The organism is Agrobacterium sp. ES01, from assembly GCF_050320885.1.
Taxonomy (GTDB): domain Bacteria; phylum Pseudomonadota; class Alphaproteobacteria; order Rhizobiales; family Rhizobiaceae; genus Allorhizobium.
Genome location: NZ_JBNQTH010000002.1, coordinates 169,566 through 283,007, shown reverse-complemented (window position 1 = coordinate 283,007; position 113,442 = coordinate 169,566). Strand labels below are relative to the sequence as shown.

Genomic DNA, 113,442 nt, shown 5'->3' with positions numbered 1-113,442 from the left:
TCGCCGATATGAGCGATGCCGATCTCGACGCGCTGGAACTGGTGATGAAGGAAGAAGACAATGATCTGGTGAAGTGGATCACCGGTGCAGATGTCTGGCCCGAGCGCATGGATACGCCCATGTTTCGACGCATCGCTGCCCTTCGTCCGGACTTCGATCCGGTCACCATGGAGCTTTCCGGCAAACTGAAATGATCCGCTTTCTCGATACCAAGACCACGGCGCGCGCCAAGGGCCCGCTGACGATTGCCCATGTGCCTGACGGCATGGATGCGTTCTTGCTGGCGGAACTCGCCCGTGAGGGCCAGCCCGTTGCCTATGTGCTGTCCGATGGTCAAAGGCTGCAGGACCTTGAGCAGATGCTCGGCTTTGCGGCACCAGACATCCCTGTCTTGACCCTCCCGGCCTGGGACTGCCTTCCCTATGACCGTGTGTCGCCGAGTGCCGACGTGTCGGCCCGTCGTCTGGCGGCACTCTCCGGTCTCATTGCCCATCAACGCAAACCGCATGCGGCCATCGTGCTGGTCACCGTCAATGCCCTGTTGCAGCGGCTGGCGCCCGCAGATGTCATCGGAAGTCTCGGTTTTTCGGCAAAACCGGGCAATCAGGTCAACATGAACGATGTCGTTGCGCGCCTGGAGCGTAACGGTTTCGAACGCGTAGCCACGGTGCGCGAGGTCGGCGAGTATGCGGTGCGCGGCGGCATTCTCGATGTGTTCGTGCCCGGCACCGAAGAACCGGTGCGGCTCGATTTCTTCGGTGATACGCTGGAAAGCATTCGCTCCTTCGATCCGGCAAGCCAGCGCACGATCGGCCAGATCCGGTCGCTCGATCTGAACCCCATGAGCGAGGTGACGCTGACACCGGAGACGATCAGCCGGTTTCGCAAGAATTATCTTTCGCTGTTTGGCGCAGCGACCCGCGATGACGCGCTTTATACCGCTGTCTCGGAAGGTCGGCGCTATGCGGGTATGGAACATTGGCTGCCACTGTTCTACGAAAACACCGAGACGGTTTTCGACTATCTGCAGGGTTTCCGGATCGTCACCGATCACACGGTGAAGGAAGCGGCAGAAGAGCGCGCCAAGCTCATTCGCGATTATTATGAAGCGCGCCACGAACAGCGTTCGAGCGGCAAGGGACATCTGTCGCAAGGCACGCCGTACAAGCCGGTGCCTCCGGGACAGCTCTATCTCGAAGCACCGGAATTCTCCAGGACGCTCGATGCGCTGGAACCTGTGCGGCTCACCCCCTTTGCCGAGGTGGACAGCAGCGCCCGCGCTGTGGTCGAACTGACGGCGCGGCCCAATCCACGCTGGGCCAAGGCCGCCGTCGAGGCGGGTGGCGACCAGCGTGTCAATGTGTTCGACCAGGCCGTCAAGTATATCGCCGACAAACGGGCAGGTGGTTCCAAGGTCGTGATCTCCGGCTGGTCTGAGGGTTCGCTCGACCGGTTGTTGCAGGTGATGAACGAGCACGGGCTGGAACGGCTAAAGCCGATTACGGCGCTGAAAGATCTCGACACGCTGAAACAGGGCGAGGCGGCAGCGGCCGTACTCTCGCTGGAAGCCGGCTTCGAATCCGGCGATTTCGTCGTTGTCGGTGAGCAGGATATTCTGGGCGACCGCATGGTGCGCCGCTCCAAACGCCGCAAGCGCGGTGCCGATTTCATTTCGGAAGTCTCCGGCCTCGATGAAGGTTCGATCGTTGTCCATGCCGAGCACGGGATCGGCCGATTCGTCGGTCTTCGCACCATTGAGGCCGTAGGCGCGCCCCATGCATGCCTCGAGCTGCGCTATGCGGACGATGCCAAGCTCTTCTTGCCGGTCGAAAACATCGACCTTTTGTCGCGCTATGGCGGCGAGGGCACCGAAGTGCAACTGGACAGGCTGGGCGGTGGCGCCTGGCAGATGCGCAAGGCGAAGCTCAAGAAGCGCCTTCTCGATATGGCCGGTGGCCTGATCAAGGTCGCGGCCGAGCGCCTGACACGCACAGCACCGGTGCTCACCACTCAGGAAGGGCTCTACGACGAATTTGCCGCGCGCTTCCCCTATGACGAGACCGAAGACCAGATGAGCGCGATTGAGTCGGTGCGCGGAGATCTCGCCGCCGGTCGTCCGGCAGACCGCCTCATCTGCGGCGATGTCGGCTTCGGCAAGACGGAAGTGGCGCTGCGCGCGGCCTTTATTGCTGCCATGAACGGCGTCCAGGTGGCCGTGGTCGTGCCGACTACGCTGCTTGCCCGCCAGCATTTCAAGACCTTCACCGAGCGTTTCCGGGGCCTTCCCATTCGCATCCAGCAGGCGTCGCGCCTGGTCGGCACCAAGGAACTCAACCTGGTTAAGAAGGAACTTGCCGAGGGCAAGACCGATATCGTGGTGGGCACCCATGCACTGCTCGGCACCGGTATCAATTTTGCCAATCTCGGCCTGCTGATCATCGACGAAGAACAGCATTTCGGGGTGAAGCACAAGGAACGACTGAAGGATCTCAAATCCGATATCCATGTGCTGACCTTGTCGGCTACGCCAATCCCGCGCACGCTGCAGCTGTCGATGACGGGCGTGCGCGAATTGTCGCTGATCACAACGCCGCCGGTCGACCGTATGGCGGTGCGCACTTTCGTCTCGCCGTTCGATCCGCTGGTGATCCGCGAAACGCTGATGCGCGAGCATTATCGCGGCGGGCAGAGCTTCTATGTCTGCCCGCGCCTGGCAGACCTGCCGGAAATCCAGTCGTTTCTGGCCTCCGATGTGCCGGAGCTGAAGGTTGCGGTTGCCCATGGGCAGATGGCGGCAAGTGAGCTGGAAGACATCATGAATGCCTTCTATGACGGACGCTACGACGTGTTGTTGTCCACGACGATTGTCGAATCGGGCCTCGATGTGCCAACCGCCAACACCATGATCGTTCACCGTGCAGATATGTTTGGGCTGGCGCAGCTCTATCAGCTGCGCGGACGTGTCGGTCGCTCCAAGGTTCGTGCCTTTGCGCTTTTGACCCTTCCGGTCAACAAGAAGCTGACGGGTACCGCCGAGCGCCGCCTGAAGGTGCTGCAATCGCTCGACACGCTGGGTGCCGGCTTCCAGCTCGCCAGCCACGACCTCGATATCCGCGGTGCGGGCAATCTTCTGGGCGAAGAACAGTCCGGCCATATCAAGGAAGTCGGTTTCGAGCTTTACCAGCAGATGCTGGAAGAGGCTGTGGCCGAAGTGAAGGGCGTGGACGAGATCGCCGATACGGGCTGGTCACCGCAGATTTCGGTCGGCACGCCGGTGATGATCCCGGACGATTATGTACCGGATCTGCATCTGCGGCTTGGTCTTTATCGCCGTCTCGGCGAACTGACCGAACTCAACGATATCGACGGCTTCGGTGCCGAGATGATCGACCGTTTCGGGCCGCTGCCGATCGAGGTCCAGCATCTGTTGAAGATCGTCTATATCAAGGCGCTTTGCCGCAAGGCCAATGTCGAGAAGCTGGAAGCGGGACCGAAGGGCGTCGTTGTGCAATTCCGCAACAAGGAATTCCCGAACCCGGCAGCGCTGGTCGGCTATATCGCCAAACAGGGCACCATGGCCAAGATCCGGCCGGACCAGAGCGTCTTCCTCACCCGCGACCTGCCGACACCGGAGAAGCGACTGCAGGGGGCGGCTGTGGTGATGACGCAATTTGCGGAGCTGGCGAAGGGCTGAACCTTCCATTCTTGTGGGCAGAATAAGGGTGCTGACACAGCACCCTTTATTGCGCGCGTCTGGCGACACGTCGGATCTGGAAACCTGTCTTGCTCTGCTCAAAACCCGCCGCCTCATAGAAGGCCAGGGTTTCCGGTCGTGTTGACCCCGTCAGTAGCATCACCTTGTAGCAACCAGTCTGCCAGGCCGCTTCGATTGCAGACTGGAGGATCAACTTGCCATAGCCGCGTCTGCGATAGGCATTGGCGGTGACCACATTTTCGATGAGGGCATAAGGGGCGCCACCTCGTGTCAGGTTCGGGATTACAACGAGCATGCAGGTGGTTACGGGTTCCGCTCCGATCCAGCCGAGGAAAATGCCGCTTGCCGGCAATCGGTGGAGTTGCTCGAGACGCGCTACCGCGTCTGAAACCGGCAGTTCGGGATCATCGGGCTGAAGTTCGCGGTACAGCGTCAAAAGCTTGTCGACGTCACCCGGCTGACACTGTCGGATCTCCATGCCAATCTCCACTTGTTGCCAATCAACGGCACGTCGGAACGGTTTCTATGCCTTCGGCTCGTCCACCTCTTCCGGCTTCACCGCCAGCGCCGCGCTTCCATCGTCGGCGGCCACCGCTGGCGGCAGTTGAACGCCACGGGTGCGCTCGCGCGACAGGGTCAGCAGGCCTGATCCAATGATGAGCGCGATTCCGACGATGATGGGCAGGTCGATCTTGTCGCCAAAAATCACATAGCCGAAGATGATAGCCCAGATCATCTGACTGTATTGGATCGGGCCAACGACCGTTGCCGGTACGTAGCGCGCGGCAAACATCAACAGGATGTTGCCCAGCGCCCCGAGAATACCGTAGCCGGCCAAAAGCAGCCAGTCGGTTCCGCTTGGCATGACGAAATTGCTCGACATGGCAATGCCGCAGATGATGAAGCCACCGAGCATTCCGGCCCCGTAAAGCGAGATGTTCTTCTCCGAGGGACCGATGGCGCGGAAAATGACAATCGAGACTGCCCCGCCGAGACCGGCGAAGATTGCACCGACATGGCCAATGGAAAGCTCGCGGAATCCCGGTCTCAGTACGATCAGCACGCCGATAAAGCCGATCAGCACTGCGCTCCAGCGTTTCACGCCGACCTGTTCCTTCAGGAAAACAACCGACATGATGGTGACAAAAGAGGGAAGAAGGAAGATCAGGCAGAAGGCCTCGGCCATCGACAGATGGGTAAAGGCCGTGACCGATCCTATGATGCCGGCGCCGGCAGAGACAAAGCGCAGCAACCACAGCGGGCGGTTGGTGGTCTGGAACAGGTCCGCCCAGCGGTCGCCGTTCTTCATCAGAAAAGGAATGGCGGCAATACCGAACACGGCACCAAAGAAACCGGATTCAAAGGGGCTGATGCGCCCCTCGATCAATTTCACGCAGGCATCGCTCACCGCATAGGAGGCAAAGGCGATAAAGGCGAGAGCGATGCCTCGAAAAAGCGGGTCTGTGCGCAAAGCGGCAATCCGTGAGAGGAGGAGGTTTTCGACTGCTTAGGATCGATACTGCACCCCGTCAATTCAGTTTTTGCTGGGCCTCTGCCTTGGCACGCACAATGTCACGCAGCGCACCGGCGAAGACCTCGACGGATTGCGCGCCACTTACGGCATATTGCTGATCGAAGATGAAGAAGGGGACGCCTGAGACACCCATATTCTGCGCAGCGCCGATTTCCGAGCGTATGGTGTCGCAGTCGACATCACCGTCGAGAAGACGTTCGATCACCTGTGGGTCGAGGCCTGCCTCGCCGGCAATCGTGGTCAGTACCTGTTTGTCGGCAATGTTTTGCCCCTCGACGAAATGCGCCACAAACAGCCGGTCAACCACGGCATTCTGCTTCTCGCGACCTTCGGCTTGCGCCCAGTGGATCACGCGGTGGGCATCCATGGTATTGGAGCGAACCTTGATCTTGTCGAAGTGGTAGTCGAGGCCGATTTCGCGGCCGAGCTCCACGAGCTGTCCCTGCATCTCATCCAGTCGTTCTGCGCTCCCAAATTTGGCCACCAGATGTTCGCGGTAGTCTGCACCTTCTGCAGTCGCATCCGGGTCGAGTTGATACGGACGCCAGTTGATGTCGACGCCGAGTTCGTCCTGCACTTCGGCAATGGCAAGTTCGAAACGGGTCTTGCCGAGGTAGCACCAGGGGCAAACGATGTCGGAGACGATATCAACGGTAATGCGGTTCACGGGGTATAACCTGACCTTGGAATTGGAGTTCGGATGAGGGGCAGATAGGGGCCCGGTCAGGCGCCTTCAACCATTTGCGTTAAAGATGCGCGCGCCTATTGGGCACGCGCATCGTACCAGACCGGAAGTTGATAGCCATAAAGGGGGGATCCCTCCGGATGTTCGATATGCTTCCAGCGCGCAATCCATTGCGAGCCGATGTGATAGAGCGGCACGACATAATGACCGGCCACCAGCAGGCGGTCCAGCGCACGGACAGCGGCCTGAAAATCTTCCATGCTCCGCGCCTGGGTGACAGCTTCAATCATCCGGTCGATGTCGGGATCTGCCACGCCGGCATAATTATAGCTGCCCGGTGCATCGCGCGATGTCGATTCCCAGCGGAAGCGCTGCTCGGTGCCCGGCGACAGGGACGAAGGATAGGCCTTGACGATCATATCGTAGTCGAAAGAGGAAGTGCGCGACTGGTATTGCGCATCGTCCACGGTGCGAACCTGCATGGCGACCCCGATCAGAGCCAGCGTGCGCTGATAGGCAATGGCCATTCTCTCCTGCGCCGGGTTCTGGGTCATCACCTCGAAGGCCAGCTGATTGCCGGACGCATCGACCATCTTGCCGCCAGATATCTTGTAACCAGCCTTAGCCAGCAGTGTGACGGCCTGGCGCAAGACCTTGCGATCCGTGCCCGTGCCATCCGTGATCGGCATCGTGTAGGTGCCCGCCAGCAGGTCGGCCGGGATCTTGTCCTTGGCCGGTCCGAGAAGCGCCAGTTCACGCGCATCGGCGGCGTTGCCATAGGCTCCGAGCGCGGAGTTCTGCCAGAAGCTTTCCGTGCGGGTGAAGGCATCGCCGAACAGGTTCTTGTTCACCCAGTTGAAATCGAAAGCGATGGACAGTGCTTCTCGGACTTTTTCATCGGCAAAAATTGGCCGACGCGTATTGAAGACGAAACCGAACATGCCGGAGGGAAGCTGCGGCTCGAATACTTCCTTGACGATGTCGCCGCGTTCGGCGGCTGGAAAGTCATAGGCCTTGCCCCAATGGCCGGCATCGGCACTGCCGCTGATTGCGTCGCCCTCGGGATAGACGTCGACATTGCCCTTCTTGAAGGCTTCGAACAGCGTCGACTGCTGGAGGAAATAGGTGACAGAAATCTCGTCGTAATTGTCAAAGCCCACCTTTGACGGGATGTCCTTGCCCCAATAATCCGGATCACGCTCATAGACGATCTTCTCGCCCGGCTGGATCGACTTGACCTTGTAAGGACCGGAGCCGACAGGGACCTGCAGCGAGCTCTGATCGAATGTATCCGGATCGATCGCGTGTTTCGGCAGGATAGGCGTTGCATAGGCCAGGATCAGGGGCGTCTCGCGATTGGCCCTGTCGTTGAAAGTGAAGCGAACGCTGTGCTCCCCAACCTTTTCCATCTTCTCCACGGTTGCCAGACGTGAGCTATAGGGCGGACGGCCCTTTTCTGCGAGCAGGTTGAATGTGAAAATCACATCATCAGGTGTGATCGGCTCACCGTCGCTCCAATGGGCCTTTGGATTGAGGTTGAACTGAACGAAGGTCCTGTCGTCATCCCATTCCACGCTTTCGGCGATGAGCGGATAAACGGAAAAGGCCTCATCATAAGACCGCGTCATCAGCGGTTCGTAAATCAGATTGCCAAATTGCGGATCCCAGACACCGCGCGCAGTGGTGCGCATTCCCTTCAACACAAAGGGATTGAAGCTGTCATAGGTGCCGACCACACCATAGGCGATCTTGCCGCCCTTCTTCACGTCGGGGTTCACATAGCTGAAGTGCGTGTAGTCCGGGGGCAGGGCCGGTTCGCCATGCATGGCGATCCCATGCAGCGGTTGTGCGACAGCAGCGCTTGAAATGAGGATGAAGAATAGACTGGTGGCAAGGCGGTGCAAACGAAGACCTTTCCAAAGTTTCATGTTTGAATCAATTCTCGCCAAACTACCACGAAAGCAGTCAATACCAAGGCAATCGCGTGCCAATCGCCCGGTTTGGCGGACATATCCGAAAAGTAGGACTGGATATTCGCCTGCGTGCAATGTAACAGGTGTTCCCGGAAGAGGCAGGTCATGTATTTGCCTTATTTGAGATGGAGGGACTGGCCAACGACAAATCAGTGCAGTTCGCACGATGTCGATCCAGCCCCGGATTTCAGGAGACGGATTTCGTTATGATGTTCAAAGCAACAAAATCGACGCGTCTGGCGCTTTCCGCCGTCGCCCTCACAATCGGCGCGGTTTCGGCCCCAGCCATTTCCTCCGCGCAACAGGCCGCAGCCGGTCAGCCGCCGCAGGGTTGGTTCAAGACCTGCACCAAGCAGGAAGATTCCGACATCTGCATCGTGCAGAACCAGATCGTCGCGCAGAATGGTCAGCTGATCACGGCTGTGGGCGTCATCACGGTTGAAGGCAAGGTCAACCGCAAGATCCTTCAGGTCACCGTTCCGTCCGCACGTCTGATTCCTCCGGGCGTGCAGATGCAGATCGACGGCGGCAAAGGCCAGAAGCTCGATTACGCCGTATGCCTGCCCGATCGCTGCACCGCCGAGTTTCCGCTGACGGATGCGATGGTGGACAGCCTGAAGAAGGGCGGCGAAGTGGTGTTCACCTCGATCAACTTCCGCCATGCTCCGAACCCGATCAAGATTTCGCTGAGCGGCTTTACCGGCGCATTGGAAGGTCCGGCCATGACCCAGTCGCAGGCTGAAGATCGCCAGCGCCTGCTGCAGGAAGCCATGCAGAAGAAGACCGAAGAAAGCCGCAAGGCATTGGAAGACGCTCAGAAGGCGGCCAAAGAAGGCCAGTAAGCCATCGTCGATTGAAGACAGAAAAAAGGCCTGGGAAACCGGGCCTTTCTTTTTGGGAGCGTCTTTTGTCAGTCGCCCTTAATGGGCGAAGTTCATCCTGGGTTTATAATGACCACCGCTCTCGACCACGAAGATCTGGTTGATCTGCGGGTTGCGAAGCGGCATGTCGCTGTCGTCTTCTTCCAGATTTTGCTCCGAAACATAGGCGACATATTCGGTTTCTTCGTTCTCTGCCAGAAGGTGGTAGAAGGGCTGGTCCTTACTTGGACGGATCTCCAGAGGGATCGCGTTCCACCACTCTTCGCTATTGGCGAATTCCGGATCAACATCGAAAACGACACCGCGGAACGGCAAGATCTTGTGCCGGACGATGTCCCCGATACCAAATTTTGCTTTGCGCATTTTCATGATTGAACTCCTTTTCCCACAATAATTTGGGGTAGCAGGGCCCAGACATCAAGGGGGCATGCGAAAACGGTTATGCGTTGGCAACTATACCGTTGCGACGCGCCGCGCTGGCCAGGATGCAAGGACGAGGCCGCCTGTGACAAGCACGATACCGACCGCGTGATAGCGATGGAATTGTTCGCCCAGGAACAGGACCGCCATCAGTATCGAGATCGGCGGCATCAGATAGAGGGTGGTTCCGGCCATGGCGGGGCCGAATATGCGCACCGAATGCTGGAAACATAAAAAGGCTGCCAGCGAGGCAAACAGAATGATTCCGGCCAGTTTGGTCCAGTCGGAAACGCTGTCGGGCATGAGCCCGCCCGACAGGAGCTCATAGAGGGCTGCAGGAAACAGGACGACGGCTCCGGCAAGGGCAAGCATACCGAACAATGGCAGCGATTTCATCGCGGCAATGGCCGGTCGTCTGAGGGTCAGCGAATAAAGCGCAAAGGAGACGGCGGCCACCAGAATGCCCAGATCGCCGATATTGAACCGTATCGCGATCAGCGTTTCCCATGAACCCTTGAAAACAATCGCCCCGACGCCTGCAAAGGCAATCGCCATGCCGGACAGTTCGCGCAGGCTGATCCGGCGACCCTGCAGCAGCCACTGCAACAGGATGATATAGAGCGAGGAGGTGGTGTAGATCAGTGTGCCGTTGGAGGCGGTGGTCATGGTGAGCGCCCAATAGACGAAGCCACCGCAAATGCCCATTCCCAGAAATCCGAGCCAGAGCCAGAGGCCGGTATGGGATTTGACGAAAGCTATGCAGGCGCGACGGTCGGCATAGACGAAAGGACACATGATCAGTGCCGAACCGAACCAACGGATAAAGGCCGTGGTAAAGGGCGCAATGTCACCCGTAATGCCACGGCCAAATATGAGATTGGTGGAGAAGAATACCGGCGCCAGAATAAACAGCACCCAATCGAACAGCCTCGGCTTTTCGTTGCCTTGCGGACCCATGATAAAACGACCAGATTAAAGACGCAGCGTGCCGGATGGCAGAGCGGAATCGAGAGCATTATGGTAGACGCCGTTGACCGCTCTGAACAGTGCGCATGCCGCCTATGTCACAACTATCACTCGTCCCGGGATTTCTTGTAAGGGCTGTCTTTTCACGTTATCCCTTTGTCCGAAAACGAGATTCAGCGCGGCTCGCGATTTCTTCGCAAGTGACTGATGAGAACATGGAGACGCAGGGTATTGGCTAGCCAGTGGGGCAGGGAGACTATCGGACCATCGAGAGGCGGTATGCGCGCGCCTGTTGTGATCCTGGCCTGCCTGATTTTTGCTACTCTCGGTTTCCTCGGCGGTTATGCCACATTGCGCCTGACGCAGCCTGATCGGGCGGCCGAGCTTGCGGCAGCCCGAACGGAACTCGAAGGCGTCAAGCAGCAGCGAGACGTGCTGCAAAGCCAGCTGGATGATGCCGGCAAGCTGCAGCCGGGCGCGACAGTGCCTGCCGATAGCACCAGTCCCGCCGTCGACAGGCTTAATGCGCAAACGGCGCGGCAAGCAGAAGATCTGGACCGCATGACGGACAATCTTGCGGCGCTTAGCGAAGAGCGCCGCGCGCTGAAACAACAGATCGAGGCACTGAAAGCCGATAGAGCTGCCGATACCGACCGGCAACAAAGCAGCATTTCTGAAGCCAATGCCGAAGTCGAGCGGCTGACCGGTGAACTTTCTCACCTGAACGACACGGTCGTGCCGGAATTGATGCAGGCCCGCGAAAGCCTCCAGCAGCGCATCAAGGTGTTGGAGACCGAACGCGACGACATGGGCCGCAAGGTAGAGGCGTTGACGAGCGAGAATGCCGAGACCTCCGATCAGGTCATGCGTCTAGAGAGCCAGCTTGATGAGGCCCAGCAATCCCTGACAAAGGCGAAGGATGCTCTGGCGGCGAAGGACGGTGCGGTCGAAGACGTTCAGCCGGATGCTTTAATCGAATTGTCGGAAACGCCGCCGCCACCACAACCGGATGCGCTCACCCCGCGAAGCCGCAGTGCTGTGGAAGTGGCCATTGGCGCATCCTCCAGTTTGCGAACGCTCTCCGGTTCAGAGCGCCGAGAATTAACCGACCGGCTCGTTGCCGGGGAATGTGTGACAACATCGCTTGGAGCCGTTTTCGACCGGGTTCCCGTCGTTGCCTTGCGAGATCTGATCAGCACGCTAAGGAGCGGTTGCTGACGAGAGGAGATAGCCCCGTGAAACCGATCGCCAAAATACTCTGTGGCCTTGCCGTTGGGCTTTGCGCTGTGATGCCATCGGCCGCCCAAAGTCAGGCTGCCGAATTCGAGCGCAATATCATGACGGGCGGTCCGACCGGGACCTATATCCGCATTGGCCGCGATATCGCATCGCTTGGTGCCGAATGCGGGCTGACACTCAACGTTGTGGAAACCGCAGGTTCGCTGGAAAATTTCGTCGGCGTGCGCAACCGACGCAATACCCAGTTCGGGATCGTACAAAGCGATGTTTTGGAATATCTGAAAACCTTTGAGGCCAACGATGCAGAGGTCCAGGATGCAGTTCGCGGCGTGCGGATCATGTTTCCCCTCTATAACGAGGAGGTGCACATTCTGGCGAAAACCGGGATTGCCGATATCAGGGATCTGGCCGGCAAAAAAGTCGCGGTCGGCGTCAAGGATAGCGGCACCTATCTGACGGCATCGCTGATCCTCGATATCCTCCAGGTCAAGGATGCCGACCGTATCGCCATCAATCCCGATCAGGCTCTGCCGAAGTTGCAGTCGGGCGAAATAGACGCGTTCTTCTATGTTGCCGGTGCGCCTGCGTCGCTGTTTGCCAAGGCCCATATCGACCCGTCGAAATTCCATCTTCTGCCGATCACCGATACGCCGCTTCTGGCCACTTATACCAAGGCGGAAATCCCCGCCGGTACCTATCCGTTCCAGAAGGATGCTGTCGATCTGGTGGCGGTGAAGGCTGTCTTGATGACCTTCGACTATGACCCTAAGCGCAACGCCTATCATCGGCAAAGTTGCTCGACCGTGTCGGATTTCTCCAACCTGATCCTCAACGGTCTCGACACGCTGAAGGAGACCGGCCATCCGAAATGGTCCTCTGTCGATCTGACGGCACTGCCACCCGGCTGGCAGGTTGGAAGCTGCGTGAAAGCTGGCCTGGCGCTCAACTATGCTCCGCAATGTGTGAAGGCAAAAACGTCAGCGCCGTCCGATGGCAACGAAGAATACCTCAACCTGCTAAAGCAACGGTTGAAGAACTGACGCCATCTATATGTTATAGTGTATAAAAAAATCCGGCAGGCCCATTCGGCTTGCCGGATTTTTATGTTTTCCGGCTGCGGTCCACGACGGCGGGCCGCAGCCTTGATGCATCAGACGGAATAGTACATGTCGAATTCGACCGGATGCGGGGTCATTTCGTAACGCATGACTTCCTGCATCTTCAGTTCGATGAAGGCATCGATCTGGTCGTCGTCGAACACGCCGCCGGCGGTCAGGAACTTGCGATCCTTGTCGAGGCTTTCCAGCGCTTCGCGCAGGGAACCGCAGACGGTCGGGATCTTCTTCAGTTCCTTTGGCGGCAGGTCGTAGAGATCCTTGTCCATGGCCTTGCCGGGATGGATCTTGTTCTTGATGCCGTCGAGGCCGGCCATCAGCATGGCGGCAAAGGCGAGGTAAGGGTTGGCGGTCGGATCCGGGAAGCGGATTTCAACGCGCTTGGCCTTCGGGTTGGAGCCGAAGGGAATACGGCAGGAGGCCGAACGGTTGCGGGCGGAATAGGCCAGCAGAACCGGTGCTTCGTAACCCGGAACCAGACGCTTGTAGGAGTTGGTCGACGGGTTGGAGAACGCGTTGATGGCCTTGGCATGCTTGATGATACCGCCGATGTAATAGAGGCAGCTTTCCGACAGGCCGGCATATTCGTCACCAGCGAAAGTCGGCTTGCCGTCCTTCCAGATCGACATATGCACATGCATACCCGAGCCGTTGTCGCCGAAGACCGGCTTTGGCATGAAGGTTGCGGTCTTGCCATAGGCATTGGCAACCTGATGCACAACGTATTTGTAGATCTGCATCTTGTCGGCATTGCGCACGAGGGCGTCGAACTTGATACCCAGTTCGTGCTGGGCAGCAGCCACTTCGTGGTGATGCTTTTCAACGGTAACGCCCATTTCCTGCAGAACGGTCAGCATTTCCGACCGCATGTCCTGGCAGCTGTCGACCGGAGGAACCGGGAAGTAGCCACCCTTGACGCGCGGACGGTGACCGAGGTTGCCGGTCTCATAATCGGTGTCGTCGTTGGACGGCAGCTCGGTCGAGTCGAGCTTGAAGCCTGTGTTGTAGGGGTCGGCCTTGTACTTGACGTCGTCAAAGACGAAGAACTCGGCTTCCGGACCTACGAAAATGGTATCGCCGATACCCGATGCCTTCAGATAGGCTTCAGCCTTCTTGGCCGTACCACGTGGGTCACGGTTGTAGGATTCGCCGGAGATCGGATCGAGAATGTCGCACACGACAACCATGGTCGACTGGGCGAAGAACGGATCCATATGGACGGTATCCGTATCTGGCATCAGCACCATGTCGGACTCGTTGATCGCCTTCCAGCCGCCGATCGAAGAGCCATCGAACATGACGCCATCGGTAAACATGTCTTCGTCGACGCAGGTTACGTCCATCGTGACATGCTGCAGCTTTCCTCTTGGATCGGTGAAGCGCAGGTCGACAAACTTTACGTCGTTGTCCTTGATCTGCTTCATAATGTCTTGTGCGGTCGTCATTTATCCAATTCCTTGTGTGTGATGACGATTAGAATGGCCTGTCCCTCCCGGAGAGGCTCAGGTCGTTTAGATGGCGTCAACGCCCGTTTCACCGGTACGGATACGAACGACTTCCTCCACATTGGATACGAAAATCTTTCCATCCCCGATGCGACCGGTCTGCGCCGCGTTGCGGATTGCGTCTATGACGGCCTCCACGTTATCGTCCGCAAGGACGACCTCAACTTTAACCTTCGGCAGAAAGTCCACCACATATTCCGCGCCGCGATAGAGCTCGGTATGGCCTTTCTGTCGACCGAAGCCCTTGGCTTCGGTTACAGTGATCCCCTGCAAACCGACTTCCTGAAGGGCTTCCTTCACTTCGTCGAGCTTGAAAGGCTTTATGATCGCTTCGATCTTTTTCATGAGAAAATATCTCTCCGCTTCCTCATCGTCATCAACACTTGCGGGCTCATGCCCGCCCGCACACGATGATGCATGTAACGTGCCAAATTGTAATGGGGATTCGGTCCAAATTACCTCTTCCTCACTCCGCTGGAGCAAACCTCGCTTAATGGCGCGGAAAAATCCAGCCGATCTTGCCTAAAAATTGTCGTTTGCAACGGAAATCACAGGAGAATGATCCAACAGCGATCACCGAGGCCGTTCCTTGCACCACATATTATGTTTAGGAAATAGGCAAGTGCATGTTTTTTATCGCGTAAGGGAAAAGTTTGGCGCTGTCGTCTGTCACGATAATTTGCTTTGATGGGTTTCATGAACGAAGATCGCCTGCACATTTTGCTCACACCTCCTGAAATGGCGGATGCCGATCGGGCAGCGGCACATTCGGGGATCGATAGCTATCGCCTGATGGAGGCCGCAGGGCAGGCAGTGGCAGCGTCGGCCTTGAAGCACTATCCGCAGGCTCAGCGCTTCGTGGTGCTCTGCGGCCCGGGCAATAATGGCGGCGACGGGTATGTCGCCGCGCGCGCGCTTTCGCAATCGGGCGCCGCGACAGAGGTCTTCGCACTGGGCGACCCACTCAGGCTAAAAGGCGATGCCGCATCAGCGCGCGATCGCTGGCATTTGCCGATCGACAGCCTTGCGGTGTGGTCGCCTCGCGCGGGAGACGTGGTGATAGACGCCCTGTTCGGGGCGGGTTTGGCGCGCGCCGTACCGGCAGAGGTGATTGCGGCCATTGCGCAAACCGCGGCCATGGGCCTGCCGGTTATCGCGGTCGATCTGCCGTCAGGACTGGACGGTCGGACGGGGCAGGTGCTGGGCGCGGCGTTCGAGGCCAGACACACGGTCACCTTCATGGCGCGAAAGCCCGGCCATCTGCTGCTGCCTGGTCGCACGCTCTGCGGGAGCGTTGAAGTCTTCGATATCGGCATCCCCTGGCGGATCGTCAAAGCCTGCGCCGGAACGGTGGCGGAAAATGCCCCTGTGTTCTGGCGCACTCAGCTGCGACAGAGCAAAGCCGGGCAGCACAAGTTTTCCCGCGGGCATCTGGGGGTGTTTTCCGGAGGTCCAAGTGCCACAGGTGCCGCGCGCATGAGTGCGATTGCGGGATTGAAGGCCGGGGCAGGGCTGGTGACAATCGCAGCGCCTCGTGATGCCATGGACGCCAATGCGGCTCATCTGACAGCGGTGATGCTGCAGGAGGTGACGGATCTCCCAGCCCTTGAAGACTGGATTTCAGACAAGCGGCTCAGCGCCTTCGTTCTTGGTCCGGGATTTGGTATCGGGGACCGGGCTCGCGACTTCGCGCTGGCACTCAAGGCACGCAGTCTTGTGCTGGACGCCGATGGGATATCGAGCTTCAGGGACGCGCCGGAGGCTCTGTTCGATGCCTTTTCCCATGGGGAACAGCGGCTCGTGCTGACGCCGCATGAAGGCGAGTTTGGCCGTCTCTTCCCCGATCTCGCCGGCGATGACGCGCTGGGCAAAGTCGACAAGGCGATCATGGCCGCCCGCCGCGCCAATGCGGCGGTGGTCTACAAGGGGGGCGACAGCGTGATTGCGTCGCCGGACGGGCGAGCGCTGATCAATACCAATGCGCCGCCGTGGCTTGCCACAGCCGGATCGGGCGATGTTCTGTCCGGCATCATTGGTGCATTTCTGGCGCAGGGCATGCCTGCGTTCGAAGCGGCCGCAGCTGGTGTGTGGCTGCATGGTGAGGCGGCCAAGAGGGCGGGAGAGGGCATGACGGCAGAAGATCTGGTCTCCGCCGTATTGCCATTCCAACGCTCCGCAGAGGACGATTAGCGCCGGGGCGCAACGTGTGACCGGGCCTGCCCCGGATAGCCGGCATCAGAGGAGGCGGCTGTGGCGCAACATGCCTTCGCCTTCCAGCACCGGATAGGCGATGGCCACCACAAGTGAGTTGATTTCCTTGAGGTCGCGCATGGTATCGATATGCAGCGAACTTGAATCATAGCTTGCCAGATTTCCATCCCTCAGACGCTGCATGTGCTGTTCTTCACTCTGGCGTACCATCTCGCGAACCACTTCCTTGCGCACGACCAGTTGGCGGGCGTGTTCAACATCGCGGTTGATGAGCAGATTGAAGGCGAGGTGGGCATTCTTGACCACCTCATTGTGCATGGCGCAAAGCTCTGCCCAGCCTTCAGCGGAGAACATGACATTGCGATCATGCTTCTTGCGGGCGCGGGCGAGCATGTTCTGGGCGATGATGTCGGCTGCCTGCTCGATCTTGATGGTGGTGCTCAACAGCGTCTGCGATTGCTGTGCGGTCAAAGGATCCTGCGAGCCTTCGGATATCCGAGCGAGATAGAACTTGATGTCGCGGTGAATGTGATCGATCTCGTCATCGAGTTCGGCAATGCGCCGCATGCGGCTTTCATCATATGTATCAAACAGATCGAAGATGCGCCCCAGCATAACTTCGGTCTTTTCGCACAGCGCCAGCACTTCACGCGTGGCATTGTTGACGGCCTGACGGGGCTCCTTGACGTCATCCGGATTGAGCGAAGACAAGCGGGCTTCGTGGGCCAATCCGTTATCCGAGGGCGCGGGCCTTGCCATGACGTTCCGCAAAACCCGATCGACCAGGCCGCAAAGCAGAAGCCCGCCGACAAGGACCAGGGCGTTTATGTAGAGATGGGTCAAAACGACGGCATCGCCCGGATGTTCAGCGATGAGCTTCGTATCCAGAGGATAGGCGATCTGGATGGCCAGGGCTGCGATCGTGCCCAGACCGCGAATGACAACATTGCCCATCGGCACAACACGCGCGGCAGCTTCGGCATTGCGCGTCAGCATGGCCGCAATCACGGCAGCGCCAAAATTGGCGCCGAGCACCAGAGGGATGATCAAAACCGGGGTGACGAGATGCCGGTCTGCCAGCGAGGCAAACAGAAGAATGGTGGCCACACTGGAATGAAACGCCCAGGCCAGCAGGGCCGCCAGCAAGAAGGCCGTGATCCAGTCTCTCGACAGATAATTGATGATGACCGGCAGGATCTCGCTGGTCTTGAGCGGATCCGAGGCTTCTCCGATCAGGCGCAAGGACAAAAGCAGCAGGCCAAGGCCGAAGGCAATGCGCCCGAGCTGGCGCCAGTCGCGTGCCTCGGACGCACGGAACATCACGGTGCCCGCCAGCAGCAGCAACGGAATCAGAAGCGAGAGATCATAGCGCAGGATACGGGCAACGAAGGCCGAACCGAGATCGGCACCGAGCAAGGTCGCAATGCCGATGGCGGAGCTGACATAACCGCCTGCCACGAAGGACGAGAGGATCAAGGCGACAGCGGTTGCGCTTTGTAACACAACCGCAAAGACGAAACCGGCCGCGGCGGCAGAGACGCGATTGCCAAGGGCCGTGCGCAGCTTGTCCTTCAGTATCGTCCCATAGGCACGCTCGACGCCCGTCCGCACCATACGCGTCGCCCACAGCAAAAGGGCAACGGCCCCGGCCAGATTGATGAAGACGACGATGCCCGACATTGATGATCCCTGAACAGAAAGATGCGCGGGCTGGACAAACCAGTCCGCGACAGACGTAAAATTTCAAGCTTTTGCAATGGATGTGCGCAGCGCTACGACCGAACCTAGCCCAGATTCGCCATTGTCACAATTTGACGATGAAAAGTTGCACCGCAAACTTAGGCCACAAGCGATTGCAGCTCTCTTGCCCCATTGGGCGCATTGATCTTGCCGCCCGTGATGAAGAAGGCGAAGACATCGCGCGGCGTCTTGTCAGCGGTCCGGTCCGGAGCGATCAAAGACAGATCATCCGGCACACCGCCGGCCGCATAGGTTTCAAAGCGGTTTGCCCAGTCTTTCATGTCCGACTGCGGATAGCAGGTCGGCGTCTCGTCCGCCCCCTTTTGCAGGCGGGCATAGACGAAATCGGCGGTCACATCGGCAAACATCGGATAATCATGGTGATCGGCGCAGACGGCGGCGACATTATGTTTTGCCAGCATCTCGATGAATTGCGGCGTGCAGAAGCTCTCATGCCGCGGCTCGACAACGTGGCGCAGGGCGATTCCGTCCTGCTCTTTCGGCAAGAGCTTGAGAAAAGCCTCGAAATCCTCCGGTTCGAACTTCTTGGTCTTCATGAACTGCCACAGGATCGGGCCGAGGTGACTGCCAAGCTCGGTAATCCCCTGGGTCAGGAACTTCTCGATCGATGGACCGGCCTCGGCCAGCACCTTGCGGTTGGTGCAATAGCGGCTGGCCTTCAGCGAAAAGATGAAATCATCAGGCACTTCGGAGGCCCATTTGGCGAAGGTGGCGGGCTTCTGGCTGGAATAATAGGTGCCGTTCACCTCGATCGCGGTCAGCGCGCGGCTGGCAAATTCCAGCTGGCGCCTCTTGGCCAGTTTGTCTGGATAAAACGTGCCCTCCCAGGGCTCAAACGTCCAACCGCCGATGCCGGTGCGGATTTTGCCGGATTTGGTCATCGAAAATCTCCAGTCAGAAATCGATCAAGTATACCTAAATTCAACCTAAACCAGGCGCCGCCGCGAAAGCGGCAGGCCCATATTTTATCCCTCACTCCGCCGCTTGCACCTTCTTCATGGGCCGGCGCTCCAGAAGCTCCTTAAGGAACTGGCCGGTATAGGAGCGCTTTTCCTTGACGATGTCTTCCGGTGTGCCGGTGGCAACGATCTCACCGCCGCCGTCGCCGCCTTCGGGGCCGAAGTCGAGGATGTAATCGGCAGTCTTGATGACTTCGAGATTGTGCTCGATGACCACCACCGAATTGCCCTGGTTGACCAGCTCCTGCAGCATTTCCAGAAGCTTGGCGACGTCGTGGAAATGCAGGCCGGTGGTCGGCTCATCGAGGATGTAGAGCGTGCGACCGGTCGAGCGCTTGGAGAGCTCCTTGGCGAGCTTCACGCGCTGGGCCTCGCCGCCCGACAGCGTATTGGCCTGCTGGCCGACCTTGATATAGCCAAGACCGACATCGAACAGCGCCTGCAGCTTGTCGCGCACGGCTGGCACCGCCGAGAAGAAGTCGACACCTTCCTCAACCGTCATGTCCAGCACGTCGGCAATGGATTTGCCCTTGAAGGTAACGTCCAGCGTCTCGCGATTGTAGCGTTTGCCGTGACAGACGTCGCAGGTGACGTAGACATCCGGCAGGAAGTGCATCTCGATCTTGATGACGCCGTCGCCCTGGCAGGCTTCGCAGCGCCCGCCCTTTACGTTGAAGGAGAAGCGGCCCGGCTGATAGCCGCGTGCCTTGGCTTCCGGCAGGCCGGCGAACCAGTCGCGGATGGGTGTGAAGGCACCGGTATAGGTTGCCGGGTTGGAACGCGGGGTGCGACCGATCGGCGACTGGTTGATATCGATCACCTTGTCGATGAATTCGAAGCCCTCGATGCGGTCGTGATCGGCCGGGTTCTCACGTGCGCCCATGATGCGGCGGGCGGCGGCCTTGTAGAGTGTTTCGATCAGGAAGGTCGACTTGCCGCCACCCGACACGCCGGTCACCGAGGTGAAGACGCCCAGCGGGATTTCCGCCGTCACATTCTTCAGGTTGTTGCCGCGCGCGCCAACGATCTTGATGCGCTGCCCCTTCTTGGGCTTGCGCCGCTTGTCCGGCACCGGAACGCCCATCTCGCCGGACAGGTATTTTCCGGTCAGCGACTTGGAGTTGGCCATGATCTCCTGAGGGCTGCCCTCGGCGATGACCTGACCGCCATGGATGCCGGCGGCGGGGCCGATATCGACCACATAATCCGCCGTCAGGATGGCATCTTCGTCATGCTCGACCACAATCACCGTATTTCCGATGTCGCGCAGGTGCTTCAGCGTATCGAGAAGGCGGGCATTATCGCGCTGGTGCAGGCCGATGGAGGGTTCGTCGAGCACGTAAAGCACGCCGGTCAGGCCCGAGCCGATCTGCGAGGCCAACCGGATGCGCTGACTTTCGCCGCCCGACAGCGTGCCGGAATTGCGCGACATCGACAGATAGTCGAGGCCGACATCGTTGAGAAAGCGCAGGCGTTCGCGGATTTCCTTGAGGATGCGAACCGCGATCTCGTTCTGCTTGGCCGTCAGTTTTTCCGGCAGTGTCTCGAACCAGGCACCGGCATTCTTGATCGACATTTCCGTCACCTGGCCGATATGACGACCGTCGATCTTGACTGCCAGCGCTTCCGGCTTGAGGCGATAGCCGTTACAGGCCGGGCAGGGGGCGGCCGACATATAGCGCTCGATTTCTTCGCGTGCCCAGGCGCTGTCGGTTTCCTTCCAGCGACGCTCGAGGTTTGGCACGATGCCTTCGAATTCCTTGACCGTCTTGTAGGAACGCGCCCCATCGGCATAATTGAATTCGATCTTCTCCTTGGTGCCGTGCAAAATCGCCTTTTGCGCCGGCATCGGCAGATCGGACCATTTGCTCGACAGCTTGAAGCCGAACTCCTTGCCCAGCCCTTCCAGTGTCTGGTTGTAATAGGGCGACGAGGATTTGGCCCAGGGAGCAATGGCCCCGTCGTTCAACCGGCGCTCGGCCTCGGGCACGATCAGCGCTTCATCGATCTTCTGCTGGAAACCAAGACCGTCGCAGGTCGGGCAGGCACCGAAGGGGTTGTTGAAGGAAAACAGCCGCGGTTCGATCTCGGAAATGGTGAAGCCGGAGACCGGGCAGGCGAATTTTTCCGAAAACAGCACCCGCTCATGGGTCTCGTTCAGCGACTTGTTGGCCGAACCGCCCGCTGCCGTTTCTTCCGGCGGCAAAGGCTTGTCTGCAAATTCGGCAATCGCCAGACCGTCCGCCAGCACATGCAGGCAGGTTTCCAGGCTGTCGGCCAGGCGGCTGGCGATATCCGGACGCACCACAATGCGGTCGACCACCACGTCGATATCGTGCTTGTACTTCTTGTCGAGCGCCGGAACGTCTGCAATCTCGTAGAAGGTGCCGTCCACCTTGACGCGCTGGAAGCCCTTCTTCATCAGCTCGGCAAGTTCTTTTTTATACTCGCCCTTTCGACCGCGCACCATCGGCGCCAATATATAAAGACGCGTGCCTTCCTCGAATGCGAGGATGCGGTCGACCATCTGCGACACGGTCTGGCTCTCGATCGGCAAGCCGGTGGCCGGCGAATAGGGAATTCCGGCGCGGGCAAAGAGCAGACGCATATAGTCGTAGATCTCGGTGACAGTGCCGACCGTCGAGCGCGGATTGCGCGAGGTGGTCTTCTGCTCGATCGAGATCGCCGGCGACAACCCGTCGATCTGGTCGACATCCGGCTTTTGCATCATTTCAAGGAACTGGCGGGCATAGGCCGACAGACTTTCGACGTATCGGCGCTGACCCTCGGCGTAAATCGTGTCGAAGGCGAGCGACGATTTGCCCGAGCCGGACAAGCCGGTCATGACGATGAGGCTGTCGCGCGGCAGATCGATATCGATACCCTTGAGGTTGTGCTCACGCGCGCCGCGAATGGAAATGGTCTTCAGATCACTCATAGATAACAAGCCTGTCAGGGAGGAGGACGGGTCTTTATGTAGGCATCGACAAGCCGGTGTCGAGGCGAATGCAAGAAACTCTCTGCAATCTCCCCGATTCGGTTGACAGGATCATAGGCAATTTATAGAACAAAAAAAGAACATAATTGGCTGTGGATTACAAGCCGAATTCTGGCCAGTAAAATCCAATCGCGCTGCGCTTTGCTTTAAGGTGTGCGCAAACGAGGCAATGAATAGGGCCGCCATGATAGCGGCAAGGATGTGAGTTATGGCAGGTAGTGTCAACAAGGTCATTCTGATCGGCAATCTGGGAGCGGATCCGGAAATCCGCCGCACCCAGGATGGACGACCGATCGCAAACTTGAGGATCGCGACATCCGAGAGCTGGCGCGACCGCACGTCCGGCGAGCGCCGCGAAAAAACCGAATGGCATACGGTGGTGATCTTCAATGAAGGTCTGTGCAAGATTGCCGAGCAGTATCTGAAGAAGGGCTCGACGGTTTATATCGAAGGCCAGCTGCAGACCCGCAAATGGCAGGACCAGACCGGCAATGACCGTTATTCGACGGAAGTGGTGCTGCAGGGCTTCAACGGCAACCTGACCATGCTGGGCGGGCGCGGCGACGGTGGCGGCGCATCGCGCGGCGGCGACTTCGGTGGCGGCAGCGATTTCGGCGGTACCGGCAACGGCGGCGGTTACGACGACTACAACCAGTCGCGCGGCGGCGCCCAGGGCGGTGCAGCCGCTGGCGGTGGCGCCCGTGGCGGCAATCAGGGCAGCGGCAATTTCTCACGCGATCTGGACGACGATATTCCGTTTTGATCGAGAGGCGCCAGGCCGAACATTGGTGTTTGCAGGAAAAGGGCCTTGCGGCCCTTTTCCGATTCTGACATCCGGTTCAGTGGCGATAATGCGAAAGCAACGCGCCATCACGCGCCGGTGATCACCGATTTCACACCGTCGACCACGAACTGGACCGACAGAGCCGCCAGCAGCACGCCCAGCAATCGGGTGAGGATCATGCGCCCGGTATTGCCGAGAAAGCGGTTGAGCGGGCCGGAGATCAGCATCGCACCCAGCACCAGACACATGCACACAGCGATTACGGCCAGCAGTTCCATACGCTCGATTGCACTTGGCAGATGACCGGACAGAAGGATGGTTGCGGAAATGGCACCGGGGCCGGCGATGAGCGGTAGCGCCAGCGGAAAGACAGCGATGTTCTGAGCGTGATCTTCGGTGACGGCCTGGTCGCGCGCCTTTTCCTTGCGCTCCTGCCGTTTCTCGAAGATCATTTCGAAGGCAATGGCAAACAGCAGGATGCCGCCGGCAATGCGGAAGGCACCGATGGAGATGCCGAGCAGATCGAGAATGCGCGCGCCGAAAATGGCGAAGACTGCCAGAATGGCAAAGGCGATCAGCGTTCCGCGCAACGCCACCATACGGCGCTGTACGGAATTCATTCCACTTGTCAGCCCGAGAAACAGCGGCGCAAGCCCCGGCGGATCCAGTGTCACCAGCAAGGTCGTGAAGGCGTTGATAAGAATATCGCCGCTAGCCATGGCTAAGTCCCTCGTTTGAGCCCATATATGACCGAGCCTTGGGGGCGGGTGCAACCCCGCGTTACCACATCATTTCAGGCCGTTTACTTCGCGGGCAAAAGTCTGTTTAAAACGGCTGGCGAAATTGGCGCTGCAACGCCCTTTCGGCTATAAGCTGAGTAGTGATTCTGAATAGAGATCGTGACCTGATTTGACTGAGCAAAATACTCCCGGCGGCGGCGAATTCCCGTCCGATATCCAGCCGATTTCCATTATCGAGGAAATGCAACGGTCCTATCTCGATTACGCCATGAGCGTGATCGTGAGCCGCGCACTTCCCGACGTCCGCGATGGCTTAAAGCCTGTGCATCGCCGTATTCTCTACGGCATGAACGAGCTGGGTCTGGACTGGAACAAGAAGTATGTGAAATGCGCACGCGTCACCGGTGACGTGATGGGTAAATACCATCCGCACGGCGATCAGGCGATCTATGACGCGCTGGCCCGTATGGCGCAGGACTGGTCGTTGCGCCTGCCTCTGGTCGACGGTCAGGGCAATTTCGGCTCCATCGACGGCGACCCGCCGGCCGCTCAGCGTTATACTGAGTGCCGCCTGCAGAAGGCCGCGCATTCGCTGCTCGACGATCTGGACAAGGATACGGTCGACTTCCGCGACAACTACGATGGCACGATGTCCGAGCCGGTTGTGGTACCGGCCAAGTTCCCGAACCTGCTCGTCAATGGGGCCGGCGGTATCGCGGTCGGCATGGCCACGAACATTCCGCCGCACAATCTTGGAGAAGTGATCGACGGCTGTATTGCCTTGATCGACAATCCGGCGATCGAACTGCCGGAACTGATGGAAATCATTCCGGGTCCGGATTTCCCGACAGGTGCGATGATTCTCGGTCGCTCCGGCATCCGCTCTGCCTATGAGACCGGTCGCGGTTCTGTCGTCATGCGCGGTGTGGCCCGGGTCGAGCCGATGCGCGGCGATCGCGAGCAGATCATCATCACCGAGATCCCGTTCCAGGTGAACAAGGCGACGATGATCGAGAAGATGGCCGAACTGGTGCGCGAAAAGCGCGTCGAGGGCATCTCGGATCTGCGCGACGAGTCCGACCGCGAAGGCTATCGTGTGGTCATCGAGCTCAAGCGCGATGCCAATGCCGACGTGATCTTGAACCAGCTTTATCGTTACACGCCGCTGCAGACCTCGTTCGGCTGCAACATGGTGGCGCTGACCGGTGGCAAGCCAGAGCAGATGACGCTGCTCGACATGCTGCGTGCCTTCGTCGCCTTCCGGGAAGACGTGGTCAGCCGCCGCACGAAGTTCCTGTTGAAGAAGGTGCGTGACCGCGCCCATATCCTGGTCGGTCTGGCGATTGCGGTTGCCAATATCGATGAAGTCATCGCCCTGATCCGCAAGGCGCCCGATCCGGCAACGGCGCGGACCCAGTTGATGGAACGCCGCTGGCCTGCCCACGACGTCGATGTGCTGATCCGCCTGATTGACGATCCGCGTCACAAGATCAATGACGACAATACCTATAACCTGTCGGAAGAGCAGGCCCGCGCGATCCTCGAATTGCGTCTCGCCCGACTGACCGCTCTTGGTCGCGATGAAATCGACGACGAGCTGAACAAGATCGGTGCGGAAATCTCCGATTATCTCGACATCCTGTCCTCGCGCCTGCGCATCATGGAGATCGTCAAGGATGAGATGGCGGCCGTTCGCGATGAATTCGGCACACCGCGCCGTTCCCAGATCGTCGAAGGCGGTCCGGACATGGACGACGAGGACCTGATTGCACGCGAAGACATGGTCGTGACCGTTTCGCATGCCGGCTATATCAAACGCGTTCCGCTTGCCACCTACCGCGCCCAGCGCCGTGGCGGCAAGGGACGCTCCGGCATGGCCATGAAGGACGAGGATTTCGCAACGCGTCTGTTCGTTGCCAATACCCATACGCCGGTGCTGTTCTTCTCCTCGCGCGGGATCGTCTACAAGGAGAAGGTCTGGCGCCTGCCGATCGGCACGCCAACCTCGCGCGGCAAGGCCATGATCAACATGTTCCCGCTGGAAGCCGGCGAGCGCATTACGTCGATCATGCCGCTGCCTGAGGACGAGAGCACCTGGGACAACCTGTTCGTGATGTTCTCGACGACGCGCGGTACCGTGCGCCGCAACAAGCTCAGCGACTTCATCCAGGTCAATCGCAACGGCAAGATCGCGATGAAACTCGAAGAAGAGGGGGACGAAATCCTCTCCGTCGAGACCTGCCGCGAGCCGGACTTCACCGGATCGACACCGGAACTTGGCGACGATGTGTTGCTGACGACGGCGCTTGGTCAGTGCATCCGCTTCCCGGTCACCGATGTTCGCGTCTTTGCAGGACGCAACTCCATCGGTGTGCGCGGTATCAATCTGGCCGATGGCGACCGCATCATCTCGATGACAATCGTCCATCATTCGGATGCCGAGCCATGGGAGCGCGCAGCCTATCTGAAGCGTGCAGCACAGGAGCGTCGTGCCGTCACTGGCGAAGAGGTGGAAGAAATTGCACTGGTCGGTGAAGAGGTGGTCGAAGAAGGCCAGCTGTCTGAAGAGCGCTATCAGCAGATGAAGCAGCTTGAACAGTTCGTGCTGACAATTGCAGAACGTGGCTTCGGCAAACGGTCCTCCTCCTACGACTTCAGAACATCGGGTCGTGGCGGCAAGGGTATCCGCGCAACCGATACCTCCAAGACTGCGGAAATCGGCGAACTGATCGCAGCCTTCCCGATCGACGACGCGGACCAGATCATGCTGGTATCCAACCGTGGCCAGCTGATCCGCGTTCCGGTCAACGGCATACGGATTGCCAGCCGTGCGACGAAGGGTGTGACGATATTCTCGACGGCCAAGGACGAAAAGGTCGTGTCTGTCGAGCGCGTTCGTGAGCCTGAAGACGAGGATGTCGTGGTCGAAGGTGAGGGAGAGGGCGAGGCTGTTGTGTCCGACGAGGCAGCGGCGATCGAGCCCGGCAGCGAAGACACATCCGGCAATACTGCTGAGTAATCGGTAAAAAAAATAGCCCGGCCCTTTCGGGGGCTGGGCTATCCTACGTCTCAGAGACTTTTTCGTGCGTTGCGGCAGACGCAATCGGACAGAGCCAAACGGCCTAGAACAGTTCGCGTCGAGCCATCATTGCATCAAGCTCTTCGCGCTCGCGGCGCAAGGCGACAATCGTGGACGCGACCGAGATTACAAACATTCCACTGATAAGCGCTGCCAGTATGGTCAATGTTGCAAACATGCTGTCTCCAATTCCGTTCGTGCCCGCAGGCTCTCTCTTTAGTGGCCGAAGCTGTGATACCGCGCCGTGATCGGCGGACCGTAGTAGCTCGCCTGATCCTCGGTGTTCATGTAAAAGCCGACTGACGTGGCCAGCATCGCGGTCATGGTCAGCATCCAGGCCAGATTGATAACCGTTACTTTGTCGCGCATGGCATGGTCCCTTTGGAAAAATGTTTGTGCGTGGTTCAAAAACGAAAGACTTCGTTAAAGGTTCCGCATGAGGTGGATAAAAGAACAAGAATGACGCCTAAATTGCGGCAGCGCACACGCTTGCAAGTTCAGCCTTCGTCGTTTCCATCTATTTCAAAGCGCTCTGCAAGCAGCTGAAACGTATATTCAACGATGAGGGACAATAGCGTGGCGGAGAGCGCGAGTATGGCAAGCATTCCAGTATTCCTTCTCATTCGGCGCCGATCCCGCCTTGCATGCCTCCCTTGTCCCACAAGGCGCTTGAAGCGATGCTGAATACTGCGTTCATCTGCGGTACATAGGCAGTGGTGTAGACAAGCAAAGCGCTTGCAGCCAAACCGCTTCCATGACAAAAGGCGGCAAACACGGTAAGGCACCTATGGCGACTGCTTTTTATCCCGGCTCTTTCGATCCAATGACCAATGGTCATCTCGACGTCCTTCTGCAGGCGCTCAATGTTGCCGACAAGGTGGTCGTGGCTATCGGCATACATCCGGGCAAGACGCCCTTGTTTACTTATGACGAGCGCGCCGATCTGATCCGCCAGGCATTGACGGAAGTTTTGCCAGCGCGGGCAGGGGATATTTCGGTCGTCTCCTTCGACAATCTGGCCGTTGATGCCGCCCGCGCAAATGGAGCAACCTTGCTGTTGCGTGGCCTTCGCGATGGTACCGATCTCGATTACGAGATGCAGATGGCCGGCATGAATCAGCAGATGGCGCCGGATCTTCAGACAATATTCCTGCCGGCGGGGACGGCGTCGCGGCCCATAACCGCCACATTGGTCCGGCAAATCGCTGCCATGGGCGGAGATGTCAGCGCATTTGTGCCGGCGACCGTTCTCAAGGCCTTACAATCAAAGCTCAAGAAATGAGCTCGAAAACAAGACGGGAGACCCCATGAAACTCATTTCCCTCGCAGCCGCCGGCATCATGATGCTGACTGGCTTTGCCGGTTTTGCCCATGCGGCAGATGACGACTTTCTGACAATCCAGCTGAAGGACGGTCCGGTGGTGATCGAATTGTTGCCGGATGTTGCGCCCAAGCATGTGGCGCGCCTGAAGGAACTGGCTGCCAAGGGCGAATATGACAATGTCGCCTTTCACCGTGTCATCGAAGGCTTCATGGCCCAGACCGGCGACGTCGAATTCGGCGATATGGAAGACGGCTTCAACCCCGAGCGGGCAGGCACAGGCGGCTCCAAGCTTGCCAATGTACCGGCCGAGTTCTCAAACGTTCCGTTCAAGCGCGGCACCGTTGGCATGGCGCGCTCGCAGGACCCGAATTCCGCCAATTCGCAGTTCTTCATCATGTTTGACGATGGGTCGTTCCTGAACGGCCAGTATACGGTCGTCGGACAGGTGATCGCCGGCATGGATTACGTCGACAAGATCAAGCGGGGCGATCCGCAGAGCGGCGCCGTGGAAAATCCCGACCGGATGATCAAGGTCACCGTCGGCAGGAAGTAAGGGGCGAAACGCCCACACTACAAGGAGAGATACTATGGCCGAGATCAAAGATCCGGAAAACACGATCATCATGGAAACCACCAAGGGCAAGGTCACGATCCAGTTGCTGCCGGAAGTGGCTCCCGAGCATGTGGCTCGCATCAAGGAACTTGCGCGCGAAGGGGCCTATGATGGCGTTGTCTTCCACCGCGTGATCGCAGACTTCATGGCCCAGACCGGCGACGTGAAGTTCGGCAAAAAGGGTGGCTCCGACTTCAATCCGGCACGTGCCGGCATGGGCGGCTCCGACAAGCCGGACCTGAAGGCTGAATTTTCGGCAACGTCTCATGTCCGCGGCACCTGCTCCATGGCGCGCTCGCAGAGCCCGAACTCGGCCAACTCCCAGTTCTTCATCTGCTTCGCCGATGCTCCCTGGCTCAACAAGCAGTATTCTGCATGGGGTCAGGTCATGGAAGGCATGGATGTCATCGACCAGATCAAAAAGGGTGAGCCGGTCAGCGATCCTGATTCGATCACATCGATGAAGGTTGCCGCCGACGCTTAAGGCCGCTATCTCAGCAACCCGTCCCAGTGCTTTTCGGCACCGGGGCGGGTTTTCTCGTTTCTGAAGGATGACCATGCGCGTCGATCTGTTCGACTTCGATCTGCCGGATGACAGCATTGCGCTGAGGCCTGCGAGCCCGCGTGATCACGCGCGCATGCTGATCGTCAAGCCCGACGGCGACCCCGTTCTCGCGGATCGCAATGCCTTTGACCTGCCGTCCTTTCTGAAAGCAGGCGATGCGCTGGTGTTCAACGATACGCGGGTGATCCCGGCGCAATTGGAGGGCGTTCGCCTGCGCGAAGGCGCCGAGCGCACCGCTGTGTCCTGCACGCTGCACATGCGCGTTGCTGCCAATCGCTGGAAGGCTTTTGCACGGCCCGGCAAGCGCATCAAGCAAGGCGACCGGATCGAATTTGGCAATTCCGGCGAGACCTGCGTGCTGGGCACGCTTGCAGCCACCGTCGCAGAAAAGGGCGAGGCCGGCGAAATCGACCTTGCCTTTGATCTGTCCGGTCCCGACCTGGACCAGGCGATCGCCACGGTCGGGCATATCCCGTTGCCACCCTATATTGCCGCCAAACGGCATGAGGATGCGCAGGACCGTGCCGACTACCAGACCATTTACGCCCGCGAAGAAGGGGCTGTTGCCGCGCCGACCGCCGGCCTGCATTTCACCCCGGATCTCTTCGATAAGCTGGACGCCGCAGGCGTCGAGCGCCATTTCGTGACGCTTCATGTCGGGGCTGGCACATTCTTGCCGGTCAAGGCGGAGGATACAACCGAGCACAAGATGCACGAAGAGATCGGTCATGTGTCGGCTGAAACCGCGCAAAAGCTCAACGCCGTCAAGGCGCGCGGCGGCCGCGTCGTCTGTGTCGGAACCACCTCTCTGCGTCTGCTCGAAAGTGCTGCCAGCGAAGAGGGAGACATCCTGCCTTTTGCCGGCCCGACAGGCATCTTCATCACACCCGGCTACCGATTTCGTGCGGTCGACATGTTGATGACCAACTTCCATTTGCCCAAATCGACATTGTTCATGCTGGTTTCGGCCTTTGCCGGCCTTGAGACCATGCGAGACGCTTATGCCCACGCCATCGCCGATGGCTACCGCTTCTATTCCTATGGCGATACAAGCCTGCTTCACCGGAAACATGATTGATGCATGATACGTTCAAGTTCACCCTGAAAGCGACCTCGGGCAAGGCGCGCCTTGGCGAAGTCTCCATGCCGCGCGGCGTGATCCGCACACCTGCCTTCATGCCGGTCGGGACCGTTGGCACCGTCAAGGCCATGTATCTCGATCAGGTGCGCGATCTGGGCGCCGATATCATTCTCGGCAATACCTATCATCTGATGTTGCGTCCGGGCGCCGAGCGCGTTGCCCGTTTGGGCGGGCTGCATGAACTGATCCGCTGGCCTCATCCGATCCTGACCGATTCCGGCGGGTTTCAGGTGATGTCGCTGTCGGCATTGCGCCAGATCGACGAGAAGGGTGTTACCTTCAAAAGCCATGTGGACGGCTCAACCCACCACATGTCGCCCGAACGCTCCATTGAAATTCAGGGGCTGCTCGACAGCGACATCCAGATGCAGCTCGACGAATGCCTGAGGCTTCCAGCCGAGCGCACGGAAATCGAGCGCGCGATGGAAATGTCGCTGCGCTGGGCCGAGCGCTGCCGCGTGGCCTTTGGCGAGCAGCAGGGCAAGGCCATGTTCGGGATCGTGCAGGGGGGTGACATCCCGGATCTGCGCATACGTTCGGCCGAGGGCCTGAAGCAACTCGACCTCAAGGGCTATGCCGTCGGCGGTCTGGCCGTGGGCGAACCACAGGCTGTCATGCTGGATATGCTCGATATCACACTGCCGGTGCTGCCAAAGGAAAAGCCGCGTTATCTGATGGGCGTCGGTACGCCGGACGATCTGCTGAAGTCGGTGGCGCGTGGGGTCGATATGTTCGACTGCGTCATGCCGACGCGATCCGGCCGGCATGGCCTCGCCTTCACCCGCCGCGGCAAGGTCAATATCCGCAATGCCCGCCATGCCGAAGACATGCGTCCGCTGGACGAACAGTCCAACTGCCCCGCCAGCCGGGACTATTCCCGCGCCTATCTGCATCATCTGGTCCGCTCCAACGAGGCGCTGGGTGGCATGCTGCTTTCCTGGCACAATCTGGCCTATTACCAGGAACTGATGCAAGGCATCCGCAAGTCGCTCGAGGAGGGGCGGTTCGAGGACTTCATGGCGGAAACGCAGGATATGTGGGCGCGCGGCGATATCGACCCGATTTGAATACCCCTAAACATTGATGGGTAAAACATGAAGCGCACAACGGACAATGATTGGTCTTCAGAAGCCCATTCGTACCGATAGTCAGCCACTGCCTGGCGTGGTAAAAACCCGCCATGACCGAGCCCGATTTCTTCGCAGACGCAACAGACGGTAAGCCAGAGCCAACCAAACGCATGGTCGCCTGGGTCAAGCGCTCGACGATTTATCGTCTGTCGCGGCGCATGATGACCGAGCACGAGCTCGTCCAGGCGATCAGCCGCAAGGCAAAGGAAAAGTTCGAGGACATATCGGAAGACGAGATCGAGGCTTTGACCAATATCGCCCTTGAATTCGGGCGATCGCTGCAGGTGCTGGATGACAAGGCCTATGCCGACATCAAGCGCCGCTCCTCCATTGCCAGCGGAAAATCCAAACGCGGGATTGCCCGCAAACTTGCTGAAAAAGGCGTCGATCGCGCCCTTATAACCGAGACCTTGGCCGACACAGATGACCTTCTGGCGGCCATGATCTTTGCCCGCAAGCGCGCTTTCGGACCTTTTCGCCGCCTGGACGCCGACGAGAAGCGCCGGGCCAAGGAGCTTTCGGCCTTCGCCCGCAACGGCTTTTCCTTCGACCTCGCCCAACGTGTCTTGTCAACGGACCGCGAAGACGCTGAAGAGTTGATTGCCGAGGGGCGCGCGCTGTAGGGCGAAAATTATATGCCCTTGCTGACGCTATCGCGCATGATCCGGACGCCACTGATGGCATAGCGACCATCTGTCTGGCGTTCCATTTCGTAAAGTGCGGCCCATTCCTTGCCGTCCGGCTCGGAAATCAAGACCACCTGAAAGGCGTGGGACTTGTCGTCATCGACATGGCTTTTGCCGAAGGCATAAGCGCCCGGGCGCAAGATCGCTCCATAGCTCTTGCGCACCATTTCAACGAAAACGCGTGGATCGCCGAAGCGTTTTTGCAGGGCAGGGGCGGCAAAGGAGAAGGCTTTGGATGCATCCTCATCGATAAAGGCCGCTATCTGTGATGAGATCACTTTGCGGATGCTATCGGTGGTCTCGTCGGCCGATGCGGGCAGGGCAAGCGACAGGAGAGACAGAAAGACAATAGTGGGTACGCGATATCCGGGCATACAAGTACCTCATGATTCGGTGCTGACACTATTAGAATAGGGTAATGGAGCCGCTTGGAAAGGGCGCTCTCGAAGTCGTGATCCGTTCAGCCCGATGCACTGACCTTGAACATCATCAATGGCGGAAGCCGGCCGGCAAGGCCATTGCTTTCGGGCGGCTTGGCTGAATTTTTTATGGTCTGATCGATGATCGAGGTACGGCTGTCCAGTTCCTGATCAAACCTGTCTTCCGTCTCACGCGGTTTCGGCAATTCGGTTTTCGCCAGCGCTTCGACCAAGGACTGGCATATCGCGACACGTAACTGTGCCGATGCCTTCATCGTCTTCTTGCGATCAAGCCACTGGGCCGCCTCCATCAGCTTCATGCCTTCGCTCAAGACAATCTGCTCGGCGCGTTGGAGAGCCCAGACTTCGATCTCCTGCGTATTCGGCATCATCAATCCCCGTATCGTATCCGCCGGAGGAAGGGATAACACGATTCGCCATTTACGTGTAACGCCTTGATTGAACAACCATATATTCGACAATATGGATATTCTCACAGGTCAATCTGGATGCCGGATCAAAGCCGATCGGCAGTTTTGCGCGGGGCTCAGGCGGCCAGTTCTTCAAGCCCCTCGGCAAACATGCGCTGCAGGTTCAAAAAGCAGATCATGCCGGACTGATGGGTGATGACGCCTTCGCAATAGGAGCGCTCGAAAGAGCTGATAAGGTCCGGTGTCGGCTGCAACTGGTCGATCGTGACCGAGATCATGTCAGTGACCTGCTCGACCTGAAGGCCTATCGGTTTGCCGAAGACTTCGACCACCACGATGGCACTGCGCTCCGAGGTAATGCCAGCGGCCATTCCGAGTTTACGCGACAGGTCGATGGTCGGGATGACTGTACCACGCAGGTTGATCACGCCCAGAACTTCCGGCGAACTGTGAGGCATCGGTGTCGACAGGGCCCAACCCCTGATTTCGCGGACAGAGGTGGTCTCGATGCAAAAGCTCTGTTGGCCGAGCGTAAAGGCGATGATGTCGAGCGTCGCCTTGCCATCATGGTTGGTGGAAATTCCGGTCATTAAAACTCCTCCCAGTTCTCGGTCTTGACCGCCAGGGCGGCATTGCCGCGGGTGCCACCCGCGGAACGGATTGGCCTTGCGACCGATGAATTGGCGGGTGTTGGGGCAGGGCGTGCCGTCTGGTGCACCGAGCCTGCCGATTGCTTGCCATCATTGAGCTGGAACTGGCTGATCAGCTTGAACAAGGCATCGGCTTCCGACGCCAGTGAATGGCTTGCAGCATTGGTTTCCTCAACCATCGCCGCATTCTGCTGTGTGCCCTGATCCATCGTGTTGACGGCCTGGTTGATCTCCTTCAGTCCGATGGACTGTTCCTTGGCGGATTCCACGATGGCGGCAACATTGGTGTTGATGTCATGGACCTGCTGGACGATTTCTTCCAATGCCTGTCCGGTCTGACCGACAAGATTGACGCCGCTCTTGACCTGCTCGCCGGAGGTGTTGATCAGCGCCTTGATTTCCTTGGCGGCCTTGGCGGAGCGTTGCGCCAGTTCTCGCACTTCCTGGGCGACAACCGCAAATCCTTTGCCCGCATCGCCGGCACGGGCGGCTTCGACACCTGCATTGAGGGCCAGAAGATTGGTCTGGAAGGCGATGTCGTCGATGACGCCAATGATGTTGGAGATTTCCTTTGACGAGGTTGCGATCTCTCCCATTGCAGCGATGGCATTGCGTACGACTATGCCTGACTTCTCCGCATTTTCCCGGGTGCGCGACACGAGCTTTCCCGCATCGTCGGCGCGCTTGCTGGAATCGGCGACCGTGGTGGTAATCTGTTCCAGCGCTGCTGCTGTTTCCTCGACAGAGGCTGCCTGCTGCTCCGTGCGCTTTGACAAATCATCGGAAGCCGACCGTATCTCGCTCGAACCGGACGCGATATGTCCTGCATTTTCAGCAACGCTTCGAAGAGCCGTGCGCAGCATTTCGGCCGCCGAGTTATAATCCTGGCGCAGCAGGTCGAGTGCCGGAATGAATGGCTTGTCGATCGAGATGGTCAGGTCACCGGCTGCCATGCCGCGCATTCCACTGGCAAGCGTGTTCACGTTGTCGACGCGGTCTGTTACGTCCGTTGCGAATTTGACGACCTTGAAGACGCGGCCGTTCATGTCAAAGATGGGGTTATAGGACGCCTGAATATAGACCTTCTTGCCCCCTTTGCCGATGCGGGTGAACTCTTCGGCGATGAATTCACCACCGCGAAGACGCTCCCAGAATTTTTTATAGTCTGCGGTGCGAACATAGTCCTGATCGCAGAACATCGAGTGATGCCGCCCCTGAATCTCTGACAGGGTATAGCCGAGCGCTGTGTTGAAATTGTCATTGGCGGTGATGACATCGCCTGAAGGCGTGAACTCAATGATGGCTTGTGCACGCGACAGCGCTGTCAGCTTGCCGGAATCTTCCGCCGACTTCAGTTTGGTGTCCGTGATGTCGGTGGCGAATTTGACGATCTTGTAGGGCTTCTTGCCCTTGAAGATCGGGTTGTACGAGGCCTCGATCCAGACCTCTTTTCCGCCCTTGGCGATGCGCTTGAATTGACGGCGGTCAAACTTGCCAGCGGCCAGATCAAGCCAGAATTGCTTGTATTCCGCCGATGACACTTCTGCGGGATCGACAAACATGCGGTGATGTTGGCCAACAATCTCACTCAATTCATAACCGAGCGCGCGGCAGAAGTTTTCGTTGGCGGTGAGGATCTTTCCGGTCAGGTCAAACTCGATGACCGCCTGAGACTTGCTCAAGGCGGCCAAAACCGCATTGGCATCGGAAGAAAAAGGAAATGATACCATAGTCGAGCGAGCCTCCATTTTTGACCCGGCGGCCAAGATGACCCGCAGGTTGTTTTGTTTGTATGTCTGCGCTGTCTGGCGAAGTCAGGTCGACGTCCAATTGTGAACGCCAGATCTAGGGTCAAAACATCTACGTTTCGTAAATTAGAATAGATAAATTGGGCATATGACCAAAAAATGTGTTTTTGCTCACTGCTGGAGTTTCAATCGGGGGCTGTGGTGATCGGAGGCCGTGCTCTAACGGATCAGCTTACGGCGAAGCGCTTCGGCGATCGCATGAACGCGGTTTTCCGCGCCGAGCTTGCGGCACGCGCTCTTTATATAACTATTGACCGTTTCCGCCGCATAGCCTGTCTCGGCTGCAACCCCATCACTGGTCTTGCCATGGCTTGCCCATTTCAGGCAGGCGACTTCTCCCGCCGTCAGTTTCAGCGCCTGCGCTGAGAATCTCGCCGTGATCGGGCGGGTGACGACCTCGTGCATGGTCGGTGCGATGTCGGAGAGAAATGCCAGCTCTTCGGCATCGAAACGCGTTGCGCGCGATAATGCCACGGCACCGAAGGGGCGTTCGTCTCTGAACAATGGAAACAAGGTTCGATTGAAAACCTCGAACTGCTCGGTGATATAGCGGAGACGCGGCGGAGGAGGGGTCTCGCGATAGACATCGGCTTCGATGGTCACGCCGGTCGCCTTCAACGACGCCGTCAAGAACGGATCGACCAGATATAATTCTTCGCCGTAATAGGCATCCAGGAACATGGGCGGAAGATCTGTATCGACCGAATGTCCAAGGCCCAGACGGTAGCCGTCGAGATCGAGGCCAGCGACGACCACGTGGTCAAAGGGCACGGCAGCCCTGATCCGCTCGACAAAGGGATGGTGTAACAACTGCCTGATAGCAGGTACCGAGCGTAGATCTACGGCATCTCGGTATCGTGCCTCGGCCGCTCTGCGCATCTGGTTCGGCACCGTCTCGATTACCCCCGGGTCCTCGTGCGAGGTATTTGTCCGATTAGCGGCGATGATGTTACTCCCAAAACACAGAAAACCTCAAGTCGGGACAATCCTGGCAATGAAGCGACGCATTGGGGGCACAAGACACGATGTTCGATCAAAGCGATGTTGCGACGTCACGCTCAAAGCGATGCGTGAGAACGGTGGCGGTCAATGTTTCATCTGGCGGAAGCCACAACGTTTCCAGGGACGACCCTGACAGGATCCAGCCATGGTTTTCATAGAAACGTTCAGCGCGGTGGTTGCCAGCGGTGCAGAAAAGATAGGCTTTGGTGAAGCCGCGCACAGCAATCTGACTTTCTGCATGTGCGAGCAACTGACCGGCAAGACCCGAGCCTCGCACTTTACGGCAACAATAGAGTTTGACGACCTCGTCATCCTTGATCGACACGAAGCCCAGTACGGTCGCGTTCTCAACCGCCACATAAAACACATCTGTACTCTGGTCGAACCAGATCTCAAAACAATCCGGAGTTCGGCATGTCAAAACGCCAGCCGGGACCAGAGCCGCGTGGGCGTCATGCCAACCCTGATGCCAGAGGGCCAGAACGGCATACCGGTCATCATCCTGTAAACCGCGTATCACAGTGTCGGGTCTTTCAATGAGGCGAATGGAGGCACGTGCAGGGTGGCGCTGGGACGGGCATGTCGCACTTGGAAATAGAATGTACCCGGCTACGCATATCGATCACATAAGATAGATTATGGAACCAATAAGCATCACATAGCGCATTAGGTCGTTCCGATAACTGTATGAACCTGCACTATTATCAGCACTCATGAACACACAGCGAATGCCTGACAATCGGTCACCCGCGCCAACATTGCATCCCACCGCTCGCTCAGAATGCGTGGAATGTCAGCGTCGTCAGCGTGCGGTCGACATCCGGGATATCGGCGATAATGGCGTTGACATATTTGCCGACGTCCTGATCGTCCGGCACATAGACCTTGGCCATCAGATCATATTCGCCGCTCGTCGAATAAAGCTCCGAGACAACTTCCTTTTCATAGATGCTGTCGGCGACCTCGTAGGTCCGGCCGGGACGGCAGCGTATCTGGATGAAGATGCAGACCATGTTACCTCCTGAGCGCCCTTTCGTCATTCGATCAGGCTATTATTCTTCTCTTCTAATGTACAATCGGAGCGCCGGTCAGTTGACCGTGACCTCGAACGAAAGCTGATCATAGGCCGGCTCGACATGATCCGGCGTCTCGCGCATCACCGTCGCATAGTCCAGCGGAATATGCATATGGGTCAAGAATGCCCGGTTGGGTTTCAACCGCTCGATCCAGCCCAAAGCCTGCTCGAGAGACAAATGGCTTGGATGCTCGCGGTATTGCAAGGCGTCGATGATCAGCACATCCAGACCCTGCAGATGCTGGAGTGTGCGCGCGGGGAAATCGCTGACGTCGCAACAATAGGCAATGTCGCCGATTCTCAGACCCATCGAGATAATGTCACCGTGTATCTGTCTTAGAAGCTGCGCCGATATGGTGCCGCCAGCGCCCGTTATCGTGAACGGTGCCTCCACGTCCTCGATGATATGCGGTTCGGCAATGGGCGGATAGCCGCTGCCTGGCGGCGTCTTCAGGCAATAGCCGAAACCTTGCTCGATACGCTCCATGGTTTCCGCATCGGCGTAGATCGGTATCCGTTGCTTCTGGCTATGAAAATAACCGCGGATATCGTCGATCCCGTGCAGATGATCGGCATGCGCATGCGTATAGAACACGCCATCGATATGATCGACCTTGGCCTTGATCATCTGCTCGCGAAAATCCGGACCGGTATCGACCACCAGTGTCGTCTTGCCGCCATCGGGCGCAAATTGCTCGATCAGAAAGGATGCGCGGCTGCGGCGGTTTTTCGGATTGTCCGGGTCACATGCGCCCCAGTCACCATTGATGCGCGGGACTCCGGGCGACGAGGAACAGCCGAGAATGGTAAAGCGCCGGCGAAAGCCCATGGATCAGAGCCTCGGCATTTTCGAGAATATGCGCAGTGCGTTATCCGTGGTGATGCGGGCGATTTCCTCGTAGCTCACACCTTTGGCCTCGGCCAGAACTTCGGCCGTGTTGACGACGTAAGACGGCTCGTTGCGTTTGCCGCGCCACCGTTTGGGCGCCAGATATGGCGCGTCGGTTTCAACCAGCAGCCGATCCATGGGCACGCCGCTTGCAATCTCGCGCAGCTCCGTCGATTTGGGAAAGGTCAGGATGCCGGAGAAGGACACATAGCCACCCAGTTCAACGCCGGTCTTGGCGAGCGCTTCACCCGCGGAAAAGCAATGCAGGATGAAAGGGAAGGCCCCCTTCCCCGTTTCCTCCGTCAGGATCGCGGCCATGTCGTCGTCCGCGCTTCTGGCGTGAATGACGAGCGGCAATTGCGTTTCGCGGGCTGCGGCGATGTGGCGGCGAAAACCCGTCTTCTGGTCCTCAGGCTTTTGCGTGTCGTAGAAGTAATCGAGACCTGCTTCACCGATGGCGACAACCTTTGGATGCTGCGCCAACCGCACGAGATCGCCGGTCTCGATGTCCAGTTCCTCATCGGCATTGTTGGGATGGGTTCCCACCGAGCAGAACACGGTCGGATAGCGATCTGTCAACGCCAGCAGCGTATCGAGCTTCTTCACGCGGGTCGAAATCGTCACCATCTGCGTCACACCGGCTTCGTGGGCGCGTTCGACCAGAGCATCGCGTTCTGCGTCGAAATCAGCGAAATCGAGATGGCAGTGGGTATCGATCAGCATGGGAACCTCAGGCCTTTGTCTCTGCATCCGGCGCGACGTAACGCGGGAAGACCGGCTTTGGTGCCTCGAGCGGCGTGCCCGCGATCAGACGGTTGGCCGCGCCGAGCGCCGAGAAATCGCGTTTGTCGGCGGGCGAGGCAACCAGATCGAGCAGCTTTGCAGCCGAGTCCGGCATCACGGGCTGCAAGAGTATGGCGATCTGGCGCACGACTTCTGCCGTCACGTAAAGCACGGTGCCCATACGCTGCGGATCTGTCTTCTTCAAAGCCCATGGTTCCTGGCCGGCAAAATAGCGGTCAGCCTCGGAGACCACGGCGATGATGGCTGTCACAGCCTTGTGGATGGCGAGCCTGTCCATCTCGTCGCGACAGGTGGCTATCAGGCCATCCACCGCACCCAGCATCGCCTCGTCGGCTTGCGTAAATGCACCGGGCTCCGGCACCTTGCCGTCGCAGTTCTTGACGATCATCGATAGCGAGCGGCTGGCCAGATTGCCAATGCCGTTGGCGAGATCGGCATTGATACGGGTCGCAATCGCCTCTTCCGAATAGCTGCCGTCCTGACCGAAGGAGACTTCGCGCATCAGGAAATAGCGCAACTGGTCCAAGCCGAATTGGTCAATGAGCTCGAACGGGCCGACGGTGTTGCCGAGCGATTTCGACATCTTCTCGCCCTTGTTCAGTACCATGCCGTGCGCAAAAACCTTCTTCGGCAATGGCAAGCCTGCAGACATCAGGAAAGCCGGCCAGTAAACGGCATGGAAACGGATGATGTCCTTGCCGATGATGTGCATATCGGCTGGCCAGTATTTGGCGCGTGGACCGCTCTGATCTGTGAGATAGCCAGTCGCGGTGATGTAGTTGGTCAGGGCGTCGACCCAGACATACATCACATGCTTGGGATCGTTGGGCACCTTGATGCCCCAGTCAAAGGTGGTGCGGGATATCGACAGGTCCTTGAGGCCGGACTTCACGAAGGAAATCACCTCGTTCTTGCGTTCGGCCGGACCGATGAAATCCGGATTGGCTTCATAATGCGCCAGCAGCCTGTCCTGATATTCCGACAGCTTGAAGAAATAGCTTTCTTCTTCCACCCATTCGACCGGCGTGTTTTGCGGTCCGTAGCGCACGCCATCGGCGCGCAGTTCGGTCTCGTCTTCCTGGTAATAGGCTTCGTCACGCACCGAATACCAGCCGGCATAGCTATCCTTGTAGATATCGCCATTCTCGGCCATGCGGTTCCAGATCGCCTGGCTCGCCTCGTGATGGCGCGCTTCGGTGGTGCGAATGAAATCGTCATTGGAGGCGTTCAGCAGCTTGCCCATGGCGCGAAACTCATTTGAATTCCGCTCGGCCAGGGCTTCCGTCGTGACGCCTTCGGCCTTGGCTGTCTGCTGCATTTTCTGGCCATGCTCGTCCGTGCCTGTCAGGAAGAATACATCCTTGCCGTCGAGCCGGTTGAAGCGCGCAATAACATCGGTCGCGATCAGCTCATAGGCATGGCCGATATGGGGCTTGCCGTTCGGATAGGCGATGGCGGTGGTGATATAAAAGGTGTCTGTCATCGATCGGCCTTTGACCGCAGCTACTGTTTACAAACTCAAGGCCCGCTCTTAACGCATGTTGCCGCATTGCGAAACACCAAGTTTCGCGGCAATCCGCGTTTTGCTCCCGATCCGTCTTTTCTTGACAGGATGCCAGACGGCCCTTACCCCGGTTGATGTATCGTGAATGGCTTGTTGCTCATTGTGCGGCGTATTGCGGGCTTGGCCACCTGAACCGGGGACGACCGCACGTGATCGATTCCTTCGAGCCGCTCTTTTCGCTGACAGGTTTTGCCGTCGGCATGCTGGTCGGAATTACCGGCGTTGGCGGCGCATCTTTGATGACCCCCATGCTGGTTCTGCTGTTTGGCGTCCATCCGGTGATGGCGATCGGCACCGATCTCCTCTACGCCTCCATTACCAAATCGGCCGGGGCCATGGTCCATCAAAGCCATGGCATGATCCGCTGGCGCATGGTGGCGTTTCTGGCCGCGGGCAGTGTTCCAGCTGCTCTCTGGACCTTGTGGATGCTGTCCGGGATCGACCGTCGCAGCCTGGAATCGGTCGACCTTCTGACATCGGCGCTCGGCTGGACCTTGCTGCTCACCGCCGTCATCCTCTTCGCCGGAGAGCGCATTGCAACCTTCAAGACACGACTGTTTGCCGGCGCATCGCCGCCCTCGCCCCGGACGATTGCCGTGCTCACGGTCAGCCTGGGCTTCGTCCTCGGTGTGATCGTCACCATGACCTCGGTCGGTGCCGGGGCCATCGGCGTCACCGTGCTGCTATTGCTTTATCCGCGTTTGCAGATTCAGGAAATCGTCGGTTCCGACATCGCCCATGCCATTCCTCTCACCTTGGTCGGAGGCCTCGGCTATCTGATGATCGGCGAAGTCGACTGGTTGATGCTGCTGGAGCTTTTGTTTGGCTCCATACCCGGCATCATGATTGGCAGCGCTCTGGCACCCCGCATGCCCGAAAAGCTCGTCCGCAACATTCTGGCTGTGACATTGATGACCGTCGCGGCCAAGCTGATTTCAAGTTGATGCGGCCTAGAGACCGAGATCGGCAAAGGTATCGAGAATGGTCTGTTTGCGATCGAGGTTATAGCCGGCGCTGATGACGAAGCGCTGGTTCACCGTTTCCGTCAGCCGCGCGAACCGATCAGCTTCCGCCCCATCGCCATTCATCGCTGCATTGCGCGCCTGCTGCATCAGATAATCGCCGATGTGATCGGTAAAGAAGCCGAAGGCCGCGTCCGAATCCTTGGCGCTCAGCACATCGGCCAGCTTCTGCATGCCGCGGCGCGCAGACGGGCCACTCGAGGCGAGAACATTGTCAAAGGCCTCAATGATATCGAGACCGCCGTAGTTCACCAGCTTCAGGGCGCGGGCGACACTGCCGCCGGCAAGGTTCAAGACCCCCTCCTCCTGCTTGGCGTCCCTGAAACCAATGCCGAGATGGGCGAGGCTGCGGTGCATGTCCTCATGGTCGAGAGGCGACAGCCTGAGGGGCTGACACCGCGAGCGGATGGTCGGAAGCAGTCGACCGGGTGCATGGGACAAGACGAGGAAAAGAGACCGTTTCGGCGGCTCCTCCAGGATTTTCAGGATGGCGTTCGCCGCATTCCTGTTCAGGTCGTCGGCGGCGTCGATGATGACGATGCGCCAGCTTCCACCGCCGGCGGTCTGAGAGAAGAAGTGCCCTGCCCGGCGCACTTCGTCGACCGTGATGGCGCTCTTCACCTTGCCGGTCTTTTCGTCCACCGGTTTCGTCAGGTGCAAAAGATTGTGGCTCGCGCCGGATGACACCTGCCGGCTGACCAGCGAATTGGTGTCGGGATCGGACATCATCTCCGGTGCCGTTTCAGGCGTTGGATAGGAAAGCACGTGATTGGCAAAGCGAAAGGCAAGCGTCGCCTTGCCGATCCCCTCCTCGCCCTCGATCAGGATGGCATGGTGCCCCTTGCCGGAGCGATAGCCCTGGGCGAGGAACGCCTCGGCCTGCGCGTGGCCATACAGGGCCGTATTGCGCATGGGCGCGATTGCGCCGTCCAGCACACCTGGCGTCGGCTCACTCATTCGCCACCGGCCACTTGCTTGCGATCCTCGGCATTGTGCGCCGCGATCTCAGGCTCGACCAGCGACAACACATCCGCTGCAATTTCCTCGATTGCCTTTGTCGCATCGATCACACGACAACGCTCGGAATGCGCCTTGGCGATCTCGAGAAAGGCCCGGCGGCGTCTTTCATGGGTCTCGATCTCTTCGCGCTCGAACCTGTCGGGTTGATCGGATTGCGCGTTATCCTGCTCGCTTCGACGTCTGGCGCGTGCCAGTCCGGCCTCCGCCGGCAAGTCCAAGATCAGTGTCAGATCGGGTGCGATACCATCGATGGCGACACGCTCCAGTGCGTCGACCAGGTCCGGCTCCAGATTTCCGGTGACGCCCTGATAGACACGCGAGGAATCCATGAAACGGTCGCAAAGCACGATAAAGCCCTTCGACAGGGCCGGACGAATGACATTTTCGACGTGATCGTTGCGCGCGGCAGCAAAGAGAATGGCCTCCATGCGCACGCCATAGGTCTCGGCTGCACCCGACAAGAGTACATGCCGCAGCGCCTCGGCGCCCGGAGAACCGCCGGGCTCACGGGTCGTCAGTACATCATGACCCTTGCGGCGCAGGGCCTCCGCAAGACGACGTATCTGGGTCGACTTGCCAGCCCCCTCGCCGCCTTCGAATGTCACGAACAGTCCCTTGCGGTATGCCAAAACGTCTTTCCTGCTCTGCGGGATGTGTTGAGGGTTATGTCGATGTGTTTAACGCAAGAATCAATGGGGTGAAACAGCTGCCGGCCGTTCCTACCCATGAATCAAGCGCGGCTGGCTTCACCATTGCTGGCTACCCTCCCGGACACGCATTCTAAAGCCAGAAAAACAACATCTCTATGATGGCGTCCATGGCCCGCTGCCTCAAGGTTCCAACGCCCACGGCACTGGCCGTCTCAAGCGGGACTTCGCGCAACAGGCGGTCACCGGAGAACACGCGCAATTGGGCAATTTCCTGTCCCGACCGGACGGGTGGTCGCAATGGCCAGTGATAGACGATGCGCCCGGACAGCGGGTTGGGATCCAGCACAGGCACATAGACCTCGACCGGGGCCACCGTCAGCAGGTCGACATGGCCTTCGGCACTGCCATACACGCTGGCCTGACCGATCACCTCGCCCTTTTTGAACACGGACTTTCGCTCGAAATTCGTCTGCCCCCATTGCAGGACGCGGATTGCTTCCTCATTGCGCTCGCGGTCATTCTTCAACCCGCTCAATCCAAGAAACAGCCTGACGCCGTTGCGCTCGGCCGACACCACGATGGCAAAACCACTTTCGTCGGCATAGCCGGTTGCCAGCCCGTCGACGCCAAGATCGGTGTAGAGGAGCCGGTTGCGATTGCGCTGGAAGATGTTGTTCCATTCGAAATCGGGCGTGGCATAAAGGCTGTAATATTGCGGATAGGCCGTGTGCAGATGGCGCGCAAGCGTCACCATGTCTGCTAGCGTCGTTTTGTTTTGAGGGTCCGGCAAACCGGTGGGATTGGCGAAATGGCTGTCCTTCATGCCGATTTCGGTGGCTCTCAGGTTCATGCGCGCGGCGAATGCTTCTTCCGAGCCCTCCATGCCCTCTGCCAATATGATGCAACCGTCATTCGCCATCTGGATGATCACGCCCCTGATCAGATCATCGACCCGGATCGAGGATTTGATGGCTGCAAACATGGTGGACGTGCGCGACGGTGCGCCGCCCGTGCGCCAGGCATGTTCAGACACAGTATATTCGGTATCGAGTGAGATCTCGCCCTTTGTCAGCGCATCGAAGACCACCTCCATGGTCATCAGCTTGGCAAGCGAGGCCGGCGGAATGGTCTGTGCTTGGCCCTTGGACAACAGGATCGTCCCGGTGGACGCCTCCACCATCAGCGCCTGCTCAGCCTTTGTCTCGAAATCGGTCGCATCTTGCGCAAGCGCCTGCGTCGCCATCAGGGCGATGGCAAACAAACCCGCGACGGCACGGCGAAAGCATAGGATCTTCATGCGTTCCCAATACTGTGCCGCGCGACATCTAAGGCCGGGCGGATTGGTGATGTCAGTTGACGGCGATGCGCTTCTTGAGCGCAAAGGCCTTGATCGCCTCCTCCGTCAGCCCGTCATTGCGGACCAGAACGGCGCGGAAAGGCGTTTCGTTCGCATCAGAATCAGGCGAGGAATAGGCAGAAAGCCTGCTGGCCGGCGCAGACATGATCGAGGCCGACTGTTGCGGTCGCTCGACGATCTGCGGACCGGTGTCCGGCAGGATGACGAATTGCTGGAACGGATCGGCGCCGGCTGTCTGAACCGCGGTGTTATTGAAAGCCGTCGCCGTGGCGGGGACGGGCACAAGCGTCGGGGCGGCCGGCATCTGGCTTTCGGGATCCACCGGTGTTGGCACGTCGTTCGACGCAACCATGACGCCCGGGGTCGCGGTCAGACCATCGGGGGCAAATTGCGGCAGTCGCCCGCCCTTGCCGTTGTAAGACGCCATCAGGAATGCCTTGTCGTGGCCATCCATCTGCGCAGGTCCGATATATTGCACACGAACCTTGGCGGTGCCCGTGCCCTTCATGTCCAGAAGGTCGGCAGTCGTGTTGGACAGGTCGATAATGCGGCCTTTGTGGAAAGGTCCACGATCATTGACACGGACAATGACCGAGCTGCCATTGTCGAGATTGGTCACCCGGGCATAGCTTGGAAGCGGCATTGTCGGATGCGCCGCCGTCAAATCATACTGATCGTAGACCTCGCCATTGGCGGTGCGGCGACCATGGAAGGCGGAGCCATACCATGACGCAAGGCCGACCTTGTCGTAGCTTGGATTGGGACGTGGAACATAGGTCTTGCCCGCAACCTTGTAAGGCCGTCCCACCAGATAGCGACCGCCACCCTTGGGCACATTATTGCCATCGGTGACTTTCGGGCTGGCTTTCACACCATAGGCCGACTCTGAAAAATATTCCTTGGACTTTGCGGTTTTTTTCTTCCCGCCTGTCGTGGTTGTTGTGGTCGTGCACGATGCGACGCCGAAGCACACAATGGCGAGACCGAACCACTTGCCAGCAGCCCGCAAGTTTACGCGGTTGATTCTCATCGTCTCCACACTACTCAGACACCATCATTTTGAACGAAAACAATGGCAAACCAATATTGTCCGAACCTGTCGATCCGCTCGTCTATAACAGAAACGTGGAGACGAGGACAACATGGTAAATTCCCGCACAGCTGATGCACTGGCTATACGGGTAGTCGACCTTGGTTTAGTATCTATTAATGCTCACCGTAAAACGCGATATTTGCCGGGCTGCCGAATAAGCGCTCTTGCAAAGCGTGTGCAGTTTGTTCATAAGCGCAAACAGGACGGACAGGTGGCCGAGCGGTTTAAGGCACCGGTCTTGAAAACCGGCGTGCGGGAGACCGTACCGTGGGTTCGAATCCCACCCTGTCCGCCACTTCGCTTCTGTAAGCACCTGATTTTCACCGACTTTCCAAGATTGCTACTATAGCAACTTTCATTTTAATTTCCTGTATTTACTCGGGCGGCACATGATCGCCGTTTGCAAAATTACTTTTGCTCCACCAGAAAATTTTAAACTCTACCATTATTCGAAATTTGCCCGATGCTGGTTTAGCGATGGCGATACGGGCAGTCCAAGCGCAACAAGGCGCGCTTACGCCTGAAATCCGGGTAAGGTCCGCCGCATGCTCTTCTGGAGCGCGCCTGGTCCGGCCTTGTTCAAACAAGTGGCGTCAGAGGGCCATCGTGTAGACGTGGTGTTCCCTATCGCCGGACGCGGCCCACGACCCTTCTCCCCTTTTTCATCAGTCCCCAAGCAGTTGGCGGTCGTCGCCATCGCGGTTGCGCACCAATTCCTCCTTGATGGAGCGCAGAGATTTCAGTGCTCTGTTGCGGCTGGCATAGGCCACCATGTTGGCGAGGATGTCGATCGCTGCGAGATATGCATATCGGGTGGATGTCGGACGAAAGATGTTCTTGCCTTCCGGCATCTCGATCGCAATCACCACATCGGCTGCCGCCGCCACAGGCGAGTCGTTCTGGGTCATGACGATTGTCGGGATGGATTGCTGCCGCAAAAGTTCAAGGCAATGGACGAGGCCCTCGTCCCGGCCGGTGAATGACGAGCCGAACACAACGGTGCCGGGCTGCGCGGCAGCCGAGATCATCAGGTTCATGCCATGATCGTTCGATGCATTGATACGACAGCCGAGACGGAACAGGCGATTGTGCAATTCGTTGACGATCATCGCCGAATTGCCGCTGGCGCCGAAGGCCTGAATAAACTCGGCGCTGCTGAGCATGCTCGCAGCCGTCTCGATTGCCTTGAGATCAAGTTGGCGGTGGACCTCGAAAAGGGCGTTCTGCGCCTTGGAAACGATGTCGTGGGCAACCTCTTCCGCCGTCGCCGTCGGTGCCTCCGGCTTCAGGTAGCGCAAGCCGACATAGGCCAGTTTTGCAAGCTGCACCTTGAAATCCGAATAGCCCTGACAACCGAGCCGACGACAAAAGCGCGTGACAGTCGGCGGCGAGACCCCGGCCCGTTCGGCCAGATCGATGATGGAAGAGTTGACAACGAAATCGACATTTTCCAGTGCGAAATGTGCGAGCTTCGTCTCAAGGCTGGAAAGCCTTCCCTCTTCGTCGGAAAGGGCATGAAACAGATCCATCCGGTCGTCTCCTTCAGCGGCGATCTCGAAAAAATGCGCGGGTCCGTGAAAATGAATTTCACTGACGCCTGTTTTGATAGCATAATGACGCAAAGCATCAACGTAACTGTCGATGCTGACGAAAATGCAAATACTTGTGCCTGATGATATCAACTGTCTCCATTGACCAATGGCACAGCTCCCCCAAACGAGGTTTCACAATGAACTATCCGTGGCCCCAACCCGGCACGCCGCTTGAACAGGTCGCAACGCCAATGCCCGTTATCGACGAGGAACGGCTTGCCACCAATATCGCCAGGGCCCAGGCCTATTGCAATTCGCATGGCAAGCGTTTCCGCCCTCATATCAAGACCCACAAGATGGCCGCGGTCGCCCGACAGCAAATCGAGGCGGGCGCAATTGGCCTCAACTGCCAAAAGGTGACAGAGGCAGAAGCGTTCGCCGATGCCGGCTTCGATGACATCCTCATCACCTATAACATTCTGGGGCCAACCAAGCTTGCCCGACTCAAGGCGCTGAATGACCGCGTTGGAAAGCTTGCCGTCGTTGCCGATAGCGAAACCACGGTTGATGGACTAGCCTCCACCTTCGGTGAGGACAGGCCACTCACTGTGCTTGTCGAATGTGACACCGGCGCCAAGCGCTGCGGCGTTCAGACGCCACAGGCAGCGGTGGCACTTGCTGAGAAGATCGCGGCTGCGCCGGCGCTACGCTTCGGCGGCATCATGACCTATCCGGCGGTCGGGGGCGCGGAACAGGTGGAGCGGTTCATGGCCGAAACCATGAAATTGCTGTCGGACAAGGGGATCGATTGCCCGGTGCGTTCCAGTGGCGGATCGCCGGATCTGTTTGCGGCCCATCTCGTGCCGTCGGCCACCGAACATCGTGCCGGCACCTATGTCTATAACGACCGTAGCATGGTCCGTGCTGGCCATTGCACCACCGACGATCTGGCCATGCAAATCCTCGCAACCGTCGTCTCCCGCCCGGCCCCCGATCGCGCTGTCCTCGATTGCGGATCGAAGGCTCTCACATCCGATCTGCTCGGCTTCACCGATTACGGCACGATTGTCGACTACGCGGGAGCGCAGATCGTCTCCCTATCCGAGGAACATGCCGTCATCGACCTTCAGGGGTGCCAGGTGCCGTTTGCAGAGATCGGTCAGGTCGTCAAAATTATACCCAACCACACCTGCGTCGTTACAAATCTGTTCGACCGCATCGTGTTTCATCGCGACGGATTCGTCACGCGGGTCGAAAAAGTCGATGCGCGGGGCACGGTCTGGTGATGCCCAGGCAATAATTTTCTTCAGTTTCAACTGACGTGCTGCGCCGAGACCCATGCGGCCTGCACCATATCGTGAAAATCGGGCGTCCATCACGGGCGCCCGTTTTCATGACGGCGTCTCAGCCACAATGCCAAACCAGCCGATCCGATGCGACTGAAGACCTTGATTTCTTGATATTTTGCCGCGTCGGGGCCGCCATGCGCTTCCTCGACAGATGCCGGCCCGCCTGAAAATCTGAGGGGCTTTTCCTCATTCACGTAAATATTTTACACAATATGTTCAGAATCGTTTCTTCGTGTTGACATAAACGGCTCAATTGGCATTATTAAGAAAATAAATTACACCAAAATGGTGAACGGGTGAACTGAACGAGACTGGAAAGCACATCTTCAATACGCGCCGCTTCTGTCGCCACATCGGCCTCCAGACCTGACAGCGCTGACGAACGAAACTTGGAAATCAAAACAGCTTTACGACGGCATTGGATCTTCCACAGCGATGGAGGTTTGGTCCTGAGCATATTCGGATGAAAGACATGCGCATTTTTACCGCCTCGTTGGCGACTGAGACCAATACATTTTCTCCGGTGCCAACAGACATGAACGCTTTCAAGGCGGCATTCTATGCCGGACCGGGCGAACATCCGGATACGCCGACGCTCTGCTCCTCGGTCGTGCCGATCTTGCGGCGTCGCGGCAAGGCGGAGAATTTTACCGTGATCGAGGGCACATCGTGCTGGGCAGAACCCGCCGGCCTCATTCAACGCCAAACCTATGAAACCCTGCGCGACCAGATCCTCGACGAACTGAAGGCCGCGATGCCTGTGAATGGCGTCGTGCTCGGCCTCCACGGTGCCATGGTTGCCCAGGGTTATGACGATCCCGAAGGCGATTTCCTGCAGCGCATCAGGGAACTTGTCGGGACCGATGTGCTGATCGCTGCCGAATTCGACCCCCATAGCCATCTGACAGCGCGCCGGGTCGCCAATCTCGACATCATGGCGACATTTCTCGAATTCCCGCACACGGATTTCGAGCAGCGTGGCGAACATGTGGTCGAGCTCGCGCTTCAGGCCCTGCGCGGAGAAATCAGGCCGGTCATCTCCACCTTCGACTGTCGGATGATCACCATTTTCCCGACCAGTCGCGAGCCGATGCGCTCCTTCGTCAATCGCCTGCAGGCGCTTGAAGGCAAGGATGGCGTCCTGTCCGTCTCCGTCATTCACGGGTTCATGGCCGGCGACGTTGAGGACATGGGAAGCCGCATTGTCGTCATCACCGACAACGACAAGGACAAGGGCGACGCTTTGGCGGCTGCTCTCGGTCGCGAGCTATACGGCATGCGAAAAGACACAGCCATGCCGATGCTCGGCACCGAAGCGGGCCTGGATTTCGCCGTGTCCATTCGTGGCGCGCAACCTGAAAAACCTGTCTTGATCGCGGATGTCTGGGACAATCCCGGCGGCGGCGTTGCGGGCGACGCCACGCATATTCTGCGGCGCATGCTCGAGCGCGGCATGGATGACTTCGCGGTCGCTGCCATTTGGGATCCGATCGCCGTCACCTTCTGCCACGCGGCCGGCCAGGGCGCTGAACTGAAGCTGCGCGTCGGCGGCAAATCCAGCCCGGAAGGCGGCGAGCCGCTGGACCTTCGCGTCACCGTTGAACGTGTCTTTCACGCCGGTTGGCAAAGTTTCCGAAACAGCCGCGTCACACTCGGCAGTACGGCCGTTATCCGTCCCGTTGGAACCAATATCGATATCGTACTGATTACCAGTCGCACCCAGACCTATGAGCCGGACATCTTTTCCAATCAGGGCATCGATTTTGCAAACAAGGCCTATTTGCTGATCAAGTCGACCAATCACTTTTATGCGGGCTTCCAGCCGATTTCGTCCGAGATCGTCTATGTCGCTGCGCCAACCTCCTATCCGACCGACCCCGCAACGACACCATACCTGAAGGCAAGTCTCCAGCTTTGGCCGCGCGTTGCCGATCCGTTGGGACTGGATGGATGAATTTTCGAACCGGGACAGCCCGACGAAAGCCTTGACCACACAAACTGCAACAAGGGGAATGACATGAAAAAGAGTGCATTTGTTCTGATAACACTGGCGGCGCTTGCCGGCACAAGCAGCCTGGCTTTGGCCCAGGCAAGCGACGGCGTGCTCACCGTTGCGACCATCGGTGAACCGCCAACGCTTGACGCCATGCAGACACCGACCGATATCGTGCTGACCATCGACCAGCATATCTTCGAGACCCTCTATACATATGATGCCGAATGGAAGTCTGTGCCGCTGCTTGCGGCCGACATGCCGACCATCTCCGAAGATGGTCTGACCTATCGGATCCCGCTGCGCGAAGGCGTTACCTTCCATGACGGCAGCGCCTTTGATGCCAAGGATGTCACCGCCTCGCTGAAGCGCTGGATGGCCATCAATTCCAAGGGCAAGCAGGTTGCCGAACTTGTCGACAGCCTGAGTGAAGACGGCGACCACGCGGTGGTCATCACGCTGAAGTCCCGTTATGCACCGCTGCTTGCGACCCTTTCCCAGGCATCCGTCATCATGCCGTCTGAGAAGCTGGCCGATACCTTGACCGAGTTTGTCGGCACCGGCCCCTACGAACTCAAGGAACGCAAGCCTGACCAGTATACCCAGCTCGTTCGCTTCGATGGCTACAAGTCGCCGGAAGGCACGCCGAGCAATTATGCAGGCAAACGCGAGGCAATCGCCAAGGAAATCCGCTTTGTGCCGGTTCCGGATGCGAATACCCGTGTTGAAGGCCTGATCGCCGGTCAGTTCGATTATGCAGATTCATTGCCGGTCAGCGCCTATGAGCGGGTCGAGCAGAGCGACAATGCAAAGCCCGTTATCTTCAAGGATGCAGGCTGGGCCTCGCTCAACATGAACATGAAGGAAGGCTTGCTGACGAAGAAAGCGATGCGCCAGGCCGTACAGGCAGCGCTTGACCCGAATGACATGATGCTGGCTGCCTTTTCTGACGACCGGTTCTTCAGCGTCGACGGCTCGATCTTCCCGAAGGGCTCGTTCTGGCATACCGAAGCCGGTGTGGCCCGGTATGGCGAGGGCGATCCCGAAACCGCTGCCAAACTGCTTGAAGAGGCCGGCTATGACGGTCAGCCGCTGCGCCTGATGACCAGCCGGCAGTATGAATTTCACTACAAGATCGGCGAAGTCGCCAAGGCCTATCTCGAAGCCGCCGGCTTCAAGGTCGATCTGCAGGTGGTGGACTGGGCAACCTTGACCACGCGCCGCGCCGATCCAAAGGAATGGGATATCTTCATTACCCACTCCAACTTCCCTGGCGACCCCACAACCATCAACACGATCACCGATGCCTATCCCGGTTGGTACGTCTCCGACCAGAAGGCAAAGGCTGTGAGCACCTATATGGACGCCACCACAGACGACGCGAAAAAATCTGCCTGGGAAGGCATTCAGACCGTGATCTATGATGATGCGCCGCTCTATAAGGTTGGAAACTTCAACGCCGTTTCGGGTGTTGCCAAGGGCGTTTCCGGATATGAGCCAACCTATTGGCCGCATTTCTGGAACGTCACTCCCAAGCAGTAATGTGACAAAGTAAGGACCTGACTATGGCAAGGATTGCGCAGGCACTGCTCAAACGACTGGGAGGTATGGCCATTGTCCTGGCTCTCGTCGTGACGGTGGTCTTTATCATCGTTCGCGTGACGCCTGGCGATCCTGCCGCTGTCATGCTGGGGTCGGATGCGACCCCGCAAGACATAGCCCAGTTACGCACAAAATTGGGGCTCGATGCGCCCCTGATCATGCAATATGTCCAATTCGTCGTGGGCATATTGCATGGCGATCTCGGTCAGTCGATCTTCCTCGGGCAGCCGGTGACGACCGCGCTTGCCGCACGTGCCGAACCGACATTCTTCCTGACCCTGTTTTCGATCCTGATTGCGGTTGCGATCGCCCTGCCGGTCGGCATTCTGTCTGCGGTCAAGCGTGGCACGTTATTCGACCAGATCGTGGTCACCCTGACCATGGTCGCCGCCAGCGTACCCAGTTTCTGGCTCGGCCTGATCCTGATCCAGGCCTTTGCCGTTGGCCAGGGATGGTTTCCGGCATCCGGTTACGGCGGCCCCTATACGCCGTTTCTCGAACGGCTTCATCATCTGGTCCTGCCTGCGGTGGCATTGGGTGTGGTCAATTCAGCGCTGATCACCCGCTTTACGCGCGCGGCCATGCTGGATGTTCTCGGGGATGATTATGTGCGCACCGCACGCGCCAAGGGAGCCGGCGAAGGTCGGGTGATCCTCAAGCACGCGCTGAAAAATGCACTGATCCCGATCATCACGGTCATCGGCCTGTCAATCGCCATGCTGGTCGCGGGCGCGGTGGTGACCGAGACGGTTTTCGGCCTTCCCGGCGTTGGCAATCTCGTCGTCTCAGCCGTTTTGCGCCGCGACTATCCTGTCATACAGGGGGCACTGCTCGTCGTGGCCGCCATTTATGTGTTGATCAACTTCATCGTCGACATGCTCTATATTCTCGTTGATCCAAGGGTGCGCCTATGACTACCATGGCCTCCGTATCCATGCCGTTCGCCTCAAGTCTGCGCCGCTTGTTCGGCAATCGCGCCATGCTCGCCGGTGCGATCATCCTGGCCATTGTGGTTCTCGCAGCACTTCTTGCCCCCTGGGTTGCGCCCTACGCGCCGAACAAGCTTTCGATCGTCAACAAGCTTAAGCCGCCGTCGATGGATCACCTGTTCGGCACCGACGAATTCGGGCGTGACATCTTTTCACGCGCAATCTTTGCAGGGCGGATCTCGCTTCTTGTCAGCCTCGGCGTGGTTGCCATATCAACGGTTCTCGGGGTTATTCTGGGCGTGGCGGCAGGCTTTTTCCGCCACTTGGACGCACCGATCTCACGGCTGCTCGACGCGATGATGTCGTTTCCCGATATCCTGCTTGCGATTGCTCTGGTCGCCGCGCTCGGCCCGTCCCTTTCCACGGTCATCCTGGCGCTCGGCATCACCTATGCACCGCGTCTTGCACGCATCGTGCGCGGGTCGACCCTCGTCCTTCGCGAGCTTCCCTATATCGAAGCCGCGGTCGCCATGGGGTTGCCGACATGGCAAATTCTGGCCCGCCACGTGTTGCTGAACCTCGCTTCCCCGATCCTGGTGCAGGCCACCTTCGTCTTCGCGTCGGCAATGCTGGCGGAAGCAAGCCTTTCCTTCCTCGGCGTTGGCGTTTCGACCGACATGCCGACATGGGGGACAATGCTGGCTGCGGGCCGCGAATATATGAACAACGCCCCATGGCTGATGGTGTTTCCCGGCCTCGCCATCGTGTTTTCCGTGCTCTCCGTGCAGTTGCTGGGCGATGGCCTGCGTGATCTCGTCGATCCACGGCTGGCCAAGGAATTTTGATCATGACGGATACCATTACCAAGGTCCGGCCCGTGCTTTCGGTCGAGAACCTGACGACATCTTTCAAGACCCAGCAGGGCTGGACCGCGGTCATTCGCGATATCAACCTGCATGTGGATGCCGGCGAGACGGTGGCCATCGTCGGCGAGTCCGGCTCGGGCAAAAGCGTCACCGCGCTCTCGACGATGCGGCTTTTGCCCGCCGACCGCGCGCGGTCGCAAGGGCGAATCCTGCTGGACGGGCAGGATCTGCTACAGGCCAGCGAAGCCGAAATGCGCGCTGTGCGCGGCGGTTCGATCGGAATGATCTTCCAGGAGCCGATGACCTCGCTCAACCCCGTCTTCACGATAGGCAACCAAATCTCCGAGGCACTGGTGCTGCATCGCGGCCTTTCCTGGAGCGATGCCGCGGCTGAAACCATCCGTTTGATGGAGCGGGTTCGCATTCCTGCGGCAAAGACGCGTCTTCACGAGTATCCGCACAAGTTCTCCGGCGGCATGCGACAGCGGGTGATGATTGCAATGGCCCTCGCCTGTCGGCCAAAACTGCTGATCGCCGACGAACCGACGACCGCGCTCGACGTCACGATCCAGGCCGAAATCCTGCATCTGCTGCGCGAATTGCAGAGCGAGGAGAACATGGGCGTCCTCTTCATCACCCATGACATGGGTGTGGTTGCGGAGATCGCTGACCGCACCGTCGTCATGTTCCGCGGCGATGTCCTGGAGACCGGCAGGACAGAAGATATCTTCAAATCGCCCAAGGCCGTCTACACCAGATCGCTTCTCGCTTCGATCCCGCGACTTGGCACGATGGGGGGAGCCATGGCTCCCAAGCGCTTCCCGGAAGTCGATGCGTCGACCGGCGATCCGATCGAAGGCCGGGAGATGATACCCGTCTCCCCGTCTATCGAACCCATCCTCAAGGTCGACAATCTTTCCGTGCGCTTCGATCTGCCCAATGGCCGTGTGCATGCTGTCGAGGATGTCTCCTTCGACCTGCGTCCGGGCGAGACACTGTCCCTGGTGGGCGAATCCGGTTGCGGAAAATCCACCACCGGTCGGGCAATCATTCGCTTGATCAGCCCTTCGTCCGGCAAGATCGTCATCGAAGGCCAGGACGTGACGAAAGCCGGCACACGCGACTTGCGTGCCATGCGGCGCACCTCGCAGATGATATTTCAAGATCCATTCGCCTCTCTCAATCCGCGCATCACCATCGGATCCGCCATTGCAGAGCCGATACTGGCCCATGGCTTGATGGGCAGACGCGAGGCGAAGGAACGCGTGGCAGAATTGCTCGAACAGGTCGGCCTGTCGGCCAGGATGGCCGACCGTCATCCGCATGAGTTTTCCGGCGGCCAGCGGCAGCGCATATCCATCGCGCGTGCCTTGGCGCTCGACGCAAAATTCATCGTTGCCGACGAGGCTGTTTCAGCGCTCGACGTGACCGTGAAGGCGCAAGTGGCCAATCTTCTGCTGGACCTGCAGGAAAAGCGCGGACTTGCCTATCTCTTCATCTCCCACGACATGGCTGTTGTGGAACGAATGAGCCATCGCGTCGCGGTCATGTTCCTGGGTGAAATCGTCGAAATCGGGCCGCGTGCGGCGATCTTCGACAACCCGCAACATCCGTATACGCGCCGCCTGATTTCCGCCGTGCCGATCCCCGATCCGTCGCGTCGTGGCCAGACGCTGCCGCCCATGGCCGAAGAGATCAAGAGCCCCGTTCGGCCCTTCGACTATGTTGTGCCAAAACGCAGCTACCGGGAAGTATCGCCTGGTCATTTCGTGCAGAACATGCCCTGATCGGCGCCCCCGCGATCTACAATCTCCCAAGCAGAAAGTTTACATCATGAGCACAAAGACACTCATTCGCTACGAAGCGGCCGAGAACCAGGCCGGCGGTCAGCGCCGCCCTTTTGCCAAGGCCGTCCGCGCCGGTGATTACGTCTATGTTTCTGGCCAGGTCCCGACCGTCGACGGTGAAGTGATCGTCGGCAATATCGTGGCCCAGACAGAACAAGTGGTGGCAAACATCAAGGCGGTTCTGGCACTGGCCGACTGCACACTGGAAGACGTGGTCAAGGTCAATGTGTGGCTCGACGATGCACGCGATTTCTCAAGCTTCAATGCCGTCTTCCAGAAGCACTTCATAGACCACCCACCCGCACGTTCCGCCGTACAATCGCCCATGATGGTGGATGTCAAAGTCGAGATGGACGTGATCGCCTACAAGCCGCTGAGCTAAGCCTGACGGCGCTCCATCTGCCGGCTCAGCCGCACCAATATGGATCAGTTCCCCGACCCGCAAAACGGATCTCTGCGGGTCGAGGACGGCCATCCAAAGACCCCGGTCTTCTTGTGTGCCGATCATCGGGCATTCTCTTGGCTGCATCCCCTCTGCCAGATGCGAATGCCACCGGCTTCCCATGCCTGCTTTCCTTCGCCATGGCATGCGCCTTGTCGCCCATGGAAAAGGGCGCGAAATGCGCCCTTCCCCCCTCTCAGCATCTTTGAGCCTGTCGCTTACTTCGGCAGGGCGTAGACCGCCACCTGATCGCCGACGGTCGGCGACAGGATGGAGTTGCCGCCGGAGATGAAGGCGACATATTGGCGGCCTTGATATTCATAGACCGCCGGATTGGCGACGATCGGGGCCTGCAGCTGGGCCGACCACAGCTCCTTGCCGGTCTTGATGTCGAAGGCACGGGCCTTGGCATCCATCGTGGAGCCGATGAAGACCAGGCCACCAGCTGTCACCGCCGGACCGCCAATCGTGGGCGAGCCCATGCTTTCAGGCATGAAGAAGCCATACTTCTGCGATTCGCCCAGCGGACGGCGCCACTTCACATCGCCTGTATGCATGTCGATGGCGACGAGCTCACCGAAGGGTGGCTCCCAGCACGGCATGCCCAGCCAGTTCAGCGCGTTCTGCAACTCCATGCCGTAGGGCGCGCCTTCCTGGGCGTAGAAACCGTTCTCATTGCCGGACCCGCCCTTGTTCTCATCATATTCCTTGCGGGCATAAAGCTTGATGTACTGCACGATATGCGAGGTATTGACCACGGCGATCTGGTTTTCCGGATCATAGGCAACCCCGCCCCACTGAACGCCACCGGCGGAATCCGGATAGGTCAGGACACCTTTGCCCTTGGCAGTGGGCGGCGTGTACATGCCTTCATACCACAGATCGTCGAACAGCTTGGAGCAGGCACCGCCACTCACCAGATCGGCAATGCCCCAGACCTTCGGCTTCTTCGACTGGTCGAGCAAGGGGGCAGGCTTGGTCGGGAATGGCTGTGTCGGCGCGTAATATTCGCCGTCCACCGATCCGTCGCCGCCCGGCACCGCACGCTCCTCGATCGGCCAGACATCCTCGCCGGTTTCGCGATTGACGACGAACAAAAAGCCCATCTTGGTCGCCTGCATCAGGGCCGGGATGGTCTTTCCGTCGACCGTGATATCCATCAGTGTCGGAGCGGAATTGATGTCGTAATCCCAGATGTCGTGATGGACCCACTGGCGCGACCAGACAACCTTGCCTGTTTCCAGATCGAGCGCTGTCGTCGAGGTTGCATAGGGAATCTCCTCGGTACGATTGCCGCCCCAGTAGTTTGGCGAGGGCGAGGACACCGGCAGATAGACCAGGCCCAGATCCTCATCGACCGACATATGCGTCCAGACATTGGCGGTACCGGTCTTCTGCCGCACCTCTTCCGGCAGCGTCTCAAACGACCATTGCAGTTTGCCGGTCTGCGGATCGACGGAGAACACCGCACCCGGAGGTGCTTCGGCAAAGGCCCAGTCCTTGCCGGCCCAGCCGATGATCACGTGATTGCCGGCCACGGTTGGCGGCTGCAGCAGCGAGAACGGGAAGCGGTCATTGATGGTGTTCCACTGATTGGCGTCGAGAACGCCGTTATTGCCGAATTTCTCGCAGGCCTTGCCGGTATCGGCATCGACCGCAAAGAGCTGGGCATCCATGGTGCCGATATAGACGATCTTCTGGCACGGCTCGCCGGCGACCGGATTTTTCGATTGCCAATAGGAAACGCCGCGATTCTTGAGCGCCGGCTGCGTCAGGGCCTCCAGCGTGGAATCGGTATCGAAGTGCCATTTCTCTTTCCCGGTTGCGGGATCGAGCGCCAGAATGCGGTAAAAGGGCGTACCGATATACAGCGTGTCATTGGCAAAGACGGGCGTTGCCGACCACACCGTCGCCGGCGTGCCGCCGCTGCCGTCAGACACGTCGCCGGTATGCATGTCCCACACCTTTTTCAGGTCCTTGACATTATCGGTCGTAATCTCGGTCAGCGGAGAATATTTCTGCGCATTCAGCTGTCCGTGAAAACTGTCCCATGTCGCCGTTTTCGGCATCATCGGAATATTCGTGCGCTGACGCGGCGTGGTGTTGAATGTCGGATCGGCGACGCCCGGATAGCGGTCCGGCTTGGGCGTTGCGTCCGCAAGCGCCGGGGGCGTAGACGGCGCGGCCGTATCGGCGCTATCGGATGTCGAAGGCGCGCTTGGCGCCGTGCTGTCCTGTTCGAGTGTGGTGCCGGCTGACGGAGCCGCCGGCGCTTCGGGCTGGGTGGTATCCTGGGCATAGGCGGCGGTGCCCAATGCGGCCAGGATGAGGCCGCTTGCAAAAACGATATTCATCCGCTTCATCATGCTGCTCCTTGAAATGTCGTTGCGGCAGGCGAAGGCTGGGCGATCTCCCAGATCGCACCGATCAGGGCCACAACCATGGCGCCAATCAGCAACCATTCATGCAGAAAATATCCGGCAGCTGCCGTGCAGACGATGTCGAGTACTATTAATGCGCGTACGACGTTTCTCAGCGCACCATGGCCGAAAATCGGGAAAAACAACGCCGCCAACAACATGATGGCCGTGGAAAACACCACCAGACCCGCTCCGATCGAACCGTTGACGCCCGTGAGCGGGACAACAAAATTATAGAGTGCGACGGCAAGGCCGAGGGCAGCGCCGACAGCAAGCACCCAAATTCCCAATGGGTAATAATAATTTGGATTGTTCATGACTTTCCTCTTCGAGTTGGGACGGCCCAAAACGCAAAACTGTGCCCAACCACCCGCCGTGTGATTGAACGAAACCACTTTGTTTTGACCGTTTTCAGGGTCTGCACTACTCACCCCTTGTTGGGGTGAACGCACAACTTGGCGATAGGATCCATCGCGCCTTGCACATTAGCGAAATAGTTCGAAGCGCCGCCGTGTCGTGACCAGACGGCAACCAAGGGGCGGACACAGTTTTCAGCGACTATTCAAATTGCGCATTCTCGATGTCGCTTTCCATCGCATCGCACCCCCGCATAGCCGCTAGTATGATCTCAATCCAAGGTGCCGGGCCGCAGGGAGGCGGAGCGGAGAATTGGGAAGCCGGTCTAAATCCGGCGCTGCCCCCGCAACGGTGGCGGAGCGAAAAATCCGACGGGAGGCCACTGGGCAGACAAGCCTGGGAAGGAGTCGGATGGTCCATGATGGACAGCTCCGGAGCCCGGAAACCAGCCTTGTAGACATGTCAGTTTCGGCCGCGGCGGGCGGTCCGGGCACATGCGGCAAACCCAAGAGGCCGCATTGCTTTTCTGCGTCCGCCAATGAACATCAATGAGGGCGCAAATGGATTTGCAGACGACAGTTTTGCGGCAACTTAAGAACCGCCGCGAAGGCTTCTCCCTGGAGCAGCCCTTTTATATCGATGAGGACATTTTCAAGCTGGACATGGAGACCATCTGGTACCGTGACTGGCTGTTTATCGGCCATGACTGCGAGGTTCCCCGCGCCGGCAATTATTTCACCGTGCAGATCGGCGACTATCCCGTGGTCGTCGTGCGCGGCAAGGATGGCGTCATTCGCGCTTTCCACAACACGTGTCGCCATCGCGGGCATCGCGTTTGCACGTCCGAGCGCGGCGCGGCGGCCAAGATGGTTTGCCCCTACCACAACTGGACCTACGACCTCGACGGCTCGCTGGTCTTTGCCCGGCAGATGGGTGAAAGCTTCGACAAGGCAGAGTTTGGCCTGAAGCCCGTCGCCTGCGAGAGTGTAGCCGGCTATATCTTCGTCTGTCTTGCGCAGGAGCCTGCCGATTTTGCGCCGATGCGCGCCAGTATCGAACCCTATATGGCGCCGCACCGTCTGGCCGAAGCCAAGGTTGCCGCCCGCTCGACCATTATCGAAAAAGGCAACTGGAAGCTCGTCTGGGAAAACAATCGCGAGTGCTATCACTGCGCCGGCAACCATCCCGAACTTTGCCGAACCTATCCGGAAGCGCCGACTGCGACCGGCGTGCAAGGCGCCGGCGACGATCCGGTCATTGCCGAGCATTGGGCCCGTTGCGAAGCCGGTGGGCTGCCGAGCGAGTTCCTGATGGATCCGACAGGCCAGTTCCGCGTTGCCCGCATGCCGCTGATCCCCGGTGCGGAGAGCTACACCATGGACGGCAAGCCGGCGGTGAAGAAGCCGCTGTCAGGCGACGTCAACATCTCCAATATCGGCACCATGCTGCTGTTCCACTATCCAACCACGTGGAACCACATTCTCGGCGACCATGCGATTTCCTTCCGCGTGCTGCCGCTGTCTGCAGAAGAGACGGCGGTCACGACGACATGGCTCGTTCACAAGGACGCGGTGGAAGGCGTCGACTATGACGTCGAAAAGCTGACCCATGTGTGGAACATGACCAACGACCAGGACCGCTCCATCGTTGAAGAAAACGCCTTCGGCATCCGCTCGCCGGCCTATGAGCCCGGCCCCTACTCCGTCGAACATGAAGGCGGCGTGATGCAGTTTGTCGAATGGTACGCCAATTTCATGGTCAACCGCCTGCAGGGCGACAAGGCTCCACTCTCGGTCGTGGCATAAAATGGCAAAAGACAAAACATACAGGCATGTCGATGAAATGCGGCCCTGGAGCGACAAGGAGCATATGCTCGAATGTGTCGCTTGGACGCCGGAAACACCGGATGTGATGACCTTCACCTTCAAGTCTGACCATCCGGGCCACTGGTTCCGATACCAGCCGGGTCAGTTCCTCACGCTGGAACTGCCGGTGGGGCCGGAACCGGTCATGCGCACCTATACGATCTCGTCCACGCCGTCGCGTCCCTACACCATTCAGGTGACGGCCAAGGCGCAGAAGGATTCCATCGGCACACGCTGGATGATGGAACATCTGCAACCGGGCATGAAACTCAAGGCCTATGGGCCGGTTGGCGACTTTTCCTATGTCCGTCATCCCGGCGACAAATACCTGTTCATCTCGGCCGGCTCCGGCATTACACCGATGATGTCGATGACCCGCGATCTCTCGGACCGCGAACCCGACAGCGACATCGCCTTCGTCCACTGCGCCCGCTCGCCCAACGATATCATCTTCCGCTGGGAGCTGGAATACAAGGCGCGCTACATGCCGCATTTCACGCTCGGCTTTATCGTCGAGCAGCTGGAGCGCACGCAGCTGTGGTCGGGCCTGAAGGGTTGGGTGGACCGGGCCAAGATCTCGCTTCTGGTGCCCGACTTCCTCGACCGCAAGGTCTTCTGTTGCGGTCCTGCGCCCTTCATGGCGACGGTCAAGGACGCACTTCAAAGTGCGGGCTTCGACATGGACCACTATCATGAAGAAGCCTTCCTGCCGGCCGCTGCCCCTGCCCCGATCGTGGTGCCCGATTATGCTGACGGCGAAAAGCCGACCAAGGTCACATTCGCCATGTCGGGCAAGGACGGTCTGTGCGAGCCGGGCCACACCCTGCTTCAGGCCGCGCGTGCCTCGGGTGTGCGAATTGCCGCTGCCTGCGAATCCGGGCTTTGCGGCACCTGCAAGGTGATGAAGCTCAAGGGCGAAGTCGACATGCAGCATAATGGCGGCATTCTCGAAGAAGAGATCGAGGAAGGCTATATCCTCGCCTGCTGCTCACGTCCGCTGACACCCGTCGAGATCGAAGCTTAAACCCTCGATTTCACGACCGCGATCTATTCTTCGGAGCGCTCATCACTCTCCCGATCGCGGTCGTAGCGCCTTTGCAGCGGAAATGGCGGCAACCAGTTTTCGCGCCTCACCGTCCAGAGCTCGTAGGTCGGGACCAGTCGATTGGGCTGATCGAGCGATCCGAGATTGACCTCGATCTCATCGCCGCTGCATGAAAAGACGGACGATCCACAGCGCGGGCAAAAATGCCGTCCTTGATAAGCGCGCGTTTCTCCGTCCACTTTCACCGCGTCTTGCGGGAAAATAGCCGAGGCATGAAACAGCGCACCATGGTGTTTCCGACAATCCATGCAATGGCAAAGTCCAACCCTGTCGGGCCGGCCTGAAGCGACAATACGCAGCGCACCGCACAGGCACCCGCCGGTCAAGGTTTCCATCCATCATCTCCCCATCATGAAACTCGGCCAGACCATTGCCGAGACTGGCTTCAATGTCACGACGCTCTGTGCCCGCTGCCAGTCGGAATCGGGGCCATTCCGGCGACATGTACGGAGGACTGAAGTATTGCGACGACAGTCACTTGCCTTGCCTTAGATTAAAGCAAACGCATATTTTTTATGCGCCACCTTGAAATCAGCGCATGGATACGTCCGCTCCCAGCCATAAAGTCCCGCAATCGCGGGCATTTACTCGGCGTGCAAAGCGACAAAGCAACACTTCGTTAAGTATAACCGAACAAGGATTGTACCCATAACCTTGCGGGAAACAATCATGCGCAAACACGCACTTCTACTGACGAATACATTCTTATTTCTTGCCTTTGCTCCACCTCTCCATGCCGCTGACGCCGATCCGATTGCCTTGATCGACAAGACATGGGTTCTGGTCGCCTCTGCTCTGGTGTTCATGATGCAGATCGGTTTTCTGTTTCTGGAAGGCGGCCTGGTTCGCTCCAAGAACTCCATCAACGTGGCTCAGAAGAACCTCGTCGATCTGGTCGTCTCCGTCGCCCTGTTCGGCATCATTGGCTACATGTTCATGTTCGGCGCGGATCTCTTCGGCTTCATCGGCATGGATGGCAACCTCATGCTGTTTTCCGGCGACAGCGAGGCGGCACTCTCCTTCTTGATCTTCCAGGCCATGTTCTGCGGCACGGCTGCCACCATCGTCTCCGGTGCGGTGGCGGAGCGGCTGACTTTCTCCGCCTATCTCGTCTTGGTCGCGGTCATTGCCGCCCTCGTCTATCCCATTTTCGGTCATTGGGCCTGGGGCAAGCTTCTGTTTCCAGGCAATACGGCCTGGTTGGCGGATCTCGGCTTCATCGATTTTGCCGGCTCTACCGTCGTCCATTCCATAGGCGCCTGGTCGGGTCTGGCAGCTGTCGTCATCATGGGGCCGCGCATCGGGCGCTTTCTCGAAGACGGCACGGTCGCCCGCATTGCCAGCCACAACACGGTTCTGGCAAGCGCCGGAACGCTCATCCTGTTCATCGGCTGGTTCGGCTTTAACGGCGGATCGGCCCTAACGATGGATGCTCCCGTGGGGCATATCATTCTCAACACGCTGGCAGCCGGTGTCTTCGGTGGTCTTTCCGGCACATTCCTGTCGCGCATGAAGGAAGGGATATGGCGTCCCGAAGGCCTGATCAACGGCGTCCTGGGCGGCCTGGTCGCGGTGACGGCCGGCTGCATGGTTCTGACCACCCAAGGTGCGCTGCTCGTCGGCCTGGTGGGTGGCATGGTTGCGGTATCGGGTGTGTGGCTTTTGCTGAAACTCAAGATCGACGATCCGGTCGGCGCCATTCCCGTGCACGGTTTCGCCGGCGTCTTCGGCACCATTGCCCTTGCCCTTCTGGCACCGGAGCAGAATCTGGCTGCCGGATCGCGGTTTGCGCAGATCGGGGTCCAGATGCTGGGCGCGGGCGCCGCCTTCGTCTGGGCATTCGGCGGCGTCTGGATCGTGCTCAAGCTGTTGTCGTCCGTCATGCCGCTGCGCGTCACGGCCGAGCAGGAACTGGCGGGCCTCAACACGGCAGAACATGGCGAAACGCTGGGCACCGGGCGGCTGCAGGAGCTGCTGATGGAACTTGCGGTCGGCGACGCGGACCTCTCGGCCCGCCTGGAAGTCGACCGCGGAGACGAGGCCGGAGAACTGGCAGACCTGTTCAACCGGCTGATGGCGCGTCTGGAGCAGGACAATATCCGCCGCCGCTTCCTCGACGATCAGAACCGCGATGCCGATACGGTCCGGCGCAATGCCGATGCCAGGCGCCAGGAATCCGAACAGGAAATCATCGCCAAGATTGCCGAGGTGATCGCCGCCGTTCAGGACAAACGCCTCAACAACCGCGTCGATCTCGGTGCTCAGATGGGGACGCTGAAATCCATCGGCGATGGCGTCAATGGACTGCTCGATACCCTGTCGGGCCTGATCCGCTCGATCGGCTCTTCGGTCGACGATCTGTCCGGCGCCGCCGAACAACAGGCAACCGGCTCGCGTCAGCTTGCGGTCTCTGCGAACCAGCAGCATCAGCAGATGGCGTCCCTGCGCCAAAGCCTGGGTGGCTTTCAGGCCGATTCCAACAGCATTTCGACGGCAACCCAGGGTGCCACCACCGCGGTCGGCGAGGCGGTTGCTGCCTCGCGCAGCAGTCAGGATGCGGCAGCCGTTGCCGTCGATGCCGTCAACCGCATGGAGGTCACTGCTGCCGAGGCGCTCAAGATCATCGATCATATCAACGAGATTGCCTTCCAGACCAATATCCTGGCCATCAATGCCGCAATCGAGGCCTCCTCTGCCGGCAAGGCGGGGCAATCCTTCGGGGTGATCGCCACAGAGGTGCGCGGTCTTGCAAGCCAGGTCGGCTCGCTTGCCGACGAGGCCGGAAAACTGCTCAACTCATCAATGGAGACTGTGCAGGAATCGGTGAAGGCCATCTCGAAGGCGTCGACCACGCTCGATGGCGTGTCCGAACGCGCCGAGCGCGGCATGCGGTCGGTGGCGGAAATTGCCGAGACCGCCAAGCGCCAGAGCGCGCAATGCAATGACCTGATGGACGCGATCGACCGCATCGGCAAATCCATCGACGAGACAGCCGTGATGGCGGAAAAGACCCATTCTGTCGCCAACGGTCTGGCTGAAACGACCGACGGTCTGCGCCGCGAGGTGGCAGGTTACGACATCGAGCCCCAAGAGCCCGCATCCCTGACGCGGAAATCAGCCTGAGGCGGCAAATTTCCACGCCTAAAGACTGGCCTGCCGACCGCGGTTCGACAAAGCTGCGGAACAATGACCGATCTGGCCCGTTCATCTTTGCGAGACAAGCAAAGGAGAGAGACAATGAACGCCATTATTTACATCGTAGGCCTTGTGGTCGTCGTCGGTGCAATTCTGTCGTTTATCGGCCTCGGCTGATAGCGGCACATTGTCGGGAACAATCAATGTTCCAGCATGAACAGGAGTGGCTTTCGCCGCTCCTTTTCTGTTTGCGCGCTCCAGAGGTCCCGCATCACCCCATCAAGCCTTCGAGCCAGCGCGGAGACAGCACCGCCTCGAGCTCCAGGGCCACGTCATCGAGAGCATCTTCCACGCCCTGGCGATAGTTGAAGCCGGGCGTATCGATGCCGAGGCTTCGCAACAGGGCCATGCGATAGGCATCGCTTCCAAACAGCCCGTGCAGATAGGTGCCCATCACCTTGCCGTCTGGCGACATCGCCCCTTCTTCCCGACCGTCGACAAACACGGGTGCATGGGCGCAATCCGGTCCTTCTGTCACCCCCAGATGGATCTCATAACCGTGCAGAGGCGCATCGTATTCCCTCGAATGGGCCGTGGTGTTGCGGACCGTCTTTTCCGGTGCCATTTCCGTCTCGACATCCAGAAGACCCAAGCCCTCGATTTCCGGCAGATCGCCCTCGATCCCCTGTGGATCGCGCACCATCCGCCCCAGCATCTGGTAGCCGCCGCAAATACCGATCACCCGGCAGCCGCGCCTGACATGGGCGGCAATGTCGCGGTCCCAGCCTTGCGCTCGAAGGTCCTTGAGATCGCCGATCGTCGACTTGGAACCCGGCAACACGATCAACCCGGCATCAGGCGGTATCCGTTCGCCAGGAGGCACAAAGATCAGATCGACAGAGGGTTCGGCCCCCAGCGGATCGAGATCATCGAAATTGGCGATGCGCGACAGAACGGGCACTGCCACTTTCAGCCCCCCCTCTGCCTTGCGTGTCAGGCGCTCCAAGGCGACGGAATCTTCTGCCGGGAGGCGGCGCGCCGCCTTCAGCCAGGGAACGACGCCATGGCAAGACCAGCCGGTGAAGCCGCCGATGGCGTCGATGCCGTCGGCAAACAGCGAGACATCGCCGCGAAACTTGTTGATGATATAGCCCGACACCATGCGCCGGTCTTCCTCGGGCAGGATCAGATGCGTGCCGGCGAGGGAGGCAATCACCCCTCCCCGATCGATATCGCCGACCAGTACCACCGGTACATTGGCACGGGTCGCAAATCCCATATTGGCGATGTCGCCGGCGCGCAGGTTGATTTCCGCCGGCGAGCCCGCGCCTTCGACGATCACAAGATCGGCACCGGCGCGCATGGTCTCGAAACTCTCCATCACGGCCGACATCAGTTTCGGCTTCAGCGCCTGATAGTCGCGTCCCTTCGCCTGGCCATAGACCCTGCCCTGCACGATGATCTGACTGCCCGTCTCTGTCTGGGGTTTCAGCAGCACGGGATTCATGTGGACCGAGGTCGGAATACGCGCTGCCAGCGCCTGCAGCCACTGCGCACGCCCGATCTCGCCACCGTCATCGGAAACGGCTGCGTTGTTCGACATGTTCTGCGGCTTGAACGGGCGGACCTTTAGTCCTTTGGATGCCGCCAGCCGGCAGAGCCCTGCCACCAGTATCGTTTTTCCGACATCCGAGCCCGTGCCTTGCAACATGATCGTTCTGGTCATGGTTTCAAACCTTCGTTGGCTGGCCTTGTCACAGGGCGCGACATTGTAATTTCCGCTTGTTTTTTAAGGGCTTGTAAAGTGCCAGGCATTTCGCGTCCAGCATGTTGGCGCAAATTGATCAGTCATCCTCAAATTGCGACATCGCGTGACGTCTGTGAGCATTAACGCGCCACAGAAAGGGATTAGATGCCGGGGAAATAACGAGAAAAACAAGCCCAACAGCAGTACATCCGAGGAAATGCTCATGGTCTACGTATTTACAAACAAAAACAGCGTGAAAATCCTCTGGGGCTCGCGGGTTTCGGCCCCGTCGGCACCAGCACGCTGGGAACGTGTTTTCCCGCGTTTCGGCTTCGGCAAGTAATCTGCCTGACAGCTGGGCGACACGCGTCGCCGCAAACGTAAAAAGGCGCACCGGTACGCAATACATAAGACCGGTGCGCCTTTGCCGCTTTTCAGCGGATGACAGGCACACAATTATCGGCACATCGTTACCGGAACGTTAGCGCAGCGCCTGGCAGCGCAAAAAATATTGCATCCGCAACTTTCGTCCGGACACGCCTTTGCAAATTCCCGAATGTCCCAGTTTTGGCGCAGATGAGACACAATCGGTCTTGCCTAAGCGCGACTTTTGCGCGCAGTCAGAATTCACGGCCAAATTTTGCCCAAACCGCTGTGAGAGACGGCCTCCGGCTGGGTGGTTGTGGTGGGTCCCAAGGGTTGCAGCCCCTATTTATCATTATGAAAAGGTTGATTTCTGTAATCAAACCTCTAGGCTTTAGGCATCGGTGAAGACGTCGGTGGCCTGCGGCACTTTTTCGCAGATCCCCAGACAAAAATGTCAGCCGACAGCCAGTCCGAGCCACCCAAGCGGCTTGGTGGCGAATGAATTCTTTTGGACCGCAGGGCCTTGCAGCTGCCGTGTCGGTCCCATCTTTCAATGCTGCTTAAATCTATTAAGACTGGGAGGTCTTAGCTAATGAAGAGGCTCCTCGCTTCCACTTTCCTCGCAGCCAGCGTTTACGCACTGGCCGGATCCGCTCAGGCGGCAGAATGCGGCAAAGTTTCCATTGCCGAGATGAACTGGGCTTCAGCAGGTGTTGCGGCATACGTTGACAAGGCAATCCTCGAAAACGGCTACGGCTGCGACGTGACCCTTGTGACCGGCGACACCATGCCAACGTTCACATCCATGAACGAAAAGAGCGAACCCGACATCGCACCGGAACTGTGGGTCAACGCTGTCCGCATTCCGCTCGACAAGGCTATCGAAGAAGACCGTCTGATCGAAGCGGCACCGCTTCTGTCTGACGGCGGTGTCGAAGGCTGGTGGATTCCCAAGTTCATCGCCGACGAACATCCGGACATCAAAACCGTTCAGGACGCGCTCAAGCATCCTGACCTGTTCCCGGCACCGGAAGATCCGTCCAAGGGCGCCGTCTACAACTGCCCATCGGGCTGGAACTGCCAGATCTCGACTGCCAACCTCTACCGCGCTCTGGGCGCTGAAAAAGAAGGCTTCGATCTGGTCGATACCGGTTCCGCCGCCGGTCTTGACGGTTCCATCGCCAACGCCTTCGAAAAGAAGAAGGGCTGGCTCGGCTACTACTGGGCACCAACCGCTATCCTCGGCAAATACGAGATGGTCAAGCTGTCCTTCGGCGTCGAAAACGACAAGGAAGAATGGGACAAGTGCACAGCCGTTCCAGATTGCCCGGATCCGAAGGTGAATTCCTATCCGGTATCGGACGTCTACACGGTCGTCACCAAGGACTTCTCCGAAAACAATGCCGTCGCCATGGACTATCTGAAGACCCGTAAATGGGACAACCAGACCGTCGGCAAGGTTCTCGCCTGGATGGACGACAATCAGGGTACCAACGAAGAAGCCGCTGAACATTTCCTCGAAAACTACGAGGATATGTGGACCAAGTGGGTTTCTCCGGAAACTGCTGAAAAAGTAAAGGCTGCGCTTTAAGCGGTCTTGGAGATGACGGGGGAAACCCCGTCATCTTTGTTTTGGGATATCCGGTCTGGCGCCAGCCATGCGGGCGTCATGACAGAAAATAGGGCACACCTCATCGAGGGCGTGCCTTTTCGGCAGCATGTGGGACTGTCAGACAAGCAATCCTGTTCCGCATGCATCCTCCCGGTAACCAGAAGCCAACAAGAGCTACCGGCCGGATGGATGGGGTCAATAAGGGGATAGAATTTATGGCTTCAACTTTGTGCAATGCGCTGCCGACGCTCCTGTGTGAGTTTCCGGCAATCGACAATGACCTGATGCGCGCATTCAAGAAGACGGTCGATACCGGCTTCAAATCCTTTGTCCGCGCCTATGGCGATTTCCTGGACAACGCTCTTCAACCACTACAGTGGTTTCTCAACTGGCTTCAGGACCTTTTCGTGGATTCGCCCTGGCTGATCATCCTTCTGGCGCTCACGCTGGTGGTCTACATCACCAGCCGGGATACCAAGGTGGCGATCGGCACATTTATATCCATGTTCGTGATTGGCATGGTTGGTCTGTGGGAAGATACCATGGTCACGCTTGCCATGGTCACGGTCTGTACGCTGATTGCCATTGTTGTCGGCATTCCGATCGGCATTGTCATGGCGCGTTCCGAGCGAGCGCAGTCCATCGTCAATCCTGTTTTGGACGTCATGCAGACGATGCCGAGCTTCGTCTACCTGATCCCGGTCGTGATGATCTTCGGTATCGGCAAGGTGCCGGGTCTGATCGCGGTGGTCATCTACGCCATTCCCCCCATGATCCGCCTGACCAATCTGGGTATCCGGCTGGTCGACAAGGAAGTCCTGGAAGCGGCCGATGCCTTCGGATCGTCCAACCACCAGAAGCTCTTCAATGTGCAGATACCGCTGGCATTGCCGACGATCATGGCTGGTATCAACCAGACCATCATGATGTCGCTGGCCATGGTCGTCGTCGCATCGATGATCGGTGTGGGCGGGCTTGGCAAGAACGTGCTTCAGGCCATTACCAACCAGTTCTTCACCATCGGCTTCCTGAACGGCTTCGCTCTCGTTGCGATCGCTATCATTTTCGACCGCACCAGCCAGGCTTACGGCAAGCGGCTCCAGAGACATTCGGAGGTCATTCATGGCTAGTCACGGCATCGAAGTTCGCCAACTCTACAAGATCTTTGGCCCCGACGGTTTACGCTATATCGACGCGGTCAAGGGTGGGATGACGAAGTCCGAACTCAACGAAAAGCACGGTCACGTGCTGGGCCTGAAGGACATCAACATCTCGATGCCGGCTGGCGGCATTACCGTGGTGATGGGGCTTTCAGGCTCGGGCAAATCGACCCTGATCCGCCACATCAACCGATTGATCGATCCGACTGCCGGCGAGGTCCTCTACGACAACATCGACGTCTGTCAGATGAGCAAGAACGAGCTTCGGGAATTCCGCCGCCACAAGACGGCAATGGTATTCCAGAAATTTGCCCTGCTTCCTCACCGTACGGTCATGGAAAACACCATCTACGGTCTCGACATTCAGGGCATCTCGCGCTCGGAAAGCGAAAAGACGGGACAGAAATGGATCGAACGCGTCGGGCTCGCCGGCTTCGAAAACCACTATCCCAACCAGCTTTCGGGCGGCATGCAGCAGCGCGTCGGACTTGCGAGAGCGCTTTCCAACGATGCCGATATCCTCTTGATGGACGAGGCATTTTCCGCGCTCGATCCGCTGATCCGCGTGGATATGCAAACGGTTCTTCTCGACATTCAGGAAGAGTTGAAGAAGACCGTCTGCTTCATCACCCACGATCTGGATGAAGCGCTTCGCCTCGGCGACAAGATCGCCGTTCTGCGCGACGGTGAGGTTATCCAGCAGGGAACCGGCCAGCAGATCGTGCTCAACCCCGCGGACGACTACATCACCGCCTTCGTCAAGGAAGTGAACCGCGGGCGCGTGATCAAGGTGGAAACCATCATGCAGCCGCTGGAGGGGGCGCCCGTCGGCCTGCCGGTCGAGGCCGGTACGGTTCTCGAGGAGACGGCCAAGAAGATGACGGATGCCAACCAGACACAGGCAACGGTGATGGCCAGCAACGGAACCCCGATGGGCACCGTTACCCTGTCGACCATCATCGCCGCCATGGTCACACCGTCTTCCCATCTGGACGAGCCGATCGCGGCTGAGTGATCCATCACTGCATGACCTTTGACGCCGCAGAGACAGGGACCTGTCGCTGCGGCGTTTGTTTTGGTCGGTTTTCCGATTGCGGCCATATAAAGAAATCCTTATATCAATTCAGAATTGATATTGGAGGACCTGCCCATGCCTGCTGCGACCAATCCGCTTTCGCAACTCATCGCCGAAAAAGGTGTGCTGCTCGCCGATGGGGCAACCGGAACCAATCTGTTCGCGCAGGGCCTTGAGGCAGGCGAGCCGCCTGAACTCTGGAATACCGACGCGCCTGAGAAGATCGTCAAGCTGCATCAGGACTTCGTCGATGCCGGCGCCGACATCATCCTGACCAACAGCTTCGGTGGCACCAGCCATCGCCTCAAGCTGCACAATGCCCAGGACCGCGTTTTCGAACTGAACAAGGCGGCGGCAGAGATCGCCCGTTCCGTTGCCGACAAGGCCCCCCGCAAGGTCATCGTTGCCGGATCCATCGGCCCCACGGGCGAGCTTTTCGAACCCATGGGGGCGCTCACCCACGAAACGGCCGTTGCCTCCTTCGTGGAGCAGATGGAAGCGCTGAAGGCCGGCGGTGTCGATGTTGCCTGGATCGAAACCATGTCGTCGCCCGAGGAAATCCGGGCAGCAGCAGAGGCCGCCGTCAGGGTTGGTCTCGCCTACACCTATACCGGTTCCTTCGACACGGCCGGCAAGACCATGATGGGGCTTGCACCGAAAGATATTCACGGCGTGGCCAGCGATATCGGTGATGGCCCGGTTGCCGTCGGCGCCAATTGCGGTGTGGGCGCATCCGACATTCTCTCAAGCCTGCTCGACATGACCGAGGCTGCGCCAGACGCCTTTGTCATCGTCAAGGGCAATTGCGGCATTCCCGAATATCAGGGCACGGAGATCGTCTATTCCGGCACCCCGCCGCTGATGGCGGAATATGCCAGGCTTGCACGTGATGCAGGTGCGACGATCATCGGCGGTTGCTGCGGCACCTCGTGCAACCATCTTGCCGCCATGCGCAAGGCAATCGATGACTACAGCGCCGGTCCGCGCCCGACGATCGAAACGATCGTCGATCATATCGGCCCCCTGCGCAACAAGGCGGCATCCGACGAACCGGCTGGCGGACGCGAACGCCGCAATCGCCGTCGCGGTTGATCGCCTCGGGTAAAGACGCGCGAACGGAGCCGCTCACGGTGCGAGAAAACAGCTAAGCCGCGACGGCCCGCCGGAAAAACTCGACATAGCGATCCTTCAGACCCGGCTGAAGGATATCCGCCATCATGAGCGCGATCTGAAAAATGCCGAGCGAATTCTGTTCCGCCATCGCCAGTTCGACGAGGTAGCGCGTCGTCTCGTCATAATCGTCCGGTGTCTGTTTCACCCGACGGACGAACCGTCCCATCGTCATCAGCACGATATCAGTCGCAAGCTTTGTCTTTTGCGGCTCTGTCAGCGGCGTGTCCTTGCGCGCCGCCATTACGTAAAGATCGAGAAACATCAGCAGATGTTCGTATCTGTCCGATCCTTCAGGCAAACCGACCGCCGTGTAAATGGTCGTGTTGAGCGCATCGATCTTCTCCCGCGACCCCCAATTGTCCATGTTGTAGTGAAACACGGTGCCGGGGTCGTGGGCCATCTTGCCCGAGGACACGAGGGCGAGAGAAAGCGCCCAATCGCAATAACTGCCTTGGGTTGGATGAGCCGACAAAAATAGGGACAACAATCCGCCAAAAACGTCACGGCGGTACATACTGTAGTAGTTGCTATTATTGCCACCGGCATTGTTGAGATAGCCTTTCATCCTCTCGGCGGGATCGTCGGCAGTCAGCGAAAGCGTCTTTCGTGCCAACTGGCCATGCGCCTGGGTGAAAGCGATGTTCACGGCAAAGGCGCCGATATAATCGCCGCCCAGCGTCGCCAGATCGAGTGCGGGCTGTGCCGGGTCGGCGAAAATCAAGTCATCGTCTCCCATCGGCATGATGAAGGCGGTCTCGGCGGCTGCGAATGCACGCTTCCAGTTCTCCGTAGCCGATGTGTTGACGCTGGACACGTAGATCAAATCGCCTGAATGCCCTTGCAAGAATGCGCGTTTTTCCGGATCTTCGGAATTGTCCGAGACGATCAGAACCGCATCTGTCTGCCGGCAATAGGCGATTGCGCTCTCGATCGAGGCGATCGAATCCTTGAGCACTCTGTTGCTCGGCATGCAGATGGATAGCTGTGTCATATTTCCCGCTCCGGGCGCTGAATGGGCAAGCCACTCTGCCCTCGCCAGTTTCGCCAGTCTCGACAGAGGCTCCACGAATCGTAGCTGGCGCTAATATAACTGTTCAGGCTTAAAGTTACAGCTGTCAACGAAAGCGCGCTCTCGTACGGCAAGAGCGCGCACAACTTGCGGTGAAGTCGCGTCTCTTCTAATCAAAGGGCACGAACGAATCGAAATGAAGGATGCCACGGATGTCAGCGCAGCAGATGCCCTTCCCCGACCGCGAAACGGTTGCGAGCAAGCTCTCCACTTTCAACGAAGCAGACGAATCCTTTTTTCGCCTGTTGCTCGAAAATCCGACCCAGGATGAAGCGCTGCTTGCGGGTATCAACCTTTATCTCGACAACCAGTCGGAGGCCAAGTTTCTCAACTCCTTGAAACTGGAACGTTGCGGCGAATGGATGGGCAATAACGCGCCGGCCAGATTGCAGATGCGCTTGGCAGAAGTTGGCCGTTCGAGCCAGCACGCGGCCTTCGTCGCCTTTCGCGATGGCCTGACGAAATCCGGCGGTTTCGAGCGGGCTTATCCAAAGTCGCCGCTCTGATCCTTCAGTCGGGCGCGCGCCCGACAACCGCGATCATCGGCCCCAGGGAAAACAACCTGTCATTGCGACCCGTATCCGGTTGGTAGACGCTTGAAATCGTGCCATCGAGAAACAGCGCATTAGCGCAATCCAGCCGGTCGCGAAACAGCGTGGCAAAATCATAAAAGCGCACCGGCTGGCGCGCGAGGACAAACACCACCCTGCCCTGATCGTCGATCCCCACGCCATTCCTGCGCTTTAGACTGTCGCTGTCTGGCAGAAAACGCGGATGGATCTTACCATCGATCACCAGCATCGGGCCAGATTGGGTGGCATAGTCGGCCTGAAATCCGGATTGCAGGTAGCGGTGCGTCTCGGCGATACGCGCCTCTCGCCCTCCCAGCGCGAAGACACCATTCGGCAGCAGGTGGAAATTCCCCCAGCCCTTGGCCGTTGAGGCCGCTTTCAGGCGAATGCCGTTCTCGACATAAAGCCCGACTGGCGAGAGATCGCGCTCGAACATGCCGCCGTTCATGGCAAAGCGCAGGTAATGGCGATCGATCCACAATTGCCGCTTCAGCGCATCGAAGCTGCCAAACGGCGCACCATCTGGGGCGCGATTGAAAAGGCGAATGTCGTCCTTTGCCGGATCGAAGCGGCAGACGGTAAAGTCCACGCCACTCTTCTCCATGGTTTCGCAGGCTGGTTGCGCCGCAGCTGCGGGTGCCATGGCAAAGGCAATGAGGACGGCAAGCAGTGCCACTAGCTTCATGATTCATGTCCAGATTCAACCGACGCGGCTCAGGCCCCTGTATCGACTGCAATATTGACGAAGCCATGACGACACCAGCCAAGACGCATCGACCGGCCTGCGGAAGGCCGCCAGACGGGTATTGTCATATCTCCGGAAGGGTCAAAGCTTGCATGTGAAAGCGGATCTGACTGTCCGGGTAGCGGTGGCGGCGGCCAACCGGACAGGCATTGCGCGCCAGACAACCCGACCGCATGCAGCCCGCTTGCCCCGCCGTATACCCTAAATATTGATGGCATGCGACCACCGAAAATCCGCTCTCGGTCACCGCACCGACGGGACATACAGCCATGCATGGCTTGTCCGGGCAACTGTCGCAGGGATGGGCATTCCGTTTCGGCGCAGGACCTTCGGCCTTGTCCTTGAAGGCAATCGCGCCGCGAAAGCCGAACCACAGGCCAAACTCCGGGTGCATCAAGATACCGAGTGGCGACGGTCTGAGACCGATGGCCTTCATCGCCCATTGCTGGAAGGGCTGATAGGGCGGATCGGAGGGATAAAAGGCCGTTCCACCCTGACGCGTCGCCACCGGAGCGATCACCTGTCTGGACCAGGTATCCAGCGGCTCTTCGCAGTCCTCATGTTGCGCCAGCCAGGCTGAAAATCGTGGCCACATGCTGCCGCCAGCATTGCCAATCAGCAAGACGGATCGCGCCGTATGTCCGCCTTCCAGTGCCGGCCCCTCGCCTGCGTCGAAATTGACAACGCCCAGCACCGTCAAGCCCGATGGCTCCAGCTGTTCGGCAATATCGTCGACTGACATGGAAAAGGCCGCGCTCACCCGCGCGGCCCCTCGTATTTATAGTGAGGACGCCAGACCTCTTCCTGGATCATGTCGGCGACTTTAGCCGCCCCGCCTTGCTCCCTGGCAACGGGATGCTTTCAAGTGAAGGCGTCCGGCATGGAGTTCTTGCGCTCGGCAATGAAGTCCAGCAGAGCCTGATCGATGGCCGGGTCGAGTTCCGGCGCTTCATAGGTGTCCAGCCAGTTGCGGCAAAGCGCGTTGGCGCGTTCCTCGATGCGCTTGGCACCTTCGATCTCCCATTGCTCGAAGGAGTTGTTGTCGGCGAGAGGCGAGCGATAAAAGGCCGTCTGGAAATTGGCCTGGGTGTGGGCGCATCCGAGATAGTGGCTGCCGGGGCCCACTTCGCGGATGGCATCCATGGCCTGACCGTCTTCCGAGACATCGACACCCGCCGCCAGCTTCTGCATCATGCCGAGCTGATCCTGATCGATCATGAATTTTTCATAGGAGCTGACAAGGCCGCCTTCCAGCCAGCCTGCCGCGTGCAGGACGAAATTGGTGCCGGCGAGCAATGTCGTGTTGAGCGTATTGGCCGATTCATGCGCTGCCTGGGCATCCGGCACCTTGGAGCCGCACAGCGAGCCGCCGGTGCGGAACGGAAGCCCCATGCGACGGGCGAGCTGGGCTGCGCCATAAGAGACCAGTGTCGGTTCCGGAGAGCCGAAGGTCGGTGCACCCGACTGCATGGAGATGGAAGCCGCGAAGGTGCCGAACAGAACCGGCGCGCCCTTGCGGATCAATTGCGTGAACGCCGCACCGGCCAGAACTTCCGCCAGGATCTGCGTCAGCGTGCCCACCACTGTGACCGGGCTCATGGCGCCCGACAGAATGAAGGGCGAGACCACGCAGGCCTGGTTGTGCCGCGCATAGACCTTCAACGCCCCAAGCATGGTCTCGTCGAAGACCATCGGTGAATTGGCATTGATGAGGTTGAGCATGACGCAGTTGTTTTCAACGAAGTCATCGCCGAACACCAGCTTGGCCATGGCCACGGAATCTTCGGCACGTTCCGGTGCCGTCACCGATCCCATGAAGGGTTTGTCGGAATATTTGACATGGCTGTAGACCATATCGAGATGGCGTTTGTTGACCGGCACATCGACCGGTTCGCAAACCGTGCCACCCGACGAGTGCATGGATGGCGCCATATAGGCAAGCTTCACGAAATTGCGGAAGTCCTCGATGGTCGCATAGCGGCGATTGCCGTCGAGGTCGCGCACGAAGGGAGGGCCATAGACCGGCGCGAAAACCGTCGCATTGCCACCGATGCGGACCGAACGGGCGGGGTTGCGGGCATTCCAGGTGAATTCCGAGGGCGCAGTCTTGAGAATGTCGCGGCACAGACCCTTGGGGAAATGGACGCGCTGCCCCCGGACATCGGCACCGGCTTGCTTCCACAGCGCCAAGGCTTCGGCGTCATCGCGAAATTCGATACCGATCTCCTCGAGAACGATATCGGCATTGCGCTCGATAATGCTCAGGGCATCATCGTCCAGAACCTCGTAAACGCCAATCTTACGCGTGATATAGGGCATGGACGGTCCGGCGCCGCCGCCGCTGCGCGACGCGCGTCTTGCGGCAGCTCCGCGACCTTCACCACGTACACGCCGACCAGCCCCCTCCGCCTGTCCGCTCCTGTCAGTCGTCTCGTCCATGGTGATCTCCTCTCTGATCGCCGCGCGCGGCCCTTTTATTCGTTTTGATCCTAATGAATGCCGCAAGCGATACCTTCCTGAAAGCGGCACGCATGTCGCTCACAACGAAACTCTCAATTTCGGGAACAGAAAACGTCCTCGGCAATTTTCATATCGACATCATCCAAATAGTATTTGAAGACAATAGTCATAGTACTGAAAAGGCCATTGCATGACATGTTCCGCTACCGCCCGCCTTGCTGCGGCCCTTGTCATTCTGTGGATGGTCCAACCGGCCCTGCCGACCACAGCGCAAGACAATATGCAGGCGAGCGAATCGGAGCTGGATGTCGCCGATACACTGGCGAAAGCGGGCAATTATGGTGCCGCCTACGAACAGTACAAGGCGCTCTTCAATCGCGAGGACGACAACGCCCGTCAGCCCGTTGTGGTCTTGCGCCTTGCCGAAATGGCAAACAAGACCGGACGGCCGTCAGAAGCCCTGGATGTGGTCTTGCCGTTCCTGTCCAAGTTGGGAGATAGCAGCGGCTCTGCCGCACTCTACGGACTTGAGATCGCGGTGGATGCCAGCAGCGCGCTTGAACGCTACGATGAGGCGATTGCCTATGCTGAACAGCGCATGGACCTGATCGAGCGCAACAGCGGCAAGGCTAATTTCGATTATGCCGGCGCCTTGTTGACAAAGGCGGTTCTTCTCGAGCGCGCACAGCGCCGTCTGGAGGCCGGTCAAACGCGGCGCGAAGCCTTGGCGCTGGTGCGACCGGTGGATCGCGAAGGCTATCGCCGCCTCGCCAATCAATTCGGCAATATTCTGGTCAACAACGGATTTGTCGATTCAGCGTCGCAGGCATTTGCCGAGCTGATTGCCGATTACGAGACGGAGCCGGATGACTATTCGCTCGGCATCATCCTGTTCAACACGGCCATCCTCGAACGTCAGCGACAGGACTGGGACAGGGCGGTCGACTATCACGAGCGCGCCATCGCCCTCCTGACGAAGACCACTGGCGAAAACTCGGCTGATACCATTTCCGCAATCGGCGGGCTCGGCCAGACTTACTCTGTCGCCGGGCGCCCGACCGCCGCCTTGCCGCTTCTGGAAAAATCCTACCGCAGCGCCGTCGACGAGCTTGGGGCAAGCGATGCCGACACCATGATCCAAGGCAACAATCTCGCCGAGGTCTATCGCCAAATCGGACAGGCCGACAAGGCACTGCCCATCGACAAAGGCAATCTTGACACACGCAGGCGCACTTTTGGACCGACCGATCAGGACACGCTGGTCAGTTGGAAGAATTATGCCCTCGATCTTCTGATGATCGGTCTAAAGGCAGAATCCATCCAACAATATGACGCGCTGATTGCCGTCATGACGCAGGCTTTCGGGGAAGACGGTCAGCAGACCCGGGCGATGATCGAACGGCGCAACCGCCTGGCTGCCGTGTCCGGGGTCGAACCTAATGCAGCGTTGGCCAGCGATGTTCTGGCCGATAGTGCGCCAGCCACCGGGATGAACGTCATCATTGCCAATCAGCAGGCCGGCATTGCCGAACAGCGAGGCGACGCCCGGGAAGAACTGCGCCTGACACGCCTTGCTTATCGGCTTTCCCGTTCCGTGTTCGGACCGATCCATCAAACCTCGATCAAGATGCTCACCAACCTCGCCCGCGTCGAGCGGCAGCAAAAAGACCCGGCAGCTTCCAGGCGCTATCGCCAGCTCGAAACCGACCTGAACGCCTGGGCGCAACGCGAATTCGCATCGAGTTCGGATGCGCGCCTGCTCAACGAGATCGCGGAGACGACCCGCGCAACGCTGGGCGACATCGTCACCTTCGCCTATCGCGGTGGCCAGGAAGGACGGCCGGATGACAGCAGCGTCCTTGCTTCCGTGCTTCTCGACTGGAAATCACCGCGCAGCCTCGAACGCCTGGTGATCGATGCCGCACAACAGAACGCCAGCAGCGATGACAAGGCTCTGATCGACGAAGTCCAGACCCTGCGCCGCAAGAGCCTGCAGGGTGACAGCAGCGCAGCGGAACGCGACAGTCTGGCGAAAGCCGAGGCGCGCCTTGCCGGGCGGTTCAACGAATTGAAGCACCTGTCGACCTTTAAGCGTCGGGACTATTCCGATATCGTCCGTCACATGGGCCCGGACGCCGCCATCGCCGACTTTATCGTGGTTCCGGTCAAGATGGATGACGGTGATTGGCATGACAGGATCTTTGCCATGCTGTCGCTGTCAGACAGTCAGGTCTACATCTACGATCTCGGCGATACGGACGAGATTGCCCGATTGCTGGAACCGCCGGCCGACCCGTCATCGCGCGAAACACGCTCTGCACTTTACAAGACGCTGTTCTCCAGGATCGATGAAAAGCTTGAACGCAAGCAGACCGTTTTTGTCGCTCCGGACGGCATTCTCAATCTCGTCCCGTTCGACAGTCTGCTCGATGGCGACAGGCGCCCGCTGTTCGAGCGTCTGGACATCCGCATCGTCGGCAATGCCGCCTCCATACCGGTTGAGGAAAAACGCGATCTGTCAGCGGGCTCGGCCAGGCAGGCCCTGGTCGTCGGCGATGTCGATTTCTCCGGTGACAGTCCATTCGCGCCGCTGCCCGGCACCAAAATCGAAGCGGATGATGTGCGTTCAACGCTCTCGAAAATGGGTGTGGAGACCACCCGATTGAGTGGCGACAGCGCGACGGAAGAAGCCGTCAGGGCCGACAGCGCCGGGCGTCAGATCATTCACTTCGCCACGCATGGCTATTTCCGGCCCGTGTCGAAGACCGAGTCCCATCCCTTGCGTTTTGCCGGTATTGCACTCGCCGATGCCAATCACGCCGATACGGACTCTGGCCCGACGGATCCGGATGACGGTCTGCTGACGGCATCGGAACTTGCCACCTTCCCGCTGTCCGGGGCCGAACTTGTCACCCTGTCGGCCTGCCAGACGGCAAGCGGCGACATCAGTTACGTCGACGGTCTGGCCGGCATGCCCTCGGCACTCGCAGCGGCCGGCGTCAAGCGCAGCCTGCTGGCGCGCTGGTCCGTTTCCGACGCCGGAGCCCAGCGCTTCATGGCGGCTTTCTATCGCAATCTGGCCGATGGCATCTCCTATGAGAAAGCCTTCCGACAGACAAAGATCGACACAGCAAATGGCGTTATTCAGGGCGTCGACGAGGCCACGGCCGCCGCCTTCGTTCTCATCAACAACTGATCAACAACTGAAGTGCCGTCCTTTTTGCCTGTCGCAATTTCCGCGCACCGCGTCGTTTTCGAAATGCGTTTTTGCCGAACTGCAGCTAGACTGACAATCTGGGAGCTTTGGGTTGCTCTTGTGCGATATGGTGCTGCGAGGAGTGAGAGACTATGTCAGACGACGAAATTATCCTGTCGGAACTGTCCGACGAGGAACTCGTGCAGCAGATGCATGATGATCTTTACGACGGTCTGAAGGAGGAAATCGAGGAAGGCACCAATATCCTGCTGGAACGCGGCTGGGTGCCCTATGATGTCCTGACGCAAGCCCTTGTCGAGGGTATGCGCATCGTCGGCATCGACTTCCGCGATGGTATTCTGTTCGTGCCGGAAGTGCTGCTTTCGGCCAATGCGATGAAGGCCGGCATGACGATCCTGCGCCCGCTGCTCGCCGCCACCGGCGCGCCCAAGCAGGGCAAGATGGTCATCGGCACCGTCAAGGGCGACATTCACGACATCGGCAAGAACCTGGTCGGCATGATGATGGAAGGGGCCGGCTTCGATGTCGTCGATCTCGGCATCAACAATCCGGTCGAGAACTATCTGGAAGCCATCGAGCGCGAACAGCCGGACATCATCGGCATGTCGGCACTTTTGACGACGACCATGCCCTATATGAAGGTCGTGATCGATACGATGAAGGAAAAAGGTATTCGCGACGATCTCATCGTTCTCGTCGGCGGTGCGCCGCTCAATGAGGAATTCGGCAAGGCCGTGGGCGCCGACGCCTATTGTCGCGACGCCGCTGTCGCCGTCGAGACAGCCAAGGAATTGATCAGCCGCAAGCACAACAGTCTGGGTGCGCGCGCCTGACCAATAGTGTCATAGGTTGACGGGGATCAGTTCCCCGTCAGCGCTATATTGAAGGCCGGGGCATTTGCAGCCCCCGTCTTGGAGGTCGACCTCCACACGGCATCGAACATTCCGATCGACACAACGGTAAGCATGAGAATGGCCGAAATCTTTGCAACGGTCGTCATTTCCATGGCTGTCTACCCCTCTCCTGGCGTATACAATCAGTAAGTGGAACGCTCTACAGTTACAGCAGCATCCTGCGTCGCATCGACGGCATTTGCTGTGTCACGGCCGACGCCGCGGATGGTGTTGCCACAACCGCTCAGTACCAGAACCATGATACCGATGGCCGTCAGTGCGAATACTTTAGCAAATTTCATTATGGTAGTCTCCCCGTGATGGTTGTTAATCAAACAGATCGTTCGACACTAGAACGCACGACAGGCGAAAAAGTTCACGTGATTGCGTGCGGAGCGATTGCGCGGGAAATTCTGGCCGTGATCGAGCAGAACCATTTGTCGCATATCGAGCTCACCTGCCTGCCGGCGATCTGGCATGCACGCCCTGAAAAGATCGCGCCGGGGCTGGCAGACGCGATCGCGCAGGCGCGGAAAAACGGAGCCGAACGCATCTTTATCGGCTATGCCGATTGCGGCACCGGCGGGGACATCGATACGCTTTGTGCAGTTGAGGGTGTCGAGCGGCTGGACGGGCCGCACTGTTATTCCTTCTTCGCCGGCAACGAGGCCTTTGCGGCCCGGTGGGACGAGGATGTCACCGCTTTTTTTCTGACAGATTTCCTCGCCCGCCAGTTCGACGCCTTCGTGATCGAACCTCTCGGCCTGGACCGGCACCCGGAATTGCGCGACAGTTATTTCGGCAATTACACCAAGCTCATCTACCTGTCGCAACAGGAAGACCCCGATCTTCAGCTACGGGCTGAAGCCGCAGCCACATATCTCGGGCTCGCCTATGAATACCGCTTTACCGGATATGGTGATCTTGCAGAAGAACTGACGAGACTTTAGCGCCTCTTTCCTCAGACCGCGTCTTCGTCCAGCAGAAGAAGCAGTTCATCGCGCGGCAAGAGCAAAACCAATTCCTTCGGATTGTCGTGCAAGATCTGCGTTATGTCGAGGAGATCCAGCATTTGCACCTGTCGCTGGTCGACCTTCGCGCCGGCCACCATCAAGGCTACGGGATCTATGCAAAAGCGCTGCGCTGCGTCTTGCGGTCCTGCGTCGCCATCGTTTTCCCAGTCGCCGTCTTTGACAATGTAGCCGAGGATCTCGGGCGAGGTGACCAGATGCGGACCCGGCTGCGTCTCCAGGTAACGCATCGCCCCTTCCCTCGTCGAAAAGCGACTGACCCTCGTCCCGCCGGGCGCCACGGTTACCTCTCCATCTGATCGTCTCATTCCGCCGCTCCGGGCTCTGACATCTTCGTGCGCAGGGTCAATAAATGACCGAATATCTTCAATGGCGCGCACCGCAATTCACTTGCACATTTGCGCAATCGGCGGCGCACGGACATTCGCAAGAGATGTCTCCGGCGGGACGATAAGGGCATGTCAGAGGCAAGCTCGGCCCAAGGGACCGCGCCACCCATCATCCCAGACTGTCGAGAAGAGCAGGGACCGTCCCGCATGAAACGGTACCGACTGCAACGATCGCGGCGCAGTTTCGGGAAAGACAGGTTTGTCGCTCGTCAAGGTGTGGAGCTGCCGGACGGGCAACGCCCCCGTTATCGCCCAACGGCCGTGGATCTAGAGCTGCCGGGGACCGAACAACGGCTCAAGCTCGCTTCTCGGCACCACCAGCAGCGACGACACTGTGCTCTCGTTCAAAAGATCGCTCAGGTCCATAAGATCCAGCGGGCTTTGCTGATGTCCTTCCACAAGGGCACCGGCAATCAGCATCGCCAACGGATCTGTGCACCAGGGCTGGGATACAGAGCCGACCGGTCCATCGCCGTCATTTCGCGCCCAACGTTCTTCATCGCCGGTTATGTAGCGAAGGATTTCGGGCGCTGTGACAATATGGGGGCCCTGGGCGCTGCGGGCATAGGTTTTGGCTTCCTCTGCAGTGTCGAAACTGCAGACATTATCAAATATCTGGCTCATCGAGCTGAAATCTCTTTCCGTGCCCCAACCTTGTTTTGCTTCGTGCGGTATCGTCAATTTCATCCCTTCGAACCGTCGGGACGAGATTGAGATGTGCACATATTAAGCGCTCTCTGTTTGCGAGACTTATACGCTTGCGGGTGTCGTTCGGCACGATCAACGACTGAAAAACGGGTATCACGCTGCCCAGGCTTCAGCAGTGACTGGCGTCACAGGAATAAGAAACAGGTATCCTTGCCGTGGCAAAATACACATCCTGACGAAAAAAACACCTATTGCGTGCGATGGAACCTTCCGGCCGACCAGGCACTGTAGGGGTAGGACGCCCGCATTTAAGCAATCGTTCACGATATTGCGCGAAAGGGCTCGGGGAACAGGCCTGCCTTAAAGGCTTTACAAACTGTCTGTAACAACATGGCTCAACAAACAAGAAAAGGCAGGGTGAAACAGGTGGGCAACAGGGTCGCAACAGCATTCGCACAGGCCTTCGAGCGGGCCGCAGACAAAGAGCATCCGGAACATCTGTCCGATCTGCTGCTCAGACTGTCGCGGACAACCCATGAGAAAATCTCGATCCGCGATATTGCTGTCGCCATGCAGGACCGCTCCTTCGGTGCCTTTCTCCTCGTATTTGCCCTTCCCAATCTGGTGCCCCTGCCGCCGGGCGCGACACTGATCGTCGGACTGCCGCTGATCTTCGTTGCCTGGCAGATGATCTTTTCCACCCATGGCCGACTGATCCTGCCACGCATCATTGGCGATTACGCCATCAAGCGCGAAACCTTCGAGCTGATCGTCACCCGGCTGGTGCCGTGGTTGAAACGCGCCGAGACCTGGGTTCTGCCGCGTTTCTGGTTTCTGGATAGCCGGACCTCGGAACGGCTTCTGGGCGTCTTTGCCCTTGTCGTCGCCATCGTCTGCGCCCTGCCCATTCCGCTTGGCAACTGGCTGCCTGCCTTCGCCCTTGCCATTATCGGCTTTGCCCATTCCGAACGCGACGGGCTCGGCGTGGCGATCGGCTGCGCAGTCGGCGTCATCTCCATTGCCGTGGCAGGCTTCGTCGTCTTCACCGCCGGCGCCCTGCTCAGCCTGGTATTTTAATATAAAGGCGATATCGGCCCGATGACCCCAGCGAATTCTTCCGCCCCGGTCGTGGTGATCACGCCCGGTGGCCTTCCGGCGACGCTGGTGATCAACGCGCTTTGCGGGCGCTTTGACACTGTCCATGTGCTGATCGAAGACGTCGAGAGCAAGGGCGAGATTTTGCGCCGCCGCGCCCGACGCCTGGGCTGGGTTCGCTCCATCGGTCAAATGGCCACCATGGCCGGCTCCAAATTTCTGCGCCGTCTGGCCGCCGGCAGGGTGGCCGACATCGTGCAGTCCACAGGCCTGTCTGCCGAACTCTCTTCCAGCGCGCATATTCACCGCATCGACACGATCAACGACCAGACCTGCCTGACCGCGCTTGCCCGGATCGAGCCCGCCGTCGTTCTTCTGGTCAGCACGCGACTTTTGCACAAACGGACATTGTTGCAGATCGCCTGCCCCATCCTCAACCTGCATGCCGGCATCAACCCCGCCTATCGCGGCCAGATGGGTGGATACTGGTCCTTGGTTCATCGCGACGAGGGGAATTTCGGCGCAACCGTCCATCTCGTCGATGCCGGCACCGACACGGGTGCGACGCTATACGAGGCGCGCACTGCCCCTGCGAAGAACGACACGATTGCCACCTATCCTCTTCTGTTGACGGCCGCGGCCCTGCCGATCGCCGTTCAGGCGGTCGCGGATGCCGTGTCTGGACACCTGAAGCCGATCGCAGCCAGCGGACCTTCGGCGCTCCATTTCCCGCCCGTCATCTGGGCCTGGTTCTGGCGCGGCATCACCCGGCGCATCTGGTAAATCTTCATCGCGTCGTTTTTTGCTCATTGCGACGTCGTCCAAAGCGCAGTCTGTCGCCCGCCACACGTGCATTCTCCTGTTGGAAGAGGAGATTGCGTGATGGCCGACAAGATCATTGTATACTGGCGAGACATTCCGGCTCAGGTCATCATCAAGCAGGGCCGAAAGACGGCCAAGCGCGAATTGTCGCTGCGCTTCACCGAGGCCATCGACATGTGCGCCATGCGCACCGGGGCCGCCGAAACCGACGACTATCTGGCCGAATGGCGCAAGGGCGATCCTGAACCCGTCAGCGACGATCTGGAAGCGGAAGCCGACAAGGCGGCGACCGAGATCGAAGCAGCCTATGACAGGGAACGGCTGGTGGCACTGGTAAAATCCGGAGGCAAGACCGATGGCTGATCCGGGAATTGCCGCCGACAAGCCGAAGGTCGGCAATGCTGCACCGGGCAAGAAGGCCGCAAGCGGCGCCTTTACCCCGTCCGATGTCTCGCCCAGCCGGCGCGCGCGTCGCTCCTACACCATCCGTTTGTGGTCGGTGCGCCATTCGCGTGCGCTCGAATGGTTCTATGCCCGGTTTGCCGATGCCTTTCTGTTGCTGCATCCGCTGTGGAAGGCGCTGGGCTACAACCGCGTCGAAACTCCGATCACCTTTGTCGAGCGCAATGTCAAAGGCCTTCTGTTTGACTGTCGCATGTGCGGCCAATGCGTATTGTCCTCCACCGGCATGTCCTGTCCGATGAACTGTCCCAAGCAGTTGCGCAATGGACCATGCGGGGGTGTACGGGCGAATGGCAATTGCGAAGTCGAGCCGGACATGCCCTGTGTCTGGGTGCAGGCCTGGAGCGGCTCGCGCAATATGGTGAAGGGCGATGCGATCATGAATGTGCAAAAGCCCGTCAACCAGTCCCTGCGCGAAACGTCGTCCTGGCTGCGCGTGACGGCGCTATCGGCGGCCCAGCGTGAGGACAAGGCAAAGGGAGAGCAGTCATGACACCGGACCTGCAGGCGCTCGACTTCAGCGCCCCTTTGCCGCCGCTTCCCGGCTATTCCTCTCGTGGTCGCCTTGAGCGGGTGCTAAGGCGCGGCGAATTTGCCGTCACCACCGAGCTCAACCCGCCCGACAGTGCCAATCCCTACGACGTCTATGAACGCGCGGCGGTGTTCGAGGGCTGGGTCGACGGTATCAATGCTGTCGATGCCTCGGGCGCCAATTGCCACATGTCCTCGGTCGGCATCTGCGCACTTTTGACCCGCATGGGTTATGCGCCGATCATGCAGATCGCCTGCCGCGACAAGAACCGCATCGCCATCCAGGGCGATGTGCTCGGGGCGGCTGCCATGGGCGTTGCCAATATCCTGTGTCTCACCGGCGACGGCGTGCAGGCAGGCGACCAGCCGGGTGCCAAGCCGGTCTTCGACCTCGACTGCATGTCGCTTCTGGAAACCGTGCGCACCATGCGCGACGAAGCGAAGTTTCTCTCCGGTCGCAAGCTTTCGACACCGCCGGAAGTGTTTCTGGGCGCAGCCATCAATCCGTTCGCCCCGCCTTACGATTTCAGGCCCTATCGGCTCGCCAAGAAGATCGCCGCCGGCGCGCAATTCGTGCAGAGCCAGTATTGTTTCGACGTACCGATGCTGCGCGATTACATGGCCAAGGTGCGCGATCTGGGACTGACCGAGGCATGCCATATCCTGATCGGCGTCGGTCCGCTGGCTTCGGCCAAAACCGCCAAATGGATCCGCTCCAATGTGCCGGGCATCCATATTCCCGACAGCATCATTGCCCGTCTGGAAGGCGCTGCCGACCAGAAGAAAGAGGGCAAACAGCTCTGTATCGACATCATCAACGAGGTGAAGGAGATCGAGGGCGTGTCGGGCATCCATGTCATGGCCTATCGGCAGGAAGAATATGTGGCCGAAATCGTCCATGAGTCCGGTGTGCTCAAAGGTCGCAAGCCCTGGCGGCGCGAACCCTCCACCGGCGACCAGGCCGTAATCGACCAGCTCGAAAGCATTCAGGAACGCAATACCGAAGACCAGCAGGCGCTTGCGGGCAAGGCAGCGCAACAATCCCAGTGAACCGGCAAACAGGCCCGGCCACGAACCCCTTATCCGGCAGCAAGGATCACAAGCCTGCCTTTGGAGAGTATGCATGACCCGTACCATAGTCGCCTCCGCCACCAAGGAAATCATCATCGGTTTCGACCAGCCCTTCTGCGTCATCGGTGAGCGTATCAATCCAACCGGCCGCAAGAAGCTCGCCGCCGAAATGATCGAGGGCAATTTCGATACGGTGATCCAGGATGCGCTGGCCCAGGTCGCAGCCGGTGCCACCATGCTGGACGTCAATGCCGGCGTGACCGCCGTCAATCCCAACGAGACAGAACCGCCATTGCTGGTGAAAACCATGGAGATCGTTCAGGGGCTGGTGGATGTGCCGCTGTCGATCGACTCGTCGGTCTCTGCCGCGATTGAAGCGGCGCTCAAGATCGCCAAGGGCCGGCCGCTGATCAATTCGGTCACGGGCGAGGAAGAAAAACTCGAGGCGATCCTGCCGCTGTGCAAGAAATACGACGTTCCGGTGGTGGCCATCTCCAATGACGAGACCGGTATCTCCCAGGACCCGGACGTGCGCTTCGCCGTTGCCAAGAAAATCGTCGAGCGCGCTGCCGATTACGGCATCAAGCCCTGTGACATCGTGGTCGATCCGCTGGTGATGCCGATCGGTGCCGTCGGCTCTGCCGGCATGCAGGTCTTTGCCTTGCTGCGCCGCCTGCGCGAGGAGTTGAAGGTCAACACCACCTGCGGCCTCTCCAACATCTCCTTCGGCCTGCCCCACCGCCACGGCATCAATGCCGGCTTTATCCCCATGGTCATCGGTGCCGGCATGACCAGCGCCATCATGAACCCCTGCCGCCCGCAGGAAATGGAAGCCGTGCGCGCGGCAAATGTTTTGAACGGCACCGACGAGAACTGCTACAACTGGATCAAGACCTATCGCGACTACAAACCCGCAGAAGCCGGCGCGGCGGCGGCCCCCTCGCCTGCATCGGCCTCCACGGGCGGCGGAAGACGGGGCGGACGCGCAGCGCGTGTCGGCGGCGGTTTAGCAAGCGAATAAGCCTCTATCGATATCTGCTCTCGACCGATTGGCATTGCCGGTGCAACATAAGCACCGGCAATTTTTCCATGGAGGGTGAGCGACATGTCCGACAAGCCGAATGAAGCATTCATCTATGCGCGCCGAATCTCGGACTATTTCACCATCGTCCTTCATATAGCGATCGGTGCCGGTGCTGCCTTTGCCCTGTTCGAGCTGTCGGCCGCGCATCCCGAGCACGCCGCCCTCAATGAGACGATTGCGATCGTGATTGGCCTGTGCACACTCTATATCGCCGCCGCATTCTTCGTCTCGATCCTCATTGACCTGCGCAGCAGCCGCTTCAAGGCATCCCGGGGCCTGGCGCGCTGGCTTGAACTTCTGGCGCCGCTGGTCGCTCTCGGTTTTTTGATTTCCTTCATCTATTTCGCCCGCACGACGGCACAAATGATGATGTGACGAAGCCGTCGACATCGTGCAAACAAGCGATTGCGCAACTAAATGGCACCATGTCGGGAATAGACAATTGCCAAGGGACATGCTTGGGCATTCTCTCCTGTCAGAAGCCGCCCCATCGGGCATGATTCCTGCTCTTTTGCGTTCGTTCGACGCTGGAAAACACGCCATGAATGATGCGTCGCAAACCGATCCCCTCGTCCTTTTCATGCCATCCGGCAAACGCGGCCGGTTTCCGGTCGGCACCACTGTGCTCGATGCCGCCCGTGAGCTTGGCGTTTATGTGGAAAGCGTCTGCGGCGGTCGTGCCACCTGCGGGCGCTGCCAGATCGAGGTGCAGCAAGGCTCGTTTGCAAAGCACAAGATCGTCTCTTCCAATGACCATATCTCCCCGGTCGGCGCGAAGGAGAAGCGATATGCGGAAGTGCGCACCATACCCGACGGGCGCCGCCTGTCCTGTTCGGCGCAGATCCTCGGCGATCTCGTCATCGACGTGCCGCAGGATACCGTCGTCAATGCCCAGGTGATCCGCAAATCCGCCTCCACCCGTCTGTTCACACGCGATCCGGCGGTCCAGCTCTGCTATGTCGAGGTGGATGAGCCCGACATGCACAAGCCGCTGGGCGATCTCGACCGGTTGAACCTGATGCTGGAAAAGGACTGGGGCTGGGAAAATATTCTGGTCGCCCAGCATCTGCTGCCGCAGGTCCAGGGCATTCTGCGCAAGGGCAATTGGGGAGTGACGGCCGCCATCCACCGGGATCTCGAAGGATCGCGTCCCAACCTCATCGCGCTTTGGCCCGGCCTCCATAACGAAGCCTATGGCATTGCCTGCGATATCGGCTCGACCACCATCGCCATGCATCTGGTCTCGCTGCTGTCGGGACGCGTCATTGCCTCGTCCGGCGCGCCCAATCCCCAGATCCGTTTCGGCGAGGATCTGATGAGCCGGGTCTCCTATGTGATGATGAATCCGGACGGTCGCGAAGCCATGACGAAAGCCGTTCGTCAGGCGATCAACGAGCTCACCGCCAAGGTCTGCGCCGAGGCCGGCATCGATGCCAACGACATTCTCGACGCCACCTTTGTCGCCAACCCCATCATGCATCACCTGTTCCTCGGCATCGACCCGACCGAACTCGGTCAGGCCCCCTTTGCTCTGGCGGTCTCCGGCGAGGTGCATACCTGGTCGCGCGAAATCGATCTGGCCATCAATCACGGGGCCCGCGTCTATCTCCTGCCATGCATTGCAGGCCATGTCGGCGCAGATGCTGCCGGCGCTACGCTGTCGGAAGGTCCGCACCGCCAGGACAAGATGATGCTGATGGTCGATGTCGGCACCAATGCCGAGATCGTGCTCGGCAATCAGAACCGCGTCGTGGCTGCGTCCTCGCCCACAGGTCCTGCCTTCGAGGGTGCCGAAATCTCCTGCGGCCAGCGTGCCGCCCCCGGTGCGATCGAGCGCGTGCGCATCGATCCGGCCACGCTCGAACCCCGCTTCAAGGTGATCGGCGTCGACCAGTGGTCGGATGAGCCGGGCTTTGCCGAAGGCGCCGACAAGGTCGGCATTACCGGCATCTGCGGTTCGGCGATCATCGAGGTGGTGGCTGAAATGTATCTGTCCGGAATCATCTCGACCGATGGTGTCGTCGATGGCGCGATGGCCGAGCGTTCGCCACGGGTCTTTGCCAATGGCCGCACCTTTTCCTATCTTCTGCATGACGGCGCGCAGAAGATCATCGTCACGCAAAACGATGTGCGGGCCATTCAGCTGGCCAAGGCTGCCCTCTATGCCGGCATCAAGCTCTTGATGGAAAAACTCGGCATCGACCATGTCGACACGATCCGCTTTGCCGGTGCCTTCGGCTCCTTCATCGATCCGAAATACGCCATGGTGCTGGGGCTGATCCCCGATTGCGACCTGAGCGAAGTCAAGGCCGTCGGCAATGCGGCCGGCGACGGCGCGCTGATGTGTCTTTTGAACCGTGCCAGCCGCCGCGAGATCGAGGACACGGTCAAGCGTATCGAGAAGATCGAAACGGCGCTTGAGCCACATTTCCAGCAGCTCTTCATCGACGCCATGGCTTTGCCCAACAAGGTCGATGCCTTTCCGCAGCTTTCGAACGTCGTCACCTTGCCCGAGCGCAAGGTGCTGGCAGAGGCTGACGGCGACGGCGGCGGACGCAGGCGGCGGCGCAATCGGGAGTGATCCGCGCTTTCAGCGGGTGCGATCTGTGCAACAAAACGGCGCGTGACGCGTTGAGGCCTTGGCCTGTGTTCTGCAGGCCCCGCCGCAGACATGCTGGCGGCTCTCGCCAGGAACGCCCGACCGATGCCGAAACAGACCAAAGAAGACGCCAATACCGTTGACGAGATCGAGGACGAACTTCCCTCCACCTCCGCTGCCATTCACGAGCTCATTCGCCGCGACGGCGAGAAGGAGATCAATCGCGATGTGCTGGCGTTGTTGTGGTCGGCAATTGCCGGCGGCATGACCATGAGCACATCGCTGATGGCGCGCGGCATCTTGATGGCGCATCTGCCCGATACCGAATTTTCCTTCCTGTTCGATGCCATGGGCTACACGGTCGGCTTTGTGCTGGTGGTGCTGGCAAGCCAGCAGCTGTTTACCGAAAACACGCTGACGCCGGTCCTGCCCTTCATGTCGGAACCGACCGGGCGCAATCTGTTCAAGCTCCTGCGCATCTGGGGCACGGCCCTTGCCGGCAATTTCATCGGCGGTGCCATCGCCGTCGCCTTCATCACCACCATGCCCGTTTTCGACACCGATGTGATGCAGGCCTTCACCAAGATCGGCCTGCACATGATGGAAAACGATCCGCTGCAGATGTTTGCCAAGGGCATTCTCGCCGGCTGGCTGATCGCCACCATGGTGTGGATGCTTCACCGCATCACCAATGCCCATCTGCTGGTGATCTTCCTCGTCACCTATGTGATCGGCATCGGCGATTTCACCCATATCATCGTCGGCGCGATCGAGGCCATGTTCCTCTATGCCGAGGGACAGGCAAGCCTCTATCAGGTGGTCGTCGATTTCGCCCTGCCGACGCTGCTTGGCAATATGGTCGGGGGCACGCTGATCTTCGCGCTGATGTCCCATGTCCAGGTGAAATCGGACGAGTAGATGACGAAGGAGCGCTGCAGGCCGTTCGCCGGCTACGCCGCCGCCATGTTCGGATGCATCTCTCCGAAGGCATAGCGCACGCTGTCGGCGACGGCCTGGATGATCTCGCTTTTGTTGTCGCTCAAGAGCAGCCGCACCTCGAAGCTTCCAAGCTCCGGCAGGCTGTGGCGCGAGCCAAGCGCGACCATCTCGTCGGTCAGATAGCTGTTGGGTAGCGGGGCCACGGCGAGATCGGCCACGACAGCGGCGCGCTGCGCCATGGTATGGGCCGACAGATAGGCTATGCGATAGGGGCGCTTGATCTTTTCCAGCTGGGTCAGCGCCTCGGCGCGCCAGCAGCAGCCATCTTCCCAGATCGACACCGGCAAGGGTTCGCGCAGATAGGCGGTCCCGCATTTGGCGCCCGCCCAGACCAGCTGTTCACGGAAGATCGCTTCGCCTTCAGGCTCCGCCCCCCCTGGCGTGCAATTGACCAGCGTCAGGTCCAGCCGCTGTTCCTGCAGCCGCTTGCGCAGCGCATTGGATGAATCGACCGTCAGATCCACCATGATCGAGGGATAGGTTTCGGCAAAGCGCCGCAAGATGCCGGGCATGAACCGCTCGCCGATATAGTCGGTCGCGCCGAGACGCACGACACCCTGCAGGTCGGGCATGCGAAAGCGCGACACCGCCTCATTGGACAAGGCCAGAATGCGGCGCGCATAGGTGAGCAGCGTCTCGCCGCCCGCCGTCAGCCGCACCGAGCGGGCATCGCGCAGGAACAGCGCTGCCCCCAACTGCTCTTCCAGCTTCTTGATCTGCATCGACACGGCAGAGGGCGTGCGAAACACGGTCTCGGCTGCCATGGAAAAACTGCCGGTCTCGGCAATGGCGACAAAGGTGCGCAGCACGTCATTGTCGAGTAGCGGAAGAGGCTGTCTGAATGAAACCGTCATGGCAATGACCTTCAATTTAATTGAACATGAAGATGATATCATTGCGTTTGATTGAATGTCAAATGGGGCGCATTCTCCTGTCATGGCAACGAAACGAAGGAGAATGCGCCATGTTGATCGGCATCATTGCCCGACTTTTCGGGCTGTTCGGCCACCGCGAGATCGCGGAAGCGGCAAAACGGTCTGACGACCGGCGCAAGACCCAGCGCGAATTGTCCAAATTGCCGCCGCATATCCTGCGCGACGTCGATTGGCCGCCCAAGGCCTGAGCGTTCGCACCGGACGGTCCGCAACATTCATCACGGATTGTGATGGATACCACAAACAACATTCGTTTGAGTGATTTATCTAGCGATGTCATAACGACATCCGGCGCTCGATCGCGCCTGGCCAAGGACGAAAGGATACCATCATGGCCTATATCACCGCACCGCGTTCAGTGGCAGCCGCCCCGTTCCACCCGCCTGTCGGCCGCCTGCTTGCCCGCGCCCTTGCCCTGCTTTATACCTATCGCTGCTGGCAGGCGCGCCGCCGCGCTGAAAACGCGCTGGCCAGCCTGCCGTTTTCCGTGCGCAAGGATATCGGCTGGCCGGCAGCCGACCGGGCCAAAATAAGCGCTCGCTGAGGCCGCCGGCGCTTTTTGGGCGGCAGTGAATGCCGCTTGCTTAGGCGCGCCATCAAAATGTCGCGAATTTAATCATCCATGCACGCATAAGACGTTTTTTGCTATTGCCCTGTCGCTTTTGAGCCATCTCCGTGGCAGGCTTCCACGCAAGGAATTGGCATATTCGCGGGCACGGGCTTTCAGCATGAACAAATCGCCGACCAAAAAACGTTCGCTTGTTTTCTTTATGGTACCGCATTTCACGCTGCTGCCCTTTGCGGGTGCCATCGAGACCTTGCGCATTGCCAATCGCATGCTGGGCTACCAGGCCTATGAATGGCGGCTGGCCTCTGTCGACGGCGAAAAAGTGTTCTCTTCCAGTGGTATAGCCATGGATGCTGACACATCTCTTGCCGATGAGAGACGCTTTTTGTCGGGCGAAAACAGGCCGAGCATGGTGATCGTCTGTTCGGGCATCTATGTGGAGGAATTCCGCAACAAGTCGGTCAATGCCTGGCTGCGCGAGGTCTATAACCGCGGTGCGGCCATCGGTTCGCTCTGTACCGGCGCCCATGTGCTGGCGCAGGCAGGCCTGCTCAACGGCAAGCGCTGCGCCATCCACTGGGAAAACCTGCCGGGCTTTGCCGAACATTTCCCCCAGGCCGATGTCTATGCCGATCTCTACGAGGTGGACGGCAATATCTATACCTGCGCCGGCGGCACGGCCTCGCTCGACATGATGCTGAACCTGATTGGCGAGGATTTTGGCGAGGGTCTGGTCAACCGCGTCTGCGAACAGCATCTGACCGACCGCGTGCGAAGCCCGCATGATCGCCAGCGCCTGCCGCTCAGGGCACGCCTCGGCGTGCAGAATTCCAAGGTTCTGCAGATCATCGAACTCATGGAAAACAATCTGGCCGAACCTCTGTCGCTGCTCGAAATCGCCGACGGTGCCGGCCTGTCGCGTCGCCAGATCGAACGGCTGTTCCGCCAGGAAATGGGCCGTTCCCCTGCCCGCTATTACCTCGAAATCCGCCTCGACCGCGCCCGCCATCTGCTGGTGCAATCCTCCATGCCGGTCGTCGAGGTCGCGGTTGCCTGCGGCTTCGTCTCCGCCTCGCATTTTTCCAAATGCTACCGCGAACTCTACAACCGCTCGCCCCAGCAGGAACGCGCCGAGCGCAAGCAGACGATGTCGAACAATCGCACCGGGGTGGTGGTGTAAGGGGGCATCTTGCACCGCGTGCATTGCCGGTGTCCCGCAAGCCGCGCAACCCGACAACAGACCGGCATCTGGACCTTCCATCCTGAATAGCAGAAGGTAGGCGTCCACAACGGCTGGGGAAACGATGCGCAACAGAACTTCGAAGACACGCCTGATCGCCGTCACCTGCCTGGCAGCATTTATCCTCCTGCAAACACAGCCGTCCTTTGCCCAGACCAATGCCGATGCGCCGGCGATCTCGGCACAGTCGAGCCCCGACAAAGATGTCGCGATTTCAAAGCGCCTGAGCGCCATCTACCGGGAAATCGACGGCTTGAGCACGGTCGACGTCAAGGTGGCATCCGGCGTTGTCAGATTGCTCGGCACCGTGGCCAACGCGCAATTGATCGACGAGGCCGAGGCCCTGGCCAAACGCGTGGAGGGCGTGGTTGCGGTCTCCAACACCCTGCAGGAAGAGACCTCCATCGACGAGCGCCTGACGCCGGTCTTCGAACGGGTGCTCACCCGTTTTCAGGACGGCATTCGCTATCTGCCGCTGGTCGGCGTGGCGCTCATTCTCTGGGGCGCCTTCATTGTCTTCGGCTGGTTCATCACCTCGCGCAGCTGGCCCTGGTCGCGCATAGCGCCCAATATCTTCATCGCCGATCTGCTCAAGCAATTCGTGTGGATCCTGTTCATCCTCATCGGTGCGCTGCTGGCCCTCGACATTGTCGGGGCGGCAACGGTGATCGGCACGGTTCTGGGGGCCGCCGGCATCGTCGGTCTGGCCGTCGGCTTTGCCGTTCGCGATACGGTCGAGAATTATCTCGCCAGTATCCTGCTCAGCCTGCGCCAGCCGTTTCGGCCCAAGGACTATGTCAGCATCGAGGGCCAGGAGGGCTTTGTCACCCGCCTCACCTCGCGTGCCACCATCCTGCTCGACGCGTCCGGCAATCACGTGCGCATACCCAATGCCGTCGTGTTCAAGGCAACGATCATCAATTACACCCGCAATCCCGAACGGCGTTTCGATTTTGCCCTCGGGGTGGATGCCGAAAGCGCGCTCGATGTCGCCTTGAAAATCGGCATAGACAGCCTTCAAACACTCGACTTCACCTTGACCAGACCGCCCGCAGACGGCTGGATCGAGACGGTGGGCGATTCCAATATCCTCCTTCGCTTTTGCGCCTGGATCGATCAGAACGAGACCGATTTCATCAAGGCCCGCTCGGAAGCTCTGCGCGTGACGAAGAATGCGATCGAAGCCGCCGGCTTCTCCCTGCCCGAGCCCATCTATCGGGTGAATATCAGCTCCATGCCGGGCGGTTCGTCCTTCTTGGGGACGCAAGACAAAGCCGCCAAAACGCCCGAACCATCCAAGAAGACGCCCGCGACAAAGCCGCAACAGACCAAAGCCGATGTCAGCGCCGATCCGGCGATTGCACAGCAGATCGACGAAGAGCGGCAGGCATCGAAACGGACCGACCTCTTGACCGACCATGCGCCAAGCGAGCTGGATTAGGGGAATGAGGCCGGGAAACGAAGGCGTGCCATCGCAGAAAAGCCTCGGAAACCGGGCTTTCAGGGGTGGCTGGGCAGACACCATGCCCCCCGTTTGTGTCTCTGCGTGTCACAGGATCGGGAAGCACGCAACAGGCGCGAGCAGGCGTTGAGGAGTGCATATCGCGCCTCCCCTTACAGCAGGCCCCTGGCGCGTAAATCGGGGGCAAAGGTGGCAAGCGGCAAAACGAGGGTCAGTGGTCTGTCTTGCAGCGGCTCCGCTCCGAAAGAAGCATACCAGTCGGCAGCACGTTCGCTCTTGGCATCGATCATGAGGAGAAGACCGCCGCCTTCACCGGCAAGCCGCAGGCAACGCAAGGCTGCTGCGGCTAGGAGTTGTCCTCCCAATCCCTGCCCCGCCAGGGCACGGTCCGTCGCCAGACGGGCAAGCCTGAAGCCCGGTACCTCATGGCGTGCCAGTCCCCTCGTCATCGATGCGGGTACGGCCTCATGCGCCACAGACGCAGGTGCTATGGTGTAAAAACCAAGGATGCGGTCTGCTATCGTATTATCGACAGCACAAAAGGTCTTGGCTGCATTCTGTTCATGGCTCTGCCGTGCAAAGCGCTGCAAAAACGCGTTCATCTGCGCATCGCCGCAATCGAAGGAAGACCGATCATGCGATTTTTTGATCGGTTCCTCATGCCATTGCGGCAGGCTCATAGAGTATCCGGCAGCGCTGCGACGGCAGCACGCAGCTTGGCATTCGGCTTGGGTGGGTTTTCCAGAAGATTGAGGATGCGCAGATAGTCCCGTTCCGACACCTTGACGACCTCGGCTTCGGCAATCACCGCCTCGGCTTCTCGAAGCGCGGATTGCGTGACGAAACTGGTGAGATCGGTATCGCGCAATGCGGCCGCCCGCAGCAGCTTGGCCTTCGCTGTCGCTGCGATACGCAGGCTCATGCGCTCGTTGTCTTCGACTGCTGCTCTTGGCATGGAGGCCTCCATTCATACCGCTTCAAGTCTATGGGAGTGGATGCTTCACGTCAATCTGTACACCTTCAATGCGTACGCGTTGCCATTCGCAGTCCCAGAAACCATCATTGTGACGAGCAGGCAGAAGAGGTAGCACTTATGTTAGAGATGAGGAGCGCTACTTCAGCGTGTTTTCTATAGCGGCAGGTTAGGCAGACAAGTGTATCGCAAGAGGAGCAATTATGTTGTTTCAAGCTGATCCTGATTTCATCGCGGATCTCGACGACAAGACATTGGTAAAGCTCCTGAAACGCCTCGTATTGTCTGAGAGCCGCCTTGCTGGAATCCCCCTACGCGGAGCGGCTGTGCCTTTGCAAATCACCATAGCTGACGGCGGAGAGGATGGTCGTGTCGAGTGGGACGGTGGGCAAACATCTACCGCATATCTGCCAAGTCGCTTTACCGCGTTTCAGTCGAAGGCCCAAAATCTGACAGAGAGCCGTGTTCGCGATGAGGTTCTAAAGGTGGCTAAGGCGAAGCCACCAGAGCTAAGCCCGGTCATCCGTGAGGTTCTCTCACGCAAAGCGGGCTATGTCATATTTTGCCGGGAACGGATGGTTACAGCGAAGCGGACAAAGCTTGTAAAAGCTATTCGCTCTGCAATTACCGCAGGCGGCGGTGACCCCAACGATGCTGCCGCAATCGAGGTATATGACGCCAATCTCATAGCTGATTGGGTCAATACCCATCCTGCTGTCGCCCTGTGGCTAGCCTCACAACGCATGGGGCGCAACCTTGCCGGATTTCAAACCCATGAGACGTGGGGGCAGGTACCTGATTTTCACTCACCCTGGAAATCCAGTGATGAGCCGAGGTTTGCGCCCGCAAACCGCGTTGTACCTGTAGAAGTGCGGGCGGATCCAAAGCGTAGCGCATGGACCTACGAGCAAGCTGCCGACGAGATCTTGCGATTTCTTTCCTCTGAGAAAGCAATTGCTCGCGTATTTGGGCCGTCTGGATACGGAAAATCACGCTTTGTCTATGAACTACTTGGCCGCACAAGCAGCATCGCTGACGACATCGATCGAAGCTCGGTGATATACACTGATGGCTCAATCTCCGGTGAGGAAAGCGTCAAGCTCGCATTGGAACTTGCGACTACTGGATTTCCAGCAATTCTCGTAGTTGATGAGTGTGCAGATGATCTGCACAATAAGCTCGCGAGCATCGCAGCTCGCAACAATTCACGGCTGCGGCTAGTGACGCTCGACATCGAGACCAAGGTTCTTCAGGCAAACAACACACTTTCTATCCGTGTCGAGAAGTCGGACGACAAGCTGATTGGCGAGATTGCGAAGGGCATAGCCCCTAGTCTTAGCGATGGTGATACTCGTTTCATCACCGAGATTGCTGAGGGCTTTCCGAGTATGGCTGTGCTGGCTGCGCAGCAGGATGCAGATAGCCGACAGACACTGGTTTCCGCAGAACAAGTTCTCGACAAGATCATATGGAGCGGCAAGCAACGCGTGGCGGAAGCACAACGAGTGCTAGAGATCGCATCGTTGTTTGAGTGGCTAGGATTGCAGGGGAGAGTAGAAAGTCAGGCCGGCTTTCTTGCCACAGAGCTAGCGCATATCCCAGCGCCGCTATTTGTAGAACATCTACTATCGTTCAAGCCGCGTGGCATTATTTCTCAACGTGGGGACTTTGCGCAGGTTGGCCCAACACCATTGGCAGCGCGGCTTGGTCTTGCTCGGCTGTCCGTGATGACGGCGGAGCAACTGGTTCACTTTTTTAAGACGGCACCTTCGGAGCTTCAATCCAGTCTGCTCAAGCGTATAAAGTGGATGGACACGTCGCCAACCGCAGTGGCGTTTGCTGACAGGCTGCTTCAGCCCGAGATGTTTGGCAACTTTGCCGCGCTCAATACGGAGTTTGGTTCGAAAGCTCTCGATCGTCTGGTACACGTTGCGCCGGATCTCGTGTCTGCAACCATCGAAAAGGTATTCGGACATCTAACTATAGAAGAACTAAAAGCTGCCCATGATGGTCGTCGCCATCTCGTTTGGGCTTTGGAAAAGCTTGTATTTAGGAAGCAGACATTTGAACGATCGGCCCATTTGCTTATGAAGCTTGCGACGGCCGAGAATGAAAACTACGGCAATAACGCCAGCGGCATATTTAGGCAGCTTTACCAGTTATACCTCAGCGGTACAGAGGCTGACCCTGCCGCAAGGCTATTGGTTCTTGATGATGGCCTAGCATCAACATCTGAGGTTGAAAGGCGCGTTTGCGTCGATGCACTCGGCCACATGTTGGACAACGGACACTATTCGCGTGGCGGTGGGGCGGAGCAAATCGGCAGCGCCGATGCGATAGAGGACTGGCGTCCAAAAACCTACGGCGAAATTCACGATTTCTTTCGCGCCGCAGTGTCTCGCCTGACAAGCATTGCGGTTAGCGATGATGTCTGCGCCAAGGCCGCAAGAAACCATCTCGCCAAGCACATTCGCGGGCTTTTACGCGACTTGCCCATCGCCGAAGTGAAAGCGATGATCGGTGAGGTAACACGTGCCAAAGGCTTCTGGCCCGAAGCGCTAATGTCGATCTCAGATTGGCTTTATTTTGATCGGGAGAAAGGCACACCCGCAAAAATCTCCAAGGAAGTTCGCGGTATGTACGACGCATTGCTGCCAACTGATCCGGTCGAACTTGCCGTTTTGTACACGCAGGGCTGGCAGGTCGATTTGCATGATCCAGATGCGAAGTATGACAGTGGAAGCGATGCGGGGCGCGACTTCGATTATGCTGCGCGACAAGCAACCTCGACAGCAAAGTTGATCGCAGTAGACAAGCAGCTCACTGAACGATCCGTGGAGCGGATCGCATGCGATGATGGCCACGGTACGTTTGTTTTCGCTAGGGAGTTAATGAAGCAAGTCAACGACCCGAACGAGCTTATGCAAATTGCTGTTGCGGTGGCTGAGCGTAGCGAAAGATCGCCAAATCGAGGCTTCTTCGGCGGATTGATCACCGGAGCGGATGATCGTGACAGCGATCTAGCAAAACGTCTCATCCGCTTGGCGCTGCAATCACCTAAGCTGAAAAACGAGGCAGTCGCACTCATTGGCTCAGGCCGTTTGCAGTCTGATGATATTCAGTTGGTTATCTCGCTTCTAGCATCTGCCGATATTCAACCTTGGCAATGCAGAAATCTCGGGCTTGCTCGGCTGAATGGATCCTCGCTTACTCCACTACTGGAAGAGCTTGAAAGGCATGGAAATGAGGGGCTTTGGACTATCCTCGATATAGTCGGAATGTACCTCTACGACAACAAGCATCCTGTAACCAAGGAATTGGTCGACCTAATCAAACGTGTGTTGGTAACACCCACCCTGATGGATGCCGTCTCGAACAATATGGATGGCTACCACATGGAGCAGATGGTGGAGCGTTTGGTAAGGCTTAGCGCCATTAGTGAGCCCTACGCAAAGAAGCTCTCGAAGCAAGTCATGAGAATATGTCGACAGGGTACGGACCGGGTTTTCTATGATCTTGATGCCCCTGTTCGTAAAATTCTGGAAAGCCTGATGGCTCTTTATCCTGCGACCGTATGGACTGAGATAGCGAAAAAGCTAACAAGCAAGTCATGGTATGATCGTTTTTACGCCGAGCATTTACTTGAGGCTCAGCACCTGGGTGGTGATGGCGATTATCTGGGGCGAGGACTATCGTTCAACGTGCCCCCCCAAGTTTACATGGATTGGGTGCGGGAGAAGCAGGAAGCTCGCGCTGCAACAGCCGTCTCATGGCTTCCCATCGCAGAGAAGAACGACGGGGGGCAACTTAAGTGGCATACCGAACTTGAAGCTTTTGTTGCAGAGTTCGGCAATCAGCCAGACGTGTTAGCTGCTGTATCAAGTCGTCTATTGCCCAGGAGCTACTGGGGAGGGCTTGAGCGCTATCTTGAGCCGCTTATCCCGCTCGTTCAAAGCTGGTCATCGCACCCAAATGCTAACATTCGTCGCTGGGTTGCCGAGCAGCTTGATCGACTAAACAAGGCTATTGCCGAAGAAAGAAAACGTAGCGAGGAGGATGTCGTTCGCTACGGTTAGAGCCAACGTGTAGAGCCAGCAGATAGGCGTGCTATCTCAGAAACTACAAATTTTTACGAGGGGGTATCTAAGCTCTTTCGTGCAGCCACTTCCCCCATGGGATACCACCGGCCTGACGCCACCAAACTTTCCTTCACGTGCCCGTATACCGTTTTGGCCCAGATCCCGCTACAACATCGGAGCCATAAGGCAGGGTATAGGGTCATGTCCGCAGGGGTATACCCCAACGGTCACACCCTCCCCTGACAAACCTCCTTCGTCAGCTCCGCATTGCCACCATCGGACACAGCTTCCCGCGAACGCCACCCTTTTGGGCGCTCACCCGAGGCTGACAAAGAACCTTGCCGAGACCACGAGCAGAAAAATCCCGAAACCGATCTCCAGCTGGCGTTTGCTCATGGCATGGGCGAGTCTTGCGCCGATCGGGGCCATCATCAGGGTGATGGGGATGATCAGCAGAACGGCGATCCAGTTGACGAAGCCGGTCGAAAGCGGCGGCAGGCCGGGCTCGCCCCAGCCGGCCCAGATATAGCCCAGCAGGCCCGGCACCGCGATCAGCACGCCGACGGCCGAGGAGGTGGCGACCGCCTGGTGGATCGGGCGGCCGTAAAGCGTCATGAAGGTGTTGTTCAACACGCCGCCGCCAATGCCCATCAGGCCCGACAGAAGACCGATCCCGCTGCCGACCAGAAAGGTCGCAGGCTCCCCCGGCAGGTCGGTGCCCAGATGCCAGCTGGCGCGATTGGCCACCATGCGGATGGCAAGCAGCAGGGTGATGGCGGCAAAGATGCCGCGCAGCATGGCGCTGGAGGCTTCGGCGGCAATCATCGCCGCCAGGATGGCGCCGAGCGGCACGGCCAGCACCCAGCCTTTCAGCAGTTTTTCATCGACCGCGCTATGGCGTCTATGGGCCATGAAGGAGCGCACCGATGTGGGCACGATCACCGCAAGCGAGGTGCCGACCGACAGATGCATGGCCACCGCCTCCGGCACGCCGGCCAACCCGAAGATCTGGTAGAAGACCGGCACCAGCACGGCCCCGCCGCCAATGCCGAAAATCCCGGCCAACAGGCCGGCCAGGCCGCCGGCTGCGGCCAGCAGGACGGCAAAGATCAAAAGATCGCTCAGTGGCGGCATGGCTGGTTGCCCTCCCCGGATGACGCCGGCCTCCGGCGTCCGTCATCAAACCGTGACGTGTTTAGGCCAATCTGGGCGCCGGACAAGCATGACATGGGGCAATGCGGTACGCATCCACTGCGTTTGCCGCCCCGTCCGCCGCCAGACCTGCCGCATGTCCAAGCGTCCCCTCGCAGCCCAGAAGTCGGGATGCGACGCGATATCCCTGCTGGAGCGCGGTTCCCCTGTCCGCCGCGTTTCGGGTTTTGGCCGGCCCTTGTGCCGGCCTATTTTTTGGCAGGCGTGGCAGACGGCCTTCGCACAACCGTTCCGGTGACGGCATCGGTGTCCGGCGTGTCATAGGCGTTGGGCAGAAGCACCACCGGATTTTCGGTGCCGATCCCGTCCACCACCGGCTGGGCCGTCAGCCCTTCGGCGATCGAGATGCCGCCCGGTTGCTGCCATGGCTGCGTCTGCACCTGCGCCTCTCCGCCGGCTGCGACCCCCAGCCCCGCATCGATATTGACGCCATCGGCTGGAATGGTCAGCGGCTGCGTCCCGTCGGCGGATGCATCGGCCTGTTCATAACCGCCATCGATGGGGGGAAGCTTTGCCGGCGTCTGCTGTGCGCTTGCCGCTTCATAGCCTCCATCGATCGGCGGCAGCGCATCCTCGTCGCCCGCCTGCGCATAAAGCGGCTGTTCTGCGCTCTGCTCGGGCTGCGCAGTCGTATGGTCGGCGGCTGCGAGATTGGGCGTATTGAGATAATCGATGCCCTCGCTGCCGCTGTTTTGCGGCGGTTCGGGATTGTAGGACACCTCGCCCACACGCCCCAGCAGCTGATCGCCGCGGCTGTTGACGCGCCCGACCAGCTGCCGGTCGGGATTGCCCGGCGAGCCAACGCTTGCGGTCGGCACATAGCGATCCGGCGAACAGGCCGACAGCGCCGAAAGCGACAGCGCCAGCACGGTTACGCGTCCAAGCAGAGAAGAATACGCCATACAAACAACCATTCTGCCAAGGCCGGCGAACCGGCAATATCGGGTCATTCTAGGCCGCAGCCGTAAAGCTTTCCTTGCAAATTAAGGTAAATGCAATTCAGCGTTTCGAAAGCGCTGACAGGGTCAACGCAAACGGCGCCGGACGATTTCTCCCCCGGCGCCGTCTCCTCTTGCAGATCATGAAGGAGGCCTAGGCCGCCCGCTTGCCCATGCTGGCAGCGGCCAGATTGAAGCGTGACAGCAATTCGCGCAGCTGGGCTGCCTCATGGGCGAGCGTCTGGCCGGCCGCCGTGGTTTCTTCCACCATCGCCGCGTTCTGCTGGGTCATCTGGTCCATGTGGTTGACCGAGCTGTTGATCTCCTGCAGGCCGGTCGACTGTTCGCGCGCAGCCGTCGCAATCGTGTGGACATGGTCATTGACCTTGTTGACCAGTGTCTCGATGTCCACCAGCGCATCGCCGGTGGAGCGCACCAGCTTCACGCCCGTCTCCACCTCGTTGGCCGAGGCGCTGATCAGCGTCTTGATCTCCTTGGCGGCATTGGCGGACCGTTGCGCCAGTTCGCGCACTTCCTGCGCGACCACGGCAAAGCCGCGTCCGGCTTCACCGGCCCGGGCCGCTTCCACCCCGGCATTCAGCGCCAGGAGATTGGTCTGGAAGGCAATCTCGTCGATCACGCCGATGATCTGGGTAATCTTGTCCGACGAGCTTTCGATCCGGCTCATCGCTTCGACCGCATTGCGCACGATCTCGCCCGAGCGGTTTGCGCTGTCCTTGGTCTCGTTGACCATGTCGCGCGCTTCGTTGGCGCGGTCGGACGAGGTCTTCACCGTGGCCGTGATCTCGTCCAGGGCCGCGGCAGTCTGTTCGAGGGCTGCGGCCTGCTGTTCGGTGCGGCGGGACAGGTTGCCGGTCGCTTCGCTGATGCCGGTGGCGCTTTCGCTCACCACATGGCTGGAATTGTTGATCCCGGTCATGATGGTCTGCAGCGAGGAGACCGCGGCGTTGAAGTCGCAGCGCAGCTTTTCATAGTCCGCACCGAGATCGCCGATCTGCGCGGTCAGATCGCCGCTTGCCAGCCGTTCCAGCGCATCGCCCAGTTCGCGAATGGCATGCTCCTGCCGCTCGGCGGAGGTGCGCAGCACCCGTTCATTGCCCTGCCGCTCGGCATCCAGTGCCTGCTGCTGCTGGGATTGGCGGCTTCTGAGCTGGATGCGTTCGCGCACGGAATCGCGCAGGACAAGCAGTGCCTTGGCCATGCCGCCGATCTCGTCCTTGCGGTCGGCATCGATGATATCGGCATCGACCCGCTCTTCGGCAATATCGGCCATGGCGGATTTCAGGCGCTGGATCGGACGTGTCACGCTTGCCACGATGGCAAAGGCACAACCGGCGATGATGACCAGGCTCGCACCGATCAGGGCGATGCTGTAGGACACCGTGCGCAGGAACTGTGCCTGCAGGTCATCGGAATAAAGGCCCGTGCCGACAATCCAGCCCCAGGGCTCAAAGCCGATCACGTGGGAAAATTTCTCCACAGGCGCCTCGAAGCCAGGCTTCGGCCAATAGTAGTTGACGAAGCCTTCCTTGCTCTTCTTGACGGTATTGACGAATTCCACGAACAGATGCTTGCCGTTCGGATCGGCCATGGCCGTCAGATCCTGGCCGACCAGCGCCGGCTTGATCGGATGCATGATCATGCGCGGGGTCATGTCGTTGATCCAGAGATAGCCGTCTGGCGCATAGCGAATCGCGGAAATGACATCCATTGCCTGGGCCTGGGCTTCCTCCCGGGTCAGAACGCCCTGCACTTCCATGTCGTGATATTTGTTCAAAATGCCAATGGCACCGTCATCGATCGATGCCAGCGTGGCGCGACGTTCGCCCACCAGCGCGTTGTAAGACATGTACAGATTGAAGGCCATTCCGACGACCAGAACAGCCAGCGTAATTCCCACCAGCGCATATAATCGCGTCGACAATCCAAAGTTCTTCATGAAATCCCCACCCCATTAATGTCATTGACTGTGATCCGGCACAGTTCGAATTTGGTAAATTCCGATTGCTAAAATTAGCCTAAAATTCATGAGCAAAGCATTAATCGCGCTTATCGTGTGCTGGCACCCGTCTTCGCGCGATGCATTTTTCCTGTGACTTGCCGACAATGGCTCTGGCCTTGTCTCGACAATCATGGAGCATGGCGGATGAGCGACGACGCAATGAAGGATGGATATCATCATGACTGAGCAGGCACCCGGCGGCGAACTGACCCTGCGCACGCTTGCCATGCCGGGCGATGCCAATGCGGCGGGCGATATCTTCGGCGGCTGGGTCATGGCGCAGATGGATCTGGCCTGCGGCATCCGCGCGGCTGAGCGTGCCCGCGGTCGCGTGGTCACCGCCGGCGTCCAGGAAATGGCCTTCGCCATGCCGGTCAAGATCGGCGATACACTCTGCGTCTATACGGAAGTCGCCAAGGTGGGCCGCACCTCGATCACGCTGGCCGTCGAGGTCTGGGCGCAGCGCTATCTGAAAGACAAGATGGAGAAGGTGACGGAAGCGACCTTTGTCATGGTCGCCATCGACGAGAACGGCAAACCGACGCCGGTGCCCGCCGAGTAAGACACAAGGCCTGCCGCTACAGGAAGGCCGCCTTGCCGTCATACTGCATGCCCGGAAAAACGGTCTTTTCCAATGCAGAACGTGAAATGCCATACTGGCTGGCGAGCAGGGCCGCTGCAACGGAACGCACATCGCCGGTCGGCATCAGATCGCGCTGATCGAGCAGGTTTGCATCGTCCAGCCCCGGCCATCGGCCAAAGACCTTTCCGCCACGAATGGCGCCACCGGCGATCACCGCACAGCCGCCCGTGCCATGATCGGTGCCACCATTGCTGTTTTCACGCGCGCTGCGGCCGAATTCGGTCACGGCAATCACCGCGGTCTTGTCCCAGATTGCCGGTCCAAGATCCTCTTTCAAGGTGATCACGGCCGATGCCAGACCGTTGACGGCAGACTTGAACTGCCCCTTCTGGTTCACATGCGTATCCCAGCCATTGAGCGAGAAACTGGCGATGCGATATGTCTGCTTGAGCAGGGACGCGGCCATTCTGGCCGTCGCGGCACTTCCCTGCCCCGGCATGTCGTCTCCCCGCAACAGATCGGTATAGCGGTCGAGACCCACCGCTTCCGTCAGGGCCTCGGAGAAATCGGGGTCATTGCGGTAAAGACGCGCCAGCATCTGCAATTCATCCTCCGCCAGCGACATGTCCGACCGCGGCGACCAGACCTCGGCGGGATTTGGGCCCGACAGAATGATCTCCCGCGTCGGGCTCACATCCACGGCAGACAGCCGGGCATCGGTCAGCGACAAAACGCGGTTCAGCCAGCCGCCCTCCCCGGTCGTTCCCCGGGCACCGCCGCTTTCGAGAAAGTCCTGACCGTCGAAATGGCTGCGCACATCGCGATAGGAAGTCGAGACGGCATGCACAAATCCCAATTCGCCGGAGCGATAGAGAGGCTCCAGTGCTGCTGCCTCCGGATGAAGCCCGAAGAAACCGTCGAGGTCGATCAGGCCGGCATCGCCGCCCAGGGCCAATTTTGGCCGCAGCGCCGCAAACAGGCGGTCGCCATGCGGCTGCACGAGATCCAGTCCGTCCATGGCACCGCGCAACAGAATGGTGACGAAGCGGTTCTCTCCGGGCATGGCGGCGAAGCTCACCGGCGTCACCAGAGGCGAGGCGGCCAGACAGCAGGCCGCCCCCAACAGATCACGACGTCTCAAGACGAGGGAATTTTGCATGATCAATTCCTCCTTAGCGGCGATTGAATTCGGGCGATGCCAGCGCCGCCAGCAAACCGGCCTGACGATTGGGAGCCTGTCCAACGACAAGGATGGTATCGTCGCGGGCAAAATCGGCGAGGGTCGTCTCGACAAATTCACGCGGATCGCGACCTGCGCCCAGATAACCGATGGCCCGCCTTGCCCAGGCGATACGCTCGGAAATCTGGCTGGGGCTCAGCCAACTCTGCGATTCGTCGTCAAAGCCTGCCGCATTGGAGGCACGCCAGAGCGGTTGCCCAAGATCTGTGAGTGCGCGCAGCGCGTGACCGGCCAGCGGCTGCCGCTTCGCGCCGCCTTTTGGCGTGGGCTCCCCTTGTCCCTTTGGTTGCATCATGCCGTCCATCGCCGCATCGCCATCGGCCATCACATCCTGTCGAGGCGCTGGGCCCACCGTTGACGCCTTCAGCAAGACGGCTTCATCCGCATCGAGCGCTTTCAGGCTGGACACCACATAATCGAGCGGCATCTTGATCTTGGAACCCGCCGCCTCCCAGGACATCGGTTCGCCGAGCATGGCGCGATAAATGGCCGTCAGATCACCATCGGTGTCTTCCCATCGTCTGGCCATGGCCTCGACCACGGCAGCAGGCGGCGGCTCGCTGATGAAGTGCGAGGCCAGTTGCGTCGAGATATGCTTTATGGTGCGGGGATCGCGAGACAGGTCATCGAAAACCAGGCGCGCATCGGCGAAAGGCACATCGCTTCGCTGATAGACCTTACCCAAAACGGTAAATTGCCCCGGCTCGGCCCGGCGCTGTTCGAAACGTGTCTCGCCCGTCATCGGGTCGATAGCCAGGCCGGTCAACAGCAGCGCTAGCTGCTGCACATCCTCCTGGCTGTATCCGGCATCGACGCCCAGCGTGTGCAGTTCCATCAACTCGCGGGCGAAGTTTTCGTTTGAGCCTTCACTGCCCCGGCGCTTCCCGACCGGCGAATTCGGCCCGACGGATTTGGCCTGATCGAGAAATGTCAGCATGGCCGGGTGAAGCGATGCCGCAGCAACGAGTTCGCGGAACGAGCCGGACAGATACGGTCGGATGGCCACCGCCTCGAAATGCGGCACCATCAGCAGCATCACCGGCGTTTTTCCGGCACCGACCGTGAAGTGGTTGATCCAGAACGAGGCCAGCCGCTCGTGAAAGGCATAGGGGGATGTCACGGCCTGTGCGATACGTGCCATGGCATCTTTGCGAAACAGCGCCTGCGCCTGGCTGCGAAGCGCTTTTTTGGGCTCCGCGTCGGACTCACCCGCCGCCTTCATCTGGTTCAGGCGTTTCTGTTCTTGCAGATAGTTTCGGATATCCGCAAGCCGCTGCTGTGCTCCGCCAAGGGGGAATAGCGGAACTTGCCGGCGCGCGGGCTCGAGTTCTGCGATCAGTGTTTCTGCATCGTCGGCGGCGCTCGCCGATCCGAGTCCATAACCGAAACGAATGGCCGTCATGCTCGATGGGGTTAAGGTCATCTTCCGTCCCCTTCATGGCCTTTCGGCCAACATCATTGACACTCTTTGGATGAACACCAGTATTGCCGAGCTTTACGGATTTTTGACGGCCTGATTACGCACAGATCATGGCAGTCCGCTCCATGTCGTTAACAGGGGTGGCTCGACCCCTCCTCTTGCGCGTGCGAGCGTCCGCACGGGCGGGACCGGAACTTCAACGCTGCAACACTGTTTCCCTATTGAATGTTCCACTTCCACCCTGCGACCGGCTTTCGCCCGGGCGCTCTCGCGCAGAGGAGGAAACAATGTTTCCAGACTGGTTCCATCTTTTGGCCGTTGCGGCGATCTCCCTCGGCGTCATCACGGCTCTGATCATCCTCTTCGATGTCGTCAAACATCCCCAGCATATGGCGATCATGAACGTGGTCTGGCCTGTCACCGCTCTCTTCGGCACGATCCCCCTGCTTCTGGTCTATTGGCGTTACCGACGCCATTCCCATCACCACATGATGGCAAAAACCGGTGCCGGCGGTGAAGACATGCGGGACATGGGCGAGACGCCCTTTTACATCATGGTCGGCAAAGGCGCGCTTCACTGCGGTAGCGGCTGCATGATCGGTGACGTCATCGCCGAATGGCTGGCCTTTGCGGTTCCGGGCGTTGCCATCGCTCTTGGCTGGCAGACACTGTTTTCGGAAAAGATGTTCGCGGTCTGGATTCTCGATTTCATCTTTGCCTTCGGCTTCGGCGTGATCTTTCAATATCTGGCTATCGTCCCCATGCGCAATCTCACTCCGGCGGAGGGAATCATCGCGGCGTTGAAAGCCGACACGCTGTCCTTGCTGTCGTGGCAGGTCGGCATGTATGGCGCCATGGCCGCCCTACAGCTGTGGATCTTTCCAGCCGCCTTCGGAGCGGAAGCCTCCGTCAACAGCTTCGAATTCTGGTTTGCCATGCAGATCGCCATGATCTGCGGTTTCATCACCAGCTATCCGGTCAACTGGTATCTGGTCGCAGCAGGCATCAAGGAGAAGATGTAGAGGCTCGCCCGAGATCGCGTGCGCGCCCGGCGCGCATGACAAGCGAACGTTGCGGTTCGCACCGGGATCGAGCCCCGTCGCTGCCGACCATTAAAATATTATTATTGAATATATGCAACGGTCCAGCGGGATGAGCCGCGTGCACTGGCGCGCGCTTCAATGCAATCGAATTTCGGGAGAACAGTGCCTGGTGGCATCGATAGAAGAAAGTGATCGCCAACATTTTCTTCCCGAGATTCAGCGGGCACAGGTACGTATCCTGTTTTCCAGCCATCTCGCGACGACCCTTGCTAATGCAATGATCGCCGTGTCCGCGGCGGCGGTTGCCATCATAACCCATGGTCCATCCAAGGCAGTCACGATCTGGCTCGGCGTGGTGCTGGCCACACTGATTTTGCGTGGCGTCTCGGTTGCCATATTTGCAAGAACCTCGCTCGTTCACACGAGACCGCATCTCGTGTTGCGGACATTGATCGCCGGTTCGCTGGCATCTGGCCTGACATGGACATGTCTGCCCTTCATCATTCCCAACTTCGATGGCAGCACCAGCGATGTTGCGATCCTGCTGGTGATGCTCGGCATATCCAGCGGCTCCGTGGTGCGGGGCATCGTCTGCTTCCCCATGTCGATGGTCTTCGCCTTGCCCATCCAGTCGGCCATCTTCATCTCGCTGCTGGGGAACGGCAGCGCTACCGCCTATATTCTTGCCTCCAATGTGTTCGCGCTCGTCGTCATTCTGGTGCGCAGCAGCCTTGGCGCACAGCAGACCTTTTTCGAGAGCGAAGTTGTCAGACTGCGTGCCACGGCACTCGCAGACTCCCTGGCGCAGGCCAATGAGGATATCACCCAGGCCAATGCACGCCTGGAACAGATCGCCAATTACGATCCCGTGACGGGTCTGGCCAACCGGGCCAGCTTCAACGACCGCGTGTCGACCGATCTTGCTGCCGCAGCCCGGGACAAATCCGAAGTCGCCCTGCTGTTGATCGACCTCGATCATTTCAAGCAGATCAACGACACCCTCGGCCACAGCGCCGGCGACCGGGTGCTGAAGGAAATTGCCGACAGGTTGACCTCCGCGGTCCAGGATCACGGCATGATTGCCCGGATCGGCGGAGACGAGTTTGCAGTCCTGGTCAAGGGTCCCATGGCAACGGTCGATGCGCGCGCCTATGCCAACCGCATCATCGAACTCAGCGAGCGCCCGATCTCGGTCGGCGGCGCGGCGATGGTGGTTCACCTCAGCATCGGGCTTGGCGGTTATCCGCATCACGCCCAAAATGCAGACGATCTCCTGGCCTGTGCCGATCTTGCCCTTTATGCCGCCAAGGAATCCGGCCGCCGCTGCGTGCGCGCCTTCGATCCGGCAATGAAGACCCATGTGGAGCGCCAGCGCGTGATCGAACAGGATCTCGCCCGCGCCATCGAGGCCAATGCGCTCGAAGTCTGGTTCCAGCCGCAAATGGCGCTCGATACCAGGGAGGTTCTGGGTTTCGAGGCGCTGCTGCGCTGGTTTCATCCACAACTGGGGTCCGTGTCTCCACCGGAAGTCATCCAGGCGGCCCAGTCTCTGCATATCGCCGACCAGCTGACGATCTATATCGCCCATGCCGTGTGCCGCCTGCTTACCGAACTGCCGGAGCTCGGCCTGCCCGAGGCCACCGTCGGCCTCAACATATCGCCGCGCGAATTCGCCCATTATTCGGTGGCCGATGTGCTGCAAACCGTGACAGAAGCCCATGGCATCACCCATTCGCTGCTGGAAATCGAAATCACCGAGGAAGCCATTCTCGATGCCGAGGGCGCCGGCGAACAGCTCAAGCGCATGGAGAATGCCGGGTTCAAGCTGGCCGTGGACGATTTCGGCATGGGGCACTCGTCGCTCGCCTATCTGATCAGCCTGCAGGTCGACCGCTTGAAGATCGACCGCAGTTTCGTCCAGGGCGTGACCGGATCGCGTGCCAACCAGGAACTGATCCTGGCGCTGGTCGGCCTCGGGCATGCGCTCTCCATCGAAATCGTCGTCGAAGGCGTGGAAAACCAGACCGATGCCGACATGCTGCTGATGCTGGGCTGCAAGATCGCCCAGGGCTATCATTTCGCCCGCCCCATGTCGGCCGATGCCCTGCGCGCCTGGCTTGCCGCGCGCAAGAGCGCTGTCGATACCGCAGAGGCGAAGAAGGCGGTGGCCTGAGGTCGCCTTGCGCAACCAGAACCTGTCAGCATGGTCGCTGCCCGTTGCACCTTTGTTCCGATTTTCGCGGCCCGCCCCCTTTCCTTTCCGGAGGGGCTTCTCCATATTCCCCCCATGGCAAGATCAGCGAAAAAATCCGATCCGAAACAGCAGGGCGATGCGTCCGCAAGCGCAGCGCACGGCTTCGAGGAAGCCCCGCAATCCGCATTCGAAGGCGCGCCCGCAGGCGGCAGCGTCTCCGACTGGGTGAAGCAGCTCGAGGCCGAAGCCGAGTCGTCCACGGTGGAAACGCAGCGCGAGGTGGCTTCCAAGGCCGGCAAGCACCGCAAGAAGGTCGAGAATGCCGCGCGCAAGCATTCCGAAACCGTCAGCCTCAACAAGAACACCACCGCCAGCCGCTCCGCGCGCGGCACCTCCATGGGCGCATCCTCCGATCCGAAGACGCGGGCCGCCGCCGGCCTCAATCCGGTCGCGGGCATGGATGTGAGCCTGGAGGAGGCGCAGACGCTGGCCCCCGGGGCCGTCACCGCCACGGTCGAGGCCCTGTCCTCGCTGATCGAAAGCGGCAATCCGCTGTTTAAGGACGGCAAGATCTGGACCCCGCACCGCCCGGCCCGGCCCGACAAATCCGAGGGCGGCATCAAGATCCGCATGGCCTCCGACTACGAACCGGCCGGCGACCAGCCGACCGCGATCAAGGATCTGGTCGAGGGCATCTCCAATGACGACCGCACCCAGGTCCTGCTCGGCGTCACCGGCTCGGGCAAGACCTTCACCATGGCCAAGGTGATCGAGGCGACCCAGCGCCCCGCCGTCATCCTCGCGCCCAACAAGACGCTCGCCGCGCAGCTCTATTCCGAGTTCAAGAACTTCTTCCCCGACAATGCGGTGGAATATTTCGTCTCCTATTACGACTATTACCAGCCGGAAGCCTATGTGCCGCGCTCGGATACCTTCATCGAGAAGGAGAGCTCGATCAACGAACAGATCGACCGCATGCGGCACGCCGCCACCCGCGCCATCCTCGAGCGCGACGACTGCATCATCGTCGCCTCGGTCTCCTGCATCTACGGTATCGGCTCGGTGGAGACCTATACCGCCATGACCTTCCAGATGTCGGTTGGCGACCGGCTCGACCAGCGCCAGCTGATGGCCGATCTGGTGGCCCAGCAATACAAGCGCCAGGACATCAATTTCGTGCGCGGCTCGTTTCGCGTGCGCGGCGATACCATCGAGATCTTCCCGGCCCACCTGGAAGATGCCGCCTGGCGCATCTCCATGTTCGGCGACGAGATCGAGAGCATCACCGAATTCGATCCGCTGACCGGCAAGAAGACCGGCGACATGAAGTCGGTCAAGATCTACGCCAATTCCCACTATGTCACGCCGCGCCCGACGCTGAACGGCGCCATCAAGGCGATCAAGGAAGAGCTGAAAATCCGTCTGGCCGAGCTGGAAAAGGGCGGCCGCCTGCTCGAAGCCC

The 113,442-nt window shown here is 59.1% G+C and carries 102 protein-coding genes, 1 tRNA gene and 1 riboswitch (2 of these 104 running past the window's edge); of the genes, 53 read left to right on the top strand and 50 right to left on the bottom strand.

Features of this window, described 5'->3' with window-relative positions:
- A protein-coding gene (locus tag ACQQ2Q_RS09190) for a succinate dehydrogenase assembly factor 2 (RefSeq protein WP_428186794.1) crosses the window boundary here: on the top strand, positions 1-194 show its 3' portion. 124 nt of this gene lie to the left of the window's left edge; the window shows 194 of its 318 coding nt (coding positions 125-318); its start codon lies off the left edge, out of view; its stop codon occupies positions 192-194.
- Positions 191-3,694, top strand: a complete 3,504-nt coding sequence (gene mfd / locus ACQQ2Q_RS09185) for a transcription-repair coupling factor (RefSeq protein WP_428186761.1) — start codon at positions 191-193, stop codon at positions 3,692-3,694. The genes ACQQ2Q_RS09190 and mfd overlap by 4 nt, the downstream gene beginning before the upstream one ends.
- Positions 3,695-3,740: 46 nt before the next feature.
- Here mfd and ACQQ2Q_RS09180 read toward each other — a convergent pair whose 3' ends face one another.
- From ACQQ2Q_RS09180 to ACQQ2Q_RS09165, 4 genes are all read right to left on the bottom strand, one after another.
- Positions 3,741-4,193 (bottom strand): GNAT family N-acetyltransferase, encoded by a 453-nt coding sequence (locus ACQQ2Q_RS09180; RefSeq protein WP_428186760.1) that lies wholly within the window; start codon positions 4,191-4,193, stop codon positions 3,741-3,743.
- 45 nt (positions 4,194-4,238) lie between these two features.
- On the bottom strand, positions 4,239-5,186 hold the full coding sequence (locus ACQQ2Q_RS09175) for a DMT family transporter (protein ID WP_428186759.1): 948 nt from the start codon (positions 5,184-5,186) through the stop codon (positions 4,239-4,241).
- Between the two features lie 58 nt (positions 5,187-5,244).
- Complete coding sequence (locus ACQQ2Q_RS09170) at positions 5,245-5,916, bottom strand: DsbA family oxidoreductase (RefSeq protein WP_428186758.1); 672 nt, start codon at positions 5,914-5,916, stop codon at positions 5,245-5,247.
- Between the two features lie 95 nt (positions 5,917-6,011).
- On the bottom strand, positions 6,012-7,862 hold the full coding sequence (locus tag ACQQ2Q_RS09165; protein ID WP_428186757.1) for an extracellular solute-binding protein: 1,851 nt from the start codon (positions 7,860-7,862) through the stop codon (positions 6,012-6,014).
- Positions 7,863-8,113: 251 nt separating this feature from the next.
- On the opposite strand from ACQQ2Q_RS09165, the gene ACQQ2Q_RS09160 reads away from it, so the two are divergent.
- A complete protein-coding gene (locus ACQQ2Q_RS09160; protein WP_428186756.1) occupies positions 8,114-8,749 on the top strand; it encodes an invasion associated locus B family protein in 636 nt (211 codons plus the stop codon).
- Positions 8,750-8,827: 78 nt separating this feature from the next.
- On the opposite strand, the gene hspQ is transcribed toward ACQQ2Q_RS09160, so the two are convergent.
- Together hspQ and ACQQ2Q_RS09150 are read right to left on the bottom strand one after the other, a co-directional pair.
- Positions 8,828-9,157, bottom strand: coding sequence for a heat shock protein HspQ (gene hspQ / locus ACQQ2Q_RS09155; protein WP_428186755.1), 330 nt, complete (start codon positions 9,155-9,157; stop codon positions 8,828-8,830).
- An 84-nt stretch (positions 9,158-9,241) separates the two neighbouring features.
- The gene (locus ACQQ2Q_RS09150) at positions 9,242-10,165 is read right to left on the bottom strand and encodes a DMT family transporter (protein ID WP_428186754.1); all 924 of its coding nucleotides are present in this window, start codon (positions 10,163-10,165) and stop codon (positions 9,242-9,244) included.
- A 288-nt stretch (positions 10,166-10,453) separates the two neighbouring features.
- Here ACQQ2Q_RS09150 and ACQQ2Q_RS09145 point away from each other — a divergent pair, with 288 nt between their 5' ends.
- Entirely contained in the window at positions 10,454-11,392 is a 939-nt protein-coding gene (locus tag ACQQ2Q_RS09145) for a hypothetical protein (protein ID WP_428186753.1), read from the top strand.
- Positions 11,393-11,409: 17 nt separating this feature from the next.
- Positions 11,410-12,453 carry a TAXI family TRAP transporter solute-binding subunit gene (locus tag ACQQ2Q_RS09140; protein WP_428186752.1) on the top strand — a complete coding sequence of 348 codons (1,044 nt, stop codon included), beginning with the start codon at positions 11,410-11,412 and terminating at the stop codon, positions 12,451-12,453.
- Positions 12,454-12,563: 110 nt separating this feature from the next.
- On the opposite strand, the gene glnA is transcribed toward ACQQ2Q_RS09140, so the two are convergent.
- Complete coding sequence (glnA, locus tag ACQQ2Q_RS09135) at positions 12,564-13,973, bottom strand: type I glutamate--ammonia ligase (protein ID WP_428186751.1); 1,410 nt, start codon at positions 13,971-13,973, stop codon at positions 12,564-12,566.
- 66 nt (positions 13,974-14,039) lie between these two features.
- On the bottom strand, positions 14,040-14,378 hold the full coding sequence (locus ACQQ2Q_RS09130) for a P-II family nitrogen regulator (protein WP_428186750.1): 339 nt from the start codon (positions 14,376-14,378) through the stop codon (positions 14,040-14,042).
- Positions 14,379-14,729: 351 nt separating this feature from the next.
- Here ACQQ2Q_RS09130 and ACQQ2Q_RS09125 point away from each other — a divergent pair, with 351 nt between their 5' ends.
- On the top strand, positions 14,730-16,223 hold the full coding sequence (locus tag ACQQ2Q_RS09125) for an NAD(P)H-hydrate dehydratase (RefSeq protein WP_428186749.1): 1,494 nt from the start codon (positions 14,730-14,732) through the stop codon (positions 16,221-16,223).
- A gap of 45 nt (positions 16,224-16,268) precedes the next feature.
- Here the strand turns inward: ACQQ2Q_RS09125 and ACQQ2Q_RS09120 are convergent, their stop codons facing one another.
- The 3 genes from ACQQ2Q_RS09120 to uvrA form a co-directional block, all read right to left on the bottom strand.
- On the bottom strand, positions 16,269-17,924 hold the full coding sequence (locus ACQQ2Q_RS09120) for a Na/Pi cotransporter family protein (RefSeq protein ID WP_428186748.1): 1,656 nt from the start codon (positions 17,922-17,924) through the stop codon (positions 16,269-16,271).
- Positions 17,925-18,082: 158 nt separating this feature from the next.
- Positions 18,083-18,886 (bottom strand): DUF72 domain-containing protein, encoded by an 804-nt coding sequence (locus ACQQ2Q_RS09115; protein ID WP_428186747.1) that lies wholly within the window; start codon positions 18,884-18,886, stop codon positions 18,083-18,085.
- 91 nt (positions 18,887-18,977) lie between these two features.
- Complete coding sequence (gene uvrA / locus ACQQ2Q_RS09110; protein ID WP_428186746.1) at positions 18,978-21,902, bottom strand: excinuclease ABC subunit UvrA; 2,925 nt, start codon at positions 21,900-21,902, stop codon at positions 18,978-18,980.
- Between the two features lie 268 nt (positions 21,903-22,170).
- Between uvrA and ACQQ2Q_RS09105 the strand changes: the two genes are divergently transcribed.
- Positions 22,171-22,725 (top strand): single-stranded DNA-binding protein, encoded by a 555-nt coding sequence (locus tag ACQQ2Q_RS09105; RefSeq protein ID WP_428186745.1) that lies wholly within the window; start codon positions 22,171-22,173, stop codon positions 22,723-22,725.
- A gap of 107 nt (positions 22,726-22,832) precedes the next feature.
- Here the strand turns inward: ACQQ2Q_RS09105 and ACQQ2Q_RS09100 are convergent, their stop codons facing one another.
- Positions 22,833-23,465 carry a MarC family protein gene (locus ACQQ2Q_RS09100; RefSeq protein WP_428186744.1) on the bottom strand — a complete coding sequence of 211 codons (633 nt, stop codon included), beginning with the start codon at positions 23,463-23,465 and terminating at the stop codon, positions 22,833-22,835.
- Positions 23,466-23,655: 190 nt separating this feature from the next.
- Between ACQQ2Q_RS09100 and gyrA the strand changes: the two genes are divergently transcribed.
- Positions 23,656-26,505: a DNA gyrase subunit A gene (gene gyrA, locus ACQQ2Q_RS09095; protein WP_428186743.1), complete on the top strand. Its 2,850-nt coding sequence runs from the start codon at positions 23,656-23,658 to the stop codon at positions 26,503-26,505.
- A 103-nt stretch (positions 26,506-26,608) separates the two neighbouring features.
- Here the strand turns inward: gyrA and ACQQ2Q_RS09090 are convergent, their stop codons facing one another.
- The 3 genes from ACQQ2Q_RS09090 to ACQQ2Q_RS09080 all read right to left on the bottom strand — a co-directional run bounded on the left by ACQQ2Q_RS09090 (position 26,609) and on the right by ACQQ2Q_RS09080 (position 27,310).
- Positions 26,609-26,743 (bottom strand): hypothetical protein, encoded by a 135-nt coding sequence (locus tag ACQQ2Q_RS09090; RefSeq protein WP_428186742.1) that lies wholly within the window; start codon positions 26,741-26,743, stop codon positions 26,609-26,611.
- A 38-nt stretch (positions 26,744-26,781) separates the two neighbouring features.
- A complete protein-coding gene (locus tag ACQQ2Q_RS09085; RefSeq protein ID WP_428186741.1) occupies positions 26,782-26,934 on the bottom strand; it encodes a hypothetical protein in 153 nt (50 codons plus the stop codon).
- A gap of 250 nt (positions 26,935-27,184) precedes the next feature.
- Entirely contained in the window at positions 27,185-27,310 is a 126-nt protein-coding gene (locus ACQQ2Q_RS09080) for a hypothetical protein (RefSeq protein WP_428186740.1), read from the bottom strand.
- Positions 27,311-27,352: 42 nt separating this feature from the next.
- Between ACQQ2Q_RS09080 and coaD the strand changes: the two genes are divergently transcribed.
- The 6 genes from coaD (at position 27,353) to ACQQ2Q_RS09050 (ending at position 31,961) form a co-directional block, all read left to right on the top strand.
- Positions 27,353-27,847, top strand: coding sequence for a pantetheine-phosphate adenylyltransferase (gene coaD / locus ACQQ2Q_RS09075; RefSeq protein ID WP_428186739.1), 495 nt, complete (start codon positions 27,353-27,355; stop codon positions 27,845-27,847).
- Between the two features lie 25 nt (positions 27,848-27,872).
- Positions 27,873-28,442, top strand: coding sequence for a peptidylprolyl isomerase (locus ACQQ2Q_RS09070; protein ID WP_428186738.1), 570 nt, complete (start codon positions 27,873-27,875; stop codon positions 28,440-28,442).
- 34 nt (positions 28,443-28,476) lie between these two features.
- On the top strand, positions 28,477-28,986 hold the full coding sequence (locus ACQQ2Q_RS09065) for a peptidylprolyl isomerase (protein WP_428186737.1): 510 nt from the start codon (positions 28,477-28,479) through the stop codon (positions 28,984-28,986).
- A gap of 73 nt (positions 28,987-29,059) precedes the next feature.
- Positions 29,060-30,145 (top strand): tRNA preQ1(34) S-adenosylmethionine ribosyltransferase-isomerase QueA, encoded by a 1,086-nt coding sequence (gene queA, locus ACQQ2Q_RS09060; protein ID WP_428186736.1) that lies wholly within the window; start codon positions 29,060-29,062, stop codon positions 30,143-30,145.
- The gene (tgt, locus tag ACQQ2Q_RS09055; RefSeq protein ID WP_428186735.1) at positions 30,145-31,275 is read left to right on the top strand and encodes a tRNA guanosine(34) transglycosylase Tgt; all 1,131 of its coding nucleotides are present in this window, start codon (positions 30,145-30,147) and stop codon (positions 31,273-31,275) included. The genes queA and tgt overlap by 1 nt, the downstream gene beginning before the upstream one ends.
- Before the next feature lie 113 nt (positions 31,276-31,388).
- Positions 31,389-31,961 (top strand): regulatory protein RecX, encoded by a 573-nt coding sequence (locus ACQQ2Q_RS09050; RefSeq protein WP_428186734.1) that lies wholly within the window; start codon positions 31,389-31,391, stop codon positions 31,959-31,961.
- Between the two features lie 8 nt (positions 31,962-31,969).
- Here ACQQ2Q_RS09050 and ACQQ2Q_RS09045 read toward each other — a convergent pair whose 3' ends face one another.
- The 10 genes from ACQQ2Q_RS09045 to metG all read right to left on the bottom strand — a co-directional run bounded on the left by ACQQ2Q_RS09045 (position 31,970) and on the right by metG (position 40,585).
- Positions 31,970-32,398 carry a DUF4864 domain-containing protein gene (locus ACQQ2Q_RS09045; protein ID WP_428186733.1) on the bottom strand — a complete coding sequence of 143 codons (429 nt, stop codon included), beginning with the start codon at positions 32,396-32,398 and terminating at the stop codon, positions 31,970-31,972.
- Positions 32,399-32,484: 86 nt separating this feature from the next.
- Entirely contained in the window at positions 32,485-32,835 is a 351-nt protein-coding gene (locus tag ACQQ2Q_RS09040; RefSeq protein WP_428186732.1) for a hypothetical protein, read from the bottom strand.
- 155 nt (positions 32,836-32,990) lie between these two features.
- Positions 32,991-33,464: a chemotaxis protein CheW gene (locus tag ACQQ2Q_RS09035; RefSeq protein ID WP_428186731.1), complete on the bottom strand. Its 474-nt coding sequence runs from the start codon at positions 33,462-33,464 to the stop codon at positions 32,991-32,993.
- A complete protein-coding gene (locus ACQQ2Q_RS09030) occupies positions 33,464-35,254 on the bottom strand; it encodes a methyl-accepting chemotaxis protein (RefSeq protein WP_428186730.1) in 1,791 nt (596 codons plus the stop codon). The genes ACQQ2Q_RS09035 and ACQQ2Q_RS09030 overlap by 1 nt, the downstream gene beginning before the upstream one ends.
- A 237-nt stretch (positions 35,255-35,491) precedes the next feature.
- Positions 35,492-36,103: a helix-turn-helix transcriptional regulator gene (locus ACQQ2Q_RS09025; protein WP_428186729.1), complete on the bottom strand. Its 612-nt coding sequence runs from the start codon at positions 36,101-36,103 to the stop codon at positions 35,492-35,494.
- Positions 36,104-36,365: 262 nt separating this feature from the next.
- Positions 36,366-36,854, bottom strand: coding sequence for an N-acetyltransferase family protein (locus tag ACQQ2Q_RS09020; protein WP_428186728.1), 489 nt, complete (start codon positions 36,852-36,854; stop codon positions 36,366-36,368).
- Positions 36,855-37,110: 256 nt separating this feature from the next.
- Complete coding sequence (locus ACQQ2Q_RS09015) at positions 37,111-37,347, bottom strand: Lrp/AsnC family transcriptional regulator (protein ID WP_428186727.1); 237 nt, start codon at positions 37,345-37,347, stop codon at positions 37,111-37,113.
- 75 nt (positions 37,348-37,422) lie between these two features.
- Positions 37,423-38,238, bottom strand: coding sequence for an MBL fold metallo-hydrolase (locus tag ACQQ2Q_RS09010; protein WP_428186726.1), 816 nt, complete (start codon positions 38,236-38,238; stop codon positions 37,423-37,425).
- Positions 38,239-38,241: 3 nt separating this feature from the next.
- Positions 38,242-39,021 (bottom strand): TatD family hydrolase, encoded by a 780-nt coding sequence (locus tag ACQQ2Q_RS09005; RefSeq protein ID WP_428186725.1) that lies wholly within the window; start codon positions 39,019-39,021, stop codon positions 38,242-38,244.
- A gap of 7 nt (positions 39,022-39,028) precedes the next feature.
- Positions 39,029-40,585: a methionine--tRNA ligase gene (metG, locus tag ACQQ2Q_RS09000; protein WP_428186724.1), complete on the bottom strand. Its 1,557-nt coding sequence runs from the start codon at positions 40,583-40,585 to the stop codon at positions 39,029-39,031.
- 281 nt (positions 40,586-40,866) lie between these two features.
- Here metG and ACQQ2Q_RS08995 point away from each other — a divergent pair, with 281 nt between their 5' ends.
- Positions 40,867-41,610 carry a sulfite exporter TauE/SafE family protein gene (locus ACQQ2Q_RS08995; RefSeq protein ID WP_428186793.1) on the top strand — a complete coding sequence of 248 codons (744 nt, stop codon included), beginning with the start codon at positions 40,867-40,869 and terminating at the stop codon, positions 41,608-41,610.
- 6 nt (positions 41,611-41,616) lie between these two features.
- On the opposite strand, the gene ACQQ2Q_RS08990 is transcribed toward ACQQ2Q_RS08995, so the two are convergent.
- From ACQQ2Q_RS08990 to ACQQ2Q_RS08975, 4 genes are all read right to left on the bottom strand, one after another.
- Complete coding sequence (locus tag ACQQ2Q_RS08990; protein WP_428186723.1) at positions 41,617-42,645, bottom strand: DNA polymerase III subunit delta'; 1,029 nt, start codon at positions 42,643-42,645, stop codon at positions 41,617-41,619.
- Positions 42,642-43,337, bottom strand: coding sequence for a dTMP kinase (gene tmk, locus ACQQ2Q_RS08985; RefSeq protein ID WP_428186722.1), 696 nt, complete (start codon positions 43,335-43,337; stop codon positions 42,642-42,644). Before tmk ends, ACQQ2Q_RS08990 begins: the two co-directional genes overlap by 4 nt.
- Positions 43,338-43,488: 151 nt before the next feature.
- Positions 43,489-44,655 carry a D-alanyl-D-alanine carboxypeptidase family protein gene (locus ACQQ2Q_RS08980; protein WP_428186721.1) on the bottom strand — a complete coding sequence of 389 codons (1,167 nt, stop codon included), beginning with the start codon at positions 44,653-44,655 and terminating at the stop codon, positions 43,489-43,491.
- A gap of 52 nt (positions 44,656-44,707) precedes the next feature.
- Positions 44,708-45,745 (bottom strand): septal ring lytic transglycosylase RlpA family protein, encoded by a 1,038-nt coding sequence (locus tag ACQQ2Q_RS08975; protein WP_428186720.1) that lies wholly within the window; start codon positions 45,743-45,745, stop codon positions 44,708-44,710.
- 268 nt (positions 45,746-46,013) lie between these two features.
- On the opposite strand from ACQQ2Q_RS08975, the gene ACQQ2Q_RS08970 reads away from it, so the two are divergent.
- Positions 46,014-46,103, top strand: a tRNA-Ser gene (locus ACQQ2Q_RS08970).
- Positions 46,104-46,473: 370 nt separating this feature from the next.
- Here ACQQ2Q_RS08970 and ACQQ2Q_RS08965 read toward each other — a convergent pair.
- Positions 46,474-47,337 carry a MurR/RpiR family transcriptional regulator gene (locus ACQQ2Q_RS08965; protein ID WP_428186719.1) on the bottom strand — a complete coding sequence of 288 codons (864 nt, stop codon included), beginning with the start codon at positions 47,335-47,337 and terminating at the stop codon, positions 46,474-46,476.
- On the opposite strand from ACQQ2Q_RS08965, the gene ACQQ2Q_RS08960 reads away from it, so the two are divergent.
- The 8 genes from ACQQ2Q_RS08960 to ACQQ2Q_RS08925 all read left to right on the top strand — a co-directional run bounded on the left by ACQQ2Q_RS08960 (position 47,323) and on the right by ACQQ2Q_RS08925 (position 56,308).
- The gene (locus tag ACQQ2Q_RS08960; protein ID WP_428186718.1) at positions 47,323-47,481 is read left to right on the top strand and encodes a hypothetical protein; all 159 of its coding nucleotides are present in this window, start codon (positions 47,323-47,325) and stop codon (positions 47,479-47,481) included. The genes ACQQ2Q_RS08965 and ACQQ2Q_RS08960 overlap by 15 nt on opposite strands.
- 56 nt (positions 47,482-47,537) lie before the next feature.
- On the top strand, positions 47,538-48,626 hold the full coding sequence (locus ACQQ2Q_RS08955) for a D-TA family PLP-dependent enzyme (RefSeq protein WP_428186717.1): 1,089 nt from the start codon (positions 47,538-47,540) through the stop codon (positions 48,624-48,626).
- 535 nt (positions 48,627-49,161) lie between these two features.
- Positions 49,162-50,643, top strand: coding sequence for a M81 family metallopeptidase (locus tag ACQQ2Q_RS08950; RefSeq protein WP_428186716.1), 1,482 nt, complete (start codon positions 49,162-49,164; stop codon positions 50,641-50,643).
- A gap of 63 nt (positions 50,644-50,706) precedes the next feature.
- Positions 50,707-52,224: an ABC transporter substrate-binding protein gene (locus ACQQ2Q_RS08945; protein ID WP_428186715.1), complete on the top strand. Its 1,518-nt coding sequence runs from the start codon at positions 50,707-50,709 to the stop codon at positions 52,222-52,224.
- 32 nt (positions 52,225-52,256) lie between these two features.
- On the top strand, positions 52,257-53,198 hold the full coding sequence (locus ACQQ2Q_RS08940) for an ABC transporter permease (protein WP_428186792.1): 942 nt from the start codon (positions 52,257-52,259) through the stop codon (positions 53,196-53,198).
- Positions 53,195-54,058 carry an ABC transporter permease gene (locus ACQQ2Q_RS08935; RefSeq protein ID WP_428186714.1) on the top strand — a complete coding sequence of 288 codons (864 nt, stop codon included), beginning with the start codon at positions 53,195-53,197 and terminating at the stop codon, positions 54,056-54,058. Before ACQQ2Q_RS08940 ends, ACQQ2Q_RS08935 begins: the two co-directional genes overlap by 4 nt.
- Before the next feature lie 2 nt (positions 54,059-54,060).
- Entirely contained in the window at positions 54,061-55,866 is a 1,806-nt protein-coding gene (locus tag ACQQ2Q_RS08930) for a dipeptide ABC transporter ATP-binding protein (RefSeq protein ID WP_428186713.1), read from the top strand.
- Between the two features lie 46 nt (positions 55,867-55,912).
- Positions 55,913-56,308: a RidA family protein gene (locus tag ACQQ2Q_RS08925; RefSeq protein WP_428186712.1), complete on the top strand. Its 396-nt coding sequence runs from the start codon at positions 55,913-55,915 to the stop codon at positions 56,306-56,308.
- Between the two features lie 278 nt (positions 56,309-56,586).
- Here ACQQ2Q_RS08925 and ACQQ2Q_RS08920 read toward each other — a convergent pair whose 3' ends face one another.
- Together ACQQ2Q_RS08920 and ACQQ2Q_RS08915 are read right to left on the bottom strand one after the other, a co-directional pair.
- Positions 56,587-58,731 carry a PQQ-binding-like beta-propeller repeat protein gene (locus tag ACQQ2Q_RS08920; RefSeq protein WP_428186711.1) on the bottom strand — a complete coding sequence of 715 codons (2,145 nt, stop codon included), beginning with the start codon at positions 58,729-58,731 and terminating at the stop codon, positions 56,587-56,589.
- Positions 58,731-59,105, bottom strand: coding sequence for a hypothetical protein (locus ACQQ2Q_RS08915; RefSeq protein ID WP_428186710.1), 375 nt, complete (start codon positions 59,103-59,105; stop codon positions 58,731-58,733). The genes ACQQ2Q_RS08920 and ACQQ2Q_RS08915 overlap by 1 nt, the downstream gene beginning before the upstream one ends.
- Before the next feature lie 302 nt (positions 59,106-59,407).
- Positions 59,408-59,613: riboswitch (cobalamin riboswitch) on the top strand.
- Between the two features lie 92 nt (positions 59,614-59,705).
- Between ACQQ2Q_RS08915 and ACQQ2Q_RS08910 the strand changes: the two genes are divergently transcribed.
- Positions 59,706-60,950 carry an aromatic ring-hydroxylating oxygenase subunit alpha gene (locus ACQQ2Q_RS08910; RefSeq protein WP_428186709.1) on the top strand — a complete coding sequence of 415 codons (1,245 nt, stop codon included), beginning with the start codon at positions 59,706-59,708 and terminating at the stop codon, positions 60,948-60,950.
- A 1-nt stretch (position 60,951) separates the two neighbouring features.
- Positions 60,952-62,034 (top strand): 2Fe-2S iron-sulfur cluster-binding protein, encoded by a 1,083-nt coding sequence (locus ACQQ2Q_RS08905; RefSeq protein ID WP_428186708.1) that lies wholly within the window; start codon positions 60,952-60,954, stop codon positions 62,032-62,034.
- A 23-nt stretch (positions 62,035-62,057) separates the two neighbouring features.
- Here ACQQ2Q_RS08905 and ACQQ2Q_RS08900 read toward each other — a convergent pair whose 3' ends face one another.
- A complete protein-coding gene (locus ACQQ2Q_RS08900; RefSeq protein ID WP_428186707.1) occupies positions 62,058-62,450 on the bottom strand; it encodes a GFA family protein in 393 nt (130 codons plus the stop codon).
- Between the two features lie 334 nt (positions 62,451-62,784).
- On the opposite strand from ACQQ2Q_RS08900, the gene amt reads away from it, so the two are divergent.
- A complete protein-coding gene (amt, locus tag ACQQ2Q_RS08895) occupies positions 62,785-65,238 on the top strand; it encodes an ammonium transporter (RefSeq protein WP_428186706.1) in 2,454 nt (817 codons plus the stop codon).
- A 283-nt stretch (positions 65,239-65,521) separates the two neighbouring features.
- Here amt and ACQQ2Q_RS08890 read toward each other — a convergent pair whose 3' ends face one another.
- Positions 65,522-66,976 (bottom strand): cobyric acid synthase, encoded by a 1,455-nt coding sequence (locus ACQQ2Q_RS08890; RefSeq protein ID WP_428186705.1) that lies wholly within the window; start codon positions 66,974-66,976, stop codon positions 65,522-65,524.
- Positions 66,977-67,955: 979 nt separating this feature from the next.
- On the opposite strand from ACQQ2Q_RS08890, the gene ACQQ2Q_RS08885 reads away from it, so the two are divergent.
- From ACQQ2Q_RS08885 to bmt, 4 genes are all read left to right on the top strand, one after another.
- Entirely contained in the window at positions 67,956-68,954 is a 999-nt protein-coding gene (locus tag ACQQ2Q_RS08885) for an ABC transporter substrate-binding protein (protein WP_428186704.1), read from the top strand.
- A gap of 236 nt (positions 68,955-69,190) precedes the next feature.
- On the top strand, positions 69,191-70,105 hold the full coding sequence (locus tag ACQQ2Q_RS08880) for an ABC transporter permease (protein WP_428186703.1): 915 nt from the start codon (positions 69,191-69,193) through the stop codon (positions 70,103-70,105).
- A complete protein-coding gene (locus ACQQ2Q_RS08875) occupies positions 70,098-71,150 on the top strand; it encodes a quaternary amine ABC transporter ATP-binding protein (RefSeq protein WP_428186702.1) in 1,053 nt (350 codons plus the stop codon). The genes ACQQ2Q_RS08880 and ACQQ2Q_RS08875 overlap by 8 nt, the downstream gene beginning before the upstream one ends.
- 135 nt (positions 71,151-71,285) lie before the next feature.
- Positions 71,286-72,302 carry a betaine--homocysteine S-methyltransferase gene (bmt, locus tag ACQQ2Q_RS08870; protein ID WP_428186701.1) on the top strand — a complete coding sequence of 339 codons (1,017 nt, stop codon included), beginning with the start codon at positions 71,286-71,288 and terminating at the stop codon, positions 72,300-72,302.
- 52 nt (positions 72,303-72,354) lie between these two features.
- Here bmt and ACQQ2Q_RS08865 read toward each other — a convergent pair whose 3' ends face one another.
- Positions 72,355-73,374 carry a glycosyltransferase gene (locus ACQQ2Q_RS08865; RefSeq protein WP_428186700.1) on the bottom strand — a complete coding sequence of 340 codons (1,020 nt, stop codon included), beginning with the start codon at positions 73,372-73,374 and terminating at the stop codon, positions 72,355-72,357.
- 230 nt (positions 73,375-73,604) lie between these two features.
- Between ACQQ2Q_RS08865 and ACQQ2Q_RS08860 the strand changes: the two genes are divergently transcribed.
- Positions 73,605-73,958 (top strand): hypothetical protein, encoded by a 354-nt coding sequence (locus ACQQ2Q_RS08860; RefSeq protein ID WP_428186699.1) that lies wholly within the window; start codon positions 73,605-73,607, stop codon positions 73,956-73,958.
- A gap of 4 nt (positions 73,959-73,962) precedes the next feature.
- On the opposite strand, the gene ACQQ2Q_RS08855 is transcribed toward ACQQ2Q_RS08860, so the two are convergent.
- The 3 genes from ACQQ2Q_RS08855 to ACQQ2Q_RS08845 all read right to left on the bottom strand — a co-directional run bounded on the left by ACQQ2Q_RS08855 (position 73,963) and on the right by ACQQ2Q_RS08845 (position 77,208).
- On the bottom strand, positions 73,963-74,709 hold the full coding sequence (locus ACQQ2Q_RS08855; RefSeq protein WP_428186698.1) for a phosphodiester glycosidase family protein: 747 nt from the start codon (positions 74,707-74,709) through the stop codon (positions 73,963-73,965).
- 124 nt (positions 74,710-74,833) lie between these two features.
- On the bottom strand, positions 74,834-75,511 hold the full coding sequence (locus ACQQ2Q_RS08850) for a ferredoxin (protein WP_428186697.1): 678 nt from the start codon (positions 75,509-75,511) through the stop codon (positions 74,834-74,836).
- A gap of 119 nt (positions 75,512-75,630) precedes the next feature.
- Positions 75,631-77,208, bottom strand: a complete 1,578-nt coding sequence (locus ACQQ2Q_RS08845) for a trimethylamine methyltransferase family protein (protein ID WP_428186696.1) — start codon at positions 77,206-77,208, stop codon at positions 75,631-75,633.
- Between the two features lie 211 nt (positions 77,209-77,419).
- Between ACQQ2Q_RS08845 and ACQQ2Q_RS08840 the strand changes: the two genes are divergently transcribed.
- Both ACQQ2Q_RS08840 and ACQQ2Q_RS08835 read left to right on the top strand, forming a co-directional pair.
- Positions 77,420-80,425, top strand: coding sequence for a CHAT domain-containing protein (locus ACQQ2Q_RS08840; protein ID WP_428186695.1), 3,006 nt, complete (start codon positions 77,420-77,422; stop codon positions 80,423-80,425).
- 152 nt (positions 80,426-80,577) lie between these two features.
- On the top strand, positions 80,578-81,279 hold the full coding sequence (locus tag ACQQ2Q_RS08835; protein ID WP_428186694.1) for a corrinoid protein: 702 nt from the start codon (positions 80,578-80,580) through the stop codon (positions 81,277-81,279).
- Between the two features lie 26 nt (positions 81,280-81,305).
- Here ACQQ2Q_RS08835 and ACQQ2Q_RS08830 read toward each other — a convergent pair whose 3' ends face one another.
- Positions 81,306-81,452 carry a hypothetical protein gene (locus tag ACQQ2Q_RS08830; protein WP_428186693.1) on the bottom strand — a complete coding sequence of 49 codons (147 nt, stop codon included), beginning with the start codon at positions 81,450-81,452 and terminating at the stop codon, positions 81,306-81,308.
- A gap of 30 nt (positions 81,453-81,482) precedes the next feature.
- The gene (locus ACQQ2Q_RS08825; RefSeq protein ID WP_428186692.1) at positions 81,483-81,641 is read right to left on the bottom strand and encodes an entericidin; all 159 of its coding nucleotides are present in this window, start codon (positions 81,639-81,641) and stop codon (positions 81,483-81,485) included.
- An 18-nt stretch (positions 81,642-81,659) separates the two neighbouring features.
- Between ACQQ2Q_RS08825 and ACQQ2Q_RS08820 the strand changes: the two genes are divergently transcribed.
- On the top strand, positions 81,660-82,289 hold the full coding sequence (locus ACQQ2Q_RS08820; protein ID WP_428186691.1) for a DUF1638 domain-containing protein: 630 nt from the start codon (positions 81,660-81,662) through the stop codon (positions 82,287-82,289).
- A gap of 11 nt (positions 82,290-82,300) precedes the next feature.
- On the opposite strand, the gene ACQQ2Q_RS08815 is transcribed toward ACQQ2Q_RS08820, so the two are convergent.
- Both ACQQ2Q_RS08815 and ACQQ2Q_RS08810 read right to left on the bottom strand, forming a co-directional pair.
- Entirely contained in the window at positions 82,301-82,678 is a 378-nt protein-coding gene (locus ACQQ2Q_RS08815; protein ID WP_428186690.1) for a hypothetical protein, read from the bottom strand.
- A gap of 348 nt (positions 82,679-83,026) precedes the next feature.
- Positions 83,027-83,383 carry a hypothetical protein gene (locus ACQQ2Q_RS08810; protein ID WP_428186689.1) on the bottom strand — a complete coding sequence of 119 codons (357 nt, stop codon included), beginning with the start codon at positions 83,381-83,383 and terminating at the stop codon, positions 83,027-83,029.
- Positions 83,384-83,824: 441 nt separating this feature from the next.
- Here ACQQ2Q_RS08810 and ACQQ2Q_RS08805 point away from each other — a divergent pair, with 441 nt between their 5' ends.
- From ACQQ2Q_RS08805 to ACQQ2Q_RS08765, 9 genes are all read left to right on the top strand, one after another.
- Complete coding sequence (locus ACQQ2Q_RS08805) at positions 83,825-84,484, top strand: exopolysaccharide biosynthesis protein (RefSeq protein WP_428186688.1); 660 nt, start codon at positions 83,825-83,827, stop codon at positions 84,482-84,484.
- A 21-nt stretch (positions 84,485-84,505) separates the two neighbouring features.
- Positions 84,506-85,285 (top strand): formyl transferase, encoded by a 780-nt coding sequence (locus ACQQ2Q_RS08800; RefSeq protein ID WP_428186687.1) that lies wholly within the window; start codon positions 84,506-84,508, stop codon positions 85,283-85,285.
- A gap of 99 nt (positions 85,286-85,384) precedes the next feature.
- Positions 85,385-85,687 (top strand): virulence factor, encoded by a 303-nt coding sequence (locus tag ACQQ2Q_RS08795; RefSeq protein ID WP_428186686.1) that lies wholly within the window; start codon positions 85,385-85,387, stop codon positions 85,685-85,687.
- Entirely contained in the window at positions 85,680-86,279 is a 600-nt protein-coding gene (locus tag ACQQ2Q_RS08790; RefSeq protein WP_428186685.1) for a methylenetetrahydrofolate reductase C-terminal domain-containing protein, read from the top strand. Before ACQQ2Q_RS08795 ends, ACQQ2Q_RS08790 begins: the two co-directional genes overlap by 8 nt.
- Complete coding sequence (locus ACQQ2Q_RS08785; protein WP_428186684.1) at positions 86,276-87,367, top strand: methylenetetrahydrofolate reductase; 1,092 nt, start codon at positions 86,276-86,278, stop codon at positions 87,365-87,367. The genes ACQQ2Q_RS08790 and ACQQ2Q_RS08785 overlap by 4 nt, the downstream gene beginning before the upstream one ends.
- Positions 87,368-87,440: 73 nt before the next feature.
- Positions 87,441-88,409, top strand: a complete 969-nt coding sequence (locus ACQQ2Q_RS08780; protein WP_428186683.1) for a methyltetrahydrofolate cobalamin methyltransferase — start codon at positions 87,441-87,443, stop codon at positions 88,407-88,409.
- An 84-nt stretch (positions 88,410-88,493) separates the two neighbouring features.
- On the top strand, positions 88,494-88,847 hold the full coding sequence (locus tag ACQQ2Q_RS08775; RefSeq protein ID WP_428186682.1) for a hypothetical protein: 354 nt from the start codon (positions 88,494-88,496) through the stop codon (positions 88,845-88,847).
- A 166-nt stretch (positions 88,848-89,013) separates the two neighbouring features.
- Positions 89,014-91,053 carry an ASKHA domain-containing protein gene (locus ACQQ2Q_RS08770; protein WP_428186681.1) on the top strand — a complete coding sequence of 680 codons (2,040 nt, stop codon included), beginning with the start codon at positions 89,014-89,016 and terminating at the stop codon, positions 91,051-91,053.
- 123 nt (positions 91,054-91,176) lie between these two features.
- Positions 91,177-91,989: a formate/nitrite transporter family protein gene (locus ACQQ2Q_RS08765; protein ID WP_428186680.1), complete on the top strand. Its 813-nt coding sequence runs from the start codon at positions 91,177-91,179 to the stop codon at positions 91,987-91,989.
- 32 nt (positions 91,990-92,021) lie between these two features.
- On the opposite strand, the gene ACQQ2Q_RS08760 is transcribed toward ACQQ2Q_RS08765, so the two are convergent.
- Positions 92,022-92,924: a LysR family transcriptional regulator gene (locus tag ACQQ2Q_RS08760; RefSeq protein ID WP_428186679.1), complete on the bottom strand. Its 903-nt coding sequence runs from the start codon at positions 92,922-92,924 to the stop codon at positions 92,022-92,024.
- Between the two features lie 110 nt (positions 92,925-93,034).
- Here ACQQ2Q_RS08760 and ACQQ2Q_RS08755 point away from each other — a divergent pair, with 110 nt between their 5' ends.
- The 4 genes from ACQQ2Q_RS08755 (at position 93,035) to ACQQ2Q_RS08740 (ending at position 96,254) form a co-directional block, all read left to right on the top strand.
- Positions 93,035-93,193, top strand: a complete 159-nt coding sequence (locus ACQQ2Q_RS08755) for a hypothetical protein (protein ID WP_428186678.1) — start codon at positions 93,035-93,037, stop codon at positions 93,191-93,193.
- Positions 93,194-93,336: 143 nt separating this feature from the next.
- Positions 93,337-93,549, top strand: coding sequence for a hypothetical protein (locus ACQQ2Q_RS08750; RefSeq protein ID WP_428186677.1), 213 nt, complete (start codon positions 93,337-93,339; stop codon positions 93,547-93,549).
- A 184-nt stretch (positions 93,550-93,733) separates the two neighbouring features.
- Positions 93,734-94,753: a GlxA family transcriptional regulator gene (locus ACQQ2Q_RS08745; RefSeq protein ID WP_428186676.1), complete on the top strand. Its 1,020-nt coding sequence runs from the start codon at positions 93,734-93,736 to the stop codon at positions 94,751-94,753.
- Between the two features lie 124 nt (positions 94,754-94,877).
- Positions 94,878-96,254: a mechanosensitive ion channel domain-containing protein gene (locus ACQQ2Q_RS08740; RefSeq protein ID WP_428186675.1), complete on the top strand. Its 1,377-nt coding sequence runs from the start codon at positions 94,878-94,880 to the stop codon at positions 96,252-96,254.
- A 173-nt stretch (positions 96,255-96,427) separates the two neighbouring features.
- On the opposite strand, the gene ACQQ2Q_RS08735 is transcribed toward ACQQ2Q_RS08740, so the two are convergent.
- Together ACQQ2Q_RS08735 and ACQQ2Q_RS08730 are read right to left on the bottom strand one after the other, a co-directional pair.
- Positions 96,428-96,955 carry a GNAT family N-acetyltransferase gene (locus ACQQ2Q_RS08735; protein WP_428186674.1) on the bottom strand — a complete coding sequence of 176 codons (528 nt, stop codon included), beginning with the start codon at positions 96,953-96,955 and terminating at the stop codon, positions 96,428-96,430.
- On the bottom strand, positions 96,952-97,230 hold the full coding sequence (locus ACQQ2Q_RS08730) for a DUF1778 domain-containing protein (protein WP_428186673.1): 279 nt from the start codon (positions 97,228-97,230) through the stop codon (positions 96,952-96,954). The genes ACQQ2Q_RS08735 and ACQQ2Q_RS08730 overlap by 4 nt, the downstream gene beginning before the upstream one ends.
- 221 nt (positions 97,231-97,451) lie before the next feature.
- Here ACQQ2Q_RS08730 and ACQQ2Q_RS08725 point away from each other — a divergent pair, with 221 nt between their 5' ends.
- On the top strand, positions 97,452-101,324 hold the full coding sequence (locus tag ACQQ2Q_RS08725) for a hypothetical protein (RefSeq protein ID WP_428186672.1): 3,873 nt from the start codon (positions 97,452-97,454) through the stop codon (positions 101,322-101,324).
- Between the two features lie 318 nt (positions 101,325-101,642).
- On the opposite strand, the gene ACQQ2Q_RS08720 is transcribed toward ACQQ2Q_RS08725, so the two are convergent.
- The 3 genes from ACQQ2Q_RS08720 to ACQQ2Q_RS08710 all read right to left on the bottom strand — a co-directional run bounded on the left by ACQQ2Q_RS08720 (position 101,643) and on the right by ACQQ2Q_RS08710 (position 105,437).
- Positions 101,643-102,461 (bottom strand): sulfite exporter TauE/SafE family protein, encoded by an 819-nt coding sequence (locus ACQQ2Q_RS08720; protein ID WP_428186671.1) that lies wholly within the window; start codon positions 102,459-102,461, stop codon positions 101,643-101,645.
- Positions 102,462-102,727: 266 nt separating this feature from the next.
- Positions 102,728-103,441 carry a hypothetical protein gene (locus ACQQ2Q_RS08715; RefSeq protein WP_428186670.1) on the bottom strand — a complete coding sequence of 238 codons (714 nt, stop codon included), beginning with the start codon at positions 103,439-103,441 and terminating at the stop codon, positions 102,728-102,730.
- A gap of 190 nt (positions 103,442-103,631) precedes the next feature.
- Positions 103,632-105,437, bottom strand: a complete 1,806-nt coding sequence (locus ACQQ2Q_RS08710; protein WP_428186669.1) for a methyl-accepting chemotaxis protein — start codon at positions 105,435-105,437, stop codon at positions 103,632-103,634.
- Between the two features lie 241 nt (positions 105,438-105,678).
- Here ACQQ2Q_RS08710 and ACQQ2Q_RS08705 point away from each other — a divergent pair, with 241 nt between their 5' ends.
- Positions 105,679-106,062, top strand: a complete 384-nt coding sequence (locus ACQQ2Q_RS08705) for an acyl-CoA thioesterase (protein ID WP_428186668.1) — start codon at positions 105,679-105,681, stop codon at positions 106,060-106,062.
- Between the two features lie 16 nt (positions 106,063-106,078).
- Here the strand turns inward: ACQQ2Q_RS08705 and ACQQ2Q_RS08700 are convergent, their stop codons facing one another.
- Positions 106,079-107,242 carry a DUF1501 domain-containing protein gene (locus ACQQ2Q_RS08700; protein ID WP_428186667.1) on the bottom strand — a complete coding sequence of 388 codons (1,164 nt, stop codon included), beginning with the start codon at positions 107,240-107,242 and terminating at the stop codon, positions 106,079-106,081.
- A 13-nt stretch (positions 107,243-107,255) separates the two neighbouring features.
- Positions 107,256-108,746 (bottom strand): DUF1800 domain-containing protein, encoded by a 1,491-nt coding sequence (locus tag ACQQ2Q_RS08695; RefSeq protein WP_428186666.1) that lies wholly within the window; start codon positions 108,744-108,746, stop codon positions 107,256-107,258.
- 284 nt (positions 108,747-109,030) lie between these two features.
- Between ACQQ2Q_RS08695 and ACQQ2Q_RS08690 the strand changes: the two genes are divergently transcribed.
- The 3 genes from ACQQ2Q_RS08690 to uvrB all read left to right on the top strand — a co-directional run.
- Positions 109,031-109,765: a DUF4396 domain-containing protein gene (locus ACQQ2Q_RS08690; RefSeq protein ID WP_428186665.1), complete on the top strand. Its 735-nt coding sequence runs from the start codon at positions 109,031-109,033 to the stop codon at positions 109,763-109,765.
- Positions 109,766-109,955: 190 nt separating this feature from the next.
- On the top strand, positions 109,956-111,959 hold the full coding sequence (locus ACQQ2Q_RS08685; RefSeq protein ID WP_428186664.1) for a putative bifunctional diguanylate cyclase/phosphodiesterase: 2,004 nt from the start codon (positions 109,956-109,958) through the stop codon (positions 111,957-111,959).
- Positions 111,960-112,073: 114 nt separating this feature from the next.
- A protein-coding gene (uvrB, locus tag ACQQ2Q_RS08680; protein ID WP_428186791.1) for an excinuclease ABC subunit UvrB crosses the window boundary here: on the top strand, positions 112,074-113,442 show its start. Its footprint extends 1,664 nt past the window's final position; the window shows 1,369 of its 3,033 coding nt (coding positions 1-1,369); its start codon is at positions 112,074-112,076; its stop codon lies off the right edge, out of view.

Excerpts from the sequence above, each read along its gene's own strand:
- ACQQ2Q_RS08710 (WP_428186669.1), bottom strand. The coding sequence starts at position 105,437 with ATGAAGAACTTTGGATTGTCGACGCGATTATATGCGCTGGTGGGAATT.
- ACQQ2Q_RS08740 (WP_428186675.1), top strand. The coding sequence starts at position 94,878 with ATGCGCAACAGAACTTCGAAGACACGCCTGATCGCCGTCACCTGCCTG.
- ACQQ2Q_RS09045 (WP_428186733.1), bottom strand. The coding sequence starts at position 32,398 with ATGCCCGGATATCGCGTACCCACTATTGTCTTTCTGTCTCTCCTGTCG.
- ACQQ2Q_RS08815 (WP_428186690.1), bottom strand. The coding sequence starts at position 82,678 with ATGAGACGATCAGATGGAGAGGTAACCGTGGCGCCCGGCGGGACGAGG.
- ACQQ2Q_RS08915 (WP_428186710.1), bottom strand. The coding sequence starts at position 59,105 with ATGAACAATCCAAATTATTATTACCCATTGGGAATTTGGGTGCTTGCT.
- ACQQ2Q_RS09145 (WP_428186753.1), top strand. The coding sequence starts at position 10,454 with ATGCGCGCGCCTGTTGTGATCCTGGCCTGCCTGATTTTTGCTACTCTC.
- bmt (WP_428186701.1), top strand. The coding sequence starts at position 71,286 with ATGCCTGCTGCGACCAATCCGCTTTCGCAACTCATCGCCGAAAAAGGT.
- ACQQ2Q_RS08960 (WP_428186718.1), top strand. The coding sequence starts at position 47,323 with ATGAAACAGATCCATCCGGTCGTCTCCTTCAGCGGCGATCTCGAAAAA.
- ACQQ2Q_RS09050 (WP_428186734.1), top strand. The coding sequence starts at position 31,389 with ATGACCGAGCCCGATTTCTTCGCAGACGCAACAGACGGTAAGCCAGAG.
- ACQQ2Q_RS08930 (WP_428186713.1), top strand. The coding sequence starts at position 54,061 with ATGACGGATACCATTACCAAGGTCCGGCCCGTGCTTTCGGTCGAGAAC.
- ACQQ2Q_RS08885 (WP_428186704.1), top strand. The coding sequence starts at position 67,956 with ATGAAGAGGCTCCTCGCTTCCACTTTCCTCGCAGCCAGCGTTTACGCA.
- ACQQ2Q_RS08785 (WP_428186684.1), top strand. The coding sequence starts at position 86,276 with ATGACACCGGACCTGCAGGCGCTCGACTTCAGCGCCCCTTTGCCGCCG.
- ACQQ2Q_RS08910 (WP_428186709.1), top strand. The coding sequence starts at position 59,706 with ATGGATTTGCAGACGACAGTTTTGCGGCAACTTAAGAACCGCCGCGAA.
- ACQQ2Q_RS09125 (WP_428186749.1), top strand. The coding sequence starts at position 14,730 with ATGAACGAAGATCGCCTGCACATTTTGCTCACACCTCCTGAAATGGCG.
- ACQQ2Q_RS08890 (WP_428186705.1), bottom strand. The coding sequence starts at position 66,976 with ATGACCAGAACGATCATGTTGCAAGGCACGGGCTCGGATGTCGGAAAA.
- ACQQ2Q_RS08880 (WP_428186703.1), top strand. The coding sequence starts at position 69,191 with ATGGCTTCAACTTTGTGCAATGCGCTGCCGACGCTCCTGTGTGAGTTT.
- ACQQ2Q_RS08725 (WP_428186672.1), top strand. The coding sequence starts at position 97,452 with ATGTTGTTTCAAGCTGATCCTGATTTCATCGCGGATCTCGACGACAAG.
- queA (WP_428186736.1), top strand. The coding sequence starts at position 29,060 with ATGCGCGTCGATCTGTTCGACTTCGATCTGCCGGATGACAGCATTGCG.
- ACQQ2Q_RS08730 (WP_428186673.1), bottom strand. The coding sequence starts at position 97,230 with ATGCCAAGAGCAGCAGTCGAAGACAACGAGCGCATGAGCCTGCGTATC.
- ACQQ2Q_RS08715 (WP_428186670.1), bottom strand. The coding sequence starts at position 103,441 with ATGGCGTATTCTTCTCTGCTTGGACGCGTAACCGTGCTGGCGCTGTCG.
- ACQQ2Q_RS08850 (WP_428186697.1), bottom strand. The coding sequence starts at position 75,511 with ATGTCAGTCGACGATATTGCCGAACAGCTGGAGCCATCGGGCTTGACG.
- ACQQ2Q_RS08920 (WP_428186711.1), bottom strand. The coding sequence starts at position 58,731 with ATGAAGCGGATGAATATCGTTTTTGCAAGCGGCCTCATCCTGGCCGCA.
- ACQQ2Q_RS08775 (WP_428186682.1), top strand. The coding sequence starts at position 88,494 with ATGTCCGACAAGCCGAATGAAGCATTCATCTATGCGCGCCGAATCTCG.
- ACQQ2Q_RS08900 (WP_428186707.1), bottom strand. The coding sequence starts at position 62,450 with ATGGAAACCTTGACCGGCGGGTGCCTGTGCGGTGCGCTGCGTATTGTC.
- ACQQ2Q_RS09070 (WP_428186738.1), top strand. The coding sequence starts at position 27,873 with ATGAAACTCATTTCCCTCGCAGCCGCCGGCATCATGATGCTGACTGGC.
- mfd (WP_428186761.1), top strand. The coding sequence starts at position 191 with ATGATCCGCTTTCTCGATACCAAGACCACGGCGCGCGCCAAGGGCCCG.
- ACQQ2Q_RS08935 (WP_428186714.1), top strand. The coding sequence starts at position 53,195 with ATGACTACCATGGCCTCCGTATCCATGCCGTTCGCCTCAAGTCTGCGC.
- ACQQ2Q_RS09180 (WP_428186760.1), bottom strand. The coding sequence starts at position 4,193 with ATGGAGATCCGACAGTGTCAGCCGGGTGACGTCGACAAGCTTTTGACG.
- uvrA (WP_428186746.1), bottom strand. The coding sequence starts at position 21,902 with ATGAGTGATCTGAAGACCATTTCCATTCGCGGCGCGCGTGAGCACAAC.
- ACQQ2Q_RS09035 (WP_428186731.1), bottom strand. The coding sequence starts at position 33,464 with ATGACCGGAATTTCCACCAACCATGATGGCAAGGCGACGCTCGACATC.
- glnA (WP_428186751.1), bottom strand. The coding sequence starts at position 13,973 with ATGACGACCGCACAAGACATTATGAAGCAGATCAAGGACAACGACGTA.
- ACQQ2Q_RS09150 (WP_428186754.1), bottom strand. The coding sequence starts at position 10,165 with ATGGGTCCGCAAGGCAACGAAAAGCCGAGGCTGTTCGATTGGGTGCTG.
- amt (WP_428186706.1), top strand. The coding sequence starts at position 62,785 with ATGCGCAAACACGCACTTCTACTGACGAATACATTCTTATTTCTTGCC.
- ACQQ2Q_RS08755 (WP_428186678.1), top strand. The coding sequence starts at position 93,035 with ATGTTGATCGGCATCATTGCCCGACTTTTCGGGCTGTTCGGCCACCGC.
- ACQQ2Q_RS08840 (WP_428186695.1), top strand. The coding sequence starts at position 77,420 with ATGACATGTTCCGCTACCGCCCGCCTTGCTGCGGCCCTTGTCATTCTG.
- ACQQ2Q_RS08705 (WP_428186668.1), top strand. The coding sequence starts at position 105,679 with ATGACTGAGCAGGCACCCGGCGGCGAACTGACCCTGCGCACGCTTGCC.
- ACQQ2Q_RS08995 (WP_428186793.1), top strand. The coding sequence starts at position 40,867 with ATGCTGGTCGGAATTACCGGCGTTGGCGGCGCATCTTTGATGACCCCC.
- ACQQ2Q_RS08860 (WP_428186699.1), top strand. The coding sequence starts at position 73,605 with ATGTCAGCGCAGCAGATGCCCTTCCCCGACCGCGAAACGGTTGCGAGC.
- ACQQ2Q_RS08980 (WP_428186721.1), bottom strand. The coding sequence starts at position 44,655 with ATGAAGATCCTATGCTTTCGCCGTGCCGTCGCGGGTTTGTTTGCCATC.
- ACQQ2Q_RS08770 (WP_428186681.1), top strand. The coding sequence starts at position 89,014 with ATGAATGATGCGTCGCAAACCGATCCCCTCGTCCTTTTCATGCCATCC.
- ACQQ2Q_RS09065 (WP_428186737.1), top strand. The coding sequence starts at position 28,477 with ATGGCCGAGATCAAAGATCCGGAAAACACGATCATCATGGAAACCACC.
- ACQQ2Q_RS08745 (WP_428186676.1), top strand. The coding sequence starts at position 93,734 with ATGAACAAATCGCCGACCAAAAAACGTTCGCTTGTTTTCTTTATGGTA.
- ACQQ2Q_RS08790 (WP_428186685.1), top strand. The coding sequence starts at position 85,680 with ATGGCTGATCCGGGAATTGCCGCCGACAAGCCGAAGGTCGGCAATGCT.
- ACQQ2Q_RS09100 (WP_428186744.1), bottom strand. The coding sequence starts at position 23,465 with ATGGCTAGCGGCGATATTCTTATCAACGCCTTCACGACCTTGCTGGTG.
- ACQQ2Q_RS09105 (WP_428186745.1), top strand. The coding sequence starts at position 22,171 with ATGGCAGGTAGTGTCAACAAGGTCATTCTGATCGGCAATCTGGGAGCG.
- ACQQ2Q_RS09040 (WP_428186732.1), bottom strand. The coding sequence starts at position 32,835 with ATGATGCCGAATACGCAGGAGATCGAAGTCTGGGCTCTCCAACGCGCC.
- ACQQ2Q_RS09090 (WP_428186742.1), bottom strand. The coding sequence starts at position 26,743 with ATGTTTGCAACATTGACCATACTGGCAGCGCTTATCAGTGGAATGTTT.
- ACQQ2Q_RS08955 (WP_428186717.1), top strand. The coding sequence starts at position 47,538 with ATGAACTATCCGTGGCCCCAACCCGGCACGCCGCTTGAACAGGTCGCA.
- ACQQ2Q_RS08990 (WP_428186723.1), bottom strand. The coding sequence starts at position 42,645 with ATGAGTGAGCCGACGCCAGGTGTGCTGGACGGCGCAATCGCGCCCATG.
- ACQQ2Q_RS08855 (WP_428186698.1), bottom strand. The coding sequence starts at position 74,709 with ATGAAGCTAGTGGCACTGCTTGCCGTCCTCATTGCCTTTGCCATGGCA.
- ACQQ2Q_RS08965 (WP_428186719.1), bottom strand. The coding sequence starts at position 47,337 with ATGGATCTGTTTCATGCCCTTTCCGACGAAGAGGGAAGGCTTTCCAGC.
- ACQQ2Q_RS08795 (WP_428186686.1), top strand. The coding sequence starts at position 85,385 with ATGGCCGACAAGATCATTGTATACTGGCGAGACATTCCGGCTCAGGTC.
- ACQQ2Q_RS08720 (WP_428186671.1), bottom strand. The coding sequence starts at position 102,461 with ATGCCGCCACTGAGCGATCTTTTGATCTTTGCCGTCCTGCTGGCCGCA.
- ACQQ2Q_RS09165 (WP_428186757.1), bottom strand. The coding sequence starts at position 7,862 with ATGAAACTTTGGAAAGGTCTTCGTTTGCACCGCCTTGCCACCAGTCTA.
- ACQQ2Q_RS08905 (WP_428186708.1), top strand. The coding sequence starts at position 60,952 with ATGGCAAAAGACAAAACATACAGGCATGTCGATGAAATGCGGCCCTGG.
- ACQQ2Q_RS09085 (WP_428186741.1), bottom strand. The coding sequence starts at position 26,934 with ATGCGCGACAAAGTAACGGTTATCAATCTGGCCTGGATGCTGACCATG.
- ACQQ2Q_RS08925 (WP_428186712.1), top strand. The coding sequence starts at position 55,913 with ATGAGCACAAAGACACTCATTCGCTACGAAGCGGCCGAGAACCAGGCC.
- ACQQ2Q_RS08700 (WP_428186667.1), bottom strand. The coding sequence starts at position 107,242 with ATGCAAAATTCCCTCGTCTTGAGACGTCGTGATCTGTTGGGGGCGGCC.
- ACQQ2Q_RS08800 (WP_428186687.1), top strand. The coding sequence starts at position 84,506 with ATGACCCCAGCGAATTCTTCCGCCCCGGTCGTGGTGATCACGCCCGGT.
- ACQQ2Q_RS08695 (WP_428186666.1), bottom strand. The coding sequence starts at position 108,746 with ATGACCTTAACCCCATCGAGCATGACGGCCATTCGTTTCGGTTATGGA.
- ACQQ2Q_RS09015 (WP_428186727.1), bottom strand. The coding sequence starts at position 37,347 with ATGGTCTGCATCTTCATCCAGATACGCTGCCGTCCCGGCCGGACCTAC.
- ACQQ2Q_RS09010 (WP_428186726.1), bottom strand. The coding sequence starts at position 38,238 with ATGGGCTTTCGCCGGCGCTTTACCATTCTCGGCTGTTCCTCGTCGCCC.
- ACQQ2Q_RS08765 (WP_428186680.1), top strand. The coding sequence starts at position 91,177 with ATGCCGAAACAGACCAAAGAAGACGCCAATACCGTTGACGAGATCGAG.
- ACQQ2Q_RS09005 (WP_428186725.1), bottom strand. The coding sequence starts at position 39,021 with ATGCTGATCGATACCCACTGCCATCTCGATTTCGCTGATTTCGACGCA.
- ACQQ2Q_RS08830 (WP_428186693.1), bottom strand. The coding sequence starts at position 81,452 with ATGGAAATGACGACCGTTGCAAAGATTTCGGCCATTCTCATGCTTACC.
- ACQQ2Q_RS08975 (WP_428186720.1), bottom strand. The coding sequence starts at position 45,745 with ATGAGAATCAACCGCGTAAACTTGCGGGCTGCTGGCAAGTGGTTCGGT.
- ACQQ2Q_RS08810 (WP_428186689.1), bottom strand. The coding sequence starts at position 83,383 with ATGAGCCAGATATTTGATAATGTCTGCAGTTTCGACACTGCAGAGGAA.
- ACQQ2Q_RS08875 (WP_428186702.1), top strand. The coding sequence starts at position 70,098 with ATGGCTAGTCACGGCATCGAAGTTCGCCAACTCTACAAGATCTTTGGC.
- ACQQ2Q_RS08950 (WP_428186716.1), top strand. The coding sequence starts at position 49,162 with ATGCGCATTTTTACCGCCTCGTTGGCGACTGAGACCAATACATTTTCT.
- coaD (WP_428186739.1), top strand. The coding sequence starts at position 27,353 with ATGGCGACTGCTTTTTATCCCGGCTCTTTCGATCCAATGACCAATGGT.
- ACQQ2Q_RS08945 (WP_428186715.1), top strand. The coding sequence starts at position 50,707 with ATGAAAAAGAGTGCATTTGTTCTGATAACACTGGCGGCGCTTGCCGGC.
- hspQ (WP_428186755.1), bottom strand. The coding sequence starts at position 9,157 with ATGAAAATGCGCAAAGCAAAATTTGGTATCGGGGACATCGTCCGGCAC.
- ACQQ2Q_RS08845 (WP_428186696.1), bottom strand. The coding sequence starts at position 77,208 with ATGGACGAGACGACTGACAGGAGCGGACAGGCGGAGGGGGCTGGTCGG.
- ACQQ2Q_RS09030 (WP_428186730.1), bottom strand. The coding sequence starts at position 35,254 with ATGGTATCATTTCCTTTTTCTTCCGATGCCAATGCGGTTTTGGCCGCC.
- ACQQ2Q_RS08690 (WP_428186665.1), top strand. The coding sequence starts at position 109,031 with ATGTTTCCAGACTGGTTCCATCTTTTGGCCGTTGCGGCGATCTCCCTC.
- ACQQ2Q_RS08750 (WP_428186677.1), top strand. The coding sequence starts at position 93,337 with ATGGCCTATATCACCGCACCGCGTTCAGTGGCAGCCGCCCCGTTCCAC.
- ACQQ2Q_RS08835 (WP_428186694.1), top strand. The coding sequence starts at position 80,578 with ATGTCAGACGACGAAATTATCCTGTCGGAACTGTCCGACGAGGAACTC.
- ACQQ2Q_RS09115 (WP_428186747.1), bottom strand. The coding sequence starts at position 18,886 with ATGACCAAATCCGGCAAAATCCGCACCGGCATCGGCGGTTGGACGTTT.
- metG (WP_428186724.1), bottom strand. The coding sequence starts at position 40,585 with ATGACAGACACCTTTTATATCACCACCGCCATCGCCTATCCGAACGGC.
- ACQQ2Q_RS09120 (WP_428186748.1), bottom strand. The coding sequence starts at position 17,924 with ATGTCGGGCATCGTCGTCTTCATCAATCTGGCCGGGGCCGTTGCCCTT.
- tgt (WP_428186735.1), top strand. The coding sequence starts at position 30,145 with ATGCATGATACGTTCAAGTTCACCCTGAAAGCGACCTCGGGCAAGGCG.
- ACQQ2Q_RS08780 (WP_428186683.1), top strand. The coding sequence starts at position 87,441 with ATGACCCGTACCATAGTCGCCTCCGCCACCAAGGAAATCATCATCGGT.
- ACQQ2Q_RS08735 (WP_428186674.1), bottom strand. The coding sequence starts at position 96,955 with ATGAGCCTGCCGCAATGGCATGAGGAACCGATCAAAAAATCGCATGAT.
- ACQQ2Q_RS09130 (WP_428186750.1), bottom strand. The coding sequence starts at position 14,378 with ATGAAAAAGATCGAAGCGATCATAAAGCCTTTCAAGCTCGACGAAGTG.
- ACQQ2Q_RS08820 (WP_428186691.1), top strand. The coding sequence starts at position 81,660 with ATGGTTGTTAATCAAACAGATCGTTCGACACTAGAACGCACGACAGGC.
- ACQQ2Q_RS08865 (WP_428186700.1), bottom strand. The coding sequence starts at position 73,374 with ATGACACAGCTATCCATCTGCATGCCGAGCAACAGAGTGCTCAAGGAT.
- ACQQ2Q_RS08760 (WP_428186679.1), bottom strand. The coding sequence starts at position 92,924 with ATGACGGTTTCATTCAGACAGCCTCTTCCGCTACTCGACAATGACGTG.
- ACQQ2Q_RS08825 (WP_428186692.1), bottom strand. The coding sequence starts at position 81,641 with ATGAAATTTGCTAAAGTATTCGCACTGACGGCCATCGGTATCATGGTT.
- ACQQ2Q_RS09160 (WP_428186756.1), top strand. The coding sequence starts at position 8,114 with ATGATGTTCAAAGCAACAAAATCGACGCGTCTGGCGCTTTCCGCCGTC.